Annotated in this window: 96 protein-coding genes and 4 pseudogenes (1 of these 100 running past the window's edge); 75 read left to right on the top strand and 25 right to left on the bottom strand. The window is 40.5% G+C overall.

What is annotated here, in order from left to right; genetic code table 11:
- Positions 1–372: 372 nt before the first annotated feature.
- Positions 373–1,701 carry a 6-phospho-beta-glucosidase gene (locus tag FS608_RS22665; protein ID WP_144554840.1) on the bottom strand — a complete coding sequence of 443 codons (1,329 nt, stop codon included), beginning with the start codon at positions 1,699–1,701 and terminating at the stop codon, positions 373–375.
- Positions 1,702–1,943: 242 nt separating this feature from the next.
- On the opposite strand from FS608_RS22665, the gene FS608_RS22670 reads away from it, so the two are divergent.
- Entirely contained in the window at positions 1,944–2,663 is a 720-nt protein-coding gene (locus tag FS608_RS22670) for a MurR/RpiR family transcriptional regulator (RefSeq protein ID WP_144554841.1), read from the top strand.
- Between the two features lie 215 nt (positions 2,664–2,878).
- On the opposite strand, the gene FS608_RS30905 is transcribed toward FS608_RS22670, so the two are convergent.
- The gene (locus FS608_RS30905) at positions 2,879–3,016 is read right to left on the bottom strand and encodes a hypothetical protein (RefSeq protein WP_222127395.1); all 138 of its coding nucleotides are present in this window, start codon (positions 3,014–3,016) and stop codon (positions 2,879–2,881) included.
- A 353-nt stretch (positions 3,017–3,369) separates the two neighbouring features.
- Between FS608_RS30905 and FS608_RS22675 the strand changes: the two genes are divergently transcribed.
- The 7 genes from FS608_RS22675 (at position 3,370) to FS608_RS22705 (ending at position 11,839) form a co-directional block, all read left to right on the top strand.
- Positions 3,370–4,632, top strand: coding sequence for an MFS transporter (locus tag FS608_RS22675; protein ID WP_144554842.1), 1,263 nt, complete (start codon positions 3,370–3,372; stop codon positions 4,630–4,632).
- Between the two features lie 166 nt (positions 4,633–4,798).
- Positions 4,799–5,821, top strand: a complete 1,023-nt coding sequence (locus FS608_RS22680) for a zinc-binding alcohol dehydrogenase family protein (protein ID WP_144554843.1) — start codon at positions 4,799–4,801, stop codon at positions 5,819–5,821.
- Positions 5,822–5,842: 21 nt separating this feature from the next.
- On the top strand, positions 5,843–6,952 hold the full coding sequence (uxuA, locus tag FS608_RS22685; protein WP_144554844.1) for a mannonate dehydratase: 1,110 nt from the start codon (positions 5,843–5,845) through the stop codon (positions 6,950–6,952).
- Positions 6,921–8,558: a mannitol dehydrogenase family protein gene (locus FS608_RS22690; RefSeq protein ID WP_144554845.1), complete on the top strand. Its 1,638-nt coding sequence runs from the start codon at positions 6,921–6,923 to the stop codon at positions 8,556–8,558. Before uxuA ends, FS608_RS22690 begins: the two co-directional genes overlap by 32 nt.
- A 553-nt stretch (positions 8,559–9,111) precedes the next feature.
- Positions 9,112–9,762: a bifunctional 4-hydroxy-2-oxoglutarate aldolase/2-dehydro-3-deoxy-phosphogluconate aldolase gene (locus FS608_RS22695; protein ID WP_144554846.1), complete on the top strand. Its 651-nt coding sequence runs from the start codon at positions 9,112–9,114 to the stop codon at positions 9,760–9,762.
- On the top strand, positions 9,762–10,775 hold the full coding sequence (locus FS608_RS22700; RefSeq protein WP_144554847.1) for a sugar kinase: 1,014 nt from the start codon (positions 9,762–9,764) through the stop codon (positions 10,773–10,775). The genes FS608_RS22695 and FS608_RS22700 overlap by 1 nt, the downstream gene beginning before the upstream one ends.
- Positions 10,776–11,134: 359 nt before the next feature.
- Positions 11,135–11,839: a GntR family transcriptional regulator gene (locus FS608_RS22705; protein ID WP_186328859.1), complete on the top strand. Its 705-nt coding sequence runs from the start codon at positions 11,135–11,137 to the stop codon at positions 11,837–11,839.
- Positions 11,840–11,892: 53 nt separating this feature from the next.
- Here the strand turns inward: FS608_RS22705 and FS608_RS22710 are convergent, their stop codons facing one another.
- The 3 genes from FS608_RS22710 to FS608_RS22720 form a co-directional block, all read right to left on the bottom strand.
- Positions 11,893–13,155, bottom strand: a complete 1,263-nt coding sequence (locus FS608_RS22710) for an MFS transporter (RefSeq protein ID WP_144554929.1) — start codon at positions 13,153–13,155, stop codon at positions 11,893–11,895.
- A 143-nt stretch (positions 13,156–13,298) separates the two neighbouring features.
- Positions 13,299–14,312, bottom strand: a complete 1,014-nt coding sequence (locus tag FS608_RS22715) for a zinc-binding alcohol dehydrogenase family protein (protein WP_144554849.1) — start codon at positions 14,310–14,312, stop codon at positions 13,299–13,301.
- A gap of 63 nt (positions 14,313–14,375) precedes the next feature.
- Positions 14,376–15,881 (bottom strand): UxaA family hydrolase, encoded by a 1,506-nt coding sequence (locus FS608_RS22720; protein WP_144554850.1) that lies wholly within the window; start codon positions 15,879–15,881, stop codon positions 14,376–14,378.
- Positions 15,882–16,066: 185 nt separating this feature from the next.
- On the opposite strand from FS608_RS22720, the gene FS608_RS22725 reads away from it, so the two are divergent.
- From FS608_RS22725 to FS608_RS22770, 10 genes are all read left to right on the top strand, one after another.
- Complete coding sequence (locus FS608_RS22725; RefSeq protein WP_144554851.1) at positions 16,067–16,939, top strand: AraC family transcriptional regulator; 873 nt, start codon at positions 16,067–16,069, stop codon at positions 16,937–16,939.
- Positions 16,940–17,103: 164 nt separating this feature from the next.
- On the top strand, positions 17,104–18,585 hold the full coding sequence (locus FS608_RS22730; RefSeq protein ID WP_144554852.1) for a tagaturonate reductase: 1,482 nt from the start codon (positions 17,104–17,106) through the stop codon (positions 18,583–18,585).
- A 554-nt stretch (positions 18,586–19,139) separates the two neighbouring features.
- Positions 19,140–19,484, top strand: a complete 345-nt coding sequence (locus FS608_RS22735) for a hypothetical protein (RefSeq protein ID WP_144554853.1) — start codon at positions 19,140–19,142, stop codon at positions 19,482–19,484.
- A gap of 43 nt (positions 19,485–19,527) precedes the next feature.
- Positions 19,528–20,406, top strand: coding sequence for an FAD:protein FMN transferase (locus FS608_RS22740; RefSeq protein WP_144554854.1), 879 nt, complete (start codon positions 19,528–19,530; stop codon positions 20,404–20,406).
- Positions 20,407–20,507: 101 nt separating this feature from the next.
- Positions 20,508–20,834 (top strand): hypothetical protein, encoded by a 327-nt coding sequence (locus FS608_RS22745; protein ID WP_144554855.1) that lies wholly within the window; start codon positions 20,508–20,510, stop codon positions 20,832–20,834.
- Between the two features lie 387 nt (positions 20,835–21,221).
- Entirely contained in the window at positions 21,222–22,031 is an 810-nt protein-coding gene (locus tag FS608_RS22750) for a transporter substrate-binding domain-containing protein (RefSeq protein WP_144554856.1), read from the top strand.
- A gap of 103 nt (positions 22,032–22,134) precedes the next feature.
- Positions 22,135–22,797: an amino acid ABC transporter permease gene (locus FS608_RS22755; protein ID WP_144554857.1), complete on the top strand. Its 663-nt coding sequence runs from the start codon at positions 22,135–22,137 to the stop codon at positions 22,795–22,797.
- Complete coding sequence (locus tag FS608_RS22760) at positions 22,784–23,506, top strand: amino acid ABC transporter ATP-binding protein (protein WP_144554858.1); 723 nt, start codon at positions 22,784–22,786, stop codon at positions 23,504–23,506. The genes FS608_RS22755 and FS608_RS22760 overlap by 14 nt, the downstream gene beginning before the upstream one ends.
- Before the next feature lie 14 nt (positions 23,507–23,520).
- Complete coding sequence (locus FS608_RS22765) at positions 23,521–24,366, top strand: fructoselysine 6-kinase (protein WP_222127396.1); 846 nt, start codon at positions 23,521–23,523, stop codon at positions 24,364–24,366.
- 108 nt (positions 24,367–24,474) lie between these two features.
- Positions 24,475–25,443: an SIS domain-containing protein gene (locus FS608_RS22770; RefSeq protein ID WP_144554860.1), complete on the top strand. Its 969-nt coding sequence runs from the start codon at positions 24,475–24,477 to the stop codon at positions 25,441–25,443.
- Positions 25,444–25,579: 136 nt separating this feature from the next.
- Here FS608_RS22770 and FS608_RS22775 read toward each other — a convergent pair whose 3' ends face one another.
- A complete protein-coding gene (locus FS608_RS22775) occupies positions 25,580–26,308 on the bottom strand; it encodes a UTRA domain-containing protein (protein WP_144554861.1) in 729 nt (242 codons plus the stop codon).
- 232 nt (positions 26,309–26,540) lie between these two features.
- Here FS608_RS22775 and FS608_RS22780 point away from each other — a divergent pair, with 232 nt between their 5' ends.
- Positions 26,541–27,509: an SIS domain-containing protein gene (locus tag FS608_RS22780; protein ID WP_144554862.1), complete on the top strand. Its 969-nt coding sequence runs from the start codon at positions 26,541–26,543 to the stop codon at positions 27,507–27,509.
- Positions 27,510–28,093: 584 nt separating this feature from the next.
- Complete coding sequence (locus tag FS608_RS31825) at positions 28,094–28,582, top strand: CBO0543 family protein (protein ID WP_395947816.1); 489 nt, start codon at positions 28,094–28,096, stop codon at positions 28,580–28,582.
- A 133-nt stretch (positions 28,583–28,715) separates the two neighbouring features.
- Here the strand turns inward: FS608_RS31825 and FS608_RS22785 are convergent.
- Positions 28,716–28,805, bottom strand: a pseudogene (locus tag FS608_RS22785) (vitamin-B12 independent methionine synthase); the annotation flags it as partial.
- Positions 28,806–29,337: 532 nt separating this feature from the next.
- Between FS608_RS22785 and FS608_RS22790 the strand changes: the two are divergent.
- The 11 genes from FS608_RS22790 to FS608_RS22840 all read left to right on the top strand — a co-directional run bounded on the left by FS608_RS22790 (position 29,338) and on the right by FS608_RS22840 (position 40,816).
- Positions 29,338–30,882 carry a glutathione ABC transporter substrate-binding protein gene (locus FS608_RS22790; protein WP_395947817.1) on the top strand — a complete coding sequence of 515 codons (1,545 nt, stop codon included), beginning with the start codon at positions 29,338–29,340 and terminating at the stop codon, positions 30,880–30,882.
- Between the two features lie 152 nt (positions 30,883–31,034).
- A complete protein-coding gene (gene nikB / locus FS608_RS22795; protein ID WP_144554864.1) occupies positions 31,035–31,958 on the top strand; it encodes a nickel ABC transporter permease in 924 nt (307 codons plus the stop codon).
- Between the two features lie 12 nt (positions 31,959–31,970).
- Positions 31,971–32,867: an ABC transporter permease gene (locus FS608_RS22800; RefSeq protein ID WP_144554865.1), complete on the top strand. Its 897-nt coding sequence runs from the start codon at positions 31,971–31,973 to the stop codon at positions 32,865–32,867.
- 14 nt (positions 32,868–32,881) lie between these two features.
- On the top strand, positions 32,882–33,871 hold the full coding sequence (locus FS608_RS22805; RefSeq protein WP_144554866.1) for an ABC transporter ATP-binding protein: 990 nt from the start codon (positions 32,882–32,884) through the stop codon (positions 33,869–33,871).
- Entirely contained in the window at positions 33,864–34,832 is a 969-nt protein-coding gene (locus tag FS608_RS22810) for an ABC transporter ATP-binding protein (RefSeq protein WP_186328860.1), read from the top strand. The genes FS608_RS22805 and FS608_RS22810 overlap by 8 nt, the downstream gene beginning before the upstream one ends.
- A 30-nt stretch (positions 34,833–34,862) precedes the next feature.
- Positions 34,863–35,738, top strand: coding sequence for a sugar phosphate isomerase/epimerase family protein (locus FS608_RS22815; RefSeq protein WP_144554868.1), 876 nt, complete (start codon positions 34,863–34,865; stop codon positions 35,736–35,738).
- A 22-nt stretch (positions 35,739–35,760) separates the two neighbouring features.
- Positions 35,761–36,819 carry a Gfo/Idh/MocA family protein gene (locus tag FS608_RS22820; protein WP_144554869.1) on the top strand — a complete coding sequence of 353 codons (1,059 nt, stop codon included), beginning with the start codon at positions 35,761–35,763 and terminating at the stop codon, positions 36,817–36,819.
- A gap of 4 nt (positions 36,820–36,823) precedes the next feature.
- On the top strand, positions 36,824–37,711 hold the full coding sequence (locus FS608_RS22825; RefSeq protein ID WP_144554870.1) for a sugar phosphate isomerase/epimerase family protein: 888 nt from the start codon (positions 36,824–36,826) through the stop codon (positions 37,709–37,711).
- Between the two features lie 142 nt (positions 37,712–37,853).
- Positions 37,854–39,008 carry an ROK family transcriptional regulator gene (locus FS608_RS22830; RefSeq protein WP_144554871.1) on the top strand — a complete coding sequence of 385 codons (1,155 nt, stop codon included), beginning with the start codon at positions 37,854–37,856 and terminating at the stop codon, positions 39,006–39,008.
- A gap of 28 nt (positions 39,009–39,036) precedes the next feature.
- The gene (locus FS608_RS22835; protein ID WP_144554872.1) at positions 39,037–40,074 is read left to right on the top strand and encodes an asparaginase; all 1,038 of its coding nucleotides are present in this window, start codon (positions 39,037–39,039) and stop codon (positions 40,072–40,074) included.
- A 49-nt stretch (positions 40,075–40,123) separates the two neighbouring features.
- Positions 40,124–40,816 (top strand): copper homeostasis protein CutC, encoded by a 693-nt coding sequence (locus tag FS608_RS22840; RefSeq protein WP_144554873.1) that lies wholly within the window; start codon positions 40,124–40,126, stop codon positions 40,814–40,816.
- A gap of 129 nt (positions 40,817–40,945) precedes the next feature.
- Here the strand turns inward: FS608_RS22840 and FS608_RS22845 are convergent, their stop codons facing one another.
- Positions 40,946–41,110: an EAL domain-containing protein gene (locus tag FS608_RS22845; protein WP_144554874.1), complete on the bottom strand. Its 165-nt coding sequence runs from the start codon at positions 41,108–41,110 to the stop codon at positions 40,946–40,948.
- Positions 41,111–41,592: 482 nt separating this feature from the next.
- Here FS608_RS22845 and FS608_RS22850 point away from each other — a divergent pair, with 482 nt between their 5' ends.
- On the top strand, positions 41,593–44,262 hold the full coding sequence (locus FS608_RS22850; RefSeq protein ID WP_260871778.1) for an endo-beta-N-acetylglucosaminidase: 2,670 nt from the start codon (positions 41,593–41,595) through the stop codon (positions 44,260–44,262).
- Positions 44,263–44,611: 349 nt separating this feature from the next.
- Here FS608_RS22850 and FS608_RS31450 read toward each other — a convergent pair whose 3' ends face one another.
- Positions 44,612–44,764, bottom strand: coding sequence for a hypothetical protein (locus FS608_RS31450; RefSeq protein ID WP_260871786.1), 153 nt, complete (start codon positions 44,762–44,764; stop codon positions 44,612–44,614).
- Positions 44,765–44,773: 9 nt separating this feature from the next.
- Here FS608_RS31450 and FS608_RS31830 point away from each other — a divergent pair.
- The 21 genes and pseudogenes from FS608_RS31830 to manA form a co-directional block, all read left to right on the top strand.
- Positions 44,774–46,402 (top strand): annotated as a pseudogene (locus FS608_RS31830) (endo-beta-N-acetylglucosaminidase); the annotation flags it as partial.
- Between the two features lie 9 nt (positions 46,403–46,411).
- Positions 46,412–47,368, top strand: a complete 957-nt coding sequence (locus FS608_RS31835) for a discoidin domain-containing protein (protein WP_395947818.1) — start codon at positions 46,412–46,414, stop codon at positions 47,366–47,368.
- A gap of 202 nt (positions 47,369–47,570) precedes the next feature.
- Positions 47,571–50,276 (top strand): alpha-mannosidase, encoded by a 2,706-nt coding sequence (locus tag FS608_RS22860; RefSeq protein WP_144554876.1) that lies wholly within the window; start codon positions 47,571–47,573, stop codon positions 50,274–50,276.
- 11 nt (positions 50,277–50,287) lie between these two features.
- Positions 50,288–51,619, top strand: a complete 1,332-nt coding sequence (locus tag FS608_RS22865) for a glycoside hydrolase family 125 protein (protein ID WP_144554877.1) — start codon at positions 50,288–50,290, stop codon at positions 51,617–51,619.
- Between the two features lie 24 nt (positions 51,620–51,643).
- Positions 51,644–52,255 carry a YesL family protein gene (locus FS608_RS22870; RefSeq protein ID WP_144554878.1) on the top strand — a complete coding sequence of 204 codons (612 nt, stop codon included), beginning with the start codon at positions 51,644–51,646 and terminating at the stop codon, positions 52,253–52,255.
- Between the two features lie 300 nt (positions 52,256–52,555).
- Positions 52,556–54,382 carry a beta-N-acetylhexosaminidase gene (locus FS608_RS22875; RefSeq protein ID WP_260871784.1) on the top strand — a complete coding sequence of 609 codons (1,827 nt, stop codon included), beginning with the start codon at positions 52,556–52,558 and terminating at the stop codon, positions 54,380–54,382.
- Between the two features lie 25 nt (positions 54,383–54,407).
- A complete protein-coding gene (locus FS608_RS22880; RefSeq protein ID WP_144554880.1) occupies positions 54,408–57,518 on the top strand; it encodes an alpha-mannosidase in 3,111 nt (1,036 codons plus the stop codon).
- A gap of 100 nt (positions 57,519–57,618) precedes the next feature.
- Entirely contained in the window at positions 57,619–58,116 is a 498-nt protein-coding gene (locus FS608_RS22885) for a PRD domain-containing protein (RefSeq protein WP_144554881.1), read from the top strand.
- 395 nt (positions 58,117–58,511) lie between these two features.
- The gene (locus FS608_RS22890) at positions 58,512–60,710 is read left to right on the top strand and encodes a glycoside hydrolase family 84 protein (RefSeq protein ID WP_260871785.1); all 2,199 of its coding nucleotides are present in this window, start codon (positions 58,512–58,514) and stop codon (positions 60,708–60,710) included.
- Positions 60,711–60,777: 67 nt separating this feature from the next.
- On the top strand, positions 60,778–63,351 hold the full coding sequence (locus FS608_RS22895) for a glycoside hydrolase family 84 protein (RefSeq protein WP_144554883.1): 2,574 nt from the start codon (positions 60,778–60,780) through the stop codon (positions 63,349–63,351).
- Between the two features lie 237 nt (positions 63,352–63,588).
- On the top strand, positions 63,589–64,518 hold the full coding sequence (locus tag FS608_RS22900) for an ABC transporter permease (protein WP_144554884.1): 930 nt from the start codon (positions 63,589–63,591) through the stop codon (positions 64,516–64,518).
- A 159-nt stretch (positions 64,519–64,677) separates the two neighbouring features.
- The gene (locus FS608_RS22905) at positions 64,678–65,556 is read left to right on the top strand and encodes a carbohydrate ABC transporter permease (RefSeq protein WP_144554931.1); all 879 of its coding nucleotides are present in this window, start codon (positions 64,678–64,680) and stop codon (positions 65,554–65,556) included.
- A 23-nt stretch (positions 65,557–65,579) separates the two neighbouring features.
- Positions 65,580–67,034, top strand: a complete 1,455-nt coding sequence (locus tag FS608_RS22910) for an ABC transporter substrate-binding protein (protein WP_144554885.1) — start codon at positions 65,580–65,582, stop codon at positions 67,032–67,034.
- A gap of 111 nt (positions 67,035–67,145) precedes the next feature.
- Positions 67,146–68,948: a sensor histidine kinase gene (locus FS608_RS22915; RefSeq protein WP_144554886.1), complete on the top strand. Its 1,803-nt coding sequence runs from the start codon at positions 67,146–67,148 to the stop codon at positions 68,946–68,948.
- Entirely contained in the window at positions 68,941–70,449 is a 1,509-nt protein-coding gene (locus FS608_RS22920; protein WP_144554887.1) for a response regulator transcription factor, read from the top strand. Before FS608_RS22915 ends, FS608_RS22920 begins: the two co-directional genes overlap by 8 nt.
- A 17-nt stretch (positions 70,450–70,466) precedes the next feature.
- Complete coding sequence (locus tag FS608_RS22925; protein ID WP_144554888.1) at positions 70,467–71,879, top strand: glycoside hydrolase family 1 protein; 1,413 nt, start codon at positions 70,467–70,469, stop codon at positions 71,877–71,879.
- Between the two features lie 36 nt (positions 71,880–71,915).
- The gene (locus FS608_RS22930; RefSeq protein WP_144554932.1) at positions 71,916–72,824 is read left to right on the top strand and encodes an ROK family protein; all 909 of its coding nucleotides are present in this window, start codon (positions 71,916–71,918) and stop codon (positions 72,822–72,824) included.
- A gap of 20 nt (positions 72,825–72,844) precedes the next feature.
- On the top strand, positions 72,845–73,711 hold the full coding sequence (locus tag FS608_RS22935; protein ID WP_144554889.1) for an ROK family protein: 867 nt from the start codon (positions 72,845–72,847) through the stop codon (positions 73,709–73,711).
- A gap of 286 nt (positions 73,712–73,997) precedes the next feature.
- Entirely contained in the window at positions 73,998–75,752 is a 1,755-nt protein-coding gene (locus tag FS608_RS22940) for an ABC transporter ATP-binding protein (protein ID WP_144554890.1), read from the top strand.
- Between the two features lie 7 nt (positions 75,753–75,759).
- Positions 75,760–77,580, top strand: coding sequence for an ABC transporter ATP-binding protein (locus tag FS608_RS22945; RefSeq protein WP_144554891.1), 1,821 nt, complete (start codon positions 75,760–75,762; stop codon positions 77,578–77,580).
- An 82-nt stretch (positions 77,581–77,662) separates the two neighbouring features.
- Positions 77,663–78,610, top strand: coding sequence for a mannose-6-phosphate isomerase, class I (gene manA, locus FS608_RS22950; RefSeq protein WP_144554892.1), 948 nt, complete (start codon positions 77,663–77,665; stop codon positions 78,608–78,610).
- A 254-nt stretch (positions 78,611–78,864) separates the two neighbouring features.
- Here manA and FS608_RS22955 read toward each other — a convergent pair whose 3' ends face one another.
- Positions 78,865–79,890 (bottom strand): 5-methyltetrahydropteroyltriglutamate--homocysteine S-methyltransferase, encoded by a 1,026-nt coding sequence (locus tag FS608_RS22955; protein ID WP_144554893.1) that lies wholly within the window; start codon positions 79,888–79,890, stop codon positions 78,865–78,867.
- Positions 79,891–80,114: 224 nt separating this feature from the next.
- Here FS608_RS22955 and FS608_RS22960 point away from each other — a divergent pair, with 224 nt between their 5' ends.
- The 3 genes from FS608_RS22960 to FS608_RS22965 all read left to right on the top strand — a co-directional run bounded on the left by FS608_RS22960 (position 80,115) and on the right by FS608_RS22965 (position 82,102).
- Complete coding sequence (locus FS608_RS22960; RefSeq protein WP_144554894.1) at positions 80,115–81,077, top strand: bile acid:sodium symporter family protein; 963 nt, start codon at positions 80,115–80,117, stop codon at positions 81,075–81,077.
- 256 nt (positions 81,078–81,333) lie between these two features.
- A complete protein-coding gene (locus tag FS608_RS30510; protein WP_186328862.1) occupies positions 81,334–81,507 on the top strand; it encodes a hypothetical protein in 174 nt (57 codons plus the stop codon).
- Positions 81,508–81,766: 259 nt separating this feature from the next.
- Positions 81,767–82,102 (top strand): hypothetical protein, encoded by a 336-nt coding sequence (locus FS608_RS22965; protein ID WP_260871779.1) that lies wholly within the window; start codon positions 81,767–81,769, stop codon positions 82,100–82,102.
- Between the two features lie 130 nt (positions 82,103–82,232).
- Here FS608_RS22965 and FS608_RS22970 read toward each other — a convergent pair whose 3' ends face one another.
- On the bottom strand, positions 82,233–82,490 hold the full coding sequence (locus FS608_RS22970; protein ID WP_144554895.1) for an aspartyl-phosphate phosphatase Spo0E family protein: 258 nt from the start codon (positions 82,488–82,490) through the stop codon (positions 82,233–82,235).
- 397 nt (positions 82,491–82,887) lie between these two features.
- Here FS608_RS22970 and FS608_RS22975 point away from each other — a divergent pair, with 397 nt between their 5' ends.
- A complete protein-coding gene (locus FS608_RS22975) occupies positions 82,888–83,160 on the top strand; it encodes a hypothetical protein (protein ID WP_144554896.1) in 273 nt (90 codons plus the stop codon).
- A gap of 103 nt (positions 83,161–83,263) precedes the next feature.
- On the opposite strand, the gene FS608_RS22980 is transcribed toward FS608_RS22975, so the two are convergent.
- The 4 genes from FS608_RS22980 to FS608_RS22995 form a co-directional block, all read right to left on the bottom strand.
- The gene (locus FS608_RS22980) at positions 83,264–83,545 is read right to left on the bottom strand and encodes a hypothetical protein (RefSeq protein ID WP_144554933.1); all 282 of its coding nucleotides are present in this window, start codon (positions 83,543–83,545) and stop codon (positions 83,264–83,266) included.
- A 10-nt stretch (positions 83,546–83,555) separates the two neighbouring features.
- Positions 83,556–83,945 (bottom strand): SHOCT-like domain-containing protein, encoded by a 390-nt coding sequence (locus FS608_RS22985; RefSeq protein WP_144554897.1) that lies wholly within the window; start codon positions 83,943–83,945, stop codon positions 83,556–83,558.
- Positions 83,946–83,958: 13 nt separating this feature from the next.
- Positions 83,959–84,324 carry a DUF2089 domain-containing protein gene (locus tag FS608_RS22990; protein ID WP_144554898.1) on the bottom strand — a complete coding sequence of 122 codons (366 nt, stop codon included), beginning with the start codon at positions 84,322–84,324 and terminating at the stop codon, positions 83,959–83,961.
- A gap of 200 nt (positions 84,325–84,524) precedes the next feature.
- Positions 84,525–85,667 carry an ROK family transcriptional regulator gene (locus tag FS608_RS22995; protein ID WP_144554899.1) on the bottom strand — a complete coding sequence of 381 codons (1,143 nt, stop codon included), beginning with the start codon at positions 85,665–85,667 and terminating at the stop codon, positions 84,525–84,527.
- Between the two features lie 423 nt (positions 85,668–86,090).
- On the opposite strand from FS608_RS22995, the gene xylA reads away from it, so the two are divergent.
- The 4 genes from xylA to FS608_RS23015 all read left to right on the top strand — a co-directional run bounded on the left by xylA (position 86,091) and on the right by FS608_RS23015 (position 90,327).
- The gene (xylA, locus tag FS608_RS23000; protein WP_144554900.1) at positions 86,091–87,422 is read left to right on the top strand and encodes a xylose isomerase; all 1,332 of its coding nucleotides are present in this window, start codon (positions 86,091–86,093) and stop codon (positions 87,420–87,422) included.
- A 70-nt stretch (positions 87,423–87,492) separates the two neighbouring features.
- Complete coding sequence (gene xylB, locus FS608_RS23005) at positions 87,493–88,992, top strand: xylulokinase (RefSeq protein WP_144554901.1); 1,500 nt, start codon at positions 87,493–87,495, stop codon at positions 88,990–88,992.
- A 37-nt stretch (positions 88,993–89,029) separates the two neighbouring features.
- The gene (locus FS608_RS23010; protein ID WP_260871780.1) at positions 89,030–89,290 is read left to right on the top strand and encodes a hypothetical protein; all 261 of its coding nucleotides are present in this window, start codon (positions 89,030–89,032) and stop codon (positions 89,288–89,290) included.
- A 2-nt stretch (positions 89,291–89,292) separates the two neighbouring features.
- On the top strand, positions 89,293–90,327 hold the full coding sequence (locus FS608_RS23015; RefSeq protein WP_144554903.1) for an aldose epimerase family protein: 1,035 nt from the start codon (positions 89,293–89,295) through the stop codon (positions 90,325–90,327).
- A gap of 612 nt (positions 90,328–90,939) precedes the next feature.
- Here FS608_RS23015 and FS608_RS23020 read toward each other — a convergent pair.
- Together FS608_RS23020 and FS608_RS23025 are read right to left on the bottom strand one after the other, a co-directional pair.
- Positions 90,940–92,439, bottom strand: coding sequence for an MFS transporter (locus FS608_RS23020; RefSeq protein WP_222127398.1), 1,500 nt, complete (start codon positions 92,437–92,439; stop codon positions 90,940–90,942).
- 428 nt (positions 92,440–92,867) lie between these two features.
- Complete coding sequence (locus tag FS608_RS23025) at positions 92,868–93,479, bottom strand: FMN-binding negative transcriptional regulator (RefSeq protein WP_144554904.1); 612 nt, start codon at positions 93,477–93,479, stop codon at positions 92,868–92,870.
- 124 nt (positions 93,480–93,603) lie between these two features.
- On the opposite strand from FS608_RS23025, the gene pdxR reads away from it, so the two are divergent.
- The gene (pdxR, locus tag FS608_RS23030) at positions 93,604–94,998 is read left to right on the top strand and encodes a MocR-like pyridoxine biosynthesis transcription factor PdxR (RefSeq protein WP_144554905.1); all 1,395 of its coding nucleotides are present in this window, start codon (positions 93,604–93,606) and stop codon (positions 94,996–94,998) included.
- On the opposite strand, the gene FS608_RS23035 is transcribed toward pdxR, so the two are convergent.
- From FS608_RS23035 to FS608_RS23045, 3 genes are all read right to left on the bottom strand, one after another.
- Entirely contained in the window at positions 94,995–95,891 is an 897-nt protein-coding gene (locus FS608_RS23035) for a nitrilase-related carbon-nitrogen hydrolase (RefSeq protein WP_144554906.1), read from the bottom strand. The two genes, pdxR and FS608_RS23035, sit on opposite strands and share 4 nt — an antisense overlap.
- 88 nt (positions 95,892–95,979) lie before the next feature.
- Positions 95,980–97,494 (bottom strand): CoA-acylating methylmalonate-semialdehyde dehydrogenase, encoded by a 1,515-nt coding sequence (locus FS608_RS23040; RefSeq protein WP_144554907.1) that lies wholly within the window; start codon positions 97,492–97,494, stop codon positions 95,980–95,982.
- A 38-nt stretch (positions 97,495–97,532) separates the two neighbouring features.
- Positions 97,533–98,885 carry an aspartate aminotransferase family protein gene (locus FS608_RS23045; RefSeq protein ID WP_144554908.1) on the bottom strand — a complete coding sequence of 451 codons (1,353 nt, stop codon included), beginning with the start codon at positions 98,883–98,885 and terminating at the stop codon, positions 97,533–97,535.
- A gap of 168 nt (positions 98,886–99,053) precedes the next feature.
- Here FS608_RS23045 and FS608_RS30910 point away from each other — a divergent pair, with 168 nt between their 5' ends.
- Entirely contained in the window at positions 99,054–99,227 is a 174-nt protein-coding gene (locus tag FS608_RS30910) for a hypothetical protein (protein WP_222127399.1), read from the top strand.
- On the opposite strand, the gene FS608_RS23055 is transcribed toward FS608_RS30910, so the two are convergent.
- Positions 99,224–100,807: a PucR family transcriptional regulator gene (locus FS608_RS23055; RefSeq protein ID WP_144554909.1), complete on the bottom strand. Its 1,584-nt coding sequence runs from the start codon at positions 100,805–100,807 to the stop codon at positions 99,224–99,226. The two genes, FS608_RS30910 and FS608_RS23055, sit on opposite strands and share 4 nt — an antisense overlap.
- 159 nt (positions 100,808–100,966) lie before the next feature.
- On the opposite strand from FS608_RS23055, the gene FS608_RS23060 reads away from it, so the two are divergent.
- From FS608_RS23060 to FS608_RS23085, 6 genes are all read left to right on the top strand, one after another.
- Positions 100,967–102,595, top strand: a complete 1,629-nt coding sequence (locus FS608_RS23060) for an amidohydrolase (protein ID WP_144554910.1) — start codon at positions 100,967–100,969, stop codon at positions 102,593–102,595.
- Positions 102,592–102,792, top strand: a complete 201-nt coding sequence (locus FS608_RS23065) for a DUF3311 domain-containing protein (protein ID WP_260871781.1) — start codon at positions 102,592–102,594, stop codon at positions 102,790–102,792. Before FS608_RS23060 ends, FS608_RS23065 begins: the two co-directional genes overlap by 4 nt.
- Positions 102,792–104,276 carry a sodium:solute symporter family protein gene (locus FS608_RS23070; RefSeq protein ID WP_144554911.1) on the top strand — a complete coding sequence of 495 codons (1,485 nt, stop codon included), beginning with the start codon at positions 102,792–102,794 and terminating at the stop codon, positions 104,274–104,276. Before FS608_RS23065 ends, FS608_RS23070 begins: the two co-directional genes overlap by 1 nt.
- Positions 104,277–104,293: 17 nt before the next feature.
- Complete coding sequence (locus FS608_RS23075; RefSeq protein WP_144554912.1) at positions 104,294–105,517, top strand: Zn-dependent hydrolase; 1,224 nt, start codon at positions 104,294–104,296, stop codon at positions 105,515–105,517.
- A 368-nt stretch (positions 105,518–105,885) separates the two neighbouring features.
- Entirely contained in the window at positions 105,886–106,695 is an 810-nt protein-coding gene (locus FS608_RS23080; RefSeq protein ID WP_144554913.1) for an alpha/beta fold hydrolase, read from the top strand.
- Positions 106,696–106,831: 136 nt separating this feature from the next.
- A complete protein-coding gene (locus tag FS608_RS23085; RefSeq protein ID WP_260871782.1) occupies positions 106,832–106,966 on the top strand; it encodes a diguanylate cyclase domain-containing protein in 135 nt (44 codons plus the stop codon).
- Positions 106,967–107,274: 308 nt separating this feature from the next.
- Here FS608_RS23085 and FS608_RS23090 read toward each other — a convergent pair whose 3' ends face one another.
- The gene (locus FS608_RS23090; protein WP_260871783.1) at positions 107,275–107,877 is read right to left on the bottom strand and encodes a DUF421 domain-containing protein; all 603 of its coding nucleotides are present in this window, start codon (positions 107,875–107,877) and stop codon (positions 107,275–107,277) included.
- Between the two features lie 492 nt (positions 107,878–108,369).
- On the opposite strand from FS608_RS23090, the gene FS608_RS23095 reads away from it, so the two are divergent.
- From FS608_RS23095 to FS608_RS23120, 6 genes and pseudogenes are all read left to right on the top strand, one after another.
- Positions 108,370–109,338: an FUSC family protein gene (locus FS608_RS23095; RefSeq protein WP_144554914.1), complete on the top strand. Its 969-nt coding sequence runs from the start codon at positions 108,370–108,372 to the stop codon at positions 109,336–109,338.
- Positions 109,339–109,507: 169 nt separating this feature from the next.
- Positions 109,508–109,696, top strand: a pseudogene (locus tag FS608_RS31455) (alpha/beta fold hydrolase); the annotation flags it as partial.
- Positions 109,697–109,879: 183 nt separating this feature from the next.
- Entirely contained in the window at positions 109,880–110,380 is a 501-nt protein-coding gene (locus FS608_RS23105) for a GNAT family N-acetyltransferase (protein ID WP_144554915.1), read from the top strand.
- A gap of 163 nt (positions 110,381–110,543) precedes the next feature.
- Positions 110,544–111,152 carry a hypothetical protein gene (locus FS608_RS23110; RefSeq protein ID WP_186328865.1) on the top strand — a complete coding sequence of 203 codons (609 nt, stop codon included), beginning with the start codon at positions 110,544–110,546 and terminating at the stop codon, positions 111,150–111,152.
- A 117-nt stretch (positions 111,153–111,269) separates the two neighbouring features.
- The gene (locus FS608_RS23115; protein ID WP_144554916.1) at positions 111,270–112,187 is read left to right on the top strand and encodes a VOC family protein; all 918 of its coding nucleotides are present in this window, start codon (positions 111,270–111,272) and stop codon (positions 112,185–112,187) included.
- A 70-nt stretch (positions 112,188–112,257) separates the two neighbouring features.
- On the top strand, positions 112,258–112,824 hold the full coding sequence (locus FS608_RS23120; protein ID WP_144554917.1) for a DUF4256 domain-containing protein: 567 nt from the start codon (positions 112,258–112,260) through the stop codon (positions 112,822–112,824).
- A gap of 57 nt (positions 112,825–112,881) precedes the next feature.
- Here the strand turns inward: FS608_RS23120 and FS608_RS30515 are convergent, their stop codons facing one another.
- From FS608_RS30515 to FS608_RS23135, 3 genes and pseudogenes are all read right to left on the bottom strand, one after another.
- Positions 112,882–113,058, bottom strand: coding sequence for a hypothetical protein (locus FS608_RS30515; RefSeq protein WP_186328866.1), 177 nt, complete (start codon positions 113,056–113,058; stop codon positions 112,882–112,884).
- A gap of 97 nt (positions 113,059–113,155) precedes the next feature.
- Positions 113,156–114,195: pseudogene (locus FS608_RS23130) on the bottom strand (DUF1835 domain-containing protein).
- Between the two features lie 780 nt (positions 114,196–114,975).
- Positions 114,976–115,343 carry the 3' end of a glycoside hydrolase family 1 protein gene (locus FS608_RS23135; protein ID WP_144554919.1) on the bottom strand. It continues 1,060 nt past the right edge of the window, so only the last 368 of its 1,428 coding nucleotides appear in the window; its start codon lies off the right edge, out of view; the stop codon is at positions 114,976–114,978.

A 115,343-nucleotide genomic window follows, 5' to 3' on the forward strand; every position in this document is an offset into this window, starting at 1 on the left:
TACACAAAAAATAAATCAGCTGCTTAACATTGTTTTTCATCAGGAATGAATTTACACATAATAATGGGCTTGACTAAGAATAGCTTAAATAGAAGGAGAAATTCCGCCTATTTAATCGAAAAACATGAAAATGGTGGATTTTGCTTTGCATAACCGGAAAAACTTCCCTTATTTTACCCTGAAACGAGCTCTATTCTGCAATTAACCGGAAAATCTCCGCTTATTCTAATTCCGTTGATTGCTTAATTAAGGACAAGAGGCTTCTTATTTAAATGGAAGTGAGATGAAAACCATCGCGGGACGGGTTTTTAATATTTAACTAACAGTGCCTGACACTCCCCGCATTATTCGGGGAGTGTCAGGCACTATTCTTTAAGCCTCTACTGCTGTAAAAAATTGTGGTAAGTATTCTTTATGTGCTTCTAACATATCATCTAAGATTTGTTTTGCAATTGTATCAGAAGGTACGAGCGGATTGATGGTCATTGCAAGTAGAGCTGTATTATAATCTCCGGTTACGGCAGCTTCTGCAGCAACACGCTCAAATGATTTAATTTGCTGGACAAGTCCTTGTACTGCGACAGGAAGCTCACCTACTGAAATTGGTTTAGGTCCTTCTTTTGTAATGATACAGTTTACTTCAACGGCAGAGTCATCTGCTATATTTGCAATCGCACCATTATTTCTTGTGTTTACTGGCTGGATGTCACGTCTATCGTTATAAATCGAATTAATTAGGTTGCAAGCGGCATCACTATAATAGGCACCACCGCGTTTTTCTAGTTGAGGAGGTTTAATCGCTAAATTTTGATCCTTATAAAGTTCAAATAGTTCATTTTCGACTTGCTTTACAACTTCCGCTCGAGTGCCTTCTTCTTTTGCTGCTCGGATTTCTTCTTCTAACATCTCACTAGTTTTATAATAATAACGGTGATATGGGCAAGGAATCGCGTTTAACCCACGAAGGAAATCAGGCTCCCAATCGATGGCTTTAATATTTTTCATGCTCATTGAGTTTTCGGGGTCCGCCATTTTTTCAATCACGTCACCAAGTACACTTACTCCATCTACATAAACATTTAAACCAAATACCATATGATTAAGCCCAGCGAAGTCGATGTCGACTCTTTCAGGAGCCACTTCTAGCATTTCGGCTGTTTGCATTTTTATGCCAACAGGAACATTACAGAGTCCCACTACCTTTTTAATATTACTATAACGGAGTACAGCTTCCGTTACCATGCCCGCAGGGTTTGTGAAGTTTACTAGCCAAGCATCAGGGCATAGTTCTTCGATATCCTTACAAATTTCCAAAATGACTGGAATGGTTCGTAAACCTTTAAATAATCCACCTGGTCCGTTTGTTTCTTGGCCAATGACATTATATTTTAATGGTATTCTCTCATCCTTTGCACGAGCATCAAGTAATCCAACACGGAATTGAGTGGTTACAAAGTCTGCGTCTTTAAGTGCTTCACGGCGATCAAGAGTTAAATGTACCTCAATTGGGAGACCGGCCTTTTCTATCATACGTTTAGCAAGAGAACCGACAATATTTAATTTTTCTTGTCCTGCTGGAATATCCACCAACCATAACTCCCTAATTGGCAGTTCATCGTATCTTTTAATAAAACCCTCTACAAGTTCAGGAGTATAACTTGAACCTCCGCCTATTGTAACAATTTTAATCCCTTTTTTCATGATTGTGCACCTCCGGATATTTTTAAATACTGTGTATATCAATGAAGTTTTTCTGTTCATCGAAAGTGTACCTCCAAATAATGCCGGTGGAAATAGAAGGGAAGGTTTTTGTAACAGTTGTCGTTAATAGTGATTTGTTACTTTGTGAAAACACTATGTTTTTTTAAACATGTGGTATGATAATTCCAATCACAATAGTTTTTGTTCATTAATGAATAGGGTCGACTAGAGGGGGGATTTATTTGTTTTCAAATGAAGTGATCAGCACTTTTAATGATCTGGAGATGTCTTTATATAATTATGTTATTAAAAACAGTGATAAAGTGATTTATATGCGGATAAGGGAATTGGCAAATGAGACGCACGTTTCGACTTCAACGATCCTACGATTTTGCCGAAAAGTGGATTGTGAAGGATTTTCGGAATTCAAAGTGAAGTTGAAGTTATTATTAGATAAAGACCAAACTCCTCATTTGAGAAGTTCGCAAGAGTCCTTATCTGAATTTCTAGAGCGGACGTTAAAAGGAAATCTTGATTCGTATATCATGGATGCAGCGGAAATGATCGCAGATTCTGATAGTGTTATATTTATTGGGATTGGGAGTTCTGGAATATTAGCAGAATATGGGGCAAGGTATTTCTCAAGCTTGGGTAAATTTTCCCTTTACATAAAAGACCCGCTCTTTCCAATTAGTGCGAAATATTTACAAAACAGTACGACGATAGCCTTGTCTGTATCAGGAGAAAATCGGTTTACGGTTACGCATATTAATCAACTTAAACAAGAAGGAAGTAAGATTGTCAGCATTACAAACAGTCAACATTGCACGGTTGCAAAACTTTCAGATGTAAATGTACCTTACTATGTAACAGAGGAAAAGTATAATAATTCAAATATAACAACCCAAATTCCAGTTATGTATATTTTGGAATCAATCGCACGTGAAGTAAACAAACAATAAGTGCCTGTCACCACCAGCATTTTGTCGAATTTATCGACATGATTCGGTGGTGTCAGGCACCACTTTTATGATAGAGTTTGTTCCTTCTCTAATAAAAAGGAATAGGACTCAGTGTCAATCGGTTGATTGGAAAGGATGCTGAAAACGCATCGGCCGTCGCCGATTATTATGTGAACAAAACTTACAACCGCAAGCCCCTGCAATCATGTATGGGGTTAGGTTGTTTTTTTATGGCTCTTTTCGTAAATTTTGTTGCTGTGTTCGATTCGGGTCCATTCGGACACAGCTTTCGAGGTTTCAAAGGCAATCGTGTCCGAACATTGGCCGTCTTCGGACAGCTTTCGTAACTTCAAAGGCAATCGTGTCCGAACATTGGCCGTCTTCGGACAGCTTTCATAGTTTCAAAGGCAATCGTGTCCGACATCGGTCGAGAAACCATGGGGGCGGTTCCCTTGGTCACTTTAACCGCAAAAAAAGCCAGGAGAACCGTCCCTCTGGCACCTGTAAAAAAAAGGCAAATAAAAAATATTCAGAAGATACTAGTATACTAGTATATGAGTGTGGTAATATCTCTATGTAGACTTTTTGTATAGGCTTACATTTAAGCTAAAAGGAGTGAAAGCTAAAATATCCGAAATTAATATTTTTTTATTATTTAAAGTAAACGTTTGCATTGGAGTCAAAACATTACAAGGAGGTTTAATATATGTTTTCAAAAGGTAAAACAATTGTATTAGTAATGCTTTTCTTAGCAGGTGTGGTGAACTACTTAGACAGATCTGCTCTCTCTATAGCGGCACCTTTTATTACCGAAGATTTACATTTATCACCGACACAATTGGGGATCGTCTTTAGTAGCTTCTCTGTTGGATACGCCATTTTCAACTTTATTGGCGGAGTAGCGTCTGATAAATACGGGGCAAAACTTACTTTGTTTGTAGCTATGGTTGTTTGGTCTCTATTCAGCGGTGCGATTGCGCTAGCATTCAGCCTTGCCAGCTTGATTGTTATTCGGGTACTTTTTGGAATGGGCGAAGGGCCATTGTCAGCAACCATTAATAAAATGGTCAATAACTGGTTCCCTTCAGATAAACGGGCAACAGCAATTGGGCTTGCTAATAGTGGTACACCACTAGGAGGAGCAATTGCCGGTCCTATCGTTGGGATCATTGCCTTGAATTATGGCTGGAAAGTCTCTTTCGTGCTCATTATGATCATTGGATTAGTTTGGGCAGTATGCTGGTGGATGTTTATTAAGGATAAACCTGCTGAGGAAAGCAAGCAAAATAATGGCGCTGCAATGCCAGGTCAAAATCAGTCAGGTGCAAAAATACCATTAACATTTTATTTAAAACAAAAAACGGTCCTATTTACAGCTTTTGCGTTCTTCGCGTATAACTATATTCTATTTTTCTTCTTAACTTGGTTCCCAAGTTATTTAACTGATGCACGCGGCCTAAGTATTAAAGAGATGAGTGTCGTAACCGTTATTCCTTGGGTATTGGGTTTCATTGGTCTAGCTTCAGGCGGTATGGTTTCTGATTTTGTGTATAAAAAAGTAGGAAAAGCATTATTTGCTCGTAAAGTAGTATTAGTATCTTGTTTGTTTACATCAGCCGTTTGTATTGGGATTGCCGGTCTTGTTACTACCACAGTGGCTGCTGTAAGTTTAGTAGCATTATCCGTTTTCTTCTTATATTTAACAGGTGCGATTTACTGGGCGATCGTCCAAGACGTTGTCGATCAAAAGAACGTAGGATCTGTTGGAGGATTCATGCACTTCTTGGCTAATACCGCTGGAATCATTGGTCCTACATTAACTGGTTTCCTTGTGGAGAAATCTGGCACTTACACCGCGGCATTTTTATTGGCCGGAGGGTTAGCAGTTTTTGCTTCATTAGCAGTCATTAAATTTGTTAAACCTATTACTAAAAAGTATAAGGGCGAGTTGACAGGGAAAGCGGTTTAATAGCGTAACGAATAACTTGTACACTAGTATACCAGTGTAATATAATGAAACTATATCAAATGAATTTAATTTTACGCCCTATCTTGTATACTAGTATCCCGTCTTTTTATCCCTATCCTTGTATACTAGTATTTAAGAGAAAAAGGGTATTGAGGAGTATGAAGTAATGAAAGCGATACAAGTGGTTAAACCAGGGCAGCTTGAAATCATTGAGAAAGAAATGCCACAGATCCAACATGAAAATGAGGTTCTGATTCAGGTGAAGATGGCTGGGATCTGTGGTTCAGATATGCATATCTATCATGGAACCTCACCAGTCGCTACCTATCCGCGGGTAATCGGACATGAAGTCACTGGCCAAGTAGTAAAGATTGGTGGGGACGTTACCTCCCTTAAGGTGGATGATCATGTTGTCATCGAACCGATTCTCACTTGTGGAGAATGCTATGCGTGCCGATCTGGACGGCAAAATGTCTGTCAGAATTTAAAGGTATTTGGGGTTCACATTGATGGTGGTTATCAGGAGTATGTAGTTGTCCCTGAAAAAATGGCTCACAAAGTTGACCCAACATTGGCTTGGAAAGAAGCAGTTTTAGTAGAACCCTTTACAATTGGGGCACAAGCAAATTGGCGTGGGGATGTCAGGCAGGGAGATGTTGTGTTTATCATGGGCGCCGGCCCGATTGGGATTTGTGCCTTGCAGGTTGCCAAGTATAGAGGGGCAACAGTTATCATTTCAGATTTAAGTGAAGAAAAGCTGAGCTATGCCGAAAGCCTTGGTGCTGATTTTACGGTCAATCCGTTGAACGAAGATATTTTTCAAAAAATTAATGAATTAACTGAGGGAATGGGCGCGAATGTTGTCATCGATGCCGTATGTACAACAAAAACATTCGAACAAGCTGTCCAACTTGCATCAGTTGCTGGAAGAATTGTTGTTTTAGGATTTAGTGAAGAAAAGTCAGGGATTCCGCAGCTGGAAATTACGAAAAAAGAACTGACCGTCAGTGGATCCAGATTGCAAACGAACCAGTTTCCAGAAGTCATTGACCTTTTCAATCATAGAAAAATAGATACAGATAGCTTTGTTACACATACGTTTCCTTTCGAGCAAGTGAAAGAAGCGATTCAATTAATCGAAACAAATCCAGATGCAGTTAGAAAAGTTCATTTAGATTTTTCACGATAAAAAGAGAAGGAGTGGATATCGATGCAAATGACATGGAGATGGTATGGTGAAGGGAACGACTCGATTACACTTGATCATATTCGGCAAATTCCAGGTGTAATGGGTGCGGTTTGGTCTCTGCATGATAAAGTTGCAGGGGAAGAATGGGAAATGGAAAGAATCCAGGAGGTTGCGGACCAAATTCGCAGCAAAGGATTCAGCCCGGCTGTAGTAGAAAGCGTAAACATTCATGATGATATCAAAATCGGATTGCCTACCAGGGATAAGTATATCGATATTTATATCGATACCATTAAGAAGCTTTCTAAAGTCGGAGTAAAAGTGATTTGCTATAATTTTATGCCGGTTTTTGACTGGACAAGAACAGACTTATATAAGGAATTGCCAGACGGTTCCAATGCTCTGTTTTATGAAAAAGCGGCGATTACCGATGATCCAAAAGATATGGTTGAAAAAATCCTCGGCGGAGCCGGTGAATTTACGATGCCGGGCTGGGAGCCAGAACGTATGGCGAAGTTGGATGAATTGTTTAAAGCGTATGAGGGTGTGACCGAGGACATTCTTTTCGACAACTTGAAATACTTCCTTGAACGAGTGATCCCTGTATGTGAGGAATATGATGTGAAAATGGCGATCCATCCGGATGATCCGGCTTGGCCGATTTTCGGCTTGCCGCGTATTATTCGAAATCGGGAGTATATCAGAAGATTCCTAAATCTAGTGGACAGCCCCTACAATGGCTTAACATTCTGCACAGGGTCATTAGGAACCAATCCAGAAAACGATCTACCGGCAATGATTCGCGAATTTCATGATCGAATCCACTTTGCGCATATCCGTAATGTAAAGGTTTTTGAAAATGGCGATTTTATTGAGGTCTCTCACCGCGGCCAGGATGGAAGTGTCGATGTAGCCGAAGTCATCAAAGCGTACCATGAAAATGGATTTACAGGTTATGTCCGCCCGGATCACGGCCGTCACCTTTGGGGCGAAGAGAAACACTGCAGACCTGGTTATGGGCTGTATGACAGAGCGCTTGGAATTATGTACATGCTGGGTGTTTGGGACAGCCTGGAAAAAGAGAAAGGAAGAGAGCTAAGTGCTACAGTTAAAGAGAAACAGCATAGTTAATGAAGCTGAAGCATGGAAAGAAATCGGTGTCGAACTTCCGCAATTTGATTTTGAACAGGTTGCCAAAAACACGCTAGAAAAGCCGCAGTGGGTACACTTTGGTGCTGGAAATATTTTTAGGGCCTTTGTGGCCAATGCGCATCAAAAACTGTTAAACCAAGGACTAGCCGAGACCGGAATTATTGCGGTGAAAACGTATGATTTTGACATGATCGAACGGTTAAATAAGCCGTATGATAACCTGACCCTGCTTGTCACCATGAAAGCAAACGGCTCTTTTGAGAAGACCGTCATTAACAGCATTGTCGACACGATTGCCGCTGATTTTAACCGGAACGATGAATTCAACCGACTGATTGAGATTTTTGAAAATCCAAGTCTACAGATGGCCAGTTTTACAATTACGGAAAAAGGCTATACCTTGACCAATCCATCTGGAGAGTTCATAGGCATGGTTGAGAAGGATTTTGAAACTGGTTTGGATCAACCGGTCCATGCCATGAGCATTGTCACATCGCTTGTCTACCGCAGATATTTGAAAGGCCAATATCCGATGACTTTCGTCAGCATGGATAACTGTTCCCATAATGGCGACAAGCTCAAAGCTGCCGTCTTAACGATTGCAAAGGAATGGCTCAAAAGGGGACAGGTGGAGGAAGGCTTTATTGCTTATCTTGAGGATGAAGGCAAGATCACCTTCCCTTTCACCATGATTGATAAAATTACGCCAAGGCCATCTGAAAAGGTGAAAGAAGCTCTTGTTGATCAAGGGATTACCGGCATGGATATCATAGTCACACCTAAAAATACGTATACGGCGCCTTTCGTCAATGCAGAAGTAAGTGAATATCTTGTCATAGAAGACAAATTCACGAATGGCCGTCCAGCTCTAGAGCAGGCGGGAATTATTTTTACGGACAGGGAAACGGTGAACAACATTGAAACGATGAAGGTAACCACTTGCCTGAATCCGCTTCATACAGCATTGGCTGTTTCCGGCTGCCTGCTTGGCTATACGTTGATTGCAGATGAAATGAAAGACGAAACACTGAGAAAGTTTGTAGAAATGATCGGTTATCAAGAAGGATTGAAGGTAGTGGTCGACCCTGAGATTATTAGCCCGAAAGCCTTCCTGGATGAAGTTTTGAACGAACGCTTTTCTAACCCTTATATCCCGGATACGCCGCAGCGCATCGCGTGTGACACCTCCCTAAAAGTTGGAATCCGCTTCGGTGAAACGTTGAAGTCCTATGTACAAAGGGAGGACCTGAATCCGGCTGATTTGAACGGTATCCCGCTTGCGATTGCAGCGTGGTGCCGCTATCTCCTCGGCATTGATGATGAAGGCAAGGCATTTACGCTAAGTCCTGACCCGCAGCTTGAGACCCTGAAGGCGGCACTTGATGGTGTTGCTTTGGGTGACCGAACATCTAATATAAATATAATCCTATCCAATGAAGCGATTTTTGGAGTCAATTTGTATGAGATAGGGTTGGGCGAAAAGATTGAGTCCATGTTCTATGACATGCTTGCCGGCACCGGTGCCGTGCGCCGTACTTTAGAGAAGTATGTTATATCAGATAAGGAAAAAATTGCGGTTAGATAGGTGTTGGTGGGTCATGCGAAGTTTGTCATGGCCCATTTCCTATTATTGACGACCCAACTTGCGGTACAAGTAAAAATTGGGCAGCCAATAAGCCGGATAGGCGACTGAAAAGGCAGCAAAAGTAAAAGTTGGGTAGCCAATAAGCCGGATAGGCGACCGAAAAGGCAGCAAAAGTGAGAATTGGGTAGCCAATAGCCGGATAGGCGACTGAAAAGGAAGCAAAAGTAAAAGATGGGTAGCCAATAAGCCGGATAGGCGACTGAAAAGGCAGCAAAAGTGAGAATTGGGTAGCCAATAGCCCGGATAGGCAACTGAAAAGACGTCACAAGTAAAAAATGGGCAGCCAATTAGCCAGATAGACGACCGAAAGGCAGCAAAAGTAAAAGTTGGGTAGCCAATAAGCCGGATAGACGACCGAAAAGGCGTCACAAGTAAAAGTTGGGTAGCCAATAGCGCGGATAGGCGACTGAAAAGACGTCATAAGTAAAAATTGGGTAGCCAATCACTTTATAGCTGCTAGTAGAAAAGAAATAAATGAAAGGTGGAGTAAATAATGAAAAAACTAGACGTATTAACGAAAATATCCGATTGTGGGGTCGTCGCTGTTGTAAGAGCCGATTCCAAGGAAGAGGCTATTAAAATATCAGAAGCATGTGTAGAGGGAGGCATTCAAGGAATTGAGGTCACTTTCACTGTAAAAGGTGCAGATGAAGTCATCAAGGAATTAGCTTCTATTTACGGAGAGAATTCAAATGTCGTCATTGGAGCGGGGACGGTTCTTGATGCAACGACTGCAAGGATCGCGATTCTTGCCGGTGCACAGTTTGTTGTTAGTCCGGCATTTGATGCAGATACAGCCAAACTATGTAATCTCTACCAAATCCCATATATGCCAGGATGCATGACGATCACCGAAATAAAGCAGGCGTTAGAGGCCGGAGTCGATATCGTGAAACTATTCCCTGGCAATGCATTCGGCCCTGACTTTGTCACAGCTATAAAAGCTCCTCTTCCACAAGTGAACATTATGCCAACGGGCGGAGTCAACCTGGATAATGTTGATAAGTGGATTAAAAATGGCTGCGTTGCGGTTGGTGTGGGTGGAAATTTAGTATCACCGGCCAAGCAAGGGAATTATGGCAAAATTACTGACTATGCCAAGCAATATGTCCAAAAAGTACAAGAAGCGAGAGGGAACGACTGATGAAAAAAATAGTTACACTTGGAGAAATTATGCTTCGCTTTTCCGTAGAGACTGGTGAACGGCTTGTTCAAGCTGATCAGCTTAGCATGCATTATGGCGGTGCAGAGGCAAATGTCGCCATTTCACTTTCCAACTTTGGACATGACGTCTATTTTGTTAGTAAAGTACCGGAAAATCCATTAGGCAAAGCTGTGGAGAGACATTTGAAATCCTACGATGTCCACACTGACTATTTGATTAAAGGCGGGGAACGGTTAGGTTCCTACTATCTGGAAACAGGCGTAGGACAAAGAAATGCCCAAGTGACGTATGATAGGAAGTACTCAAGTTTTTCAATGCTTAGACCAGATGAAATCGATTTTGATGAAGTTTTTTCAGGGGTAGAACTCTTTCATGTTACCGGAATCACCCCGGCCCTATCCCCAGGCTTAAAGGAACTTACGTTGCTTGCGCTTAAAAAAGCGAAGGAAAAAGGGATACTTACCAGTTTTGATTTTAATTACCGGGCAAAACTTTGGAGCCAGCAAGAAGCAGGAGATACGTTTAAAACATTACTTCCCTTTGTGGATATCTGCTCCTTCGGTGAATTGGATGCCGTATATATTCTTGGCCTAGATCAAGCCGACCCTTCCTTGTCCAAAGAGGATAGATTGAGATATTACTATTCAAAAATGGTTGAATTGTATCCAAACATTCAGTATATCAGTTCAACGTTTCGAACGATTATCTCTGCTTCAACCAATACGCTGCAAGGAAACTATTACACTGGCGGGGAGTTATACCAATCAGAGATTTTCCAGATTGATCACATCGTTGACCGCGTAGGCGGCGGTGATGCATTTGCCGCAGGTATTTTACATGGAATCTTAGAAAATAAGCCTTCCCAGGAACTTATCACATTTGCGACAGCAGCATCTGTCTTAAAACATACCGTTCATGGTGATTGTAATGTGTTTTCAATAGATGAGGTAGCTGCCTTTGCAAACAATGGTCCAGGGAAAATATCCCGCTAAATGTGGGAGAACAGGGGGGCGGTTCTTGTGGTCTGAACTTATTTCATTTACCGTGAAGTGATTAATTTTACTCCTTCGGGCAATTGAGTCCCATTTCATTGACCGTAAAGAGGAAAATAGCCCTCCCGCGGTAAATGGAGACCCGTTTCATTGACCGAAAAGAGGAAAATTACCCTCCCACGGTAAATGGAGTCCCATTTCATTGACCGTAAAGAGGAAAATAGCCCTCCCGCGGTAAATGGAAGTTCATTTACACCAAGAGAACTGTCCCTAAGGCATTTGCGACCGATTCGTGTTGACTTAAATAACACACAGAAGTAGAATTTAGTTTACAAGTATAGTGCAAAGAGGTGTCCACTTTGGGCCTTAATAGTATCTCTTCTCCCAACAGAAAAACATTGGGAAAAGCAGCCTATGATAAAATCCGTGAAGAAATTATTACATTAAATTTTAAGCCAGGACAAATGTTATCGGAAAGTGAACTGGCAGCTGTTTTAGGCGTAAGCCGTACACCGATTCGTGAAGCTTTTCTCATGCTCATGCGAGAAGAATTACTTGATATAATTCCACAGCGGGGGGCACGCGTTGCTTTAATATCAGTAAAGAAAGTGGAAGAAGCCAGGTTTGTAAGAGAAAGTTTGGAAATAAGTGCGTTCAAATCAGTGGCTAGAAACTGGAATCCTGATGATTTATGTCAAAAAGAAATGGAAGCAAAGGCGCTTGAATTAATTGAAAAACAACAACAAGCCGCGATAAAGGGAGAAAATATAGAATTCTTACAGTTGGATGAGGCATTTCATCAACTTTTTTTGGACCTTGTTGAAAACCAAACATTAAATTTTGTTGTGTTACAAATGAGAGGCCATTTGAATCGGATGCGTTACTTAGAGTTAAAGACACCAAACCATATGGAAAATGTGGTAAGTCAACATCGAAGTATCCTTCAAGCTGTTTTTTCCAATAACGAAGAGGAAACAGAGAAATTATTGCAGTACCATTTTAGCCACAAAAAAGACGAATTACCTGAAGTAATAGAAATGTATTCTGACTATTTTACTTCTTAACTAGACTTCATCATTAAACGTAAAAATCGACAGGCAGCACCTGTCGATTTTTTCTATACTGTCATTTTTACGGATTTCGTATTACTGGGATATTTAATGGGACGAACAAATCGGATGACTGATAAGGAAGCAAAGATTGCTAATCCGCCTGCAAGTAAAAACGCAGAGGTGAATGAACCAGATTTATCAACCAAGAACCCAGTTAAAGCAGGCCCGATGATCCCAGCAGTATTCGCCAAGAAGTGCATGAAGCCCCCTACTGAACCAACACTGCTTTGTTCCACAACGTCTTGGACGATCGCCCAGTAAATTGCCCCTGTCAAGTATAGGAAAAATACCGAAAATGCAACCAATGTTACCGCGCTGACTGTTGTTGTGACAAGGCCAGCTCCTCCGATACAAACAGCTGAAATAAATAGACAAGTTACCAGTACAACTTTTCTTGAGAATAGGACACCTTTATTGGTGAATTTTTTGAAAACAAAATCTGAAACAAATCCGCCAGAAGCTAGTCCAATAAATCCGACGATCCATGGGATCATGGTTATTACACTCATTTCTTTAACATCCATGTGACGAGCATCTACCAAATAACTTGGAAACCAAGTTAAGAAGAAGAATAAAATATAGTTATAGGAAAAGAATGCGAATGCTGTGAATAATACTGTTTTTTGTTTCAAATAAAACGTTAATGGACGTTTTTGCTTTGGAACCTGGTTGATTTTTACGACAGTTGACTTTTCCACAGATGCTTCCGGTTTTTCTTTAACAAATTTCCACCAAAATATTGCCCAAACAAGACCTAAAGCCATAATAAATAGGAAGGATATTTTCCAGCTGAATGATATGGCAATAAAACCTACAATTGGTCCTGAAATGGCTCCACCAAGAGGTGTTCCACTATTCGTTAAACCAACAGCAGACGCACGTTGGTCAGCAGGGAACCAGTTATTGACCATTTTACTGATTGTTGCAGAAAGCGGGCCCTCACCCATTCCAAATAAAACACGAATGACAATTAAACTTGTAAATCCAACGGCTAATGCAATTGCACCGCTAAATAATGACCAAACGATCATCGCAACAAACAGTGTAAGTTTCGCACCGTATTTATCAGAAGCCATTCCGCCAATAAAGTTGAAAATGGCATATCCAACAGAAAAACTACTAAAAATGATTCCCATTTGTGTGGCTGATAGTGATAAGTCTTCTTTAATAAATGGAGCACCAATGGACAAGGCAGAACGGTCTAAATAATTGATAACGCCAGCTATGAATAATAAGATCATTACAGGTAATTTATCTTTGGTGAACATCTTTGATAACATTTATTTACCCCCTAAAATTTTGTCAGCGCTTTCTTGCAATATCTAAAGCATCCCAATGGTTCTTTTAAAAGATTACTTGATCATCTGCAAATGATTCCTTAAGGGAATCATTTGCAGCCCCAGATTAGCTATTACACTTCAACAATCGCCTTAATTACCTTTGCCTCTGGTGTTAACCACTCTTCAAATTGATTGATCATCTCATCAAAGCTTGCCCGATGTGTAATATACGATTCGATATCCACTCCACCACTTTGAACGGCATTCACTACATATTCAAAATCTTTCCGAGTAGCATTGCGGCTGCCCATTAAGGTAAGTTCTTTTTTATGGAAATCAGGGTCATCGAATGAAATATTCCCCTTGGTTAAACCAACATAGATTAATTTTCCGCCATGTGCAGGAAAGTTAAACGCATCAGACATAGATTTAGCATTTCCTGTTGCATCAAATACAACTGTAGGCATTTCTCCATTTGTGATCTCGTTCAATTTCTCCACCGGATTATCCAATGCGTTTACAGTGTAATCGACACGGGCCCATTCACGGCAAAAAGCTAAACGTTCTTCGTTTACATCCATGGCAATCACTTTTGCCCCTTCATGCTTAGCAAAAGCCATGACCCCTAAACCAATAGGACCTGCTCCAATGACTAGAACGTACTCACCTTGCTTCAGTTCAGAACGTCTAACCGCATGTGCCCCTATACTTAGAGGTTCGATCATCGCTGACTGATCTAGTGTCAGCCCTGCTGTTTTGACTAAATGATTGTAAGGGACGGTGATCCATTCACTCATTCCACCTTCAATGTGGACACCCAAGACTCTCATATCTGTACAGCAATTCGTTTTTCCATTTCGGCAGGCAATACATTCACCGCAATTCATGTACGGAATAATTGATACTTGATCGCCTGCCTTAAAGCCAGCAGGGTTCTCACCGATCGACTCAATTTCACCAGAAAGTTCATGACCGAGTGTACGAGGATAACTGAAGAAAGGCTGGTTTCCTCTGTACGCATGGTAATCAGTTCCGCAAATACCAATGCGGCGGATTCGGACTAAAGCGTCACCCGTTTTTAGCTCAGGTTTTTCTACTTCAACCATTTTAAATTGATTCGGTTGTTCACAAACAATACTTTTCATTTGGAATGGCACTCCTTTATTTTACATGACAATTTTATTTATGAGACTTCTAGATTTTGGTAGTTAAAGAACGACTCCATCTTTGAAAATACTAATTTCTCTAAAACCAAACTTTTCATTATTGGTTTTCTTTTCTCCTGATGCGAGGTCAAGAATATATTGGAATAGATCAACTTTCAGTTCATCCATGGTTCTTCCTTCAAGCAGCTGTCCGGCATTATAGTCAATCCAATTCTTTTTGCGTTTGGCTAAATCGGAATTCGTCGCTAATTTTACGGTTGGTACCGGCCCTCCAAATGGGGTTCCTCTACCCGTTGTGAATAATACAATATGGGCACCCGCTGCAGTCAATGCAGTAACAGAGACAAGGTCATTACCGGGTGCGTTGATTAAATTCAATCCAGGTTTTACTACTCGTTCACCGTATGAACTTACATCCACAACGACAGCATGTCCGCCTTTTTGAGTACAGCCAAGCGATTTTTCCTCAAGTGTACTAATCCCACCTGCTTTATTACCTGGTGAAGGGTTTTCATAGATTACCTGATCATGACGAATAAAATATTCTTTAAAATCATTCACTAAGTGAACAATTTTATTAAAGACTTCCTCATTTTCTGCTCGATTCATCAAGATCGTCTCCGCCCCAAACATCTCAGGAACTTCTGTTAAAATTGCGGTGCCGCCATCAGCAACAATTAAATCAGATACCGCTCCAACTAAGGGATTTGCCGTTATACCAGAAAACCCATCAGAGCCGCCGCATTTCAATCCTATTTTCAGCTTTGAAACAGGTACCGGCTGCCGTTTAAATTGTTCTGCGTACTCTACTAATTCTTCAATTAAACGTAAACCAGTTTCTATTTCATCTTCTACTTCCTGGGACTTCATGAATTTTATGCGATTTGGAGGAAATTCACCAATCACCTCTTTAAAAGATTCAATTTGGTTATTTTCGCATCCTAGTCCTACAATCAAGACACTGGCTGCATTTGGATGTTGAGCCAAAGCAGCTAACAGCTTTTGTGTATTAGACAAATCATCCCCCAATTGGGAACATCCAAAAGGATGGGAGAAATGATAGATTCCATCGATTCCGCGATCCTTAAACTGTTCACTTGCCATTTTAGCAAGAGCTTCACATGTTTTATTAATGCAGCCTACCGTATTGATAATCCAGACTTCATTTCGGATTCCAGCTTCTCCATTTTCACGAAGATATCCCTGGAAGGTATGCTCCGATTCCTTTTTGACTTCCTGTTGGCTGATTGGTTGATAGGTATAATCCAAGATTCCCTTTAAACCGGTTTCAAGATTGTGGGTATGTACCCATTCTCCAGCAGAAATGTCCCTCTTTGCCTTACCAATTGAATAACCAAACTTGAGAACATCCTCCCCTTTATGTACAGGGCGGACTAAAATTTTATGCCCTTTAGGAATATCCTCTTGGATAGAAATATTGATTATGCCGTTTTCTTCGGTTTGAATTTGAAGATTTTCGCCCTGATGGACCTCATGCAAGGAAATGACCACATCGTCTTTGGAATGCAATTGCACTACTGTACTCATTCATTTTCCTCCCAGCTTTTAAAAATTTTGTAAACGAAGAGAAGAAAACCCTTTCATTTTTAGGAATGATTATCTCTAACATTTGCTTTCTTTTATATTAATCAACAAGAATCGAAATATAAATTACATGTTTTGCTTTATTTGTACCATTTTTTGATATAAGATATCTTTGGGTGATGAGCTAAATGAGAACAGTTCAAAAAATTTCAAACAACAATTTATTGTTTCCTTTTTCTTTTGTTTATCAAGATACGAAAAGTCCGCAGAAGGAATTGTCTGATCATATTCACGACTACTATGAAATTGTCTATGTCTATAGCGGAAAAGGGACTTTTTTCATTGATGACAATTTCTATGACATGCGGCAAGGTGATGTATTTCTTATCCCAAATGATACGATTCATCGTGCCATGCCTGATAAGGATGATCCGGTTACATCTACGATCATTTTTTTCAGCCCGACGTTAATTTATAATATTTTAATAGATGATGCTTTTTCTTTTTTACATTTGTTTGAGAGGGCAAAAAAAGTGAAGAATTATAAAATTGCTCTTTCACAGGATAATCAAAAGAAGATGGAAGGGAAGCTCTTAACCATTAATCAAGAAACGGTAAATAACCAACTGGGTAATAAGCATGCTTCTTTACTGATGGTTCATCAGATTATTCTAGATTTATATCGTGCCCATACGGATCATGAACAGCACTTAATCGAAAGGAACACTTACGGACCTGAGTGGGTTAAAGAAATTTTAGTCTATATTAATAGCAATATAAGCCAGCCCTTGAACCTGACCGAATTGGCGAGCCAGGCCCTTGTCAGTACCTCTCATTTCAGCAGAGTATTTAAACAAACAACCGGGATGGGATTGACGGTGTATTTAAACACCAAAAGAGTCATTAAAGCCAAAGAACTTTTAATAGAAACCAATCATTCTGTTTCGTATATCGCAGAAATATGCGGCTTCGAAAGCATGACCCATTTTCATAGAATCTTTAAGAAATATATAAATATGACTCCAGCCAATTTTCGAAAAGAGCATAAAATAGCACTTTAGCGGGAAAAAACACAGGGCCATCACCTGTGTTTTTTTGTTCCTTCATATCAAAATCGGATATAAACACAGCAAAACCTGTTAGTTTTCTTCCTTTTATTGATGATAAAATAAAGTCATATATTGTTAACGCTTTCAGATTTTAATTAAAAGGGATGATTCATTCAATGCAAAGATTAACGAAGGAAACTTGGGCTGATTACAGGGAATATCCGGAAAAGGTCATACAGTTTGGTGAGGGAAATTTTTTAAGGGGCTTTGTTGATTGGAAAATCGACAAAATGAATAAAGAAGCAAATTTTAATGGCAGTGTAGTTGTCGTTCAGCCAAGAGAACATGGAAAAATTATTCCTAAATTAAATGAACAAGACGGGTTATACACACTTTACCTGCAAGGAATCAAGAATAAGCAAGCGGTTAGAGAGCATCACGTGATCAATTGTATCAGCAGGGGAATTAACACCTATACAGATTACTCGCAGTATATAGAGCTGGCAGAAAACCCTGAATTAAGATTTATCTTTTCTAACACAACCGAGGCGGGTATTTATTATGAGGAAAATGATCAATTGGAGGACCAGCCGCAGAAAAGTTATCCGGCGAGGTTAACAGCTCTTTTATACCAACGATTTAAAGTATTCGCTGGTGATACTAATAAAGGATTTATCATTATTCCTTGTGAGTTAATTGATCGAAATGGTGAAAAACTGAAGGAAATCGTCCTTCAACATGCGCACACTTGGAAGCTGGGAGACGAATTTGTTCATTGGCTCCATGAGGCCAATACATTCTGCTGCAGCCTTGTCGATCGAATTGTTCCTGGTTATCCAAGTGACACGATTAATGAAATCACGGAAGAATTAGGCTATCAAGATGACCTTGTTGTCGTAGGAGAACAATACTATCAATGGGTCATTGAAGGTCCAGATTGGATTAAAGAGGAGTTCCCAACTGACAAAGCAGGTCTTGATGTTAAATTTGTCAGCAATATGACACCCTATCGGACAAGTAAAGTCAGAATTCTAAATGGTGCCCATTCTGCCATGACTCCTGTTGCTTATTTATACGGATTAGACACGGTGGGGGAAGCTGTGACAAATGAAATCACCAAGAAGTTTGTGGAAGAGTTAATTTATGAAGAAATTATTCCTGTATTAGAGATGCCAGAACAAGAATTGAAGCTTTTTGCAGAGGCTGTGCTGGAAAGGTTTATGAATCCATTTGTTACTCACTATATGAGCAGCATTGCCTTAAACTCCATGTCTAAGTTTAAAACCAGGGATTTACCGTCTTTGCTAGAATATCTGGACAAGAAGAAGGAACTCCCTAAAAAATTAACCTTCTCGCTTAGTGCCTTAATCAGTTTCTACAAAGGAAAAAGAGGGGAAGAAGAGATTCAGCTACAGGATGATCAAGATATTTTAGTTCTGTATAAATCCTTATGGGAAAACTATGATGGAACAGACAGCGGTATAAAACAAATCGTTACATCTGTACTTGCTTATGAAAAGGTTTGGGGTATGGACCTAAACAATGTGCCAAAGTTAACAGATGCTGTGACGAATTATCTCATTAAAATTGAAAATGATGGGATGAGAGAAGCTATTAAAGAGGTTATTAAAATGAATGGCAGAATTGAAGTGGGTTGATCCCGATCAATTTTATACTATATGCAAAATGGCAGGGAATGAGGTGATATTAACACCTTGTTCTTTTTTCTGTTTAAAAGACCTATCTGGAATCTATTAATCTATCTGTTTTTATGGTATCGCAAATAAAGGAGCTAGTTTCGCAAACAAATCTATTATTTCGTAAAAAACTCTCTCATACCTGTTCGGATATTAGGCTCATTTGCTGAAATGGGCCTCTTTTTAGTTACCATTTTGATGGTTGGGTACTTGGTTAATAGGGTTTGAACATTTTATCTGCCACTTTGGAGACTTTATCTGCCACTTTTGGAAAATATCAGCCGCTTTCCCGCTTTTATCGGCCACTTTTAGAATATATCTGCCGCTTTTCCATTTTTATCGGCCACCTCCCGTTTTCCTACTATAATCCCAGGGGACCATTCAAGTGGTCACTTTAATCTCCTCAAAAAAAGCCAGAGGAAACGTCCCCTTCTCTTAAGACTAAATTAAGGTTGGCGTTTCATAATGCAGACATGGACTTAGTAAGCATTTAAAAATTGAAAGGAGTCCTTCACATGCAAAAAAAGAAATTTACCTCTTGGGGAGTGAGCTTTGCCAGTCTTGCTCTTGTCGCGGGAATGATGTCATATATGGGAATTACCAATAAAGATACAACAAGCACAACAACTACAGTAGCAACAACACAAAATTCAACTCAAGTCTATCAAAGTGAGAGCAACCAAGATTCATCAATCACCTATGAGGTCCCTAGCCGAACTACTGATACTAGTACATCAACTGATACTAGTGAATCTACGGATACTTTTGAAACTAGGCAGTCAGATGACCAATCTTTTTCACAAGACCATTCGTTTCCAAGTCAACATGGAGGCTTTGATACGACAACCGGAGGAACCTGATGAACGATGGTGCATTTGAGACTACTACAGGAGGAAATTGAACATGTATAAGTATAACTTTAATTCTATGAGTACAATGGTACAACTATCAATCAATCAAGAACTATTCGCCAATGATCTCATGCCAGTATACAAATTATTTGCCTCTGTTGAAGACACCTGCAGCCGGTTTAAAGAAGATAGTGAGTTATCCAAGTTAAATCAGCAGCTAGGGCAGGAAGTCGAGGTATCGGATCAATTATTTAGTATTTTAAAAGAAGCACTTAGATTTTACGAAGAAACAGATGGAGTATTTCATCCTGGTATTTTGTCAGCAATTGAAAACTGCGGGTATACAAAATCGATTGAGTATATTAAAGGGAGGGAGTTGCTGGCTCCATCCCCTATAGCCCCAGTGTTTACGAAAATGAGACCTTATCAATTAGATGAGGAAAGACAAACAGTGGTTTTGCATACTCGTATTGATTTAGGTGGAATCGCTAAGGGCTGGGTGGTCGATCGTGCAGCTGATATATTATCCGATATTGGATATGGATTTGTTAATGTTGGCGGAGATATACGGATCTTTGGAAGTCTGCCGCGGCACTTAAACATTGGTATTGAAGATCCCTTTGACCCATCAAAAATGCTCTCTTCCGTCCAAGTAACTGATGGGGCTGTCGCCACATCTACTTCGATGAAAAGAAGATGGAAAGTGAATGGAAGTAGTAAGCATCACCTGATTGATGCCACAACAGGCGAACCGTCTGCGAGCAAGATTATCTCTTCTACGGTAACGGCGCCTACGGCAGTTGAAGCAGATGTATTAGCGAAAGTAGTTCTATTATTGGGAGAAGAGCGCGGAAAGGCATTGCTTTCTATCAAAAAGAATCCAGCGGTTATCATAAATGAAGCAAAAGAAATTTGGAGAGGTGGCGAATAAAATGGAATCTCTTGAATGGTATGCAATCCGAGCTACAGGGATTGTCGCATATCTATTATTATATTTAGCGGTCACTAGGAATTTTGCTGATTGATACTTATATGAAATTTAGTTGGTCTGATATTCTAATTCCATTTAGCGGCAGCTATGAAACGGTTTCTATGGGATTAGGTTCGATTGCGACGTATATCTTAATTTTAACGATTGTCACTTCGAAGTTCCGTAAGAAAATTGGTTACCAAAGATGGCAGAAGCTGCATGCTCTTAACCCCATTCTTTATATTCTAGTTACTGTACACGGGTTAATGAGTGGTACGGATTTCCAAGGGACGGTTTTAGCGGTGGTTAATATCGTACCAGTAGTTCTCATGTTAGGAATGTTTCCTTCTGATAAGAAGAAGTTAATGGAGGGGAATGGAGCAATTTAGAAATGGGTTGGAGGTTTCTCCAAGCCATTTTTTTATTTCCCCAACCTGACCTTAATTTCCATATTTTTATAGAAGCATAGATAACGAGAGATTGTATCATAGAGTAAGAAGTAATATACACAAATATATTCTCTATATCGGTAAAATATAAGATGATCTGCACAAATAAGAAGGTTTTATTTGATAACTATGGCATTTTTTGGGATATAATGCGCAAAAGATAAACGCTTACAAGACTTTTAATTGATAATTTTCAGAATAATTGTTGACTTTTTTCGACTTAGTAATTAATATAATGTTATATAACGTTACTAATCTTTGCGAATTATATTACTATTCTATAATAGTGAAAAAATTGAAGAAAAATAATAAGGAGGATGGAAAAAAATGAAAAAGGGAATTTTAAAATCAGTAACAGGGATCGCATTAAGTGCGCTTCTCACTATTTCATTAGCAGGTTGTGGAACATCAGAGAAGGCTGAAGCAAAGGAAGGAATAAAGGAAAAAGGGAAAATTGTTGTTGGTATGATGGCTGCTACACCTCCGTATGAGTTCCACGCCGTTGACGGTGGAAAAGATAAAATTATTGGTTCTGATATTAAGTTAATCGATGAAGTAACAAAAGATTTAGGTGTTAAATATGAAATTAAAGATATGGATTTCGATGGTTTGTTAGTTGCTCTTCAAGCTGGAAAAATTGACATGATTGTTTCGGCTATCAGTCCAACAGAGGAAAGAGAAAAAAATGCAGATTTCACAAATGTGTACTATAAAGATAGACACGTAATGGTCGTTCGTAAAAAAGAAGTGGACAAGTTTACATCAAATGACGATTTGAAGAAAGCAAGAATTGCTGCGATTAAATCTTCTGTACAACAACAAATAGTAGAAAAAGAATTTCCAAATGCGGAGTTAAAATTATTAGGAAAGTCTACTGAATTAGCGATGGATTTAGCAGCTAACAAAGTCGATGCAGTCCTAGTAGATCGCCCGACTGCTACACTTCTTATTAAAAGCAACCCTAAATTAGCGTTAACTGAACTTCTATTTGATGACGATACAGCAGGGGCGGCAATTGCTCTGCCTAATGGTACAGATAAAGAAGTTATGGATCAGATTAATAAGACGATTGAAAGAACAAAACCTGAATATGAAAAGTGGTTAACAGACGCAATGTCAAAAGTAAAACAAAATTAATGGTATTCAAATAGTTATCCCGATCTGATACAAAGCTTATTTCTAACCTTTTATCAGATCGGTTTCGAGAGTTGTAAAAACCACTTTAAAAGGGGGGAGTCAATTGAATTTTTCATTTCTTGGAACATATTATCAATTTTTCTTAACAGGGATCTATATAACCATCATTTTAGCTGTAATTGCAGTGGTATTAGGAAGTATCCTTGGTGTTGCCCTAACCCTTTTAAGACGGTCCAGATATAAAGTCGTAAAGTTAATTGGGGACATTTATGTTGAATTTGTAAGAGGTACACCGCTCCTTGCTCAAATTTATATTATTTACGTCGGAGTACCTGCTCTTTTTAATGGAAGTGATATTCCGGATTTGGCGGTAGGTGCAATCGCCTTGTCGCTTAATGCTGCAGCATATATTTCTGAAACAATTCGATCCGGTATTGAAGCGGTTAGTAAGGGTCAAATGGAAGCGGCAAGAAGCTTGGGGATGAATCAAAGACTCGCAATGTTCGACATTATTATGCCTCAAGCATTTAAAAACATTTTACCGGCCCTAGGTAATCAGTTTATAGGCAGTATAAAGGATTCTTCAATCGTCTCTGTTATCGGTGTGGCTGAGCTGATGTATAAAACAACCATTGTTAGAGGAAATACAGCATTAGGCTTGGAACCAATCATCGTAGCCTCACTTGGCTATCTAGTACTGACATTTACATTGTCGAGATTACTGGGGATTGTTGAAAGGAGGTTGAAGACTAGTGATCACCGTTAAGGATTTACATAAGAGTTTTGGAAAAAATGAAGTTTTAAGAGGGATCGATGTCACGATCAAAAAGGGGGAAGTAGTGGTTGTCATTGGTCCTTCAGGCTCAGGTAAAAGTACGTTCTTAAGATGTCTCAACCTATTGGAAGTTCCAACAGGCGGAAGCATTGTGGTGAATGGGCAAGATATTACAGCTAAGAGTGTCAATATTGACAAAGTAAGAGAAAAGATGGGGATGGTTTTCCAACAATTTAATTTATTTCCCCACAAAACGGTTTGTCAAAATATCTGCCACGCTCCCATTAAAGTAAAGGGAATGAAGCAAGCAGAAGCAAAGGAATTAGCGGAAGAGCTATTAAAAAAAGTAGGTTTATTGGAAAAGATCAACGCTTATCCTTCTTCTTTGTCCGGCGGCCAGCAGCAGCGGATTGCCATCGCAAGGGCACTAGCGATGAAGCCTGATGTTATGTTATTCGATGAACCTACATCTGCTTTGGATCCTGAAATGGTTGGAGAGGTTTTGGCGGTTATGAAAGACCTTGCCAAAGAAGGCATGACCATGGTCGTTGTTACACATGAAATGGGATTTGCCAAAGAAGTGGGCGACCGAATTCTGTTCATTGATCAAGGAATGATTATGGAAGAAAATAACCCAAATGAATTTTTCGAAAATCCAAAGCATCCAAGGACGATTGATTTCTTATCAAAGGTGCTATAAGAGAGGTTCTAATAATGAAAGTAATTGGAATAGGTGACAATGTAGTAGATAAATATGAACACATTCGTACCATGTATCCAGGTGGAAATGCCCTGAATTTCGCCGTCTATGCCAAAAGGCTTGGCGTGGAAGCAGCATTTCTGGGTGCATTTGGAACAGATTGTGAAGCAGCACACGTACAGGAAAGCATCCAGGAAATTGGACTAGATACTAGTCATTGTAAGGTTTATGAAGGAGAGAACGGCTGTGCCAGAGTGACCCTGAAAGACGGAGATCGGGTATTTATAGGAAGCAACCGCTGCGGTGTATTAAGGGAGCAAGGATTAAATTTAACATCTGGGGATCTAAGCTATATCAAAGAATTTGATTTAGTCCACACAGGCCTTTATGGGTTTACGGAACCGGAATTGGCGAGGATTAAAGAGTTGGATGTTCCAATCGGCTTCGATTTTTCATCCGATTTTACTGAAAATCATGTAAATGAAATTGTTCCATTTGTGGATTATGCCTATTTTTCCTGCAGTCATCTAAAGACAGATGAGATGCTTAATCTGATGTTAAAGGTGACAAAAATGGGCTGCAAATTGGTGCTATGCACCATGGGGGAAAAAGGAGCTCTATTATTCGATGGCGATAAATTCTACGTGCAGGAACCAAAGCTTGTTAAAGCAATCGACACAATGGGAGCGGGCGATTCTTTCATCACTTGCTTTATGGTGAACTACATAAGCCAAATCAAAGAAGGCATTTTAGAACAAGACCAAATCATTACCATGAGCCTGGAGAAAGCAGCTGTTTTCTCATCCCAGCAATGCCTGGATGATGGCTCCTTTGGTTACGGAAAGGTATATGATTGGTAGATTCATGTCTATGAAAAGAAGAGAACAAATAGCGGGAATAAATGTTCATTAGATTATTTTTTAGATGCAAAGGCTCTATAAATATAAAGATTATTGGAGGAGAAATAAGTGGAACTAAATTACATCATTAGACAAATTCAGGAAAAGCAGCCAAATATCAAGAGTGTATTTTTTGTAGGATGTGGTGCATCTAAGGCAGAATTATATCCTGCAAATTATTTCTTAGAAGGAAATGCAAAACAACTTCGTACAAGTCTACATACAGCAAACGAATTTAACTATGTAACTCCAATTTCTGTTGATGAAACTAGTATCGTCATCACATGTTCTTTAGGAGGAACAACTCCAGAAACGGTAACAGCTACTTCAAAAGCTAAAGAATTAGGCGCACACGTTATCTCGGTTACACACGTTGAAGATTCTGCCATCACTAAAGATGCTGACTATGTTGTTTACCATGGCTGGGAAGCAAACTACGCTGCAAAATTGGAAAAAATGACAAAAGTTCTAGGACTTGCTGTTGAAATTTTAAACCAATTTGAAGGCTATGAGCACTACAACAAAATGCTGGACGGCTTCTCAAAAATTTATGATTTAATTGAATCTTCAGTGGCAACTGTTCTTCCGCAAGCAAAAGCATTTGCTGATTCTTACAAAGATGAGCCCGTCATTTATGTAATGAGCAGCGGGGCAACTCACGAAGTAGCTTACGCTTTCTCTATCTGTTTGCTAATGGAAATGCAATGGATCAACTCTGGAAGCTTCCATGACGGTGAATTCTTCCACGGACCATTCGAAATCGTTGACAAAGGCATACCATTCCTATTATTGATGAATGACGGCCGCACAAGAGCAATGGATTCAAGAGCACTTGAGTTCCTGAATCGATTTGATGCAAAAACAACTGTTGTTGATGCGAAAGACTTCGGCTTAGGCTCTGTGATTGCAAAAGAAGTGGTTGATTACTTTAACCCAATGCTAATTACTGGTGTGATCCGTGTTTATGCAGAACAATTGGCAATTGCCCGTAACCATCCGCTATCAAAAAGAAGATATATGTGGAAACTGGAATATTAATCTATTAATTATAAACAAAACAGGTATCGTTATTAACGATACCTGTTTTGTTGAATGGAATAAGTGGACAGAAGCAAATTTTTTCTAAGGGAATAAGGAAACTTCTCCGCCATTGACAGAGAAGTTTACAGATCCTCTAAGTTGTGATGGTTAAAGCAATTAATTCAGTCCGTGTTTTAAAATTAGAAGTATGAATCGGGACTTTGTTTTCATCGTAAACGATTTTATCGTTATTAAATAATGTATCACCAATTTCACAATCTAAATATTCGGCCTCATGACCTGTAGCCGGGACAACTGTAATGATTTTACGGGTAGAAGCGGAACTCATGTTAACGTTATATATATTTTTTAAAACATCATAGGTTGAAATATTTTCAAGGAAGTGGCTGGCTAAATCTGGAAAGCGCTCTAAGGAGTAATGAGTTTCATCTAGGGTAAAAGGGTAATCATCCATAAACATTAGCCGGACGAGCCTTAATACAGGTGTGTCAATTGCAATTTGAAGAGATTCCGCTATTTCAGGAGAAGCTTTTATTTCCTCACAAACAAGAATCCGCTTTGAAGGACTTTTTCTTAACTGTTTGTTAAAGTCAGTAAAACCATCAACGGAAACTAATTCCCTTGCGAGTTTCGTCCGCATGACAAAGGTACCTTTTCCTTGCTTGCGCTCTAGAAGACCTTCCTCGGTCAATTCCTGAATGGCTCTTCTAACTGTTATTCGGCTTACACCATAGATCTCACATAATTGTACTTCATTAGGAAGCCTCTCACCCTGTTTATAAATTCCTTGCAAAATCGCATCCTTAATGATTTGTTTTAATTGGTCATATAAAGGTGTTGAAATAGAATTGTTTAATTTCATTGTATATGTTCCTTTCAAACAATTAAGTCGTTATATAATATTATATAACAAAAATGATTTTAATGTAATATTGATTTTTCATTTCTTACTATTCTTAAATATATTAACCTTTATGACTGCAAAAATTTTAAGTTAGTAATTTTCAGAATATAGTTGACATTTTTACATTTGAGGACTATTATAATGTTATATAACATTATAATATATAATATAACTTATGGAGGAGAAAAAAATGGAACTAAATCATATCATTTCACAAATTAAGGAAAAACAACCGGAAATAAAGAGTGTTCATTTTGTAGGCTGCGGTGCTTCAAAAGCAGAATTATATCCTGCAAAATACTTCCTGGAGGCTAATTCCAAACAGCTTCGTGTCAGTTTATTCACAGCAAATGAATTCAATTATGCTACTCCAGTATCTGTGGATGACACCAGCATTGTTATTACATGTTCTCTAGGTGGATCTACACCAGAAACTGTTGCTGCTACGACAAAAGCAAAAGAATTAGGCGCTCATGTAATTGCTGTTACATATGAAGAAGGTTCTGCCATTACAAAAGATGCGGATTATGTAGTTTACCATGGCTGGGCAGCTAATTATGCAGCGAAAATGGAGAAGATGACCAAGGTATTAGGTCTAGCAGTTGAAATCCTAAATCAATTTGAAGGCTATGAGTACTACGGCAAAATGCAAGATGGATTTTCTAAAATCTATGATTTAATCGAAAATGCTGTATCATCTGTGCTTCCACAAGCAAAGGCATTTGCAGATGCTTACAAAGATGATCAAACCATTTACGTAATGAGCAGCGGTGCAACTCATGAAGTAGCGTACTCTTTCTCCATCTGCTTACTAATGGAAATGCAATGGATCAACTCAGGAACTTTCCACGATGGAGAATTCTTCCACGGTCCATTCGAAATAGTAGACAAAGATGTACCATTTTTATTATTGATGAATGATGGCAGAACAAGGGACATGGATTCACGCGCACTTGAGTTCCTAAATAGATTTGATGCTAAAACAACTGTCGTTGATGCAAAAGACTTTGGCTTAGGTTCTGCCATTTCAAAAGAAGTGGTTGATTACTTTAACCCAATGTTAATTTCAGGTGTATTACGTGTGTATGCAGAACAATTAGCTTTAGTTAGAAATCATCCACTTACAAAAAGAAGATACATGTGGAAGTTAGAATACTAATCTATATATTTGGTATAATCTTCCCAACCGATTAAATGCTAAAAAGCCTATAGACTTGTCTACAGGCTTTTTGGTTCAATTATTTAATAATTTTTGAATCACCAGGTGTGTTAGATTTGGTACTATTTCAAATGAATAAGTCATTTCCAGTCTTTCAAGTTTCTTGTGAGCATCTAAACCATAAGGGCCGATATTGATTAGTGGTACATTGATATCGCGAATGTCTTGAAGGCAAGGGTGGTAGCCCTTGCCTTTACAATAAGTACATATATATTAGGATAGTTGATACCACGGAAACAAGAGAACCGTACTCATACTTACCCCACTTTTAGCATAATCAACATACAAACTGAATTTAGAAATGGGTTGGAGGTTTCTCCAAGCCATTTTTTTTTGTGCAACTTGTATTTTTAAAAAGGCTATGTTCAGAATCGTATTATTAAAAATAACGATTCTATTTCTAATCGTTTAAACGCCCCCGATATGAATAATACTATTAGATAGTGAAAAACGTTTAGAAGAAGGGAGACGCCATGTTACATACAGTTGTATCGTACTTAAGATTGGGGCTTCCCCTTATCTATATGATTGGTACCTGGCGGTTTGCTGATTGGAGAAATTGGAGGAAATACTATCCCACCATCCTTTTTATCATAAGTGTGAACTTTTTTATCTCTGTTCTGATGTATGAATACCCATTATGGACCTTTCGTGGTTCGTTCATCATACCTAACCATACCATTGCGGATTTTACTTTAACTTTTATCACCTTCCCATGTCTGACCTTACTCTACTTATCCTTATACCCATATCACTCACGTTGGTCTAAGCAAGTTTTCTATATTGGCGTCTGGTTTATTGTTGAGGTGATCACGGAGTATCTGTTCAGGTGTGCCAAACTGATCTCCTATTCTCATGGTTGGAATTTTGGCTGGTCATGCGTGGTTTGGATATTTTTGTTTATTGGACTACGTCTCCACCAGACACGGCCGCTTTGGGCATGGGGCCTTTGCTTTGTGTGTTCTGTTTTTCTAATCCTATACTTTCACATTCCGGTTACGAAGTTTAGATGATTTAAGTGACTCAATACTACAACGCACTTAACGTTGGGGGATCAGGTTAAGCACCAGAGTTGATTAATAGGCGGAAAAATTCCGCCTAATTGGTAATCAAGTGGGTTTGTTTTGGGAACGATACATATTCATTTTAATTCCACACATCATTCGCAATCGAAATCACATGTCTAACTTTATCCCATTGCTGTTCTTCTGTTAATAGATTTCCTTCTTCGGTAGAATGTGTTCAACCAAAAATTATCTGCTCAAGCGTTAAAAATATAATGGAAAAGCTAAAATTGCTTTACAGTGAATGGGGAACAGCTAATGAATATATATATTTAGAAAATTTTTAAAATTTTAATTTTTGGAAAAAAGTATTGAAAATGTTTCTGACGAAATATATAATAATTTCAAACTAGCAGTGAGACTTTAAAATACCTATTTAGTAATAACGTTACATAAAAGGAAATCTAATAGGTTTAAAATTTTTTATACAATTAATTTCACCACTGGAGAAATTAATTGTATAAATATGAAAAAAACGTAAGATTAGCAGTGGATTTTATGTTAATTACAAACATCGTGTAAAAAACTAATCACTCGGATTTAAGATTAATTCTATCCATTGTTCTGTAATACCAACATGAAGATAGAAGGAATCAGAATCATATTCTATCAAGGGTATAGCTGAGAATATCACAACAAGACCGAAATACCTGGAAAAAATAATAAAAGGGGGAAATCAATTGAGAAAGGCACATTTTTGGAAAATGCTGCTGGTAGTTGTAATCTCGGCGGTGTTGGTTGTTGGATGTTCTAGTAAAGAAAGTAGCGGGGAAAAGAAAGAAGGCAGCAAAAAAGAAGACAAAGAAATGGTGATCGCTGTAAATGAAAATTTCATTTCAATGGATCCGCATAATACAGGAGATACCAATTCTAACTCCGTACAATCAGCTATGCTTGAAGGACTTTTAGGATTTGATGCAGAAGGGAAAATTACCCCAAAATTAGCTGAAGCGTATAGTGTCAGTGACAATGCGTTGGAATACACGTTTAAATTGCGAAAAGGTGTAAAGTTCCACGATGGGGAACAGTTTGATGCAGAGGCAGTAAAAGCCAACTTTGAACGAATTATGAAGGACGATAGTCTGCGTTTAAATAGCCGTGGGTTTAACCTTATCACAAACATCCAGACTATCAATGATTATGAAATGAAAATTACTCTAAAAGAACCTTATGCAGGGATGTTAACACGATTTGTTTCCGCAAAGATTCTTAGCCCTAAGCTGCTGGCTGAGGGAAAAGATAAAATCGGTAAAAATCCAGTCGGTACAGGACCTTTTAAGTTTGTGGAATGGGTTCAGGGAGACCATTTAACAGTAGAACGATTTGATGGTTATTGGGAAAAAGCCGACCGTGTCAAGAAAATCACTTATAAACCGGTTCCGGAAAACGGTTCAAGGGTAGCCATGTTAAAAACAGGGGAGGCTCAAGTAATCTATCCGTTACCAAGTCAAAACTTAAAAGAATTAGAGAGCAATGATGCTATTAAAGTTGAAAAAATCCCTTCTACCATTGCTCGTTATGTATCGATTAATACCATGAAAAAACCGTTTAATGATCCTCGTGTCCGCCAAGCCTTAAACTATGCGGTAGATAAGGATGCTTTTATCAATGTAGTGAACGCAGGATTGGGATTGCCGTTAGACTCGATTATTCCTAGTAAAACACTTTATTACACAAAACAGGAAGAATATAAACAAAATATTGAAAAAGCAAAACAGTTGCTAAAAGATGCAGGGTATAGAAAGGGCTTTAAAGCAGAAATTTGGGGGAATACCAATTCCGATACGATGAAAGGGATGCAGTTTATTCAGCAGCAACTAAAAGCGATTGGTGTAGATTTAAAAATTAAATCAATGGAAGAAGGTACCCTATCAGACGAAATTTTCAGAGCACAAAAACCTGAGGATGCAAAGCTGCAGATGTGGTACGTAAGTTGGTCAGCATACCCATCCGATACCACCAATGCAACAAAACCGCTATTTTATGGCGGCTCCTTCCCTCCGGATGGTGCTAACACTGCTTATTATAAAAATGACCAAGTAGACAAATGGATTGAAGAAGTGAATAAAACGGGAGATACCACGAAACTGGCAGAAATCTATAGTAATATTCAATCAACCATCTATAAAGATGCTCCATGGATTTTCCTAGGTGTGGATGAAATTCTAGATGGTAAGAGAGCAAATGTTGAAGGTGTGAACATTACGCCGGATGGTGGAATTGACGTTACTAATGCAAATATTAAGTAGAAATTTCTCGTAATTAAAGAGGCGGAGGGATGTTTCCCGAAGCTTCTTTCCTTCTTTGTTAGGGCCATCAAGAACAAATAACCTTCGGAAGAAAAGCCTTTTCCGGCAAAGAGATTTGACTATTGGATTTTGTTAGAAAGGGGTAATCAATAATGCTCCAATATATTGTTAAAAGAATACTTGAAATGATTCCTATCCTATTTATCGTTTCGATATTAATCTTCCTTTTTACCCACTTAATTCCGGGAGACCCTGCACGTTTAGTTGCAGGTAAAGATGCCTCGTTAGAAGAGGTAACCAAGATTCAAGTAGAACTTGGACTCAATCAACCCATATGGGAGCAATATGTTACCTATATGAGTCATTTATTTCAAGGTAATTTAGGAACATCACTAAATACAAAACTACCCGTATCGGATATGTTTGTCGACCGTTTTATGCCGTCTATTTTTTTAACATTAGCGAGCATGGTATGGGCTTTAGTAATCGGTTTATTGATTGGAACGTTATCAGCTGTTTTTAAAAATAAATGGCCGGATTATCTAGGGATGGTTGCGGCGGTTTCTGGAATCTCGTTACCAGGTTTTTGGTTAGGATTAATCCTCATTCAAATTTTCTCTGTACAGCTGGGATGGTTTCCAACAGGCGGTGCAGAAGGATGGAAAAGCTATATTTTACCTTCATTAACGCTAGGCGCAGGGATTATGTCGATGCTTGCTCGTTTTACGAGGTCCTCATTGCTCGAAACGCTCAAAGCTGATTTTATCCGAACGGGACGTGCGAAGGGGCTAAAGGAGTCTGTTGTGATTCCTAAACATGCGTTAAGAAACTCGTTAATTCCGGTTGTTACCATTGCAGGGCTGCAGTTTGGATTTTTATTAGGTGGATCTGTAGTGGTAGAAACGGTTTTTAGTTTTCCAGGAATGGGTCGTTTATTAATTGATTCTATTGCCTTTAGGGATTATCCCGTCATTCAGGCAGAATTATTATTATTCTCTGTTGAATTTATTCTCGTCAATTTAATTGTTGATATTTTATACAGTTATCTCAATCCTAAGATTCGATACGCAGCTTAAAGGAGGGCAGTCATGGAAATATCGAAAGCAGTCAATCAGACTAATACTAGAATCATAGAAAAAAAGTATTCACCTCTTAAAGATTTTTGGAAGAATTGGAAAAGGCAAAAGACCGCGTTCTGGGCAAGCCTATTTATTCTCTTGTTAATTATCATAGCTGCTATTGGACCTTACATGGCACCCTATGATCCTTATAAACCTGACTATAATGTCATGCTGCAAGGCCCCAGCAAGGTACACATAGCTGGAACGGATGAATATGGCCGGGACATTTTTAGCCGTTTGCTGGCAGGTGCAAGAATTTCCCTGACGGTTAGTTTTCTTTCTGTATTTTTGGGAGCCATCGGAGGAACTCTTTTAGGACTTATCAGTGGATATTTTGGCGGCTGGTTAGATCGCCTTATCATGAGATCAAGTGATGTCATGTTTGCTTTTCCAGATATCTTATTAGCTATTGCCATTGTTGCCATCCTAGGGCCTGGCTTAAACAATGTGGTGATAGCGGTAGCCGTTTTTAGTGTCCCATCCTTTGCAAGACTTGTAAGAGGAGCAACGCTTGAGGCAAAAGAAACAGTCTTTGTAGAGGCAGCCAAATCAATGGGAGCCTCCCATTTTAGGATAATGTTTCAGCATATTCTTCCTGAAACCCTTGGTAGTTTAATCGTATTTATTTCGATGAGAATCGGAACAGCGATTTTGGCTGCATCTAGTTTAAGCTTCCTTGGCTTAGGTGCAAGCCCAGAGACACCGGATTGGGGAGCGATGCTGAGTCTTGGACGTGATTATTTAGGTACCTCCACACATGTAGTCATGATGCCTGGTATTGCCATCTTTTTAACTGTTTTGGCTTTCAACTTAGTTGGAGATGGTTTGCGTGATGTGCTAGATCCTAAAACAAAGAATGAATAAGGAGTTTGAAGAGGATGGAGAAGCTTCTGCAAGTGGAAAATCTTGAAACCGAATTCACCAAGGATAAGCAAAAAATCAAAATCTTACACGGTGTTAACTTCGACATTCATAAGGGGGAGGTTCTCGGTCTTGTCGGTGAATCTGGGAGTGGAAAAAGCTTAACATCACTATCAGTTATGAAACTATTTAAAGGGACGAGTGGAGAAATCACGAGCGGCAGAATTCAATTTAATGAACAGGATTTAACGAATAAATCAGAAAGTGAAATGAGGAAGATTCGCGGAAAACAAATCGCGATGATTTTTCAAGAACCAATGACTTCATTAAATCCTGTAATGAAAATTGGGGAACAGCTGCTGGAGCCCATTCGCCTTCATTTAGGATTAGGAGAGAAAAAGGCGAGGGAACATGCGGTCTCTATTTTAAAAAAGGTAGGCATCCCGAGAGCGGAAGACATCATGAATGAGTTTCCACATCAATTATCTGGCGGTATGCGGCAAAGAATTATGATTGCGATGGCGATTTCTTGTCATCCTCAGCTGTTAATCGCTGATGAGCCGACAACCGCACTTGACGTTACAATCCAAGCTCAAATCCTTGATTTAATGAAACAGCTGCAAGAGAAAGAAAAAATGTCTGTTTTATTGATTACCCATGATTTAGGTGTTGTAGCAGAGATGTGCGACCGCGTTGTGGTTATGTATGCAGGAAGAGTGGTTGAAGAGGCTGATGTATTCGAATTATTTGAAAGTCCAAAACATCCTTACACGAAAGGACTCATAGGCTCGATACCTAAGCTGGGGCAGAAAAAGGAAAAACTGGATTCTATTAAAGGAAATGTCCCGGATCCAAGTAATTTGCCAAAGGGATGTAAATTCGCCCCAAGATGCGATGATGTGATGCCTCTCTGTTATAGCGAAGAGCCGCCAGAAATGAAATTGGAAAATGGCAGGTCCTGCAGCTGTTGGTTATACAAAGAGGGGAGGAGGGAAATCGGTGTCTAATACCCTATTAAAAGTAACCGGGCTTAAAAAGTCATTTTCTATTCCTGCCGGTATGTTTGGAAAAAAGAATACGTTAAAAGCTGTCCACGATGTGTCGTTTATGGTTCCGGAGGGGAAGACGTTCAGTCTAGTTGGTGAAAGTGGCTGTGGGAAATCCACGACAGGGAGACTGATTTCCCGGCTAATTGAACCTAGTGAGGGAAAAATCTGGATTGATGGGGAAGAAATTTCTCAAAGAAAAGAATCTCAACTAAAGGCAATGAGAAAAAAAGTGCAAATGATTTTCCAGGATCCATATGCGTCGCTCAATCCTAGAATGAAAGTTAGGGATATTGTAGCAGAACCGCTTGCGATTCATACCAATCTATCTAAGGCAGAACGGTATAAACGGGTTTCTGAAATTTTAGAAATCGTAGGTTTAAGTGAGTACCATTCCCATCGATATGCACATGAGTTCAGTGGAGGGCAGCGGCAGCGGATTGGAATCGCAAGGGCACTCATTATGAAACCCAAGTTGATTATTGCGGATGAACCCGTATCGGCCTTAGATGTGTCGATCCAATCCCAAATCCTTAACCTATTGAAGGATTTACAAGCTGAATTCCATTTAACCTATTTATTTATTTCACATGATTTAAGTGTTGTGGAGCACATAAGTGATCATATTGGGGTCATGTACTTAGGAACCATTGTGGAGTCAGGACCGAAAGAAGTTATTTTCTCTAATCCGCAGCACCCTTACACAAAAGCATTATTGTCGTCTATCCCGATTCCTGACCCGCGATTGCGGAGAGAGAGAATTATCCTGCAGGGTGATTTGCCGAGCCCAGTTGATCCGCCAACAGGTTGCAGATTTCATACACGATGTCCTGCTGCTATGGATATTTGTAAGGTAAGGGAACCTTCCGTTAGAAAAGGGGAAACCCCTGATCATTTCGTGGCATGCCATTTAGTAGAATAATAGATTTTAAAAAAATAGGAGTGAATATAAATGAAGGTAGGTTTAAGTACGTATAGTTTAGTTCGGGAGCTAAGGGAAGAAACGATGACGGTATTAGATGTTATTCAATGGATTGCTGATCATGGCGGCGAACATATGGAAATTGTCCCTTATGGTTTCTCGGTTGTTGACAATCCTGAATTGGCCGATCAAATTAAGGAAAAAGCGGCATCCTTAGGGATTGAACTGTCGGCCTATTCATTGCCTGCAAACTTTGTCCAAGAGACAGAAGAAGCTTTTCATGAAGAAGTGGAACGTCTAAAAACACATGTGGACATTGTCAATCGTTTAGGGATAAAGATTATGCGTCATGATGTAACGGCCTTTACTTTACAGCCCGAAGAAATGACGATTCATTACTTTGAAAAGCATTTTTCGAAATTCGTAAAAGGCAGTCAACTGGTGGCTGATTATGCAGCCCAGTTCGGCATTACCACCACTATTGAAAATCATGGGTTTAATGTCCAAACGAGCGATCGTGTCCAACGAGTCATTCATGCCGTGAACCGTGAGAATTTTAAAACAACACTTGATGTAGGTAATTTCCTTTGTATTGATGAAGATCCGCTTGTAGGGGTGAAGAAAAATATTAACTATGCTGCCACTGTTCATTTTAAAGATTTCTATATTCGTCCTTATTATGAAAACCCTGGCGATGGAGTTTGGTTTAGAACGGTCAATGAAAACTATTTGCGGGGAGCCATTGTCGGTCATGGAGATTTAAACATTCGTGAAATTATGAAACTTGTTAAAAACTCAGGATATGATGGCTATTTAACGGTAGAGTTTGAGGGAATGGAAGATTGTAAAATCGGTTCGAAAATTGGGATGGATAATGTAAGAAGATTATGGAATGAAGTTCAGTAATCGATAGAAGGGATGGATACATTTGGAACTTTTACGGGTTTGTGTGATCGGGACTGGTTCGATTTCTGATATGCATTTAGCCTCTTATGCGAACAATCAAAATGCCGTTTTATACGGCGTATATGACTATTCAAAGGAGAGAGCGGAAGAAAAGGCAAAGAAGTATGGAATTGGAATTGTATATGACTCCTTAGAGGAAGTATATCATGATCCTCATATAGATGCTGTCAGTATTTGCACCTGGAATAATAGTCATGCCGAAATTTCCATTAATGCCTTAAAAAGCGGGAAACACGTTTTAGTAGAAAAGCCCCTCTCCATGACGGTAGAAGAAGCATTAAAGGTGGAGGAAGCGGCTCGTAAATATAATAAAACCTTACAGGTTGGTTTTGTGAGGAGATTTGCAACGAATACAAGAGTATTGAAATCCTTTATTGACCAGGGTAAATTAGGAGAAATTTATTATGCCAAAGCCTCGTGTTTACGCCGTTTAGGAAATCCCGGAGGATGGTTTGCTGATAAAGATCGTTCTGGAGGCGGACCTTTAATAGATCTTGGTGTACATATCATTGATATTTGTTGGTATTTAATGGGGCGCCCCAAAGTGAAATCCATCTCTGGGAACACCTATAGTCAACTTGGAAATCGTGGAAATGTAGAGAATTTACGTTTTTATAAAGCAGCGGACTATGATAAAGGAAAGAATACAGTGGAAGATTTGGCAAACGCCCTCATTACATTTGAGAACGGTGCTTCCTTGTTTGTAGATGTTTCTTATACTTTACACGCACAGAAAGATGAAATACAGGTAAAATTATTTGGGACAAAAGGTGGAGCTGAATTAGAACCAGATTTAGTTTTAATTAGTGAGGAAAATGACACCATTGTAAATGTTCATCCCCAGATTGATCATCTCACTTTTGATTTCTCAAATGCGTTTCAAAATGAAATTAATTCATTTGTGACATGCTGCTTATTCGATACAAAACAAGTTGCACCTGTTGAAGATGGTGTTGAAATCATGAAAATTTTAGCTGGTATCTATGAAGCCTCAGAAAAGAAATGCGAGGTGACATTTTAATCCCATGAATCATGTAAAAGTAACCAACAAAATTGGTGTGATTGTTGATAGTCTTCGCTTACCGCTTCGAGAAGGATTAAAGGCAGCCAAAGATATGGGAGCAGATGGTGTTCAAATTTATGCAGTTGAAGGTGAAATGGCGCCGGAAAATTTAAGCTCCGCTTCACGTAACGAGTTAAAAAGGTATATCGAGTCATTAGGATTAAAAATCTCGGCACTTTGTGGTGATTTAGGTGGTCATGGGTTCCAAGACCGCCAGCAAAATCGAGCGAAAATCGAAAAATCAAAACGGATTTTGGACCTTGCGGTAGAACTAGGTGCCAGTGTCGTAACGACACATGTAGGTATAATCCCTGAAGAAAAGGACAGTCCTATTTATGAAGCCATGCAAATGTCTTGTGAGGAACTGGGGGCTTATGCCAAAAGTATGAATTCCTACTTTGCGATTGAAACAGGTCCGGAAACTGCTTCCAGATTAAAATCCTTTTTGGATAGCTTAACGACCAATGGAGTTTCCGTGAATTTTGACCCGGCCAATATGGTGATGGTAACGGGTGATGATCCCGTGGAAGGTGTGAAGCTTCTTAGAGATTATATCGTCCACACCCATGTGAAGGATGGGATCCGGTTAAAACCAGTAGACCCTCGTGATGTCTATGGTTCCTTTGGCTATGGAAGTGGTACGGATCATGAAAAAATTTCTAAAATGGTTGCCTCCGGGGAGTACTTTAGAGAATTACCGCTAGGCAAGGGATCGGTTGATTTTCCCCGATACTTTGCGGCATTACAAGAAATCCGTTATAGTGGTTATTTAACGATTGAGCGGGAAGTTAACACGAACCCAGTCAAAGATATCTCTGAGGCAATTGAATATATTAATACATTCAAATAGGAAGAACTGCACCTACTAGCAAATCTTATGAGAGAATCTGATTCTCTCAAGGATGTTGTTTTTGAAAAATGATGTTAGTTCTTTCTAAATAGTGAATTCCCATGACTTTTTAAAGGAATTTTTCAGAAATGAGATGTAAAAAATGGAAAAACAAGATCAGCTCTTAATGAAAAAGCAAAACAAAAATTTAGTCCTCGACATTGTCAAAAACCACTCTCCTATTTCAAGAATGGAAATTGCGAAAGTGACTGGAATGAGCCCAACTTCCATTACAAGGATTGTTAATGAATTACAATTACAAGGATTTGTGAGAGAAACGGAATTAGTCACTTCAGGAGTAGGAAGAAAGGCAGCATTACTTGATGTATGTGGTGATGTTCTATATACAATCGGAGTTGAAATAGATACATTAATGATCAAAATAGGTATCGTCAATTATGTCGGAGAAATTGTAGCATGGCAGAGTATACCCAGAGAAGTAACTGAAAGCTACTATGAAACGCTGGAAAAAGTAAATAGGAATGTGAAGGACTTAATTGATAAAAATCAGATCCCTTATGAAAGGGTTCTTGCTATTGGAGTAGGATTACCTGGATCCATAGATTATCAAAATGGAGTCGTTACTGTTTCGGATCAATTAAAATGGAAGAACGCAAACCTGGCGGAAGACCTCCATCGACTTTCCCATATAGCTGTCATTATTGATAATGAATTAAAGATGAAAATAGAGGCAGAGAATTTTAAGGGAATGGCAAAGGATTACCAAAATGCCGTTCTAGTTGGTATTGGATCAGGTATCGGTGCCGCAATCATTCTTAATGGAGAAATCTATCGAGGAGAATCCAATAATGCAGGGGAAATTGGTCATACGGTTATTAATCCGACTGGAAATGTTTGCAATTGCGGAAAAATCGGCTGCCTTGCAACCTATATATCCGAAGGGGCACTTATCGCTGATAGCAGGAAAGTAAAGGAGATTGATTCAATCGATGAAGTTTTCGATTCCTACCGCAATGGAGAATCGTGGGCCATCAATATTATGGATCGAACAACGACTTATATAGCTCTTGCGATTAGCAATATATTATGTCTGTACAATCCGGAGGTCATTATTCTAAGCGGAAATACCATCGAAAATCTTCCTGAAATAAAGGGGCCCATTGAACAAAAATCTGAGTTATATATTTGGGAACCATTAAAAAAGAGAGTGAAAATTGTATATTCGCAGTTAGGTGATCAAGGGGTTGTGCTTGGTGCAGCGATTCAGGCTCAAAATACTCTTTTGGATTTGGAGTAGCTATTTTTGCTAATGAGAGGAGTATAATATGAATACGGATACTTTAGTAGAAGAAACGAGGGCTGGATTGCTTGAAAATGTTCATATCGGGATGATTAGTGGTGTAAATGATAAGCTGGAAATCACTTACCATGTTGGGAATCAAGAACATTACACGTTCTATCGGTCTGCAGCAAAGCCAATACAAGCTATTCCTGTATTTTTATCAAATGTTGTATCCAAATACGGTTTAACGAGGGAAGAAGCTTCTCTGTTTACAGCTTCTCATAGGGGGGAAACCTATCATATTGCCGCTCTTGAATCAATGTTAAAAAAGTTACCTGTCAATGAAGACGAATTATTTTGTCCTTGTTCCTATCCTCTCAATGTAAAGCCTAGAGAGGAAATGGTAAGAAAAAACAAGGAAAAAAGAAAGCTTTATCATAACTGCTCTGGGAAACATATGGGTTTTATCACGGTTTGCCGTGAACTTGGATATCCAGTCGAAGGATACTGGGAAGTAGATCATCCACTCCAACAACAACTATTAAATATTCTAGCGACATTATCTGAAGTACCCATTTCCGAGATAAAAATTGGAAAAGACGGTTGCGGAGTCCCTGTTTTTGCGATTCCATTAAAGAATATGGCCATGACTTATCTAAAATTAGCCTGTCCCGATTTAATTAAGGACCCATTATTGCAAAAAGCAGTTACACAAATGACCAGCATTATGAATGAGCATCCCATTATGATTGCTTCAGAGCAATTTATTTGTTCCGTATTGCTTCAGGATCAAAATATTGTGGCAAAAGGCGGAGCACAGGGGGTTTATTGCTTTGGCTTGAAAAATGAGAGACTTGGATTTGCATTAAAAGTGTTAAATGGTTCAGAAGATGTTTGGCCTACAATTGTAGCCGCTATTCTTGAACAAATTGGTTACAAAAATAAAGAAACGATTACTAGTCTAAGAGATTTAAAACCCTCCATTATTAAGAACGATGCAGGGGCTGAAGTTGGGAAGATTAATGAGCGGTTTTTGCTTATAGGAACTCATGAGGAACCTGTAAAAAAACAGGAGATTTGATACGAGTTGGTAGTTTCCCAACTTAGTTAAGTATGCTAGGTGGGTGTTTATGCTAAAGGAAGTTTGCGTGGAAAATTTTACAGTGATTCCTGAGGCTATAGCTAGTGGTGCTAGTCGAATTGAGCTTTGTGATAACTCAGTTGGAGGCACCACAGTTAGTCACTGGGTAGCCGCCAAAACCATTCAATATTGTAATAACAAAAATATTAAGGTAATGACCATTGTTAGGCCCAGGGGTGGGAACTTTACTTATAATAAAGAAGAAATATCGATAATGCAAAATGATATTGCCCATTTTAAACAGTTGAGGACCGATGGAGTTGTGATTGGCTGTTTAACTGACTCGGGTTGGATTGATGAGGGAGCCATTCTTACTTTACTAGAATGTGCAAAAGGACTGGAAATCACATTTCATATGGCTTTTGACCAGATAAAGCACGACTATCAGTTTGAAGCAATTGATTGGCTAGTGAAACACCGTGTGAATCGGATCTTAACTCACGGTGGACCTAGTTCTTCACCAATCGAAAAAAATCTTATCAGGTTGAAGGAATATGTGGATTTTGCGAAAGGCAGAATTATAATTCTGCCTGGTGGGGGAATAACTAACAAGAACCTAAATTATATCGCAAGTGAATTAAATATCGATGAAGCTCATGGGTCAGAAATAGTAGGAAAGCTAAATTCCGGTGCCTGTGGTCAAGCCCCTATAATGGACTCCACTAGAAAACAACAAATTTAAGTGCTTTTTGGGAATTTGTATAGTAATTTTTAGGAGAAAGACTAGCCTTGAGGGCTGTCCCTTGCAGCTCATTTGAAGGAACTGGACGACTAAATAAATACCCTGGGTACTCATGACATCCTTTTTCGTTCAGGATAGTAATTGGTCATCCGGCTCGACACCTTCTATGATTACATTTAAGTTTAGACTGTTTGCCATATTAATAATTGTTTTTACGATGGCCTCGTCTTTTTCCTCATGATTAATCATTTTAATAGTTGATCGATCAATAAGGGAATGAGGTAAGATTAACACCTTGTTCTCTTTTTTCTGTCTAGAGTCCTAGCAAAAACTTATTAATCTATCTGTTTTCATGGTTTCGCAAATAAATGTGGCAGTTTTACAAACAAACTCTCTCGTATTTCAAATATAGTTTGAATCTTACGCTCATTTGCTGCACTAGACCCACTGGCCCGATTAGCTCCTATCAGCTAGTCGGGCTTTTTACGTGCCAAACTTCCGATTGTCTCCTTAAAAAAGCCAGAAGGAACGATCCCCATGGACTGGAAAAACCTTAGAGATTATGGAAAAACTAAATCACATTTTGTGCATTCGTTGACGGAGCAATCTGCGCGGAATAAGATGGGAAAAAATGAGTCAAATGGGAATGACTGACGGGAAAACATCATCGAAGGCAATTTTGACAGCGCTATCATTCTATAGTCCCATTCAGGGAAAAGGGAAGCAAGCTTACATAAGCTTCAATATAAAAAATAGATAGAGGGCGAGGAGAAACAGTGAAAAACGTGAAAAAGGGCCTTTTGTGGCTGGTTTTCTTTTTGTGCATCTTTTTGGCGGGGTTATCACCCAACACAAGCTATGCCAAACAGCCAGAATCATCTTATTGGTATCCCGAGCAATTATTGAATTGGACGCCGGAGAACGATCCGGATGCTGTGTTTAACCGCAGCCAAATTCCATTGGGCAAACGGGACGTGTTATACAAAGTCAATGACCATGCTCAGTCAGATGCAAAGGTAGTAGCTTTGTCTGCACTCAACCCCACTACGAGTGGAGTACCGTCCCAAGGCGGGAAGGAATTTTTGGCGAATACCTTCAGTTATTGGCAATACGTCGACATCATGGTGTATTGGGCAGGGTCTTCCGGTGAAGGGATTATCGTACCGCCAAGTGCGGACGTCATTGACGCTGCCCATAAAAACGGCGTACCGATTTTAGGAAACGTTTTCTTTCCACCGACCGTCTATGGCGGAAAGGTCGAGTGGCTGAACCAAATGTTGACCCAACGGGAGGACGGCTCCTTCCCAGCGGCGGACAAGCTGCTTGAAGCGGCACGCTATTACGGATTTGACGGCTGGTTTATTAACCAGGAAACCGAAGGCGGAGATGCCAAGACAGCTCAAAAAATGAAGGATTTCCTTGTCTATCTTCAGCAGCATAAGAGTGATGGCATGCATATCATGTGGTACGATTCGATGACAAAGGACGGGAGGGTTAGCTGGCAAAATGCGTTGACCAATCAAAACAGCAGCTTCCTGCAGGATGGGGAGACACGTGTTTCTGACAGTATGTTTTTAAACTTCTGGTGGCGCAATCAGCAATCATCTGTTAACAAGGCTCAGGAAATTGGCAGAAGTCCGTATGATTTATTTACCGGGATTGATGTGGAAGCAAATGGGACAAGCACCAACGTTGCTTGGGATGGGATTTTCCCTGAGGGGAAAGCACCATTAACTTCATTAGGCATTTATCGCCCGGACTGGGCCTTTAAAACGGCTGAGACCATGGAGGAGTTTTATCAGAAGGAAAATGAATTTTGGGTTGGAAAATCCAAAAATCCTGCTGCAACCAGCAATAACGGGGCATGGAAAGGGATGGCCCACTACTTTACGGCTAAAACCGCAATCGAGGAGCTTCCTTTTGTGACGCACTTTAATACAGGAAGCGGCAAGTTTTTCGCTACAGATGGAAAGACGGTAAGCAATCAGTCCTGGAATAACCGCAGTCTCCAGGATATCCTTCCGACCTGGCGCTGGCTGAAAGAGGGCGGGCAGGCTGTTGATGTCGATTTCGATTGGGATACAGCTTATTACGGCGGCAGCTCATTAAAGCTTTCAGGAACAATCGAGGCCGACAACTCAACACATATCAAGCTTTATAAAACCAATTTGCCGATCCAAAAGGATACGGAAATCTCGCTGACATACAAAACAGATTTGAAAAAGCCAAACATGAAACTGGGAGTCAGCTTTACTGACAAACCCGACCAATTTGTGTTCTTTGATGTGAAAAAACTAACGGATCAACTGTGGACTACTGACACATTCAAACTAAAAAAATACAGCGGTAAAAACATCGCGGCCATCTCACTTTTGGTTGAAAGTGATAAAGATGAGAAAGATTTTACGACCAATATCGGAGAAATCAAGGTTTATAACAAACAGGAAAAACACAATTCTATCCATGCTCCGAACGATGCAAAGGTAAATAAAATTGAGTTTAATAAAGGAATCTATGCGGACGTTGCACTTGCTTGGATACCGTCTGATTCCGATGTGAGCCACTATGACATTTACCGGAAGCTGCCGAACAATGAAAAAGAGTTTGTTGGTGCTACCCCTAATAAGGTGTATTACCTATCCAATCTGAAGAGAAGCGGCAAAGAAAGCAGCACCACGTTGGAAATTGTTGCGGTGAACAAAGAATTCAAACGCAGCGAACCGACATCGGTTACATTCGATTGGCCGCCATATCCAAAGCCGGAAGCCGATTTCGGTGCCGATCAAACGGTAGCGGCTCCAGGGCAGGAAATTCATTTTCTTAATCGTTCATCAGAAGTAACAGAAGAGATGGAATGGCATTTTGAAGGTGGAACTCCAGCAGTGAGTAATGAGGAAAATCCGGTCGTCACCTATGAAAAAGAAGGCGTCTACTCGGTTACCCTGATCGCGAAAAACAGCGAGGGTGAAAGTGTCCTGACAAAAGAAGCGATGATTACCATTTCTGAAGCAGCCAAGGACATTAAAAATGTGGCATTGAATAAGACCGCGATCGCCAGTGGACAATGTGCTCCGACTGAAGCAGCGAAATATGCGTTCGATGGCAAAGTAAACAGTAAATGGTGTGCATTGGGGAATGCTCCTCATTGGCTGCAGGTTGATCTTGGAGATCAATTTGCCCTTTCCAAGTTTGTCATTCACCATGCTCAAGCGGGCGGGGAACCGCAAGCCTTTAATACCCAGGCAAATAGAATTGAAGTAAGTACCGATGGAGTAAATTGGACGGAGGCTGTGAAGGTTACCGATAATACAGCAGCTGTTTCGGAACACAGCATCGCGTTAACAAAATCACGTTACGTTCGTTTGTGGATTGATAAACCAACACAAGGCGGCGATTCGGCTGCAAGGATATTTGAATTTGAAGTCCATGGATTTCTCAATCCGTAACCATGTGGCCATGGGGACGGTTCCGCTGGCTTTTTCCAGGTGAACCTTGGGAGAAAGCCATGAGAACCGTCCCGCAGGCTTTAATTAGAGGAGGAGCAAGATGAGGAGAAATAGAAGCAAGTTGTTCGGCCGCATTTTATCTGTGTCGGCTGCTTTCATGTTACTCGGTTCACTGGATGTCCCCGGGGCAAAAGCCGCCGTTAATGGGGACGGGACGGACATCGTCAATGAAAATTATGCGGACAGGCTCAGTCTAAAGCCGCTGGCTCCGGCCTTTAGGGTGGAAACCCTTCTGAACTGGTCGCCTGAAAACGACCCAGATGCCGAAATAAACCGGGCCAGCGTGCCGTTAAACAAAAATCGCTTTAAAGGGTCCCAGGTGAATCCACTGGCCAATCCAAAGGCTGGCATCACCTCTGCGGCGATTACGAACTGGAATCATGATGAGGCCAGCTCCGTCGGGGGCAATGATTTTAATGTATATGCTTTCGACAATTGGCAATTACTAGATTCCTATATTTACTGGTCAGGAACCAATGAAGGGATTTTTGCCATCCCTACACCGGATATCGTCGATGCCGCCCACCGGAATGGGGTGCCTGTTTATGCCACGCTTGGTTTCCCATGGGGCAGTTCCGCTGAGGGAGTCGCCGAAATCGAAAAGTTCACACAGCAGAAACCGGATGGCAGTTTCCCCGTTGCCGACAAGATGATGAAAGTGGCGGAGTACTATGGTTTTGATGGCTATTTTTTCAATCAGGAAACGTCTGGTGTCAGTAAGGCTACAGCTGAACGCATGAATGAAATGATGCGCTATATTAAACGGAATTCCAACCTAAATGTCAGCTGGTATGACGCGCAGGACAATACAGGAGCCATCAACTATCAAGATTCCATCAACAGCAAAAATGACATGTATGTGAAACCAGCAGAAGATGGGGAATATGCCGTTGATGAGTTCTTTTTAAACTATAACTGGACTACCAGTAAGATTAACACCACCGTAGAGACGATGAAAGGCCATAACCGCAGCCCGTTTGATGCCTATGCCGGTTTTGAAATTCAACAGAATTCCTATAATACCAAAATTAATACCGATGCACTGCTCGATGAAAAGAAACAGCCGAAAGTGTCGATTGCTCTTTATGCGCCAAACTCGACCATGGGGTTAGCGGCTGATCCGGCTGACTTCCATGAAAAAGAAAAGAATTTATGGACAGGACCACAGGGCGATCCTACCCTTGCCGATGATTCGGCTGCTTGGAAAGGGATGGCGCGTTTTGTCACGGATGCATCTGTAATCCAATCCAAGCCATTTACAACAAACTTTAACAGCGGCCACGGAACACAATACTTTGTGAACGGAAAAATCGCCAGCGGAATTGAGTGGAATAACCGCTCCATCCAGGATATCATGCCGACGTGGCGCTGGTGGATCCGAGGGGAAGGCAGCAAAATCAAGGTTTCCTATGACTTTGATAAAGCCTATAACGGAGGCAATTCGCTGGAATTTAGCGGTGCGCTCGAAGCGGGTTCTGTCAATGACACGATGCTGTACAGCTCCAAACTTCCGGTTACGGACACAACCAAGGTCCGTGTCGTTTATCAAAACCAATCGGGAGCGGATGTGTCGCTGGGTGTGGCCTATAGTGAAGACTATGCACAAAGCAACATGAAATATTATCCGCTGCCTAAGTCGGGAGATGGCTGGCAGACAGCGGTTGTCGACCTAGGAAAGGATGCCGGGAAAACAGCCTATGCGCTAAGTCTGAAAGTCAACAACACTCAAAAAATAGAAAACTACTCGATTCATTTAGGCGAGCTGTCCGTCTATGATGCTGCGGCTGCCGTGCTGACGAAACCTGCTGATGTGAAAATTCTAGAAGAAATGCCGGAAACAGCGTTTGAGGCGGAAGCCCGCCTAAGCTGGTCCGAGCAGAAGAATGTCTTGCATTATGAGGTTTACCAGGAGAATGCCGATGGCGTAGAAACCCTATTGGGCGTAACACCGAATAACTATTTCTATACGCCAAATATTACGAGAACAATAGAAAATGCTTCGGCTGATAACATCACGAAACTGAAAGTGGTGCCGGTCAATCAAGATAATGTACGCGGTCAAGCCGCCACAGTTTCTTTTGACTGGGGCATGGGAACGGATGCAACCGAGATTGAGAAAAACCCTACTTCTCCGAATGTGGCGTTAAAGGCTAAGGTAACATCTGTCTCCGCGGAAAATGCGGCAGAACCTGCCTCTAAAGCACTGGATGGGACAGCCCTCGCAAACAGTAAATGGTGCGCTACCAATATGAAAACTGGTTATATGACGATTGATATTGGTGAAGAGAAAACGATCCGCCGCTGGCGTGTGGAGCATGCGGAATATGGCGGGGAAGCCAATAACATGAACACCGTCGATTTTGAGCTGCTTTATAAAAATCAAACCGGCGAATGGGTCAGCGCCAAACGGATTACCGATAATACGAAAGCTGTGACAGATATAGTGCTAGATCAGCCGGTTACGGCAAGGGAATTCAAGCTGCAGATTTATAACAGTGGTACTTCCCCTTGGGGAGCGATCCGTATCTATGATTGGCAAATGTTTGAAAGTGCTGCTTTGCCGAGAACAGAAAACGTGATGATGCATTTTGTAAAGGCGGAAAACAACGCTGGAGCCCAGGATAAGGTAACGATTGAAAGAGTGAAAAAAGGTCAAACCGTTCGATTATATAAGTCCTTGGATGCAGAGAATATTCTGGCAGAAAAGACGGCCGACCAAGACGGAACCATCGCCTTTGAACAGTTGGATTTCGGTACTGAGGCCGGAAGAATCTATTATACTGTCCAGCAGGAGGATGAAAGAGAAAGCCTAAGGTATAGTGCGGCTTACTTGAACGAAAAGGTAACCGAAGTCATTCATCTAATCAACGCTCTTCCTGATGTAGATCAATTGACGTTAGCTGATAAGCATCGTGTCAACGACTGCAAAGTGGCCTACAACAAGCTTCATCCAACCTTAAGAAGCCAGGTTACAAACTATGACCGTCTAGTTCAATTAATGGATCGGATGGAGGAATTAAAAAAGGACTTTAATAATGGAAATTAAATAAAAGAAGGGGGCAGCCCTCATTGCAGGAAAGCAATGAACGGCTGCCCCCATTTTTCATGAACTATTTTTAGATACACTGTAAAATCCATAGGACTTACTAGTAATCTATTGCTCGAAAATCCTGGCTTGTTAAAATGAAGTCAAAGCAAAATGATAGCGTTTTCGCAAAACTGAAATATAGGAAAGCGGGTAAGATTCAATGAATAAAACTGCACATATTATCTCCCATTCCCACTGGGACAGGGAATGGTACTTGCCTTTTGAAAAGCACCGTTACTACTTCATAAAGCTAATGAATGAGTTGATCGACCAGTTCAAAAAAGAAGGAAATAAGTTTCAAGCGTTCCATCTGGATGGCCAGACTGTTCTTTTGGAGGATTATTTTGCCGTTCATCCGGAAAACCGGGAGATTGTCAAACAATTAATTGATCAGAAAAAGCTGCATATCGGACCGTGGTATGTGCTGCAGGATGCTTTTTTAACAAGCTCTGAAGCCAATGTTCGGAACCTGCAAATCGGTTTACACGAGACACAAGCCTATGGGCACATCTCAAAAATTGGCTACTTTCCTGACACTTTTGGCATTTATGGGCAGGCGCCCCAGCTTTTAAAGCAAGCTGGAATTGATACGGCGGCCTTCGGAAGGGGCGTCAAACCGACCGGCTTTAATAACACCGTGTCGGATTCTCCTGATTATGAATCTCCCTATTCCGAGATGATTTGGAAATCACCGGACGGCTCGAACGTATTGGGCATTCTTTTTGCCAATTGGTACTCGAACGGAAATGAAATCCCGGTGGACGAAGCGGAAGCGAAGAAATTCTGGGATGTAAAACTCCGCGATGCCGAAAAGTATGCGTCCACCAATCAGTTATTGTTTATGAATGGATGTGACCACCAGCCGCTGCAAAAAACGATTCCGCAGGCGATTGAAACGGCAGCTAGTTTATATCCTGATTACACCTTTAAGCATTCTAGTTTTGATGAATATACAGAAGCGTTAAAAGAAGCACTTCCAGAAAAGCTGCAGGTCATTGAAGGCGAATTGCGCAATCAGCGGACTGATGGCTGGTCGACGCTTGTCAATACCGCATCCAGCCGGATTTATTTAAAGCAATGGAACAACCACTGTCAAACCCTTTTGGAAAAAATCGCCGAGCCGCTCGCGAGCATGGCCTTTTTAGCAGGCGGGACTTACCCAAGGGAATATCTCCGCTTCATGTGGAAATCCTTGATGAAAAATCACCCGCATGACAGCATTTGCGGCTGCAGCGTGGATGAGGTGCACCGCGAAATGGAGACCCGCTTTGAAACGGTTTCGCAAATGGGAGAGGTGTTTGTATCGGAGCAGGCGGCAGAGCTTGCTGGTAAAATTGATACCTCGGGCGCACCGAAGGCCGGAATTCCCCTTGTTGTCTTGAATACAACGGGCTGGGAAAAAGACGAAGTCGTCACGCAAACAGTTGATCTGGAAAAGGTGTATTTTTCGCAAATGCATTTTGAAGAAATTCCAATCTATTTACAGGATAAAGAATTGCCTGCCTACAAGCTGGTCGATCAATCCGGCAAGACCATCGAAAGTCAGCTGCAAAGCCCTGTGGTGGAGTTTGGCTATGATTTACCGGATGACAAGTTCCGCCAGCCGTTTTTTGCCAAACGAGCCAAGCTTTCCTTCTTTGCAGAAAATATCCCGGCATTCGGCTACAAGACCTTCTATCTTATTCCGGAGGAGCGGCCGGCCGGGGAATGTCCAGAACACGCGGCGGATGGCGGCATGGAAATGGAAAATGAATATGTTCACCTTCTGTTTCATGAGGATGGCACCTATGATTTGACGAATAAAGCAACCGGCAGGACCTTCCATCGTCTCGGTATTTACGAGAACACAGGGGATGTCGGCAATGAATATATGTTCAAGGAAGCAAAAGGACAGAATCCGATTACGACCAAGGGTGTGCCAGCCGGATTCCGTTTCCTTGAAAAATCACCGCTTCGAACAGAGCTTGAATTTACACATACCTTAACCATTCCGGTTTCAGCGGACGACCGATTGGCCATCGAACGGAACCGCTTGATTTGGCATAAGGAGAGAGAAGCCGGCAGATCGAACGAAATGACGACCATTACACTACGTACCGTTGTGATTCTTGAAAAAGGAATGAAGGGGCCGGCTTTCAAGCTGACCATTGACAATCAAGCAGCCGACCACCGCCTGCGTATCCTTTTCCCGACAGGATTGCAAACGGAAACACACCAGGCCGACAGTATTTTTGAGGTTGTGACCCGCCCGAATACACCGGAAAAGGAATGGGAAAATCCAAGCTTTTGTCATCACCAGCAGCGCTTCGCCAGCATTAACGGTGCCGAGATGGGCTTAACCGTGGCCACGGACGGCCTTCAGGAATATGAAATCCTGCCAGCGGACGGAACGATTGCCCTCACCGTACTTCGTTCGGTTGCCGAGCTTGGTGACTGGGGTTACTTCCCAACACCGGAAGCCCAGTGCATCGGGATTCAAACAGCCGAGTGGCAAGTGCTCATGCATGAAAAAGATGTGATTGCATCAGAAGCATTTGTGGATGCTTATCAATATAAAGTTCCCCTTCAGGTTATTCAGACAAGCGCCCATGAAGGGACATTGCCAGCTGACCATCAGTTTGTGAACTGGGAGTCCGAGGGCCTTGCGTGGTCATCGATGAAAGTGGCGGAAGAATGTGATGACGTGATGATTCGCTGGTTCAATCCAGCGCCAGAGAGTAAAATTCTCACGGCATCCATCCCCGCCCAGCCGGGTTTTACATCTTACAAGAGTACGATACTTGAAGAACAAACCAATGATTCTAACGAGCAGTATGAAGTCACTGGCTATGAAATTATTACACTAGGTTTTCAACATAAGCGATAGGAGAGGGAAAGATGACAGCAGTAATTCCAGAATCAATGCAAAAATTGATCCAACATGTGAAGGAATGTTTTCCTGGGGATCAAAAATTACACGATATGTTTGAGCAATGCTTTGTCAATACGTATACAACGACGCTGAAAAAGCTGGAAGACGGAAAAACCTTTGTCGTTACCGGCGACATTCCGGCGATGTGGTTAAGAGACTCTGCGGCACAAGTGCGCCCCTATTTGCTTGCTGCAGAGGAGGATGAGGAGCTGGCCGAATTACTCGAAGGGGTGATTCGCCAGCAATTCGCCTTTATCCTGCATGACCCTTATGCCAATGCGTTTAATGAAACAGAAAATGGCAGGGGCCATCAAACCGATCTTACCGACTTGACCCCCTATATTTGGGAACGGAAATATGAAATTGACTCGTTATGCTATCCAATCCAGCTTGCTTATCTGTTTTGGAAGTCAACCGGCCGTACGGCTTATATAAAAGAAACGCTCCAAGAAGTGATGGAGACGATCATTCATGTTTGGAGAACGGAGCAGGATCATGAAAACAAGTCTCCTTACCGGTTTGAACGGGCCGATGTGCGCCAGTCCGATACCTTGACCCGAGAAGGAAAAGGGGGGCGTGTGGTTCCGACGGGAATGACCTGGAGCGCCTTCCGCCCAAGTGATGATGCCTGCACATACGGATACCTGGTCCCGGCAAATATGTTTGCTGTTGTTGTGTTAGGGTATGCGGCTGAAATGTGTGATGAGGTGTTAAAGGATTCTTCCTTAAAAGAAGAATGCTTAAAGCTTCGTGAGGAAATCAGGCAGGGGATTGAACAAAATGCGAAATTGGACCACCCGATCTACGGAGATATGTATGTCTATGAAACCGATGGCGAAGGCCGCATAAATCTAATGGACGACGCCAATGTGCCAAGTTTGCTTGCTGCCCCGTATTTAGGGTACCAGCCATTTGATGATGCGACGTATCTCAATACACGCAAATTCCTTTTGAGCAGGGATAATCCTTATTATTACGAGGGTAAATATGCCAATGGCATCGGCAGCCCGCATACGCCAGATCACTATATTTGGCATATTGCCTTGGCCATCCAGGGGATGACATCGGTAAGCGAAGCGGAAAAACAGCAAATTTTGGCTTATTTTAAAAACACCGATGGCGGTACGAATTTTATGCACGAAGGCTTTAACGCCGACTGCCCGGAGGAATTTACAAGAGATTGGTTCGCGTGGGCCAACACGATGTTCAGTGAATTCGTGCTGAGTTTAACCGGTAAAGCTGTAAAAGGAAGTCCGCTTTATCATCATTTAATGAAAAATAACAGCAAGTTGGTTTAAGTTCATTGGAAAGAGTGGTGCCGTATGAACAAAGGTTCATGGATGATCGTTGTTTGTGAATGGATATGGAGGGCGATCTCAGCAAATATATGCTGGATTGCCTTTACCGCCTTGGGACTGGGGCTATTTGGCTTTTTCCCGGCAACTGTTGCCCTGTTTACGCTTGTCCGTAAATGGCTGAGAAAAGATACCGATGTACCAGTTTGGAAGACGTTTAAACAAGTTTATTTCAAAGAATGGAAGAGAAGCAATGGAATAGGCCTTGTTTTTTACAGCATCGGCCTTTTTCTTTTTATCGATATCAGGATTACAGAGACCTTTATGGCGGGTGTTTTTGCCAGCTTTCTTTCGATCATCCTTTACATCCTGTTGATCATCCTACTATTGGCAGTCGGCCATTTCTTTGCCATCTATGTCCATTATGAGCTTTCAAGTAGGGAATACATCAAACAGGCCTTTCTCATCACCTTAACGGGGCTGCCTTCCGCCATCTGGATTGGCGCCGGTTTTTCTGTAATTGGCTACCTGATCAATCAGGTTCCCGGCCTCATCCCGTTCATTTCTGCGGTGGCTCCTGCTTATTGGATGATGAAAGTTTGTCTTAACCGGTTTGCTCGTTTAGAAAGGGTCTGTTAAAGGTAAAATTGCAGCGATTTCCGATTCGCTGATTAAAGTGTGAAATTCGCTGATAAAGGCTCCGAATTCGCTGATAAAATCAAAAAATTCGCCGATTAAACATAAAAATTCGCCGATAAATCTATCAAACTAGTTTTTCTGGTGTAAAAATACATTTTTGTTTCGCGGTTTTGTAGTTAAAAACAACAAAGCTGACGAAAAAAGCATGAACCAGATTGGAATTCGGTGAAAAAAGGGGAAATACAAGTGGAACTGTACTTAAAGGGGGACATATCTGCTGTCGCAGATGGTCTCGAGCTTGTGTCAAAACGATTAAAAGTTCAACTTTCTACTGATGGCTATCCAATTCACGTGATAAATCAGCCAGGGCCGTTAAAGGTCGTGAATAAAAACGGCCTGGGGGAAATTTCATTCGAAAAGCCGGTTCATTTTTTCCGGGCCATCGGATTGTGGCTGGAGAATTTTCAAAAAAGCGGCGAATTCGATATCACCGAGAATCCACAGTTTAACATGAGTGGCGTGATGCTGGATGCGTCGAGAAATGCAGTTCCCACCGTTGCTGACGTAGAAAAGCTTCTGCAGCACATGGCCGTCATGGGATTAGACACCCTGATGCTTTATACGGAGGATACGTACGAGGTCAAGGAATATCCTTATTTTGGATATATGCGCGGAAGATATACATTTGAGGAGCTCAAAGCTTGTGATGAATATGCCGCGAAACTCGGAATTGACATGATCCCTTGCATTCAAACCTTGGGCCACTTACGGGAAGCCCTTAAATGGAATTATGCCTCAGGCTTCAAAGACACCGATGATATCCTGCTCGTAGATGAGCCCCAAACGTATGAGTTTTTAGAGAGCTGTCTAAAAGCGGCCTCTGAGCCATTTCGGACCAAACGGATTCATATCGGCATGGACGAGACGTTCCAGCTTGGCCTAGGAAAATATTTGGAGAAGCATGGCTATGAGAACCATATTGATCTCATGAACCGACATCTCCAAAAGGTGGTCTCCATTACCGATAAGCTGGGTCTGAAACCGATGATTTGGAGCGATATGTACTTCCCGCTGTTTGCCGAAAGCAGTCCTTATAAGGATGAAAGCGGCGGCATCCGGAAGGATATTCTTGAAGGGATTCCGGATGTCGAGCTTGTTTATTGGAACTATTACCGGAAAGAACAAGAAGTGTATGAACGAGATTTTCAAAACCATAAGCTGCTCGGCTCCACGCCGATTTTTGCCGGCGGAGCTTGGACATGGAATGGGCTGGCGCCGAACTATGGCAAGGCGATTGCGACAATAGAAGCGGCACTTGCTGCCTGTAAACAGGAAGGTATCGGCGAAATCTTTGTCACATTGTGGGGGGATAACGGAGCAGAAACGCCGTTTGCAACAGCTTACCCAATTTTGCAATTATTTGCCGAGCATACCTATCAAAAGGAAGTGTCCATTGAAAAGGTGTCAGAGCGCTTTGAGTTTTGTGCTGACGGGCATTTTGCCGATTTTATGAATTTGAAATTATTGGATGAAACACCGGGTGTCATGGAGGATAACATGAATACCTCGATGACGTCGAAAGTGCTGCTTTACCAAGATAGTTTAATAGGCTTATATGATGAGAATGTCCGCGGTCTTTCTTTAGGGGAGCACTATCAGCAGCTGGTACCCGTGCTTGAAAAAGCCAAACAGGAGAATCCAGCCTGGGAAGCCCTGTTTGATTTTTATGAACAGCTGGCAAGGGTGCTGGCTGACAAAGCGGAAATCGGCCTCAAGATCCTAACGGCATATCAGAACAACGATTTTGACCAAATGAAATCCATTCTACTTACTTTGGATCGAATCAAGAAGAATGTGGACCTTTTAAGGCAAAAGCACCGAAACGTCTGGTTTTCAGCGTATAAGCCATTTGGCTGGGAAGTGATCGATATTCGTTATGGCGGCGTCATGACCCGGATGGATTCCGTCAAGTACCGGATTCAGGAGTGGCTCGAGGGAAGGATTCCCCGGATCGAGGAATTGGAAGAAAAACGGCTGCACCATGATGGGCCATGGGAAATCGTGGATGGGCTAGTAGGCGGTAATGTCTATCATCGGATCGTCACTGCAGGCAACTTTTCATTATAAAAACTAGTTATAACGAGGTGAAAGCATGTTCTTAACAGAAAGAAAATTTGAAGAGCGCATCAAGGAATTAGAAGGTTACCGGAACCGGGATCTTAAGGGAATTCATCAATTTTTCGCCCAGGAGGATGATGGTGAGATTGGTGCCTATCCACCGGCCGCGTATGATGAACAAAAGGTGATGAATATCGGCGACTACTGGAAAGGCCGTGACCGCTATATTTGGCTTCATGCCGAGATCGATACTCATTTGCCATATGCCGATCAGCAGATTGTTGGTCTATTCTCGTTTGGAAAAACGGGCGGGGGCAATAATTCAGGCTTTGAGTCCTTATTATTTGTTAATGGCGAACCCTATCAGGGTGTTGATTCCAACCATGAAGAAGTCCTCTTCGATAACCAAACGGCCAAGGGGCCGATGCGTTTGGATTTCAGGCTCTGGTCAGGACTTGAGGGTGGAGGAGTTCCGACAGAAAATGAATTTAAGCTGCAAATGGCCGCGATCGGCTGGCTGGATCGCAGGGTAGATAATCTCTATTACACCCTATTAGCTGCTTATGAAGTGATAAAAGAAACAAGTGAGTCGGATTCCGCCTATACCATTTTGAAAAAGTTGATTTCGGATACCCTTCATTTGATTAATTGGACCGAGCCCGGCAGCCCTGAATTTTATCAGTCCTGTTATGCGGCGGAGGAAAGCCTTACAGAGGCGATTCAGTCCTTCACCAAATCATCAGACATCACCATCCATACTGTCGGCCATACCCATATTGATGTGGCTTGGCTTTGGCGGTTAAAAAATACACGGGAGAAGTCTGCTCGTTCTTTTTCAACGGTCTTGCATTTAATGAAGCAATTTCCAGAATATTTATTCTTGCAAACACAGCCGCAGCTCTATGACTATATCAAAACGGATTATCCCGAGATTTACGCTCAAATAAAGGATAGAGTGGCTGAAGGCAAATGGGAAGCCGGCGGCGCAATGTGGCTTGAGTCGGACTGTAATATTCCGAGCGGCGAATCGCTTGTCCGCCAAATCCTGCACGGGAAGAACTTTTTTAAAGAAGAGTTTGGCGTCGATTGCGAGTACCTATGGCTTCCGGATGTGTTCGGCTACAGCTGGGCGCTGCCGCAGATCTTAACAAAATCAGGCATTAAAACAATGATGACGACCAAAATCAGCTGGAATCAGTATAACCGGATGCCGCATGATACCTTTTACTGGAAAGGAATCGATGGTACCGAGATTTTAACGCACTTTATTACGACGCCGGAGCCATGGAATTCTCCGGACTCTTGGTTCTATACGTATAATGGCTTTATTACTGCGAAAACGGTGAATGGTGCTTGGAAAGGCTATCGTGATAAGGATTTATCGAAAGATTTGCTTCTTTCCTATGGATATGGTGATGGCGGCGGCGGCGTCAACCGGCATATGCTTGAAATGCGCCGCAGATTTGATGCGTTGCCAGGGATGCCGAATGTGAAAACGTCGACAGCCGGGGAATTTTTTAACAAGCTTCACGAGAATGTTGCCGAATCGGACGGCTATATCCATAAATGGGATGGCGAGCTGTACCTCGAGTACCACCGGGGCACTTATACCAGCCAGGCGTTTATGAAGCAGATGAATCGAAAATTGGAGCTCTTATACCGACGGGCTGAATTCCTTACTTCATGGCTTTCTGAAAATGGCCAATGGATGGGAACGGACGAGCTGAAGAATGGCTGGAAGATCATTTTGCGCAATCAATTCCATGATATTATTCCTGGTTCCTCTATCCATGAGGTGTATGAGGATGCCAAAGAAGAATACAAGGAAGCGCTTGAGCTAGTTCGAAACGTGGAATCCCGTATCATTGAGCACGGAATCAAAAAGGATGACCGCTCTGTCGTGCTCTTTAATGCCACTCACCACCAGGGGAAGAAAAATGTGGCGGTCCAGCAATTTGCTGATTTTGCCGGAGGCGTTTGGAAAAACAGCAAGGGAGAAATTTTAACCCATCAAAAACGGGATAACGGCTGGCTGATTGAGGTAGACACCCTTCCATCCTTTGGGGCGAAGACGTTATATTTTGAGCCGGCGGCAGCCGTTCAGGAAACGAATTCGAATTTCAGCTATCAGGACCGGAAATTGGAAACGCCTTATTACCTGGTTGAATGGAATGAATTTGGCCAAATGACGTCCCTCTTTGATAAGGAAGCAGGTCGTGGGGTTCTCGCTGAGAATCAAAAGGGAAATATCCTGCAAATTTTCGAAGATAAGCCGCTTGCCCATGATGCTTGGGATATCGATCTCTTTTATCAAGAAAAAATGGAAGAAATCCGTGATTTAATCAGATTTGAAGTCGTGGAAAATGGGGAATTGACATTTACAATTCTTGCTAAGTGGACGTATCATCATTCTGAAATCTCCCAGCGGATTGTCTTTTATCAAAATGACCGCCGCATTGATTTTGAAACAAAGGTGGAATGGCATGAAAAGAGAAAACTGCTGAAGGCTGCTTTCCCAGTGGATATCCGCGCCACCGAGGCCACGTATGATATTCAATATGGAAATGTGAAGCGCCCGACTCATTGGAATACAAGCTGGGATATGGCTAAATTTGAAACGGTCGGCCATCAGTGGGCCGATCTGTCAGAGCCGGACTATGGGGTAAGCCTACTGAACGATTCCAAGTATGGCTACGATATTAAAGAAAATATCATGCGGATCACCTTATTAAAATCAGCGATTCATCCTGATCCACAAGCAGATCAGGGAAGCCATTCCTTCGTTTATTCGCTTTACCCGCATATCGGGGAATGGCGCAAAGCGAAAACGGTGGAGACAGCGTGGGATTTGAACGATCCTGTTGTAGCTTCTGAAGGGAAATGGGCAAAGGAAGAGTCTTTCCTCGAAATGGATTCGGACCATGTTTGGATTGATTCTATTAAGCCGGCCTATGATGGCAATGGCATCATTATCCGCTTGCACGAATATGAAGGACGAAGAGGTAAGGTTTCTCTGGATGTTGCCAGAGGCATCACCTCATGGGTGGAGACCAATTTGATGGAAGAACCAATCGGAGAAGAATCGGCATCACTGATTGAGGTTGAAATCAAACCGTATGAGATTAAGACTTTTCGAGTTTTATAGGTTTGGAAATCTAAAGAGCAAGTGACGGTCACACAATGTTTTAACTGTTCCTGCTATGTAACGAGCTCTTATGGTCAATGACTGTTAAAGGAGGTGGCTAATGAGGTTAAAGAAAGTTCTGAATAACAATGCTGTATTGGTAACCGATGGCGATGAAGAGAAGGTCGCGTTTGGGACTGGAATTGCGTATGGAAAGAGGAGAAATGATCTGATTCATTTTCAGGAGGTTGAAAAGCTGTTTGTCATGAAGGAAAATGAAAAGTTGCAACAACTCTTGAGTCGTATTCCAGAAGAACACTTTATTCTTTCAGAAGAGATTATCTCCTATGCAGAACAATACCTTGGCAGCAAGCTGAGTGAGCACATTCATCTCGCCTTAACGGATCATGTGTCATATACAATCGATCGCATAAAGCAGGGCATTCATTTAAAAAACGAATTATTAAATGAAATAAAAATCTTATATAGCAAAGAATATGAAATTGGTCTTTGGGCAATAAACCGAATGAAGGAAAAGTGTAATATTGATGTGACAGTGGATGAAGCAGCTTTTATAGCTCTTCATATCTATACAATGAGGCTTCAAGGAGCCGAGTGATATTAATTCTACTTTTCCTTATTTTTGAAAAATAGGATTTTTGACCCTATGAACCTTATACACTATTGTCTATAATGCCCCATATAGGAACGATTAACGATTTCGCATGTTACTGACACGATCAGGCAGGGCGACGCTTTGTAAGGAGGACTTCCTCCTTGCTTGGTGTTGTCCTGCTTTTTTTGTCGAAGCGATGGAAGCGGTTACTTGTAAACTGGAACATCTTGAAATACGAGATTCGTCCCTAAGAATTCAAAATGATAGAAGAAGAGGTGGCAAAGGTGGCAAAAAGTAAAGCATTAAAGGCGGTTGTTTCAGCCTGTTTGGTATCAGGGTTATTGGTTCCGCTGAATATTCCAGCAGCAGGACAAGCAAAGGCAAGTGAAACCTACGAAATGACTGTATCCCCCATCCCGAAATCGTTAGAACAAACAGACAAAGGTTTCCCGCTGAATCCAAAAGTAGGATTGGTTACGGAAAAAGGAACCGACCCTGCGGCGATTGCTGAATTGAAGCAAGCCCTGAAGGAGGCAGGTGTTACCACCATTGTGGAGAGTGATATCAAAACCCCTAATCTCCAGGCCCCCGTCATCATTTGGCTGGGGGAATTCTCCGACCCGGACGAGCTAAAAACCATTCAGCAGCACACTGACCTGGAGGATTTGGTAATGACAAAAAAAGAGGGGTATATTGTCTCCTCCAAGCACGGCACCAAGGATAAAAAACATATTGTTATTTCCGGACATGATGAGGCAGGGACGTATTACGGGACCCAAACCTTCGAACAAATCATTGTCGAACGGAAAGGAACTGATTGGATTCCTGAGGTGGAAATTAAGGACTGGCCAACGATGCCGATCAGGGGCTCAATTGAAGGCTTTTATGGTGCGCCATGGTCACATGAGGATCGCTTGCGTCAGATCGGATTTTACGGTGAGCATAAAATGAACAGCTATATTTATGCTCCGAAGGATGACCCTTACCACCGGGAAAAATGGAAGGAGCCGTATCCTGCGGATAAGATAGCGGAGCTTACCGAACTAGTTCAGGCCGCACAAGAAAACCATGTCGCCTTTACATTCGCCATTTCGCCGGGGAATACAATCACTTATTCCAGTGAGTCGGACCTGAAGGCATTGATTCAAAAGGCCCAAGCCATGTGGGATATCGGCGTGAGATCGTTTGCCTTATACCTTGATGATATTGACCCGAACCTCCATTCCCCTGAAGACAGGGCGATGTTTGGCGGAGATCCGAACCCGCCGGCAGCGGCACAGGCGTATCTATTAAATCGATTTAACGAAGAATTTATTAAAAAACACAACGGTGCGGAGCGCTTAATCACGGTGCCGACAGACTATTATCAGGCGGGAACCACTCCTTACCGGAAACGTTTTGCAGAGCTAGTTCAGTCTGACATTATTGTTCAATGGACAGGAATTGGTGTCGTTGCTCCTACGATTACGTCACAGGATGCCGATAAAATTCATGGGATTTTTAAACACGATTTGCTGATTTGGGATAACTATCCGGTGAATGATTTTGATCGCAACCGCTTGTTCCTAGCGCCGCTGACGGGCCGGGATTCGGATTTAACGCCTGAACATGGTGTGATTGGCTTAACAGCCAATCCAATGAATGAGGCAGAAGCTTCAAAAATTTCACTGTTTACCGTTGCCGATTATACGTGGAACCCTGAAGCCTATGACCCGGCTGATTCGCTGAAGCGGAGTCTGAAGGAATTTGCCGGAGCAGCCTATGAACCTTTAAATCTCTTTGTGGAAGCCTCGTATGCTACGAGTCTTAATAACAACCGGGAGCCAATTTCGGAAAGAGTAAAGCCGCTAATCGAGCAATTTTGGCTGGCAGAGGAAGCAAAGGACAGTCAGGCAGTTTCCGAGGCTGGCAAGGCCTTGTTACAGGAATTCAGCAAGATGGAGCAGGCCGCTAAGCAGCTGCGGGAGCAGGTGGATAATCCGAACTTCTTGAAGGAGGTCACCGGGTATTTAAATAAACTGGAGCTATATGGACAAGCAGGTGAGTCGGCCGTTAACATGGTGCTGGCAGGACAGAGTGGGGATACGGCTACGGCTGCTGCGGAGCGCATGGTGCTCCAGCAATCGATGACAGCGATAAACGAAATCCCGCAGAAGCTGAGTATTGGCGTGGTTCCGACCTTCCTGGAGCGGGCGCTTAACGGGAAAAATATAGCAGAAGGGAAAAAAGCTGACGCTTCTTCGAGTGAAGTCAACTGGCTGACGCCAAACCTGGCCGTAGACGGGAACAACAATACTAGATGGGCTTCCTTGTACACTGATAATCAATGGCTCAGCGTCGACCTTGGGCAAGTGTATTCCATTGATAAAGTGAAATTATACTGGGAATCTGCCTATGGAAAACAATATAAAATTCAAGTGTCAAACGACGGAAGTCAGTGGACAGATGTTTACACAGAGCTAAACAGCAGCGGGGGAACCGATGAAATTCAGTTCCCTGCCGTCGAAGCTCGATACGTTAAAATGCAAGGCATCAAACGTTCAAGCAGCTGGGGCTACTCTCTGTACGAATTCAGTGTCTTTGCATCACAAAACTAAGAAATGGTAACGGGGGGACGGTTCAAGAACCGTCCTTACTGGAAGCGATTTGAGGAGGATAAACAGAATGTCTTTTTTTAAACATGGAAAACAGGTGTTAGCGGTCTGCGTTACGTTCGGGCTGTGTACTCTGTCAGCGTTTCCAAGTGGAACTGGACAGGCTTCGGCGGCAGGCAGAGGAGACCTTGCCCTGAATCCAACACCGCAGGAGCTAAAACTATCAGATAAAGGGTTTCCACTGACGCCAAATGTCGGAATTGTGGTAGACAAGAAAACGGATGAACAAGCGATCAACGAAGTTGTTGAGGCATTAGAAGCTGCGGACGTAAAACAGATTGTCCGTATTCATGCCGGGGAAAAGGTAACAACCCCCGTTACCATCTGGGTCGGCGGGCCTTCGGAAAATAAGGATTCAGCCGCTGTCTTAGATCAGATGGGAGTAGTAGGACCTGAATCTTTAAAGGATGAGGGATATGTCCTGGTATCCAAGCAAAAAGGAAAGAATCAGATTGTTCTTGCCGGGAAGGACAAGGCGGGAACGTATTATGCGGCAAAAACGTTCAAGCACTTGATTCAAGAGCGGGAAGGAAGAGATTGGATTCCGGAGGCAGAAATTCATGACTGGCCGGAAATGCCGATTCGTGGTTCCATCGAAGGGTTCTATGGCCCGCCGTGGACACACGAGGACAGAATCTCCCAGCTGGAATTCTACGGAGAAAATAAACTGAATACGTATATTTACGCTCCGAAGGATGATCCTTATCATCGCGAGAACTGGCGTGATCCTTACCCAGAGGCAGAATTAGCAGAAATTACCGAGCTGATTGAAAAGGCCAAAGAGAATCATGTGAAATTCACCTTCTCGCTGTCCCCTGGTCAATCCATCTGCTATTCCGGGGATCAAGATTTCGCCTTGCTAGAAAAGAAAATGGACACGATGTGGGACTTGGGTGTCCGCTCCTATGCGATTTTTCTAGATGATATTGATATGAACTTAAGCTGCCAGCAAGATCGGGAAAAATTTGCAGGAGATACAAATCCGGTTGCTGCTGCACATGCTTATCTGTTAAATCGGTTTACAGAAGAATTTATCAATACCCATGAGGGGGCCGAGCGGTTGATAACCGTTCCGACGGATTATTCCGGGAACGGGCCATCTCCTTACCGTGATCGATTTGCGGAATTACTTGACAAGGACACGGTTGTTATGTGGACAGGTCAAAAGGTTGTGTCAGAGCAGGTCGCTGCCGAAGAAGCGGATGAGGTTCACGGAGTATTTCAACACGATATGTTATTATGGGACAATTACCCAGTAAACGACTATGACCGGAATAGCTTGTTCCTCGGTCCCATTGTAGGACGTGATGCTGATTTATCCAAGCATGGAGTTGCCGGGTTAACAGCAAATCCAATGAACGAAGCCGAAGCTTCCAAAATTCCTTTGTACACGATTGCGGATTATACTTGGAACCCGGCGGCCTATGACCCAATCGATTCATGGAAGCGCAGTATTCAATCCTTTGGTGGAGAGGCCGCAGAAACGCTAAAAACCGTAGCGGAGAATATGTATTCCTCACCGATTAATACCACAGAGTCCCTTACCTTAACGCCATTGATCGATGCGTTCTGGAAGGCCTATGTGGCAGGTGATGCCGATCAAGCAGCAGAACAGTTAATCGCTGAATTTAAAAAGATTCAACATGCTCCAGCTAAACTTCAGCAGGAAATGGACAATAAAAAGTTCCTTCAGGAAATAGAACCTTATTTAGAAAAAGTAAATATCTATGGTAAGGCGGGGGAAACGGCTGTTCAATATGTGATGGCTCAGAAAAATGGCCATACCGACCAGGCTGCTGCCTATAGGAAACAGCTGATTACCTTGTTCAATCAATCCGAGCAGATCCCTCAAAAGGTGGGGCAGGGTGTCATCAAACCATTCTTAGTAAAAAGTGCTTTAGTGGTACCGCCATTAGAACTTACACTGCAGCCGGTCATTGATCAGTTCTGGAAAGCGTATGATGGCGAGGGTGGCAGCCAAGAAGCCGAGCAGTTAATTACTGAATTTAAAGAGCTGCACCAAATTCCAGAAACTATTCGCAAAGACATTGATAATGAAGCCTTTTTAACTGCCATTGATCCTTACCTTCAGAATCTTACCGTCTATGGTGAAGCTGGAGAAGTTGCTGTTCACTATTTAATGGCTGACAAAAACGGACAGACCGATGAAGCTAATTCGTATAAAGATACCTTAAAAACCTTAATGATGCAGGCGTATCAGCAGCCGCAGGAAATGGGAAAAGAGGTTATTAAGCCGTTCTTAATCGATAGCATGTGGAGAGACCTTGATGTGGTCGATTATCGAATGTTAGATGGGGTAAATAAATCCCGTGGAGCTGGCCAGCTGATTCAGTATACGCCTGTCTATGGAGAGACGACTCGAACAAACCCATGGGGATATGAAATCACTGTAGAAGATGGGAAAGTGGTTAAAAGAGGGGGGAATAATTCTGCCATCCCGAAAAACGGATATGTCCTAAGCATTCACGCAAATGACTGGCTGCGAGACAATACCACGATCGGAACATCCATTCAAATCGAAAACGGCGTCGTTTTGGTTATATCCCCAGAAGAGACAAACTAGCAGCAGAAGCTGTTTAGTGGCAAGGTTTCTCTGGAGATGAAGACTTTTCGAGTTTTATAGGACAAAAATGAACCGACTGGGGCTGCCCCAGTCGGTTATTGAATTTTTTTGCCTAAATGTTGTATGATTCTAAGATTTTTGCACTTAATCCCAAATTAGTCAACTATGATTAGGTCTCTTTTCCCTATAAAATAAAGCTATGGAAGTGCTTACATAACATTCGGAGGGAGGAGAAACATGAAAAGGATATTAAGCGATCTCTATAAAAATCGAGTTTGGCTGCTTATGGTGTTACCAGGAACAATTTGGCTGCTCCTATTTTCATATTTGCCGATGTTTGGACAGGTATTGGCCTTTAAAAAGTTCCGAATTGATCCCGATGGATTTTTTGCCAGCGTCATGAATAGTGAATGGGTTGGCTTTGACAACTTCAAATATTTATTCAGTACAAATGATGCCTGGATCATTACCAGAAATACCATCCTCTACAATCTTGTCTTTATCGTATTAGGGCTGGTAACGGCGGTTGCAACAGCTGTCTTGCTCAGTGAGTTAATCAATAAGAGGCTGTCGAAGGTTTACCAAACTTCTATCTTGTTCCCGCATTTTATTTCATGGGTTATCGGCAGTTATTTTGTCTTCACCTTCTTAAGTACGGAACACGGTTTGTTAAATCATATTCTTGGCTGGTTCCATGTCGACCCTATATCGTGGTATAGCGAATCGAAATATTGGCCATTTATTCTCGTATTCATGAGCATGTGGAAGGGCGTTGGTTACGGCAGTATCGTTTACTTAGCCTCCATCGTCGGGATTGACCGGACGTATTATGAGGCAGCGATGATTGATGGCGCTTCAAAATGGAAGCAGATTAAACATGTTACCCTGCCAATGCTTAAGCCATTAATGATTATCCTTACCATCATGAATATTGGGCGGATCTTCAACTCGGATTTCGGATTGTTTTATCAAGTGCCAAGAGATTCGGGAGCTCTATATGGGGTGACAAATGTAATTGATACCTTCGTATACCGAGGTCTAATGAATCTGGGGGATATCGGCATGAGTACGGCTGCAGGTCTATACCAGTCGGCTGTTGGATTTATCCTCGTGATCATTACCAACTACATTGTCCGTAAAGTGGATGAGGAAAGTGCCTTGTTTTAATGTTCATTTCTTTAAGAAGGGAGGAAAAGTCGCCCGGCGGCTAATGATATGCCAAAACTTGAACAAACCCAATCAACGCTTCTTATTTCAAAAACAGTAGAAGAAATAAAAGAGGGGAAGCCTAAGGTCACCAGGAAGAAGTATCGGAACCCTCAACATATGCATCCAGCCGCAAATGCTATTATTAGTGTGCTGCTTGGGATTCTCGCGCTTACGTGTATCTTTCCTTTTATCTATGTCATTATCATTTCGTTTACAAGCGAGGAAAGTATTGTCAGGAACGGTTTTCAATTGATCCCGAAGGAATGGAGCTTGGATGCTTATCATTATCTTTGGGGTATGAAGGAGTCCTTTTTCCGCTCCTATGGTGTCACGATTTTTATTACAATTATCGGTACCTTGATCAGTGTGTTCATGATTACCTTTTATGCCTACGCGATTTCAAGACCGCAATTTAAGTATCGAAGATTTTTCACGTTCCTAGCATTCTTTACGATGCTTTTCAGCGGCGGACTGGTGCCGACTTACATCGTTGTCACCCAATTTCTGCATTTGAAAAATTCCGTTTGGGCACTAATCCTGCCCCTTGCGATGAATGCGTTTTACATTATCATCATGAGAACCTTCTTCTTAAAGTCCGTTTCTGAATCGATTTTGGAATCGGCAAGAATCGATGGGGCAAGTGAATGGAGAATCTTCTTCCAAATCATCTTCCCGCTTTCCTTACCGGGAATTGCCACGATCGCCTTGTTTAGTACACTGGGTTATTGGAATGACTGGTTTACAGCCTTGCTTTATATTGATAACCCCAATCTGGTGCCGCTTCAAGCTTTACTCATGAAAATTGAGGCAAATCTTGAATTTATGAGAAAAAATATGGATGTCGCTATCATGCAGCAAAGCTTATTTGATACGATTCCGCAAGAATCAGCCAAAATGGCCATGGTTGTTATTGCCACCTTACCGATCGCAGTCTCGTACCCGTTCTTCCAAAAGTACTTTATTAGCGGACTGACGATTGGCGGCGTTAAAGAATAATCAACAGAAAGAGGAGAAGAGGAATGAAGAAAAAGAAGTTAGGTATGATTCTCGCATCCGTTTTGGCAGCTGGAACCCTTCTATCTGCCTGCACAAGCAAAGACAGTGCCACATCAGAAAAGGGCGGTAAAAATGGCGAACCTTATGAAATTAAATGGTACACCATTGGAACACCGCAAAAAGATACTGAAAAAGTCTTTGCAGAAGTCAACAAGTATACAAAGAAAAAAATTAATGCCACAGTGAAAATGACGCAAATTGACTGGGGAGACTGGGATCAAAAATCACAAGTGATGATCAATTCCGGGGAACCCTTTGATATTATCTTTACGAATGGTACCTCTTACGTTCAAAATGCGCAAAAAGGTGCATTTAAGGACATTGACGATATGTTAGGAAAAGAGGGAAAAGAACTTAAAGAGACTCTTAATCCTGCCCTGTTAGAAGGAATTAAAGTCAATGGAAAAATTTATGGCGTCCCTACTAATAAAGAAGCAGCTAGACAATCGGTTTATACCTTTAATAAACGCCTTGTAGACAAATACCACTTTGATCTTTCAAAAGTAAAAACCTTGGAAGATCTTGAACCAATGCTAAAAACGATTAAAGAGAATGAATCTAGCGTCACTCCAATGGCTACATTCAAAGCCTATCTGCCATACGATTATATCTTTAATAATGAAATGCCATTTGCCTTTGCGATGGAAGGCGATCGAGACCATGTGATTAACCAATTTGAATCTGATTTAACCATGAAAACCTATAAAACTATGCATGAATATTATAAGGCTGGATTTCTTAAAGAAGATGCAGCGACAAGTAAAGACAGCTGGCCAATGGATGTAGAAAACTGGTTTGTCCGCATGGGTGATTCTCAGCCATATGCTGATTTATTGTGGTCTCGCTCGGCTAAGTATGATGTTGTTTCCGTTCCGGCTGAAGATCCGATTACCATTAATGATTCTGTATCCGGTTCCATTCAGGCTATCTCAGCCACTTCCAAGAATCCTGAGAAAGCAATGGAATTCCTGACACTGCTTAATACTGACCCATATCTTCGTAACCTTGTTGACAAAGGTATTGAAGGTGTTCATTACGAAAAAAATGACGACGGAACGATTAAAGACCTTCCAGCACGTATCGATCGTTATAATGTTCCATCTTATTCACTTGGAAACTTCTTTGTTTTGGATTTGTATGAAAATGATCCTAAAGATAAATGGGAAAAATTCGAAGAGTTTAACAAATCTGCCAAACCAGCGCCAACCCTTGGTTTCCATTTTAACAGCGACCCAGTAAGATCTGAGCTTGCATCGATTACGAATATTTCAAAAGAATTCTATCCGGCATTGGCAACAGGTTCTGTTGACCCAGAAGAGTACTTGCCAAAATATAATAAGAAGTTAAAAGAAGCTGGAATTGACAAAGTCTTAAAAGAAATTCAAAAGCAATTTGACGAATGGAAGAGCAAGCAATAATAATAACAAAAAAGTCAAGCTGGGTGGAAAATCTCAGCTTGCTTTCATTTGAAACCGTAGTTTCCAGTGGTAGACTAGAAAAAACAATAAGTATAATTTGAGGACATCAAAATGGGATTAAGAAGAAAAGGAAGTTATACTCAAAAAATATTTAATAAACTATTCTTGGCATCATCTATCACTATTATTTTAACTATCATTGTTTTAATCGTTACGATTACGAACTATTACTCCGAAGTGATTATTCAAAAAGAAGTGAACGTCAATACCAGAACGATGGAGCGGGTGGAGGATTATTTTACCGCTAAAGATGCAGATATTAATCGATCCAAAAGGGATTTTTATGTTAAAGGGGAAGTCATTGATGATATGTCCTTTGCCCTTCAAAACGGGTATGCGAAATATTTGGAATATCGTCTCGATAAATTTTCGGAGGGCAAGTCCTTTGTACCGAATAATATTGATACGTATTTCAATGCCTATTTCGGTCAAGACAGCGATATTAACGCAATCAGTTTACGTTCGTTGGAAACCCCTTCTGTAGAATACCTGCTCATTTTTCAAAATTTACGATGGAATAAAAGCATTATCGATTCTCCCAGGCATTTAGGCAGCCTGTATCTTTCAGAAGAGATTCCCAATCTTGGCAGGGATGGTATTCCACGAGGCAGGCAGCTAAGAGATACCTTTACCAAACAGATTGTCGTTAACAATCCAGTGACCTTGAAAAAAATAGGTGAGATTACTATTTTTTATTCTACTAATCGTCTAGACAAAATGGTCAAAAAGCGCGAGGGAGTGCCTGCTTCCTTTTTTATCATGGATGCTGAAGGCAAAATCATCTATTCCGTCAATAAGGGTGATGTTCCCTTAGATATGATCAAACAGATAAAGCCTGAAACAAATGAGAAAAAAATAAAGTGGCAGAATGACCATTTTTATATCAGTACCATTGCGAACCAGGGGGATTATACGTATGTCAGTGTTATTCCCGACAGAGGATGGCAAAAGCTTACAATCGTCAGGGGAACCATGTGGGGCGTCATTATATTTTTCATCACTATTTCCATTTTAATTTCCTATTCCTTTACTCGAAATTATTCAAGGCGTATTAATAAGATTGTTTCGATTATTCGGCAGGTTGAGAACGGAAATCTGGATGCCAGGATACCGGAATCCAAGCATGAAGATGAATTATCAAGGATTGCTGTCAATATCAATTCGATGTTAGATGAATTGAATAATTATATTGAACAATTTTACCTGTTAAATTTAAAACAGCAGCAAGCGGAATTGAAAGCGCTCCAGGCCCAAATCGATCCTCATTTTTTATTTAATACGTTAGAGGCGATACGGATGGTGGCTGTCGTAGAGGGTTCAAAAACTTCTAGTAAAATGATTTTCCATTTATCAAAGCTATTCCGCTACTCGTTAGAATCAAAAGACACGGTGCCTTTATATACAGAAATTGAATATGTCAATCAGTATTTAAAATTAATGCAATTTAAATTCCCAAACAAACTACAGGTTGATCTTCATATACCTAGTGACGTGGAGCAAACACCTGTGCAAAAGCTCATTTTGCAGCCGATCATCGAAAATTATTTTGTTCATGGTTTTAGAAAGGATTGCTCTGAAAATAAGCTGCACATACGTGCCACTCAGCTGGGGGAAACGTTGGAAATCACAGTGGAGGATAATGGTAAGGGGATAACGGAGGAGGATCTTGCGATGATTGTCCAGCATCTTAATTGTGAAGACGGAGATGAAATGGATTCAATTGGATTAAGAAATATCCATCAACGTTTAAAACTGAAATTTGGAAACGCATTCGGCATTTCTGTGAAAAGTAGCAAAGATAAGGGAACGATTGTGACACTTTCTATTCCAGTAAGAGGGACCAGCCATGTATAAGGTGCTTCTTGTTGATGACGAGCCGTTAATTACGATAGGCCTTCAAGCCCTCCTAGATTGGGAGGACGATGGCTTTGAAATTGTTTCGCGTGCCGAGAGTGGGGAAGAGGCTCTTGCCTATCTTAAAGAACATCCAGTCGATCTCCTAATTACCGATATATTAATGGGAGAAATGTCTGGGTTGGATTTAATTGAGGAAGCGAAAAAAATCCAGCCGAAGGTGAAATGTATCATTTTAACTGGTTATCAAGAGTTTGAGTATATTAAGCAAGGTCTGCTATTAGGGATCGAAAACTATTTAGTCAAACCTGTGGATGAGGAAGAATTATTATCGACCATACAAAATGTAGGCCGGAAAATGAATGCAGTGTCGGGAGGTAATCAGGCACAGGAACCGTCTACCCTAATGGACAATACCTTATGGCGGTTTTTAAATGGCGAGATTGAGAAGAACGACTGTCTGGAAAGATTGTCATTATATGATATCCAGTTTACTCAGCCGTATTATGCTGTTTCTATTTTAAGTTTTGAAAACTATTACAGAGATGAGATTTTAAAGGAAATCAGAACCTTTATTGAGGAACATTGCGCAGCCGTTTGTTTATTCAGTCCAAATCAAGACCTGGTCATTATTTTAGGGAGCGAAAAGGAAGAGGAACTGTATCGATATAACCAAGGCATGGTAGAGCAGCTAAAAGATGAAAAAAGAGGGGCCGGTTTATTCTATTTAGCAATGGGAAAGCCGGTAAAAACGGTAGACGAATTAGAAGAAAGTTATATGAGAGCAAGGGAGTATAGTTTATTGCAGCTATATTCATGCCCAAATGTTCTTCTTTCCGAACATTTGACGATTGATAAGCATGAAGAATTAAAAAAACAGCAAGAATTTAAAGAAACGATTGTTAAGCAGCTATTGAAAGCGAAGGGAGAAGTTTTACAACGGATTGATTCATTTTTTCAGGATCTCACCAAGAATTCTAGCTTTATCTCCCCGCCAGCTGCCAGGAAATATATCTTTGATTTACTTTCTTATATCCATTATTCGCTGCAGCCGAACGATCTCTCCTATCATACAGCTGCCATCGAAAGAATCGCGTATAGCTCTGATATTGATGAGATGAAAGCCATTTTGAAGGAATATTGCCAGGAATTAATTTTTTCAATCCATAAGCAAGTCAATAATCGCAGTCCGATTGTCCAAAATGTCCTTGATTATATCCATGCCCACTATGATGAAGGGATTTCGTTAAAAACATTGGGCCAGCAGTTTCATGTCAATGCCATCTATTTGGGGCAATTATTTCAAAAAGAAGTAGGGGCGGTTTTTTCAGAATACCTAAACCGATACCGATTGGAAAAGGCAAAGGAGCTCCTCAAAACCACCCATTACCGTGCAGGTGAAATTGGCAAAAAGGTCGGGTATTCGGATACGGCTTATTTCTATAAACAGTTCAAAAAAAGTGTGGGAACGACACCAAGTGAATGGAGAAAAATTAAATAAAAGGATGGTGATAATCAATGAATAATAGTTTGCAAGAATATAACCTTACCTATCGTTTTCCAAAAAACTTTTGGTGGGGAAGTGCCGCATCAGGCCCGCAAACGGAAGGCGCAGCGCTGATGGATGGTAGAAAGCAAAGTATCTGGGATTATTGGTACAGCGTGGAACCTGCTTGTTTTCATCATGGGGTTGGCCCAGAACATACATCGGATTTCTATCATCGGTTTAAAGAAGATATACAGCTGATGAAAGAAACGGGCCATAACTCCTTTCGGACCTCGATTCAATGGTCACGTTTGATTCCGGATGGAACTGGTGAAGTAAACGGGAAGGCCGTTGCCTTTTACAACCAGGTCATCGATGAATTGATTGCTCGAGACATTCAACCATTTATGAATTTATACCATTTCGATATGCCGATGTGCATGCAGGAAAAAGGTGGATGGGAAAGCCGGGAGGTCATCGATGCCTATGTGAATTATGCGGAGACCTGCTTTCGCTTATTTGGCGACCGTGTGAAATATTGGTTTACCTTTAACGAACCGATCGTCCCGGTCGAGGCCGGGTATTTATATAATTGGCATTATCCAAATATAGTGGATTTCAAACGGGGTGCAACGGTTGCCCACCATACCATTGTGGCCCATGCGAAGGCAGTAGAAGCCTTTAAAAAATTAAAGGTTGACGGGAAAATTGGCATTATCCTCAATCTCACCCCATCTTATCCACGGAGTCAGGATGCCGAAGATGTAAAGGCTGCCCATATTTCTGATTTATTCTTTAACCGCAGCTTCCTTGATCCGGTCACAAAAGGCGAATATCCTCGTGGTTTGGTTGATATTTTAAAAGAAAGAGACCTGCTTCCAACCGTGGAGGCCGGTGATTTAGAAGTGATCAAAAACAATCCGATTGATCTTTTAGGCGTGAACTATTACCAGCCGCGCCGTGTTAAAGCGAAAGAGAAGCCTGAGCCGGAGAATGCTCCGTTTATGCCGGAACATCTCTTTGATCCGTATATCATGCCAGGCAGGAAAATCAATCCGCACCGTGGATGGGAAATCTGCGAGGAAGTTATCTATGATATTATGATTGACCTCCGTGACAACTATAGTAATCTGCCATTCTTTATTTCGGAAAATGGAATGGGTGTTGAAGGGGAAGAAAAGTTCCGTCATGTGGAAGGGTTTATTGAGGATGATTATCGGATTGAATTTATCCAGGAGCACTTGAAATGGGTACATAAAGCCCTTCAAGATGGTGCGAATTGTTTGGGATATCACCTATGGACCTTCATGGATAACTGGTCATGGACGAACGCTTATAAGAACCGATATGGATTAGTGGAAGTAGATTTAAAGAACCATTTAACACGAACGGTTAAAAAATCAGGGAAATGGTATAAACAGTTGTCCGAAAACAATGGGTTTTAACGGAAGAGGACGAATTTGATTAAAAAGGTGAATCGGATGAAAGCTTACATGGTATTCGATATGGGCGGCACCTATATAAAATATGCTGTTATGGATCAAGAAGGAAAGAAATTAGAAAGCGGGAAGTTTCCGACTCCTTGTGAAGGATTAGAAAGTTTCTTGCAAAAACTTAGCCAAGTAACAAAAGAATATTCGAATTCATTTGAATTGCAAGGCATTGCTTTAAGTTCACCCGGTGCTGTAAATGTTAAAACGGGATTTATTGGCGGTGCCAGTGCGATTCCGTATATACATGGAGTTTGTATGACTGACCTCATAAGGGAGCGAACGGGTTTCCCGGTATCGATCGAAAATGATGCCAATTGCGCGGCTTTGGCGGAAGGATGGTTAGGTGCAGCAAAAGGCACGGATTACTATATTTGTATTGTCATAGGTACAGGAATTGGCGGCAGTATCGTCATTAACCAATCGATCTTACGCGGCGCATCTCTCCACGGCGGGGAATTCGGTTACATGATTATGGGACCACAGTCTAAAAATCCGCTTGATCAAACCTGGAGCAAGACTGCTTCAACCCATGCTTTAGTGGAGGAGGTTGTCAGGAGAAAGTCACTGGCAAAAGGAATGTTGAACGGTGAAGAAGTATTTCTTCTTGCCGATAAAGGCGACACGATTGCCAAGGAGAGTATTGCAGAATTTTATAAACGGCTCGCCATCGGAATTTATAATTTAAAATATGCCTTGGACCCGCAAAAAATCCTCATTGGCGGCGGCATCAGCAAGCGCCAGGAAGTGATTGACGGGATCAATCGTGAATTGAAGAGGTTAAGGGACGACATTTCAACGTTGCGAATAGAAGTGCAAGCCTGTCAATTTGATAATGATGCAAACCTAATCGGGGCATTGTTTCATTTCCTGAAGGGCGCAGGCCGGTTTAATGAATAATAGATTAGGAGGAGCTGCGAATGCTTGGTGGAATTGAAGCTGGCGGGACAAAATTTGTTTGTGCCGTTGGAGACGAAAAGGGAACGATCGTGGACCGAATTCAAATCCCTACCACTACCCCGGATGAAACGATTCCGAAGGTCATTGAATTTTTTAAAAAATACCCGATCGAAGCGATTGGAATTGGGACGTTTGGCCCGATTGATGTTAACCGGGAAAGTCCCACATACGGGCACATCACATCTACCCCAAAACCAGGATGGAAGGATTATCCGTTTGTGCAAGGGTTTGAGGATGAATTTGGGGTTCCCATCGGATTTAATACGGATGTGAATGCCGCCGCGTTAGGCGAGGCGACTTTTGGAGCAGCCAAAGGGATGGATAGCTGCTTGTATATAACGGTTGGAACAGGAATCGGAGCAGGAGCGCTCGTTCAGGGGCAGATGCTTCAAGGACATTCTCATCCGGAAATGGGGCATGTTTTGGTTAGGCGTCATCCGGAGGATCCATATCAGGGGCGGTGCCCGTACCACGGTGATTGTCTGGAAGGATTGGCGGCCGGCCCTGCCATTGAAGGGCGCTGGGGGCAAAAAGGAATGGAGTTAGTGGATAAAACTGAAGTATGGGAATTAGAAGGCTACTATATCGCCCAGGCACTGATGCAATATATTCTGATTCTTTCGCCGAAAAAGATTATCCTGGGCGGCGGCGTCATGAACCAGAAACAGGTATTCCCTTCTATCTACCAGCATTTGAATGAGTTTCTCCGTGATTATGTTTCATTGCCAGAGCTGTCAGAATATATTGTAAGCCCTGGTTTAGGCAATGATGCAGGGATTACAGGGGCGCTTTTGCTGGCCCATCAGGCATTGACTAAAGAGCAATAAATAATATTAATAGAAGAAACGTGCCACCTCGAACGGTGGTACGTTTTTTTGTGTAGGCAAAAGACTTTATTTTAGCCAATGAATCTATGGTTTTGCCAATAGGATGGGGGGAATCGTACTGCTAAAATAATGGAAAGGCTTACATAGGTGCCGGTTTATGGCACTAAAGGAGGTGGTGTTTATCAAAAATTTAGATAACCTAATTCAACGATTTTCGAAATATTTCTCACTTAAATCTATATAAATGTAAGGTATGTAAATTTTCAGGTTACATAAGGAGGAAAAAATGTTCGTTTTTAAAAAGTTAAAGTCGTTTTATCTTCCTTTTAAAAAGGATTTTATCTGGTCGTTGCTCTTTATGCTGCTTGTCGCTGCGATTACCGTCATCTATCCGGTCATTTTACAGGTAACCATTGATGATGTCGTGCTTGGGCGGAAATATGACTGGGTGCCTTGGATTGCCTTGGGATTTATCGTGATCATGGGGGTAAAGGCCTTCTCAACTTTCATTCAGCATTATTTGGCAGATATGTTCGGCATTAAATCCGTGTACTTGCTCCGAAATGCTCTATATGAAAAGCTGCAGCGGCTATCCTTCAGCTATTACGATAACGCAAAGACAGGGGATCTAATGTCCCGTTTGACCGCGGATGTGGAAGGTTTTCGTTTTTTTGTGTCCTTCGGCTTTAGCGAGGTCCTTCGCTTTGTCATTGTCGTGGGGACCAGTCTTTGTGTGATGTTCTATTATTCCGTTTCCCTGACTTTGGTCACGATGATGTCACTGCCTTTTTTAAGTGTGGTGGTTTATAAGTTCGATAGAGCCGTCCATCCGGCGTTCCGCGGGATTCGGGAATCGTTCGGCCGCTTAAATACCATGGTGCAGGAAAATATTAACGGGATCCATACGGTTAAAGCCCTGTCAAAAGAAAAGGAGGAAACGAAGCGCTTTAACTCCTCCAATCAGGAGTACAGGACCAAGCAGCTGGCTACGTCGGTGGTATGGTCGAAATATTTTCCGCTGATGGAGCTGATCGGCAATATTTCCGTTGTCGCCTTGCTAGCCTATGGCGGTTTTCAAGTGATCAGTGGAGCCTTAAAACCTGGGGAGCTTGTCGCCTTTTACAGTCTTGTTTGGTATATTATTTGGCCGATTATGAACCTGGGATTCACCATCAATATGTTCTCACAGGCAAAAGCTTCCGGCGAAAGGCTTCTTGAAGTTTTGGAAGCAGATGAAACGATTATGGATGGCGATGACATCAGAAATACCGGCAGAATGGCAGGAAAGGTGAACTTCGATCAGGTCACGTTCCACTATCAATCGGAAGAGGCGGCCGCACTGAAGGAAATCACTTTTTCCGCGCCTTCAGGAACAACCATTGGGCTTATTGGCGCAACAGGTTCTGGAAAAACCAGTATGATTCAGCTTCTGTCCCGTTTTTATGAACCGACGGCAGGAACGATTGAAATTGATGATCAACCTATTCAGGAATACGGGTTGAAAATGCTGCGTTCGCAAATTGGCGTTGTCTTACAGGAAACCTTTCTGTTTTCATCCACTATCAAGGCAAATATTGCTTACGGAAGGCCAGATGCGGCGATGGAGGAAATTATCGATGCGGCCAAACGGGCACAGGCTCATGATTTTATTATGGAGCTGCCTGATGGATATGACACCAAGCTGGGTGAACGGGGAATGGGGCTCTCCGGGGGGCAAAAACAGCGGATTGCGATTGCACGCGCCATTTGCATGAATCCGGCGATTCTCATTTTAGATGATTCCACTAGTGCGGTCGATATGGAAACGGAATTTCATATTCAAAAGGCCCTCCGAGAAGTCATGAAGGGGAGAACGACGTTTATTATTGCCCATCGTATTTCATCACTTAAGCATGCCGATGAAATTTTGGTGCTGGATCAGGGAAGAATCATCGAACGCGGCACACATGAACAGCTGCTTGCCCATGGGGGGGCTTACCGGCGTATCTACAATATCCAATATCAGGATCAGGAAGCAATTATGCAAAAGGCGGGAGGATAAGTGAAACATGGAGGAACAACGAAAGAAACAACTCATCCTCGAGCGGTTTCATTACTCTCAGGATGAAGTGATTGATAAATCGTTTAACTGGCAACAGATGTGGCGCTTGCTGCAATACTTAAAGCCCTATACAAAAAATTTACTTCCCCTTTCGTTTATGACAGTGATCATTTCAACCGCCATCCGTTTAATCATTCCGATTTTAATTGGCGTCTATACCCTTGACAAGGCGATTGTTGAAAAAGATACAACCTTATTGCTCCAGCTGATTTTCATCATTTCAGGGTTGTATGTTTTATCCTATTTTGTCAATTTGCTAAGAATCCGCTGGATGAATAAGCTTGGACAAAATGTCATTTATGATTTGCGGCAGCATTTGTTTACACATGTACAGTCTTTATCACACAGGTTCTTCGACCAGCGTTCGGGCGGGTCGATTCTTGTGAGGATTATGAATGATATTAATTCCCTGCAGGAGCTGTTCACAAGTGGTGTTATTAATCTATTAACCGATTTTCTCTTATTGCTGTCGGTTATTATGATCTTATTTTCTTTGAATGCAAAATTAACAATTGCGATTATGGTGATTTTGCCGATCATGTTTTTCATCTCCACCAGCCTGCGAAAAAAGATCCGTCTGCAGTGGCAATCGGTTCGGCTCGTCCAGTCGAAGCTCAATTCCCATTTAAATGAAAGCATCCAAGGCATCCGCGTCACGCAGGCCTTTACCCAAGAAAAAGAAAACATTCAATTTTTTAAGGGAGTCAACCAGGAAAACTTTGAAACTTGGAAACAAGCAGTCCATAAAAATGCCATGTTTGGACCATTTGTCGAGATCACCAATGCTTTGGGGACGGCCATCCTCATCTGGTACGGGGCTTTTCTAGTTTCGGGAGGTGAAAGTACAATCGGGGAATTTGTCTCCTTTGCCTTTTATTTAGGGATGTTCTGGGAGCCGATTTCGCGTCTTGGCCAGCTGTATAATCAGCTGCTGATTGGAATGGCTTCTTCGGAGCGGATTTTTGAGTTTTTAGATGAAAGACCGCTTGTGTCGGAAGCCTCCAAACCTATGATTCTCTCTTCTATTAAAGGACAGATTGATTTTGAGGATGTGGAATTTTCCTATGATGGATCAAGAAAAGCGTTAAATGGTATTTCTTTTTCGATAAAAGCGGGAGAGACGGTTGCGCTGGTCGGCCATACGGGCTCTGGGAAGACGACCATTGCTAACTTGGTCAGCCGCTTCTATGATTCTACCTCAGGTGTTGTCAAAATCGATGGTCATCCCATTCATGACTTGTCGATTGCGGGTCTCCGCTCGCAAATAGGTGTGGTCCTGCAGGACACGTTTATCTTTTCAGGAACAATTATGGAAAATATTCGTTTTGGAAACCCGGGAGCCAGTGACGAGAAAGTGATCGCTGCCGCGAAGGTAGTAGGAGCCGATTCGTTTATTAACCAGCTTGCGAATGGCTATCAAACCGAGGTGGAAGAGCGGGGCAATATCTTGTCGGTGGGTGAGCGCCAGCTCCTTTCTTTCGCCAGGGCACTTCTCGCTGAGCCAAAAATTCTCATTTTGGATGAGGCCACCGCAAGTATTGACACGGAATCAGAGGTCAAGATTCAAAAGGCATTAAGAACGTTATTAAAAGGAAGAACAGCAATTATGATTGCCCACAGGTTATCCACAATCCGGGAAGCCGACAACATCTTGGTTCTTGATCACGGTAATATCCTGGAGCAGGGAAATCATGAAAATCTCATGGCTAAACAAGGAATCTATTATGAATTAGTGAAAGCCCAATACAAAATGCTTGACCAAGGGTGACCATGGGGACGGTTCTTTGAGCTTTTTCGGGGCTGGGAGAATCGTCCCCGAGGTGGCAAATTTACATCATTAGGAGGAGGCTATTTTGCAGCCATTACTATTAAAACCTGTTTTTAAAGAGAGAATTTGGGGCGGGACGGCATTACAAAAGGAATTTGGATATGAAATTTCATCAGAACTAACAGGAGAATGCTGGGCTATTTCCGCTCATCCAAACGGCCCTTCGGTCATTGAAAACGGTCCATATGCCGGCATGACCTTGGACAATCTCTGGAGTGAGCATCCGGAGGTATTTGGAAGTCCAAAGAAAGAGGTATTTCCGCTGCTTACCAAGATCTTGGATGCCAATATGGATTTATCCGTACAGGTTCATCCCGATGATGCCTATGCAAAGGTGAATGAAAACGGTGAGCTTGGAAAGACAGAATGTTGGTATATTATCGACTGCAAAGAAGAGGCGGATATAATCTTTGGACATAACGCCCAATCAAAGGAAGAACTAATCCAGCAGATTAATGAGGGGGAATGGAACGGCCTGCTGCGCCGTGTTAAAATCAAGCCGGGTGACTTTTTCTATGTCCCAAGTGGTACGATCCATGCTTTGTGTGAAGGAACACTCGTATTGGAAACGCAGCAGAGTTCTGACACTACCTATCGGGTTTATGATTTTGATCGCAAGGATGCGGAAGGGAACCTGCGTGATTTGCATTTAGAAAAGGCGATTGAGGTAACGACAGTGCCTCATCAAAATGCAATGTGCTCGCCGCGAGTGGAGGAAGTCGAAAATGCCATGGTTACGACTTTTGTGGAGTCGGAATTTTTCTCTGTTTATAAATGGGATATCCATGGGAAGGTATCCTTTTCATTTGATGAGCAATACTTGCTATTCAGTGTGATTAAGGGCCAGGGATTACTCATACATAATGGTGAAAAATATGAATTCGGGAAGGGAACCCATTTTATTATTCCTGTTGGGTTTGGTGAGTTTGAGTTGGATGGAGAATGCGAGATCATTGTTTCGCATACTTAATTTTTAGGCTGTGTTAAAGATTTAATGTTGATTTTAGGGCTCTGTTGATTGAAGTGGAAGGCACGAAGACTCCTGCGGGAGTACGGGCAGGGGAGACCCCGCAGGCGCTAAAAGCGCCGAGGAGGCTCCCCGGCACGCCCGCGGAAAGCGAAGTGCCTGGAACGGAAATCAACAGACAAGTTTAACACAGCCAATTTTTAAAACCAAGGGGGCGGTTCTTGTGCTAGAACCGCCCCCCGCGCTTCCATTTTCTCTTATTTCCACGCATCGTTAGCAATCGAAATCACATGTCTAACTTTATCCCATTGCTGTTCTTCTGTTAATAGATTTCCTTCTTCGGTAGAAGAGAATCCGCATTGCGGGCTTAGGCAGAGCTGATCTAAGTCTACATACTTTGCTGCTTCTTCAATCCGCGCTTTGATTAATTCCGGGTCTTCTAACTCACCAAACTTCGAAGTGATCAATCCAAGAACAATTTGTAAATCTTTGCGATTGACGTGTTGAAGCGGTGCAAACCCACCAGAGCGCTCATCATCAAATTCTAAGAACAATCCATCTACCTTTAATTCGCCAAAGATATATTCAGATGCGTTATCATAACCTCCGCTTGCTGTGTAAGTCGATTTAAAGTTTCCGCGGCAGATATGCATCGTAATGACCATATCTTCTGGCTTGTTGGCAATCGATTCATTGATGGCACGAGTGAATAGTTTAATTAATTCTTCTGGGGTATAGCCTTTCTCGGCAATTTGTTGGCGGCCTTTCTCAGAGAAGAACACTGCCCATGAAGTATCATCTAGCTGTAGATAGCGGCAGCCTGCCTCGTAAAATGCCTGAATCGCTTTTTGGTAGGCTTTAATTAAATCATCAAAGAACTCATCTTTGTTTGGATAAGCTGCTTCCTCAATAACTCCTCTAAAGAAAAGCATATTTGGACTTGGAATCGTGAATTTTGCGACATGGTCACCTTGAGCTTTTGTTTGGACACCGTGAAATTGAATTCCTGCTTCAGCCTCGTAAAGCTCAACGCCCTCAAGTCCTGCTAGGAAGTCGAAATGCCACCAAGCACGGCGGAATTCTCCATCAGTTACAGCTGAAAGACCTACTTCTTTCTGTTTTTCTACTAATCTAATGATCTCTTCATCTTCAATCGCACGAAGCTGTTCCGCTGTGATTTCTCCGTTTTCTTTTTGAAGACGTGCCTGTTTTAGTCGTACGGGACGAAGGAAGCTTCCGACGTGATCGGCTTTGAACGGTGCTCTAATAAGTATTTTTGTCATTTTTTGTAAGATCCTTAATAAATATAATTTTAATTATATATTTAATTTTCGAAAAATGCTTAGCTGAAAGACCTATTAAAAATTCTCATCAAACCTGTAAACCCTTACATTTTGCGGTGAAATTATTATTGTGCAGAAAATATTGATTTTTTTAAATATTTATTCTAATATATAAAAATATTAATTATTCGGAAAAACGAAATAATTTAGGGAGGTACTATATTATGGGAATCATCGAGAAAATCAGCGGCTTTGCTGGAAAGACCTTTACAGTATGGGTATTAATCTTTGCTGTTGTTGCTTTTAATTTTCCATCTCACTTTGTGTGGTTAGGAGGATATATTGTTCCTTTATTAGGGATTGTTATGTTTGGCATGGGGCTGACACTGGAATTATCAGATTTTAAAGAAGTGTTTAGAAGACCAAAGGAAGTAGCACTTGGGGTTATCGGCCACTTCATCATCATGCCGCTCTTAGCGTTTATCTTGGCAGTTGGACTTGATTTACCGAAGGAAGTTGCGGTAGGGGTTATTTTAGTAGGATGCTGCCCGAGCGGAACTGCTTCGAATGTTATGGTGTTTTTAGCAAGAGGAAATGTAGCACTCGCGGTTGCGATTGCCTCTGTTTCTACGATTCTTGCACCAATTGTCACACCATTACTTATTCTTTTATTTGCAAGTAAGTGGGTGGATGTCAGTGTGGCATCTTTATTTCTATCAATTGTACAAGTTGTCATTGTTCCGTTGGCGCTTGGCTTTATTATTAAAAAGTTCTTCGGAAAACAGGCTCAAGCTGGTGCAAAGGCATTGCCGCTTGTTTCCGTTATTGCGATAGTGTTAATTGTATCTGCAGTTGTAGCGGGCAGCGCGGCGAAGATTGCGGAAACTGGTTTGTTAATTTTTGGCGTAGTCATTCTTCACAATCTGTTAGGATTCTTGATTGGATTCTTCTTTGCCCGTTTATGCGGGATGGATCTGGCGAAACAGAAGGCTGTCGCAATGGAAGTCGGTATGCAGAACTCCGGTTTGGGAGTAGCTATTGCTACTGCTCATTTCTCGCCATTAGCAGCAGTACCAAGTGCAATTTTCAGCGTTTGGCATAATTTATCTGGTTCGGTTCTAGCAAATATTTTTAGCCGGATGAAGGAGAAGGGTCAAACCGAGGAAAGTATTAAGCGCGCGGGTTAATTTTAATCAGCTCTCAGCCTAATTGGGCTGAGGTTTTTTTTTCTTGGATTTTGTTTGACAGTGGTACATTTCATAATTTTTTCATATTTTCTTCACTGAAAGTACACACCAAGTGGATAACATAGATAGGGAAGTGGTAATACCATTTCTACAAATTCTTGCAGTCAAAAAGTGAATAGAACTATGCTTTCGGGGTTTATATTGTTAGCCAGAGGGAAAAATAGTAAAAGATAACTTGGAAAGGGAGGAATGAAAAATGGATGTTCCATTAACATCAAAGGAAGTCATTACTCAGATCCAGAAGTTACAGAACCAAGGTAATTCTCTACGTAAAAAAGAGGTAAAACAACTTTATCCTGATTTAATGCGGAGTGCTTTGCATTACTACCCAAGTTGGCAACATGCCATAGAAGAAAGTAAAGTAAGTTAGGATATCTAATTTACATCAAGACATTAGATTATTATGAGCTCTGTTTACAAAAAAAGGCTTCACTCCCAGTGAAGCCTTTTTGTTATGCTTAAAAGTTTCTTTAGAGCAATACTAAACTGCGTTACAGTATTAATACCTATTTTTAAGGTAAAAGAAAAATAATAGTTTATTCTTCCGACAATAAGGAGATAACTAGTCCTATTTATATATTCTTTAATTGACGCCCTGATTTGAGTTGGGATGAATAGGAGTGGTACTAATGAGGAAAATAAATAAACTAGCAGACTTATGTTGGGAGGGATTAACTTTAAAACATGTTTCTCACAAAGAGATTGTTATTCCTTATATCCTATTTTTTATCATTACATTAATTTTTGAGCTGTTTTTATCTTTTTTGTTTATCTTATCTTTTTTTCTATTCGGTACGTACGGATATAAACCTAATATTCAATACTACATGAGTGCTGTAATTTTGTTTTTAATGTTAGTCATTACAGTTCAATTGCTAATTACAACAATGAAGGTAGATAAAAAAAGAAAAAAATCCCCATCTATCCCATTTGATAATTGCCAATGCCCTAATTCACCCACCTAAAAAGCCTTGATTAAAGATAGACAAAAAAGAGAGAATGCCATGTGTGTATTCTCTCTATATTATTAACGAATCTAAACACGTTTAGAAATGTTTATTGAAGGACTTAAGTGGAGATATCCCCCTATTGAAATTAAATTAAAAAATATTTGTAAGTCAGCGATAACATCCTAAATATGTGTTCTCTAAGTAAAGAGTAATAGTCATCGTAAGGATTAATAGGTTTAGAATGTTTATTGTCCGATAATAACCTATTATAATCGTTAAGAAGTTTGTCAAGTTCTTGGCTGCAATAGATGGTTTCTTCATTTTGAAGTCCTTTTGTCATTCCTAATTTAATCATTTCGTTTTTTTTCTCTTTAATAGCAGCTTCACATAGGGCAAGTCTCATTATCGATAACACCTCGTAAACTTTTAGTAAACTTTCAGTAAATTTAATATCTAATAGAATTAAAATGAATTATAGCATTTACTAACTGATATGGAATAGATTCGATAAAACAAGATAAAAGGATACAAAAATAGACGAGGCTTGCAGTTTTTCGACAAAAGGGTCTGTTTCACTCACTCATTTGGTAGTTTCTAAATAGTTGAAGGACTTTAAGACTAAAAGAATAGGTAGATAGTAAGCTAGCTAGACTTAAAAATAAAAAAACCGAGTTTCTTCTATAATATATAAAGTTGAAAACGCTTACGAACTGGTGTTTAATCCCACCGTTTGGCTGATGTAACAATTTTGCCAGTACCTTATGGATGAGAATTCAGAAAGTTTCAAAAATTAATTGAAAATGATTTTAATATTCTTTAAAATAATTGGTAATAAGAAATTTGCACGGGAAGGTGTGCCTATGATTAGTTATGAGAAATTACCTACTGATGTATTACTAGATTTTTTTAATGAAATTAATCAAAACATAATTAAAGGAATACTTTCAAAGATTATGTATTATGAATTAGGATTAATCATCATAGTTATGAATCGCAGGGGAATTACATTAAATAAACCCGTTGATTTTGAAAAAGTAGTTGATCAACAACTGATGGAAAATTTAAGTACTTAATTCTCTAAAATTCCGGTACACTGTCACCACCCGATAAGGAAATGCAATGCTCTTTTCATGAGTTAAATAAAAAAGCCGGTCAGCGACCGGTGTCTATAAAACATTATAGTCTAATCTTAACCTCAGTACCGTCCTTCGCTTTGACATCTACGAGTACGATTCCTTTATGATTTTTCAGTTCTTCAATGATTGGCTTTAGCAGTTTTTTGTCTAACTGTGGAATGGTAATATCTAGTTTTTTTCTTTCGAAGTGCTCTTTTGTCCATTTGTTTGCCTGGTGATGAATAAATTTTGAAGATAAAATGGAAATACCGATGTTTAAAATGGCATATGGAATGGGGAGCGTGAGCCGAAAATCTTTTGCTTTCACTTTTAGATGCAGCATAAGCAGCTCACTATTCAATGATGACAGAAACGGTATCTCCGTTTGCCGATTTAACATCCACAATTTGGCCATCCAATTCATTTTCGATTGCTTCGATAATAAGGTGGATGTCGAGATCCTTTACATACTTTTCTGACTGAGGAATACTCGAAGCGATGCTGTGTCCAGCCATTAATACTGCCTTGATAAGTTTTACGGGCAAATTGACCATGACGTTATCATTTTCTGCTGATACGACACGAACTTTTAATGTTTTATCTAAATATTTCGTTGGTTTTTCTACTAGCTTACTTCCTGATTCTTCTTTCTCTTTTAATACTTGGATCAGTTCTGAGCCCTTATCGGCATCAATTTTTCCCTCTTGGACCATGGTTAATACTTTGGCAATTTCCTCTTTCATGGTAAATTCCTCCCTATTCATCTTTTAAGAGCTTTATGGCTTCTTCAGGAGTGATTTCGCCATTTTCCAACATGGCGACAACCTTTTTCTCGTCTACCTCATTTTTCTTCTTTTGCACATATCCAAGGGCTGAAATGATGTCATTTAGTTTACCTCGAACGGTTGGGTAGGAAATCCCTAATTCCTTTTCAACTTCCTTGATACTTCCTCTGCATGTTAAAAATACTTCCACAAAATGAAGCTGATCCTTTGATAATGACGCCAGCTTAGAGAATTCAAACTCATTTTCAATCGTCGTGTGACAATGAGCGCACTGCAGTCTCGTAATCCTCAATGTTTTGCTGCAGACAGGACAATTTGTGATTACTTTATAGGCCATAATGAATTCCTTTCCTTTAGTTGATTTGATTATAAATCAATAAATTTAAATAGTAAATAAATAAAATAATAAATTTTAAGAAAAAAATTAAAATAATTAATCGGTTAATTAAAATAATTAATTTACTGTTTTGTTTTCCAGTTGCACTAAAAAGGGTCAGTCCCCCGCTGCGTTAAAGCAGCGGGGGACTGACCCTTTTTTTACTCGGCTTTGATAAAGTTCTCAACAACAAAAGCAGAAACACCTAATGCGCTCGAATATTTTCCAAGCCGTGAAAAATCTAAGTGCAACCCATTTTGATGGAGCGCAAGAGTATGTTTTTCAATCGTAGTCCGTATTGGCGGCTCAATCCATTCTTTTGCCAGCGCTAATCGATTTCCGATTATGACCTGATCGGGGTTAAAGGTGTTAATAATATTATTAATCCCATAACCAAGGTACTGGCCGATTTTTTCAAAGTGACGCTTGGCAATTTCATTACGACCCTCAGCCAACTTAATCAATGTCTCAAGTGAATCAAATTCAGCATTTTCCAGAAGTGCATTTTCAGAGGCGTATGCTTCCCAGCAGCCTCTGCTGCCACAGCTGCAAGGCTTTCCGTTGAGGTCAATAATGATATGACCCATTTCACCGGAAAATCCATTTTTTCCTTGATATAATTCTTTGTTTATAATGATCCCAACACCGATTCCGATTCCAGCACTTATATAAATGATGTTGTGATAATCTTGCCCCGCACCGAATTGTTGTTCACCAATAGCCCCGGCATTCGCCTCATTTTCAATTATAACGGGAACATGGTATAAGTCCTCAAGGTCCTTTTTTAATCCAATGTTGGTCCAGCCTAAGTTTGGAGCTAGCAGGACAGTTCCATTTTTGTTCACGATACCAGGCACAGCTACACCAATCCCAACTATTCCATACCTGCTGTTAGGTATCTCATCCAATATCGATCCAATCATTTTTTGGATTTTGCTCATAATCGCAGGGTAAGGAGTTCGGTTTACACTTTCATGTTTCTCTAACAAAATGTTCCCTTTTAAATCCGTCATCACGCATAGAACATAATTTACACCGATATCAATGCCAATTGCATATCCGACCGCTTTGTTGAAATGAAGGATAACAGGTCGTCGGCCGCCGCTGGATTCCCCGGTGCCGGATTCGTAAATAAGTTCCTGTTCCAATAACTCATTTACTGAAGAAGACACTGTTGCCTTATTCAACCCTGTTATTTGGGCAATATCTGCCCTTGATATCGGCTCTTTTTCAATAATCATTTGTAATACAAGGGCTTTGTTATTTTTTTTTACAGTTTGATGATTCCATGTAATGGTTTCCACTTTAAAAAAAACTCCTTATTTAGTAGTAAATCAATTTTAACACAAAAATCTTTGTTTATCGATTACACAAACATACTAGCGCATGGCATAAGCATTCAATCACCAATTTATGGTCAATTATTGCGAACCTTATCTGCAAGTCCAATTCACGTGAAGTAACTAGATTTTTATAGCTTGTAGATAAGCGAAAAAGCCTGCAAACTCACTCACGTCTGTGCGGCAGGCATAAGGCAGAGCAAAGGTTGTTTATAAAAAACAGTTAGCCTTTTCAAAAAAACTTTCGGCATCTTAGTTTATCAAGTGGACAAACTAAGTGTGCCGTGCTATGATTTGATTATCAAAGGTAAAGAGATTCAATACCCTTATTGTAAGCTCTTACACTTATAGTTATTTTAACCATATACCTACTAGGAGGAATCATGGATGGCTTATTTTGAAACAGTTAATAAAATCCAATTTGAAGGGGCTTCATCAAAAAATCCTTTAGCATTTAAGTATTATAATCCAGAAGAAAAAATTAATGGCAAGACAATGGAAGAAATACTTCGTTTCTCCGTTGCATATTGGCACACATTTACTGCAGATGGTACCGATCCATTTGGCGCAGGTACAGCGATTCGTCCGTGGGATCACCTGAAAGGATTAGATTTAGCGAAGGCCCGTGTGGAAGCTGCATTTGAACTTTTTGAAAAATTAAATGTTCCTTTCTTTGCATTCCATGATGTCGATATTGCTCCTGAAGGACGCACGCTACAAGAAACAAATGAGAACCAAGACGTAATTGTTGCGATGATTAAAGAATACATGAAAACTAGTAAGACAAAACTACTATGGAACACGGCAAACATGTTTACGAATCCTAGATATGTTCATGGTGCGGCCACAGCTCCAAATGCAGATGTGTTTGCATACTCTGCGGCGAAAGTGAAAAAAGCGTTAGAAGTAGCAAAAGAGCTTGGTGCAGAAAACTATGTATTCTGGGGCGGCCGTGAAGGGTACGAAACGCTTCTCAATACAGACATGAAATTAGAACAAGACAACTTAGCACGCTTCTTTCATATGGCAGTAGATTATGCGAAAGAAATCGGCTTAGATGTTCCATTCCTAATTGAGCCAAAACCAAAAGAGCCTACCAAACATCAATATGATTTCGATGTCGCTACTGGTCTAGCATTCTTGCAAAAATATGACTTAACAGACTACTTCAAGTTTAATATCGAAGCAAACCACGCTACTTTAGCTGGCCACACATTTGAACATGAATTAAGAACAGCTCGTATTAACGGAATGCTTGGATCTGTTGATGCAAACCAAGGGGATACATTGCTTGGATGGGATACGGATGAATTTCCAACAGACTTATATACGAACACATTGGCGATGTATGAAATTCTGAAAAACGGCGGCTTAGGAAAAGGCGGTTTAAACTTCGATGCTAAAGTAAGAAGAGGTTCGTTCGAAGCAGAAGACTTATTCCACGCTCACATTGCTGGTATGGACGCATTTGCGATCGGATTAAAAGTTGCCAATAAATTAATTGAAGACAAAGTTTTAGACAGCTTCATCGAAGAACGATACAGCAGCTATACTAATGGCATTGGCTTGGATATCGTAGAAGGAAGAACCAACTTCCGCGAGCTTGAAAAATATGCCCTTCAATTAAATGAAATTAAGAATACATCAGGCAGAACGGAACGACTTAAAGCAATCGTTAACCAATACCTATTAGAAACACTTTCAACTGTAACAGTTTAATTAAAATTAATAAAAAAAAGTGCTGGCGGCTTATTACTCCAGCACTTTTTTTAGAAAAGGGTGATCAGGGATGAAATACGTAATTGGTGTTGACCTTGGAACGAGCGCAGTAAAAATCTTACTTGTTAACCAGAATGGTGAAGTTTGTCAGGAAGTATCCAAATCATATCCTCTTATAATAGAGAAGTCTGGTTATAGTGAACAAAACCCGGAAGAGTGGGTCGAAAAAACCACAGCAGGCTTAGCTGAACTCATCCAGAAATTTGATGGAGATGTTTACGATATCGAGGGCATCAGCTTCTCTGGGCAGATGCATGGTTTGGTATTATTAGATCAAAACAATCAAGTATTAAGAAACGCGATTTTGTGGAATGACACCAGAACCACAAAACAATGTCAGCAAATCTATGATGTTGTCGGTCGTGAACGTTTATTAGAGGTAACCAAAAACCCGGCATTAGAAGGCTTTACGTTACCGAAAATTCTCTGGGTAAAAGAAAATGAACCTGAAGTTTTTGAACATGCGAGCGTTTTTTTACTACCGAAGGATTATTTACGCTATCGGATTACCGGGAATATCCACATGGAGTACTCTGATGCGGCAGGAACTCTACTATTAAATGTAGCAAAGCGGGAATGGAGCAATGAAGTATTAGAAGCTGCGGGTCTTTCGGCTGATTTCTGCCCGCCATTAGTAGAATCTCATGCATTTGTTGGTTCTGTATCGGCAGAATTTGCCCAAGAAACGGGATTATCCGAAGCTGTAAAAGTATTTACAGGCGGTGCGGACAATGCCTGCGGCGCGATTGGTTCAGGGATTTTATCGGAAGGGAAAACCTTATGCAGTATCGGCACCTCTGGCGTCGTACTTTCATATGAAGAAAGAAATGACTTCGATTTTGAAGGAAGGGTTCACTACTTTAATCATAGTGAAGAAAATACGTACTATACAATGGGTGTGACCTTGGCTGCAGGTTATAGTTTAAGCTGGTTTAAAGACACGTTTGCGAAGGAAGAAGCGTTTGATGACTTTTTAGCTGGTGTGGAGGAAGTGACGGCAGGAAGCAACGGATTATTATTTACCCCGTATATCGTGGGGGAGAGAACGCCGCATGCTGATTCTACTATCCGCGGAAGCTTTATTGGGGCAGATGCTGCCCATGAACGCAAGCACTTTGCCCGCGCGGTTCTCGAAGGAATTACCTTCTCCTTAAACGAATCATTTGAGATTTTTAGAAGCAGCGGCAAGACAATCAATTCGATTATCTCAATCGGCGGAGGAGCGAAAAACGAAACATGGCTGCAGATGCAGGCAGATATATTCAATGCAAAAATTGAAAAACTAACAAGCGAGCAAGGCCCTGGAATGGGTGCCGCGATGCTGGCGGCATACGGCTGCGGCTGGTATCCCTCCCTTCAAGAATGTGCGGAAGTCTTTATCCACATCGATAAAACTTACGAACCGATTCCGGAAAATGTGGAAGCCTACAAAAAACTGTTTACAATCTACCAACAGGTTTATACACAAACAAAAGAACTTAATGAGCAATTAAGAGAATTTAGAAAGTAAATATTGCCTAATTGTTTAGTTTTCTTATGAAATCTCAATGAACTCGCCACTTGGCGAGTCTCTTTATTATTTGGCTGTGTTAAAGGTTAATCTTGATTTTGACACCCTGTTGATTGGAGGGAAAGGCACGGAGACTCCTGCGGGAGTACGGGGCAGGGGAGACCCCGAAGGAGCAAAGCGACGAGGAGGCTCCCCGGCACGCCCGCGGAAAGCGAAGTGCCTGGAACGGAAATCAACAGACATATTTAACACAGACTATTATTTAGGGACTAAAATTAACAAGACGGAAGGAAGATGAAAATGAATGTCATCCAAGAGTACGCAGGTGAACTCGGCAGCCAGACGATCTCTTCGTTTACGATTCAAAACGATCATGGTGTTGAAGTGACAGCTATTAATTATGGCTGTATAATCACTAAAATTGTTGTTCCGGATAAAAACGGAGATTTCGAAAATGTCGTACTTGGGCATGATACGCTCAATGAATATGTACATGACCCCTATTTTCTTGGAGCCGTTGCTGGTCGTGTGGCCGGAAGGATTAAAGGCGGCTCTTTTGAACTGGATGGAGAATCCTATACGCTTGCAAGAAATGAAAATAACAATCATCTGCATGGAGGTATCAAAGGATTTTCCAAGGTCGTATGGGATGCGGAAATAATCGGAAGCGGGGTTCGATTTTCGTATACGAGTTCCGATGGAGAAGAAGGCTATCCAGGGAATCTTACTATTGAAGTCACTTATATTCTTAACAATAAGAATGAATTATTGGTGCATTATAAAGCAGGGACAGATAAGAAAACATTGGTCACATTAACGAATCATTCTTATTTTAATCTAAGTGGCAATCTTAAGAGAGATATCTTGCACCACACATTAACAATAAAAAGCGATAAATTTCTTGAATTAGATGATGAATTCATGCCAACCGGCCATTTTATTGAAGTGGAAAACACGCCATTTGATTTTCGAAATGAAAGGCCCATAAACACCGGAACAAGATCAGGGCATCCACAAAACATATTGGTAGGGGAAGGATATGATCACCCGTTTCCTTTACATACACATCATGATTCGGAAATTGTTTTAAAGGACCCTGAAAGCGGGCGGACGTTAACAATTGAAACGGATGAGGCCGGGGTTGTGGTCTACTCGGGAAATTCTTTAAATTCAGAAGGAGAATTCCGGGGCATTCAATCAGCTAAATATCTTGGAATTTGTCTTGAGACACAGGCATTGCCTGATGCGATTCATCATCCTCATTTTCCATCAGTGATTTTGGATAAGGATCATCTGTATTCCAAGACGACGGTATATAAGTTTGGGGTTGAATAGGACTAAATGAGAGGGGAGCTTTCAATATGATTAATGAAGTTCCTGTGTCGAAAAAGGTTATTGCGGCAGGCACTGTAAAAGATTAAGCTGAGAAGGGGCTAACTCATTTTATGAGTTAGCCCTTTTACCTAAACCTGTAATTATTAGGTAATTTTACTTAAACTTTGTTTATCCAGTGGGCATACTAACTTTCGAGTGATAGAATAAAAAATGTAAATTCTGAATATTTAAAAGCTACCCTTTTACTAGTAGTATTAGCATTTTATTCATGTGAACTTGATGCTTCAAGTATAAATGAAAGCGGTGACATTTCAATCATTCAAATGAAAAACTTAGAATTGGTTTTTCCTTATTTTCTATACTTAGTTTATTTAATAAATATACTAAGTTTTTTATTTATTAGGAATCTCCCGGTCTATTGGAGGAAACTCCGTTAACCAAATAGAGGGTCATGGTTCTGCAAACTTTGATTTGATCAAAGCAGCAAGGTCTTGAAAGGATAGTTTTAATGCGGAGGGATTATCGCTATGAGGGTGGGTAAACACAACAAACCCACTCTTTTTCATTTGAGTGGGTTTGTATTTTTAATAGTATCTATTTGTGACTCACAGTTCAGAGAGTTTTTGCTTTCGCACGAGAAGCATCGAGTTGCTTATTGATATCTTCGACGTCTTTATCTGAAAGCGGGTAAAGAGCCATAACAATCATCGAAACGATAGCAAGTGCTGCTGGAATCCAGATAGCTGTAATATTGATACCGGAAAGCGCACTTGCCGTTTGCTTCGCTGCATTTCCATCAAAACCGTAAGCCGCAAGGAACCAGAGCGGAATGGCACCACCAAGAGTGAAGCCAATCTTGAAGAAGAGACCCATGATCGCGTTGATGATAGCAGCGTTACGTTTGCCAGACTTCATTTCACCATAAGAGACAACTTCAGGAACGAGAGCCCACATGAAACCTGTTGCTGAAGTAAGACCCCATTGTTTGATGAAGGTTGAAACATAGGCAAGTAAGAGTGAATCATGCATGCCATCTAACGACCATACCCAAGTAAGGATTTCACCAACAACAAACATACCAAGGAAGAAATGGAAGAATCCCTTTTTACCAAAGATTTTCCTCAATTTTGGCCAGAAGAGTGGGAAAGCGATACCAGGAATGGAGGCAATGAGACCTACTGCACCCATCCAGTCTGAGTGGTTGACCGTGTATTGGTTAAAGAAGCCATTCACTGTATTCATGAAGAACATGAAGGTGAAAGCAAGCATAAAGAATAGACCTAGAATAACGAGTGGTTTGTTGTGCTTCAATTCAACGAACAGATCAGTAGCTTTCACTTCTGCAGATTGTTCTGCAGTTGCGACAACACGTTCTTTTGTAAGACGGTAGCAGAAGAACAGCGCCACAGCCCCAAGTACCATGTAAACCATGTAAACCCCAAACCAAGCGTGACTTGCAGATACATCCGTATAAGTACCCATGTTGAGCTTGAGACCAAAGAAACCTGTGTCTTTGGCCGAACGGTCTAATGGGGCTGCCATTTGGACAAACATTGGAAACAGTGTGTAAACCAAAAGGTTAGCAATGTTAGCCAGCATCATACGAGTAGTTGTGATTTTATCTACGGATTCAGGGTCACGTGTGAGTGAAGCATTCAGCGAACCGTAAGGAATGTTAACCACTGAATAAACCAAGTCGAGCAGAAAGTAAGTGATAAAGGCGATGGGCACTGAACCACGAATGGCTGGAATTGGAACAAAGAGCATCGCTGATAAGATAATAAGTGGAATACCTGCAATCAGAAGCCAAGGACGATATTTTCCGTGCTTGAATGTATGTTTATCGACGTAGGTACCAACCATCGGATCCCAGAATACGTTGACGATACGGACAAACAAGAAGATGAACCCAGCTGCTGCCGTACCAATGGCATTAACGGTAGTCAGATAGAGAGCTAGGAAACCTCCGACTGTACCAAATACTAGGTTTTGGGCAAAGTCCCCAAGACCGTAGCCAATCCGTTCAGAAAGGCTGAGCTTATGGTACTCGTTATGTTGAATGTTTTGAGTATTTTTGTTCATTTGTTTAACTGTTGATTCCATTAAAGCCATGTCACAATCTCCTTTTTAGCCAAATTATAAATCACTTATCCGCTTACATTAGTAGATACTGGTAATATAGTCTCTGGAAAAATTAAGTCTTTCAAATCTTTTTTAGCCAAGGAATTAGCGTTAACCGCTTTCAGAGATGGTTAGAAAATTGGATACCCTTTTTAATGTGAATTGCTGCTTTCACTACCTATCTAGAAATATTTTTAAAAAATAAACAATAATATAAACTTAGTTTGTCTATCGGATAAACCAAGCTTGAATCAATACTAACACATGTTTTTTAAATGAACAATATACAAGTTTAAAAATTTTTTCGAAATAATAAAAATAATTAAGTGAGGGAACAGCATAAATTCTGAAGACTGCTGTTATCAATATTAAAAAAGCCGATTCAAATTTGAAATCGGCGCAATCACTTAAATTAACTTTTATTTTTGTAGATTTCTCTTCATAAGAGATGCCACTTGTATATTATCATGTTGGGAAGTTCCTTCTAGCTGCTTAATAATTAACTCTTGTCGTTCCGCGGGATGATTTTGACTTAATTTAGCTTTTGCTTCAATTTTTGAGATGTTTATTCTGAATGCTACAATCCCTTTGCTCATTCCTTCGATAAATTGAGAATCTACATCATTTAAATGGTATAAGCTATCTGGTCTTTCATATTTTTTTACCATGTCATTTAAAGAGTCAAATATTACTTTTGGTTCCTCGACAATCTCCATCTTTCCATATAAATGAATAGATACATAATTCCAAGTAGGTACGGCCTTCATTGTTTCGTACCAAGAAGGTGAAATATAACAGTGAGGACCTTGGAAAACCGCAAGAACTTGTTGGTCCTCAATATCCTTCCACTGTTCATTTGGGCGAGCAAAATGACCATATAAGGCACGCTCAGCTTTATTTAATGTGAGGGGAAGATGGGTAGCATAGGGTTCTCCGTTATGCTGGGAAAATAAAGTGGCAAAGCCGTATTTTTCGATAAAATCATAAATCACTTCTTCGTCCTCTAGTTTAAAATGTTTAGGAATATACACGATTATCTCCTCCTTCATTATGCCTTTGTAATTGGCGGTATTCATATAAAATATTTTATTATGCCAACTGACATATAAAAAGGTACAATTATGAATAAAAGAACATGTCAAAGGTGTATTGTAAATGAAAAATACCATTTTTGCTTTTAAGGATGATTCGCCCAAATACAAACAAATCTACGAGCAGTTTAAATTATTTATTGAGAGTGGCGACATACCAGCTGGTGACCCACTGCCTTCCATTCGCGGGCTCGCAGACTCTCTACAAGTAAGTCGGAATACGACATTAATGGCGTATGAGCAGCTTGTAGCTGAAGGTTATATTCGTGGTGAGGGTCGAAAAGGGTATATTGTAAATGAATTAGATCCACTTTTATTTCAAGATGCCATCGTTCTTCCTAATAAAGAGCAACCAAAGCCGGTGACACCAGGCCTTATTGACTTTCGAGCAGGAGCCGTAGATCAAAGCCATTTCCCTCTGAAAATTTGGAGGAGAATAGGCAATCAAGTTTTAACATTACAGGAGAGCTTTCGATACGGGGAACCCTTTGGTGAACTGTGCTTGCGTGAACAAATCGCCGCATATTTACTCCAATCCCGTGGGGTCAAAACAGATCCAAATGCGATCATAATCGGCAGTAGTACCCAACAAATGCTGATTTATCTCGGACAAATCCTGAAGGAGGATTTCACTAGTATTATTGTAGAGGACCCAGGTTATGATGGAGCAAGGGAGGCTTTTCAATTTCATTGTTTCACGCTTGAAACTTTACCAGTTTATGAATCAGGTGCTGATTTTTCAAAATTAGAACAAATGAATTCAGGGTTAATCTATGTCACACCCTCCCATCAAAGTCCAATAGGAGTAAGTATGTCTATTCAACAAAGGCAAATGCTTATTCATTGGGCTAACAAGAAACACGGATTTATTATCGAAGACGATTATGATAGTGAATTTCGATATACGCAGCAACCATTTCCAGCACTTGCTTCCATTGATTCAACAAAGGTTATTTACCTTGGGAATTTCTCTAAGTCATTTCTTCCAGGAATCCGTCTAAGTTATATGGTGCTGCCACAGAGACTTTTAAACCGTTATAAACACCGATTTAATCAGTTCGAGAGTACCACTTCCCTTATTAGCCAGCTTACAATGGCTAAATTTATGGAAGAGGGGGAATGGAATTGCCATATTAAACGGATGCGACTTGTGTATAAGCGAAAAATGCAGTGCTTAGTTTCAGAATTAATCAAACACTTCAACAAAACTATATCCATTATTGGGGAACAGTCTGGTTTGTACGTTTTAGTTAAGGTACATCTAAATCGTTCTGAAGAGTGGTTAATCGAGCGAGCTTCCATGTATGGGGTTAAAGTTTATCCTACCTCCATCTATTTCATAAAAAATCATTCTGATGAAGCAATAATTAAGCTCGGATTCAGTAATCTTACATGTGAGGAAATACAATTAGGTGTAGAGCTTTTAAAAAAGGCTTGGGTCAGACCCCCATTGCGTTAAAGCAGTGGGGGACTGACCCTTATGGACTTGTATGGCTCATATTTTGAATAAACATCTACACGGCGGGTGCGATCCATAAAGGTAGTTGCGGCACCTGTTTTTCTATTTTCATAGAGTTCATCAATATCAACGGTACCAGTGACTACGGTATGTTTATTTGTTTCGGCTTCTGCCACAATTCCGTTTGGCGTCCAAGCCAGGTCGCATGGACTTAGTATGGAGGAACGGCCAAAGCCATTTGGCAGCGGAGCTCCAGGCTCACCTACAGTCGGGCAGTGAACAAAATATACTTGATTTTCGATTGCTCGTGCCTGTGCCGAGTGGCGTACCCGCCAGAATCCTGCTTCTGTAAATGTGTAGGATGGACAGAAAATGATTTCCGCTCCATTTACACTTAAAATTCGGGACACTTCAGGAATTTCCGCTTCATAGCAAACCGCCAGCCCGATTTTCGCAGGACCAATAGAAAATACCTCTAGCGTATCTCCTTCGGATGTTTGCCAATTTGCCTCAGCAGGAAAAATATGCGTTTTTTTGTGTTCTACATAAGACCCATTTTGATCAAAAATATAGGCGATATTAAAATATTTATCTTCCCGCTTTTCCAAATGGGAGCCGGCAATGATGACTTGTTGTCTACTTTGTGCAAGACGCCGGAACAATTCTTTATACTGAACTGTGTAATCATCTATCTTGGTTAAATCAGCAGTGGTTAACTGATCTGCATCAGGGAAACTTGCAAGGAGTCCTACTGTAAAAAGTTCTGGGAATATAACATAATCTGTATCAGAAGGAACTTGATCGATTAGTTCCAACACCTGTTTTTCAAATGCTTCAAATGAATCTACTTTTTCTACACGAAATTGGCATGCACTGATTTTTACTTGTTTCACCTTTAGCCCTCCTACAAAAGTGCCTGACACCACCCTAATTCATCAACATGATTCGGGGAATGACAGGCACTGTTCTTAACCGGCTCTATTATTTGTTGCTAGGGAATGCAAATGAAAGATCATTATTATCACTTGATGATAACCAGCGTTCTGAAACTGTTTTGGTCTTCGTATAGAACCGCGCTTGATCTGGGCCAAACATTTGCCCGTCGCCAAATCTTGAGCCCTTAAAACCAGCAAAGTTATGAAAGCCTACTGGAATTGGAATTGGTACATTTACACCGACCATTCCTACATCAATTTCAGTAGTGAATTTTCTAGCTGCCAGCCCATTATTGGTATAGATTGTTACACCATTTGCTAATTCTTGCTGATTAATTAATTTAATGGCTTCTTCTAAACTATCAACACGGACAATATTACGAACAGGGCCGAAAACTTCTTCATCATAAATTTTCATACCTGGTTTCACATGGTCAAGTAATGTTGGGGCCAGGAAGAATCCTTCGTCATTTTTGGTAATGTCTTTATTACGGCCATCACAGACGAGTGTTGCACCTTCTTCTTCACTGAGATCGATTGCTTTTAAGATGTTTTCTTTTGCTTGCAAGGAGATAACTGGGCCGTAATCTGCACCGTCTGTGAAAGCACCTACTTTTAAGCGATCAACCTTTTCTTTTAAAATTTCTACCAAGCGATCCGCCGTTTCTTGTCCGACCGGCATTAGGGTAGAAATGGCCATACACCGTTGTGAAGCAGCCCCATATCCTGCACTGATGAAAGCATTCGCCACTTGTTCTAAATCAGCATCAGGCATAACGACCATATTATTCTTGCCGCCTCCTAAGGCAACCACACGTTTGCCATATTTCGCACTAGTTTCATAAATATAGTGTGCTACTGGTGTCGAACCTACGAATGAAATGGCCTGTACAGTTGGATTTTCAAGTAGTTCATTTACCGCCTCTTTATCACCATTAATGACTGTCCAAATACCATCTGGAAGGCCTGCTTCTTTCCATAATTCACAAATATATAAAGCGGTCATAGGTACACGTTCAGAAGCTTTTAAAATAACCGCATTTCCGACTGCTACTGCCATGCTTGTTTGCGCTAATGGCACCATGATTGGAAAATTAAAGGGAGAGATGGCTGCCACTACACCAAGTGGATATTTAGCTGAATAGGCATTAATTTGTCCGCCCACATTTACTGAGTATTCACCCTTCATGAAATGAGGCGCGTTAATCGCTAAATCTACTGATTCTAATCCACGCGTAATTTCACCCATTGCGTCTTCTTCTGTTTTCCCACTTTCGACGCAGATTAATTCGATTACCTTATCTTGATTTTTCTTTAGTAAGTTTCGGAAATTCAGGACAATTTCTGCACGCTTCGCTACGGAGAGATCACGCCATACCGGAAAGGCGGCTTCTGCTTTTTTTATGGCATCTTTCACTTCATTGGAGGAAGCTAATGGTACTCTCGCAATAACTTCGCCTGTTGCTGGGTTGAACACTTCTGAAAAACGGCCGCTTTCACCTTTGATCATTTTTCCATCAATAAAATGTGTAAGTTCTTTGACATCAGTAATGTTTGTCATCTGCCTGTTCTCCTTTCGATTTTAAGAGATTCGTATGGTTATAAGGATTCAATTGCTTGAACTAATTTTGCTAGAATAAAATCCTTTTCCTCCAACGTAATATTTAATGGTGGAGATAAGGTTAATACGTTGTTATATCCTGCAACAGTTACACCATTTTTTCCAATAATGAGTCCTTGCTCTTTGCACTTAGCAATCACTTGATTAACCTTTTCTACAGGCAAAGGATTTTTTGTATTGCGGTCTTCGACGAGCTCGATTCCAACAAGCAATCCTTTTCCGCGAATATCACCGACGTGAGGATGATGTGAAATTCTCGCTTTTAACTCTTCTAGTAAAATCGCACCCATTTCGGTAGATTGTTCAAATAGATTTTCTCGTTCCATAATTTCTAGATTTTTTAATGCCACGGCACATGCTGCTGGAGAGCCTCCAAATGTATTGATATGGCGGAAGAAGTCATAATTGCCGTTTTTCGTAAACTCCTCATAAACTTCTCTCTTTACTGCCGTTGCTGAAAGTGGCATATACGCGCTGGTAAGTCCCTTTGCCATGGTAATAATGTCAGGCTGAACCCCATAATGTTGATGGCCAAAGGCTTTTCCTGTCCGTCCAAATCCGCAAATGACTTCATCGACAATTAATAAGGCGCCATGCTTCTCGCAAACTTCTTTTACACCCTTTAAGTAATCATCCGGAGGCATAATAACCCCGCCGCCTGTGATAATCGGCTCCAATATCATCGCCGCAATGGTTTCTGAATGTTCCCAGGTCATGATTTCGTCTACTGCTTTAACGGAAGGTAAATCGCTAGGATTCTTAAATCCATCTTCATTGGAGCGATATTGATCCGGCGCTTTCACATGAATAAATCCTGGTGCTAATGGTTCGTATTTATATTTCCGTTCTGCTTGCCCTGTTGCAGCAAGTGCTCCCATGGAGTTCCCGTGATAGGCACGATAACGAGATACGATTTTATAACGGCTGCCTTGCCCTTTTTGCTGGTAATACTGTCTGACAATTTTAAATGCTGTTTCATTTGCCTCTGAGCCGCTATTGGAGAAAAATACTACATAATCTCCACCTAATAATTCGCTGATTTTTTCAGCAAGTAAAATCGCCGTAGGATGCCCATTTGTTAATGGTGTATAGTTGTTCTCTAGAAGTTGGTCATAGGCCGCTTTTGCTATTTCTTCTCTTCCATAACCAACATTTACACACCATAATCCCGACATGGCATCTAAATAACGATTGCCCTCAATATCTGTCAGCCAAGCACCTTCCGCTTTTTGAATGATGGAAGTAGATTGCGGGTTATACGGCTTCATTGCATGCCAAAGATATTTCTCATCTTTCGTAACTAAATTTTCACCTGTTTGAACATTACCCATCCTGAGTCACTCCTTTACAATTTGTTTCGTCTGTCTTTATTGTGAAGGGTTATGACTCCATAATCATCAGACACAATGTAAAACGTTTTCGAAACACGTTTCACATATTGACAACTATTTTTGCAAAGGCTGTGTTAAAGCTTATTGTTTATTTATTTTGGCACCCTGTTGATTGGAGTGGAGGGCACGAAGACTCCTGCGGGAGGACTGGGCAGGGGAGACCCCACAGGAGTGCAGCGACGAGGAGGCTCGCCGGACCGCCCGCGGAAAGCGAAGTGCCCGGAGCGGAAATCAACAGGCACCATTATAGAGCGTTCACGAAAAAAAATCCCTCTTTCTTAAGAGAGATTTTCAACATCTGCAGACTGGAAATTAAATTGAGTAGCGAGCAGCATTAATTCAACAACAAGACGCTTAGGGGGAAGCATATAATCACTGCCTATTAAGCTTTCAATTTTAGACAAACGATGATATAACGTTTGACGAACAATAAATAGCTTTTCAGCCGTCTCATTTTTCTGACAATTACATTGTAAATAAACCTGTAATGTTACAATCAGATTCCCATTATTTTTAGCATCGTATTCATAGAGGGGCTCTAAATATCTTTTGGCTAAATCCATAATGGCTTTATTTTTTTGCAGCTGAAGAACTAATTGATGTAAGTATAGATCTTCATAAAAATAAGAAAGATGAGCAGCATTACTTCGGATTAACAGGGTATCCTGTGCCGTTTCGTAACTTTGATGGACTAATTTATATTGTTTGACAATCTGCCCGACAGCCGTAGTGACAGATAGATCTATATATTTTTGATTCTTTCTAAAGTCCTTGATTTTCTCAATGCATTCGATAATCCGATGTTTTAGATCATGTCCATAGATATCCGCAATAATATAAATGAGCCGTTGTTTTTCTTCTAATAGAAATAAAACGAATCCTTTTTTTTCAAAAACATTCCGGGAGTATAATTTGTAATAATTTAAATCATTTTCTTTTTTGGATTTCTTAATCTGATCGATTAAAACAAAGTAAGAGCAATTTAACAAATGGTGAAAACTCTGTTCCTTTAAAAAGGAGGTGATTACAGAATCTTCTACCGTTCCACCTAACCAAGCCTCTAATAACATTCGGGAGTGCATATTTTGTTTCTCTTCTATATATAAACTGCGTAACAAATATTGTGATAGGGCAATAACCGTTCGATCCAATACCAACAATTCAAACTCATTAATCGTACGATCCTCTGTGAAAATACATACTTCTCCATACCGTTCTTCTAATATATTTACTTCACATTTGGCAAAGTGCCTTGAACTCCCCTTTGTTTCATAAGTGTCTCTTAAGTTCTTATATACCTGGTGTTTTTCATTTGGTATAAAAAATGGCTGCTGACCGTTGATGATAAAGGCAACGTTCATGTTTAAAAATCTATTAAGTCTCAGTAAAATATGTTCATAATGAGTGATCTTTAATGTTAATTTGTTGATTTCTTGAGAATAATTCTCCAGCCGTTTGATCATTTCATACTGTTGATTAATTAATACACTATGTATTTCTTGTGTTATTTCAATAAAGGGGACGATCTCGCTAAACACAAGAATAGGGAAACGATGAAAATCAGCCAGCTTTACTACTTGATGTGGTACTGATTGAATATGTTCACCAAATTCAATACATAAACCGGCTGCTTCTTTTGCGATCAGTTGCTCTACAAAATTGAATAGAGTCTTTTCCTCAATGAGTTGAATACCAGTTGTTAAAATTAACTCGTTACCCTTTATTAAACTAGTAATCTCTTTCGATTCTAGTATATGAACCCACTTGATTGTATTGGAAACCCCGCCATGACCTGCTATCATTTCCACTTTTTGGAAATGTTTTTTATCAAATAAATCTTGAACTGTTAGCGAATAAGACATGTTGATCCTCCCTCCAAAAAAGCGCTTACAAAGAATAATATAACATAATGTAAAACGGTTAAGAAAACTTCTTTACATTATGTTCATACCGAGAGGCTAAAAAGCTATGTTATATTTATTTTTGTTATAATCTAAAAATTGTGATAAAGGAGTGGACTAATGAATCAGACAGCTCTATTAAACGGTGAAGTCATTTCAGTGAATAGTAGAAACGAAGTATTTGAAGCATGTTTGATAGAAGACAACAAAATTGCAGCAGTAGGAACAACAGAAGAAATTAAAAAGCGCATTAACTCCTCAACAAAGGTCATTGATTTGCATGGAAGATCTGTTTTACCGGGTCTGATTGATGCTCATATGCATCTTTTTTTATACGGCAATACATTAATGCACCTCAACTGTAAAGAACCCTCGATCAACTCGATAGAAGAGCTATTAGAAAAATTAGCAGCCATTGTTCAAAAGGCGAAAAGTGGACAAATTATTCGCGTATTTGGATTCAACGAGTTAATGGTAGAAGAACAACGTTATCCCACCATTCAGGAACTTGATCAATTAACAGAAGAACACCCAATCGTCATTACCCGTACCTGCGGGCATATCGGCATTGTGAATTCAGCAGCCTTAAAGTTAGCCGATATTGATGCAGCTACACCTGATCCTCCAGGCGGAACCATCGAAAAAGACAACAACGGCAAGTTTACAGGCCGCCTCATCGAGAATGCCTTTTTACAATTTAATCAAAATGTGACTTATAGTGATGAAGAATTGTTCGAGGCGCTGACAAAAGCGCAAGAACAATTATTTGCGAATGGAATTACAAGTGTCCACGATGCAGGAGGATTTGACGAAAATACCTTTAGAATCATGCAAAAGGCATCAAATAAAAAGCAACTAAAAGTTAGGACTTATGCCATGATTGCTAGTCTAAACGATTGCGAAAACTTTACGAAAAACATGATAAAGGCGGGTGTCATGACCCATACGGGCAATGACTTTTTCAAAATTGGCCCTGCCAAACTATTTACGGATGGCAGCAGTACAGGACCGACCATCGCTACGCGTGAGCCTTACACAAGTGATGGGGACAATTACGGTTACTTGATGTATACAGAAGATGAACTTTATTCCATCCTTTCAGAAGCCCATCAAAATGACTATCAAATTACCGTGCATGCCCAAGGGGATAAGGCGATTGAGCAATATTTGGGTGTGATTGAACGTTTATTAGAAGAACATCCACGCGATGATCATCGCCATCGTGTCGAGCATTTAGGAATATGTCCGCCAGACTTGCAAGAAAAGGCTAGGGGGCTAAATGTTATTCCGGTACTCAATCCATCTTTCCCATATGAATTCGGTGAAAGTTATATTCGCAATTATGGTGAGCGAACTGATTATATGTATGCAGCGAAGGACTTACTGAACCAAGGCATCATCACCGCCGCTGGCTCAGATGCTCCGATCACAACCGTTAACCCACTTGTGGGCATTTACACAGCAGTTGCCAGGTTGACCCGACAAGGTACAGCTTTTGGACATCAACAACAAGTGTCTCTGATGGATGCCATTCGCATGTATACGTATAACGCGGCCTTTGCAAGCTTTGATGAAAAGATTAAAGGCAGCATTGAAGAAGGCAAATTGGCAGATTTAGTGATATTAGATACTTCTCTATTAAACAGTCCTATCGAAAAGATAACCGACATTAAAGTGGATGCAACGATGCTAGATGGTGAAATTGTTTATGAAAAAAACAAGAATAGGATTGGAGTGGGAATTAAGTGAGAAAGTATGCGCAGCTTTTACTGATTATTCCTTTCATTGGAATGTGTGTCCTTCTGCCATTAGCTGATCGTATAGAACCGTATGTTTTAGGAGTGCCTTTCTTACTATTTTGGATTGTATTATGGATGATTCTATCTTCGGTTGTTCTGCTCATCGTGTATAAGTTAGATCCTGCAAATAAAGGAAGTGAAGTGTAATGAACAGTGCTTTGGTCATTATCTTTCTCGTCGCGATTGTCGCTTTATACTTAGGAATTCGAGCAACCCGTGGAAAAGAAATGAACGTCAATGAATTCGCGGTTGGGAATAAGGGATTCGGCACACTATTTGTATTCCTGCTCATTGCAGGTGAAGTTTACACAACCTTTACCTTTTTAGGCGGCAGCGGATGGGCCTATTCAAAAGGTGCAGCAGCTTACTATGTTCCAGCCTATATTTGCTTGGCCTATGTGCTGTCCTATTGGATGGTCCCTAAAATTTGGCGGTTTGCGAACAAGCATGGGGTTATTTCACAGCCCCAATACTTTATGAAAACTTATAAAAGTAAAGCACTTGGTTTGGTTGTCGCCTTCATCGGTCTAATCGCGCTCATCCCATATATCGTCATCCAATTAAAAGGACTAGGAATCATCGTATCAGAAGCTTCTTATGGAACCATTTCACCATTGATGGCTTCGACGATCGGTGCAGCGATTGTGACGATCTATGTTACTGTCTCTGGTATCCATGGTTCTGCTTGGAATGCCGTATTAAAAGATATCATGATTTTATTTGTAATTGTATTCTTAGGTATCTATATTCCTTATCATTATTTTGGCGGAATCAGGCCTTTATTCGAAGCCCTTCAAACCGCTAAACCGGAAGTTTTAACCTTTGCATCTGAAGGCCTTAGTAAGTCATGGTTTATTTCTACCATCGTATTAAATGCATTTGGTTTTTACCTATTACCACAGTCGTTTAGTGTAGTATTATCCGCTAGAAGTGAACGTGCATTAAAGAAAAACGCGATCACGCTGCCGTTGTATACGATTTTAATTTTATTTGCCTTCTTTATTGGATTTTCAGCGATTATTCAAGTACCTGGTTTAGAAGGTGCTGACGGTGACTTGTCACTGTTACGTCTCACGATGCAAACATTTGATCCTTGGTTTGTAGGAATTGTTGGCGGGGCCGGCGTACTTACGGCGTTGGTACCGGTATCCGTTATGGTCATGTCTGGAGCAGTTGGGTTAATGACAGGTTTTTATAAGTTAATTAAGCCAAATTCAAGCGATCGCCAGCAGCTGACCGTGTCTAAATTATTTGTTTTATTCATTATTTTAACTGCTTATATTTTCAGTATTTTCGGCGGAGAAGCTTTGGCTATTTTAAACATCATGTCCTATGGTTTAATTACTCAATTAGTGCCTGCGCTGATTTTTGGTTTCTATAAAACAAAGTTTATGAATGCGTACGGGGCGATTGCCGGTATTATAACAGGTGTTTCCATCGTATTATTTAATTCAGTCACTGCATTTAAATTAGTAAATATTTTCCCAAATATTCCAAGTGTCATTAATGATATCAACATTGGTTTTGTAGCCATTGCGGTTAATATTTTCATTGGAGTAGGTGTAAGTTTACTAACTAACACATTTGCAGCAAGAGAAAGTTCCGAGGTAGTAGAAGAATTGGCAAAATAATTAAAGGAGGGCTCTTTGTGATAAAGTGTAATCCGAATCGACTTGAAAAATTAATTGATTTATTTAGTTTGTTTGGCAAAACAGATAACAACGGAGTAACGAGGCTCTCATTATCTGCGGAGGATATCGCAGCACGTCAGAAATTCCAAACATTATGTGAAGAAATAGGAATGACCGTCACCTACGATGATATGGGGACCATGTATGCCACATTACCTGGAAAGAAAAACTTGCCTCCTATTGTTATCGGTTCTCATTTAGACTCTGTTGTCAAAGGCGGGCGTTTTGATGGTGTGCTCGGTGTGCTAACTGCTTTAGAGACGGTCTATACGATAAAAGATGAAAATATCGAGTTAGACTACCCAATTACAATTGTCAATTTTACAAATGAAGAAGGGGCCCGGTTTGAGCCATCTCTTATGGCTTCCGGTGTGTTATCCGGAAAGTTTGAAAAAACAAAAATGCTCGCATCAACAGATAGAAATGGCATTACATTTGCTCAAGCATTAAATGAAAGCGGTTTCGAGGGACCTGTGAAAAATCGGTTAAAAGAAGCGAGCGCTTATATCGAACTGCATATTGAACAAGGACCTGTACTTGAAAGGAAAAATTTAGATATCGGTGTTGTAGTAGGTGTGCTAGGAATGGTATGCTACGAAATCACTGTCAGTGGAGAATCCAATCATGCAGGTACCACACCGATTAGCATGCGTAAAGATCCAATGTTCACTGCTGCTAATATGATTGCAGATATGCAAAAACAATTACAGAGATTAGATTCGGATCTTGTATACACCATCGGAAGGATCAATGCCTATCCTAATATTCATACAGTGATTCCTTCAGAGGTAACCTTTACTTTAGAGGCAAGACATCAGGATCCTGGGGTTATTGCCGAAGTAAGCCGGATCGTGGAACAATTACCCAAAAATTCAAATGGATGCTCAACCAAATCAACACTTCTATGGGATCGAGATACAGTTGATTTTAATGAAGAAGTAATCAATGCTGTGGAATCTACTTGCAAAGAGTTAGACTATAAAGAAAATCGAATGTATAGCGGCGCTGGTCATGATGCCCAATTCATCGCCTCTTATATACCAACGGCAATGATTTTTGTACCAAGCGTGAATGGCTACAGTCATCGTGAGGATGAATTAACTTCCTATGAAGACTGCGCAAAAGGTGCTAATGTTTTGCTTAATAGTGTATTAAAACTATGCCGTGAAAAAGTAAGATAAAGAAAAAAGGGGTCAGTCCCCCGCTGCTTTAACGCAATGGGGGACTGAGGAGTTTAGGGTTTGTTAAGCAACCTCGACATTGGGGTTGTTTTTTATTTTTCAAAATAAGATACTGAATTCATATTCTTAATAAAAATGAACCTGGTCTATTAAAGGGTAATATCTTTACCCAAAACGGTGAGGGGATGATGGGATTCATCGTCTTTACCATTGCTGCCATTTACTTTGGATATAAAATCAAAGACCAAGGGAAGACCAATGAGACGGTTCTGGTCGCACACAATCATCATAAAGTTAACTAAAATCTTTAAGAAACTATGAAAAAGTAAAAGTTTTCGTTAAAGGTATATTAAAAAGGGGAAATTATCATGAATTGTTTAGTTACCAACGGCAGTATTAACTATGAAATGATTGGAAGTGGATTTCCATTATTAATATTACATTCAATGGGGACTGACCATAGGTCTATGAAGGCATGGCTGGAGCCTGTTTTTAATGAATTAATAGGTTTTCAGAGAATATATATCGACATGCCCGCTCATGGCCGAAGTTTAATTGATGCGGATTTCAGTTCTTCCGATGATATGGTCGTTAACATTTTAGATTTTATTGATCAAACAATACCTAACCAAGAATTTTCTATCATTGGTTTTTCCTATGGTGGATATTTAGCTCAAGGTATTTTGCATAAGAGACGCGATCATGTAAAGAGTATATGCCTACTGGCTCCTGCTCTTCATCTGAACCAAAGAGTCCTGCCTAAAAAAATAGCATATGTCAAAGATACGTCTAAATTACATATGTTGGATTCTGATATTAGATTAGCGTTTGAAACATTAATGACCTATCAAACGAAAGAGAACTTAGAGTATTTTCTTAACGAAATTCAACCTGGACGATTATTAGCCAATCGTGAGTTCCTTGCGTCAAATTGGAGAGAAAAAGGGTATTACTTTTCTGAGGAACCCTTTACTGATGCAGATATCCTTTCACAACCGGCTCTCGTTATTTTAGGGAAACTAGACTCCATCTGTGGATATAAAGACCACTATTTTCTAATAGATAAATTTCCAAATTCCACATTTGTCATTTTGGATCAAGCAGGTCATATGCTTCCAATTGAAAAACGTGAACTTGTGCAAGAACTAGTTAAAGATTGGCTGATTAGGACTTTCTAGTTCATGAACTAAGAGGATCAAATTAATACCATTTTGTTTTTATTTTGGATGAGTAACCCGATACATTTATATTCCTTTTCGGAAAACGGTAAACATTATTTTGAAGCTGCGCAAATCCGTAGAGGCGCAACCGCTAATGACTACTAAAGGAGTTATTCCTGTAACTTTCAGTAGTGGCGTGGCCGAGGCAGTGAAAGAGACAGAGGAAACACTTTATCAGCTTTTGAATAAGGCGGATCAGGCTTTATATGCTGCAAAACGAAGGACGTAATCTAGTGCGTGTTTATGTGTAAGATATATAAAGGTTGTCCTTAATCGATGAACCAGCAAAAGTAAAATAAACGGAGATTTTCCGGTTAAATGCAGAATGGGGCTCGCTTCGGGTGGAAATAAGAGGAGATTTTCCGCTTAACCAAAGCAAAATCTCCCATTTTTAAGTTTTTCGGGTAAATAGACGGAATTTCTCCGGCTATTTAAGCCTTTTTTAATAATAAATATGAATTAAGCGGAAATTCTCCTTCTATATTATCAGCTCGGCTGCTTAACCAGATCCCTCAATTGGATCGTTGGTTTTCTGGCTTATTGCAGATATTTCGGATTATTTTTCTGCTTACCCTCAAGTTCCTCAAAAATGCTTGTGGTCTCTTGATTACTAGGAGATGTCATCTGGTTTGAATCCAGGGATTTAGTAAAAAATGTGTTCATTAACTGTTTAAACTCTCCCGTAGTTAAAGGCTTAGCATCCTCATTCAATTCATACCCAAGTAATCCATTCGGTTCAATCGTTGCATATTTTACATCTTTCATTTTTGATATCCCTAGATTTCGCATTCTCATTTCTAATTGATCGACGGTTAGGCGGAGGTTTTTTAAATTTTGCTGATTGATTTCCCCATTCTCAATCACTACTTTGGCTTTACCTGTGATAAATTTTTCAACGGCATTGAATTTTAGTTGTAAAAAATCCACAACCATGACTGTTGCCACAAAAACCGCTGCTCCTCCAATCGCCTTTACCATACTCTTTTCAACAATCGGTTGAACAATGATTGTACCAATCGATAGCATAAGGATAGTTTGCGAAAGTGTCATCTGTGCGATTGATTTCCGACCGGAAATTCTTATCAGTAAAATACCAGCTAAAATTAAAACGAAAGATTGCCAAATAAACGAGAAATCCACCTAATCACCCTTCGTATAGTTTTAAATGTCCTATGATTAGAATGCTAAAAAGGCATTAATATTATGAGTGATTTGATTTGAATTTGGTCATCCATCGACATTCTTTTTATACTTTTCATCGGAAAAATCTAGGCAGAATACGGGTTGAGGTAAATTTTAATTAAACGTTTGTATAGGTTCGAAAAGCCGAGAATTAAATAGAATACTGAAAGTTTACGAGAAGCCCATCTGATTTTGTAAAAAGATGAGTTATTTCCTGCGGAATATATAAAAGTTCTTCGACAATCTTTGTGCGTACATCGCAGGGCGGATCCTTATAAATCAATACTTTAAGCTTTTTCAATCAAACGTTTGAATAGTATAGCCTATCTGGTATTTAGTCGAATGAGTGTCGATTAATTTGAAAATGCTGGGTATAAAGATATTTGAGGAACAGAAACCTAATGAAGATGGAAGGAAGAAAGGGAGATTGTTTTGAAAAAGAAAAAAGGGATGGTAGAAAATAAAACAGCATTGATTTGGAAAATGGCTATTGGATCCGCCGTTTCTTGGGAATTAGCAAAATTAGTTGGCTCGGACCATCCCTATTTAGCGCCTCTTTCTGTTGTTTTATGTCTGCAAACTACGATTGATCAGTCGATTCGATATTCCATTCACCGCATTTTGGGAACCATGATCGGTATCATCTTAACGGCTTATCTAGCAAGCCATCTGGACATGAATGGCTGGATACTGGGCCTTTTATTGTTAGGCTCTACATTTATAGCAAAGTGGTTGAGACTAGATGAAACGGTTTTACATCAGGTTGCCCTCACTGTTATTTTAATCTTTACGTTTGAACGGAAGTCAAAGGATTATTCAGTAGATCGGATACTGGACACAATCATTGGAGTAATCATCACGATATTAATTCACATGCTTTTATCTCCGCCAGACTTTACAAAAAAAGCAGTGGCAGCTACTGAAAAATTAGCCCTTCAGCTGTCTGACATACTTTTAGAACTCTCCAATTGGGTCCATTTGGAATGGGGAGGGGAAAAGGGACAAGTAATGGAGTACAAAATAAATCTTTTTCTACAGGAGTTACATAATACGAAAGCTACAATAGACTTGGCTTCCAAAAGCATAAAATTCAATCCTCTTGGTAAAAAGCATGCAGCCATTCTCTCTACGTACCAAATGAAAATGGAAAAGATGAAAAAGGGATACCAGTATGTTTCAACAATAGTAGGAACCTTGAAAGATTGGGAAAAGGCCGGGCAGCTGCTATCAAATGATCAAATCGAAGTAGGAAATCATTTGAAAAGCTTAAGTGAATATTTTAAAAATCTAGGTGAGGGGAAGGAAGCGAACCTGCCAAGTTCTCTGAACCAACTTCAATCAAACCCACCCTCTAGTTATCAGATTTATCGGGAATTTTTCTATTTAGAAACAAGGAATTTAATGCAAAAATTATTATAAGTTTGAAAAGGAGTGTCACTTTCTGAGTTTTTGAAGGCATCTTCTCGTGTAAGAAGGAGAAGTGTCATCAAAAACTTTTCTATTTTGGATGGTGAATATTTACAAATAAGGGTATCATCGAATTGTTGGTGAGTTTTCGTTAAAGGTAGATTAAAAAGGGAAAATTATCATGAATTGTATAGTTACCAAAGGAAGTATTAACTATGAAGTAATTGGCAGTGGATTTCCGATATTAATATTACATTCAATGGGGACTGACCATAGATCAATGAAATCATGGCTGGAGCCTATTTTTAATAACTTAATAGGTTTTCAGAGAATATATATTGATCTGCCTTCACATGGCCGAAGTTTGATTCCATTTTGGATCAAGCCGGTCATATGCTTCAAATTGAAAAACGTGAACTCGTACAAGAACTAGTTAAAGATTGGTTAATTACATTGTTAAGAAATCTAACATAGTTGATGTCGAAAAACAGTGACTTATATAAAATTTGAATTATACGAAACACAGTTTCTAATTTTAGCTTAAATAGGGGTTATGAAAATGGAGATTAAAATCGCAAGAGAAATGGATGTTCCCGTTGTTTTCCAGATTATGCTAGAAGCATTTGAAGAATATCGATCACTTGAAGTTCCTTCGAGTGCCATTAATGAATCGTTAGAAGCATTACAAATTGCTGTTAAGAGTAATTCAGAGAAAGCTTTATTATGCTTGAAAGATGGGAGGTCTCTAGGTTCCTGCAGGTTTACCATGAAAGAGGATATTTTATATTTTTCGCGAGTATCTGTGATACCCTCAGCAAGAGGTAAAGGAATAGCAAAGGCTATGTTATTGTGGCTTGAACAATATGCTTATGACAATTCTAAAAGGAAAATGGCTTGTCGTGTTCGAATGTCATTACCTAAAAATATTAGTTTATACCGGTCCCTGGGTTATTTTATTTCTAAGGAGGAAGTTGTAACGAATCCAAATGGATTTTTAGTGAAAACTGTTTTAATGGAAAAAACTTTAGGTGCACCGAATAGCTCAGTGAATTAAATTGACATGGAACCTTAGCTCTAGGATGTGTAACGATAAAAAATGCCTTCCCGTTCAGGGAAGGCATTTTTGTCATAAATTCAAAATATTTAACAAATTCTAGTAGATTGCTTCATCTTTTGCATTATAATTAAGAAAAAAGAAAATGCTTAGCAGGATGTGGATGGATGAAGTGAAATTTATATTAAAGGATGCTTATCATTCAGACCATGCACTTGAAATTATATTTTCTTCTTTGCGCTGGTTTTTTTTAGTAGTGTCAATTTCTGTCTTCACTTTTCAATATGTTGAAAAGCCAGTTCATATAAAACTTACCCTATTTATACCGTTGGTTGTTTTTGGATTTATCTATATGGGTGTTTCAGATTATTTTTTACATAAGTCACCGGAAGGATCGAGGGCGTACACATGTATGGCTAAATGCGGCCCATTCTTTGACTTTATTGCTTTTTCTGCCCTTGTCCCATTAACGGGAGGAATCGATAGCCCGCTGTCTCCCTTGGCCTATTTAATTATTTTACATATTGCAGTTTATTGGAGATTTCTAGGCGGTATCATTGCTGCTATTCTATTTATCTCGGTGTATTCTATCATTTTTTTCAAACAAGTTTCAGATATCTCCTCGGTTGATAGTATCATCAATTATTTTTGCCATGTACTCTTTTTGTTCCTGATCGGCGGTTTAGGCGGAATTATTGTTTCAAGAGAAAGGAAGCATTATTCAGAAAAAAACTTGTTAGTAGAAGTTGCCAATTCATGGCGGGGGCGGTAGCTGCTTTTGAAAGGTTTAACAACAGGATGAAAATGGTAAAAATGAATAGGAATGATAACCACTTTACACTGGAATTTTGGACACATTCTTGTTAAATAAAATTAAGGAGGAAGAACGATGACGATAACCAATCAAAAAATCGTTCCGCATTTATGGTATGACAAGGAGGCAAAAGAAGCAGCCGAGTTTTACACTTCCATATTCCCAGACTCGAAAATTACGAATATAACAACGATCCATGATACTCCATCAGGCGACTCAGATATTGTCTCATTTGAAGTCTGGGGCCAGAAGTTCATGGCAATTAGCGCAGGGCCTCATTTCAAACTCAATCCATCGGTATCTTTTATCGTAAATTTTGACCCATCACGGGAAAAGGACGCGGGAGAAAAATTAGATGAGGTTTGGAACAAATTGTCTCAAGGCGGCACAGCCTTAATGCCACTTGATAAGTATCCGTTCAGTGAAAAGTTTGGCTGGATTCAGGATAGGTATGGTTTGTCCTGGCAGTTAATGCTTACCAATCCGGAAGGTGAAGAGCGGCCTCCGTTAGTGCCGTCACTATTGTTCGTTGGCGATAATTGCGGTCACGCGGAAGAGGCGATTAATTTTTATTTATCGGTATTTAAGAACGCAAAGCAGGGACTTGTCGCCCGCTACCCTGAAGGTATGGAACCTGACAAAGAAGGAACCATCATGTTCTCTGATTTCAGCTTTGAAAATCAGTGGTTTTCCGCAATGGATAGCGCGCATAAGCACAAATTCAATTTTAACGAGGCATTCTCATTTATGGTATATTGCGACACACAAGAAGAGATTGATTACTACTGGGAAAGGCTCTCGGCTGTACCTGAAGCTGAGCAATGCGGCTGGCTGAAAGATAAGTTTGGTTTATCTTGGCAGATTGTGCCGACTGAGATGGACGAGATGATGGGCAAAGGCACTCCAGAGCAGCTTGCGCGCCTAACGGAAGCATTTCTTAAAATGAAGAAATTTGATCTAGTAAAATTACATAAAGCTTATAATGGAGAATGATGATCTAGCCTATCCTACATATTTGGCAGGAAGAAGACATGAAAAAGGTTAAAACAATGGAGGAACTAATATGACAAAGATAATCATGGAGTTGTCACTGGAACAAACTGAGGAACTACTTAGTACTTTGAAAGCCCGTTTTGAGAAAAACATCAACCGACATGAAGGTTTTGAATGGGCTGAAGTACAAGCTAGGCTCGAAGTTAATCCTGAAAAATTGTGGTCGCTTAATGAAATGGAAGGAACTGGCGGTGAGCCGGATGTTATTGGTCATGATAGTAAGACGGGCGAATACATTTTTTATGATTGTTCAGCGGAAAGCCCTAAAGGCCGCAGAAGTCTTTGTTATGACCGTGAAGCGCTGGAGTCCAGGAAACAGCATAAACCAGAAAATAGCGCCATTGATTTAGCCGCTGCCATGGGCATTGAACTTTTAACGGAAGAACAATACCGGGAGCTGCAGAAACTTGGAAATTTTGATCTGAAAACGTCGAGCTGGGTGCAAACACCAGCTGATATTCGAAAACTTGGCGGGGCCATCTTTTGTGATCGCCGCTACGATACTGTCTTTGTATACCACAATGGAGCAGAATCCTACTATGCTGCAAGGGGTTTCCGCGGCTCGCTAAGGGTTTAATTTTTACAGACAGCTACATTTAAAAACATCCCCAGGCTTTGGTTAGCCTGGGGATGTTTATTTATCTAAATAACGATTGTACATTTCTAAGCATTCTAGCAGTTCGGTTCGATATACCATTAATGCTTTTTTTATTGTTTCATTGTGATTGTTATTCAGTTCATGGTTGCAATTCTCTAATTCCAACGACTTAATGGCAGTAAGATCATGATAAATATTTGTTAGATTGTTCATGTCCCTGATCCTCCAACTCCTCTAGCAAACTTTTTATGTTTTTCTAATAGAATTGACACTATTTTTGTTTTTTATACTAGGTTCTGTTGGCGTTCTATCAAGTTAATTTAATACTGTAGGATCGCATGGCTTCTAAACTTCCCTCATATTCAAAGGAACCTTGTTCGATTAATTTTCTAAGCCGGTATTCCAAAAAGTCGTCTCCACATATTGTTCTATACGACCATAGACTTCCCCAATTATTCGCAACGCTGGAATATATACTTTTTTCTTCCGCTTTCCCTGTATTTTTTGGGCCATTTTAATGATAAATTCATCAAAATAATCTTCTGAAACACTGTTTATTTCTCCATTTTCCCATAATCTTAACGTTCCATTGTGTTCCGATAGAGATACCCACTGATTTTCTAATTGATTCCGTTCCACCTCTGTTAAACATAGTTGATTTTCCTGTCCATATTTGAATAGGGCGCTTAATTCTTCTGAAAGGATTTCCCCAGAATGTAAGGGAGTATATTTTTTCGCTTTCGCTTTAAACACTTCACTATAAAGCTTGGCTGTATTGAAGATGGTAATTGTGTTTGCTCTTTCCTTTAACAAGAACAATACAAAAAGAAGACCGGTTTGTTCATGGGCATTTTCACAAACCCAGATGTTAATCGGTACATCTTTAGGAATAGAATGAATTTGAAGATAAGCCTTTTGAATTTCTTCTATATATTCATCTACCTCTTCTTCGAGACCACGTAGGCTGCTTTTTATCCATTCATATCGTGTTTTTTGACTACTCTCAGTATGTAAATTCGTTATTGGTGCAACGGCAAAGTTGTCATGAATCGAAATGATTGGCTCTTCTTCATGTATCCCCATCTCTTTTAAAATTGGCTTTAAATATTGATATCCAAAGGTGATATGTACTTTTTGATAATTTCCTTCACTAGTAAAAGTGGTAATCGGGTCCTTTGGATATAAAATATGGTTGTATATTTCTTTCATTTGATATGAAAATTCAACAGCTGTATATTCTTTACATTCCAATAAACTCGTACTCAAGAGAATATGGTATAAATACGATCTAACTTCAGGTTCAGGTAAGTTCTTGACTATCTTTTTTAACTCTTCGATCGGCAAATCCATTTTACTCCCTCATTTCCTAACTGGACAGTCCTTGCGGTCAAAGCTAACTTCATTAAAAACTACGAGAACCGTCGCCATGGCGTTCATGGCGGTCCCTGTAGAGTTCTCGATATTTACCCGGTGGGGTTCCTACGATTTTCTTAAAGAGATTTTGGAAGTGTGTTTCGCTTTGGTATCCCACCTAGAAAGTAATTTCTTTTATTGTTGAGTTTGAGTTTTATAAAAGGTTATTATACGTGTTCTATCTTAGAAACGAAAATTTAAGCAGCAACAAGATCAACGTAAATACATTACAAAAGAAACATATGAGATTTCACCTGCCGCAAGATATCTACTAGATGAAGAAGGAACATAGAGATTAAAATACCTTGATCTAAATTCATTGGGTTAAGTTTTTTTTATCTTTACTTACGACATATTTTAAGAGATTTATTATATAATTCTGGGCACTTATGATGTATTTCACGAAACTTACGACATTTATTGGGTAGTAATTGGCAATTATCTCGAGGTGGAGATACTTATAACGAAACCATAATAGATATTCCAGTGGATTTACTAAATTTCATTTCTATTATAAAAAAAGTAGCACAAACCATGGTCCTGGTTTGTGCTACTAATCTTAAAATGTTTATTGTTAAAGACTTAATCAAAAGAACTATGAGAACTGCCTCTGTGTAATTACTACTCCAAATCTTCCCCGTTAGACTCAATGACTTTTTTATACCAATGATAGCTATCTTTTAATAAAAGCCAAGAGAACCGTCCCTATGGTCCGTCTTAAAGTTCCTTACCATTCGTTTTGATTACATTCTGATACCAATAAAAACTGTCCTTTTTGATTCTGCTCAGATCTTTTAGTTCGTCGTCTGTGCGATTTACATATACAAAGCCATATCGTTTTCGAAAACCGCTTGTTGTGCTAAGCAAATCAATGTACGACCATGGGCTATAGCCGAATAATTGAACCCCATCGTTAATGGCCAACTGGCACTGTTCCAAGTGCTTACGCAGGTAATCAATTCTGTAAGCATCATGAACTTTGCCATCATCGGTAAGTTCATCAATCCCGCCCAGTCCATTTTCGGTAATGATCATCGGGATATGATAACGATCATGAAGTTCGTTCAATAAGACCCGTAATCCAA

Source organism: Bacillus sp. X1(2014), assembly GCF_007678255.1.

Bases quoted from the DNA above. Each gene is read 5' to 3' on its own strand.
- FS608_RS22665 (WP_144554840.1), bottom strand. From the start codon at position 1,701: ATGAAAAAAGGGATTAAAATTGTTACAATAGGCGGAGGTTCAAGTTAT.
- FS608_RS22675 (WP_144554842.1), top strand. From the start codon at position 3,370: ATGTTTTCAAAAGGTAAAACAATTGTATTAGTAATGCTTTTCTTAGCA.
- FS608_RS22680 (WP_144554843.1), top strand. From the start codon at position 4,799: ATGAAAGCGATACAAGTGGTTAAACCAGGGCAGCTTGAAATCATTGAG.
- uxuA (WP_144554844.1), top strand. From the start codon at position 5,843: ATGCAAATGACATGGAGATGGTATGGTGAAGGGAACGACTCGATTACA.
- FS608_RS22695 (WP_144554846.1), top strand. From the start codon at position 9,112: ATGAAAAAACTAGACGTATTAACGAAAATATCCGATTGTGGGGTCGTC.
- FS608_RS22700 (WP_144554847.1), top strand. From the start codon at position 9,762: ATGAAAAAAATAGTTACACTTGGAGAAATTATGCTTCGCTTTTCCGTA.
- FS608_RS22710 (WP_144554929.1), bottom strand. From the start codon at position 13,155: ATGTTCACCAAAGATAAATTACCTGTAATGATCTTATTATTCATAGCT.
- FS608_RS22715 (WP_144554849.1), bottom strand. From the start codon at position 14,312: ATGAAAAGTATTGTTTGTGAACAACCGAATCAATTTAAAATGGTTGAA.
- FS608_RS22720 (WP_144554850.1), bottom strand. From the start codon at position 15,881: ATGAGTACAGTAGTGCAATTGCATTCCAAAGACGATGTGGTCATTTCC.
- FS608_RS22725 (WP_144554851.1), top strand. From the start codon at position 16,067: ATGAGAACAGTTCAAAAAATTTCAAACAACAATTTATTGTTTCCTTTT.
- FS608_RS22730 (WP_144554852.1), top strand. From the start codon at position 17,104: ATGCAAAGATTAACGAAGGAAACTTGGGCTGATTACAGGGAATATCCG.
- FS608_RS22735 (WP_144554853.1), top strand. From the start codon at position 19,140: ATGCAAAAAAAGAAATTTACCTCTTGGGGAGTGAGCTTTGCCAGTCTT.
- FS608_RS22740 (WP_144554854.1), top strand. From the start codon at position 19,528: ATGTATAAGTATAACTTTAATTCTATGAGTACAATGGTACAACTATCA.
- FS608_RS22745 (WP_144554855.1), top strand. From the start codon at position 20,508: ATGAAATTTAGTTGGTCTGATATTCTAATTCCATTTAGCGGCAGCTAT.
- FS608_RS22750 (WP_144554856.1), top strand. From the start codon at position 21,222: ATGAAAAAGGGAATTTTAAAATCAGTAACAGGGATCGCATTAAGTGCG.
- FS608_RS22765 (WP_222127396.1), top strand. From the start codon at position 23,521: ATGAAAGTAATTGGAATAGGTGACAATGTAGTAGATAAATATGAACAC.
- FS608_RS22775 (WP_144554861.1), bottom strand. From the start codon at position 26,308: ATGAAATTAAACAATTCTATTTCAACACCTTTATATGACCAATTAAAA.
- FS608_RS22780 (WP_144554862.1), top strand. From the start codon at position 26,541: ATGGAACTAAATCATATCATTTCACAAATTAAGGAAAAACAACCGGAA.
- FS608_RS31825 (WP_395947816.1), top strand. From the start codon at position 28,094: ATGATTGGTACCTGGCGGTTTGCTGATTGGAGAAATTGGAGGAAATAC.
- FS608_RS22790 (WP_395947817.1), top strand. From the start codon at position 29,338: ATGCTGCTGGTAGTTGTAATCTCGGCGGTGTTGGTTGTTGGATGTTCT.
- nikB (WP_144554864.1), top strand. From the start codon at position 31,035: ATGCTCCAATATATTGTTAAAAGAATACTTGAAATGATTCCTATCCTA.
- FS608_RS22800 (WP_144554865.1), top strand. From the start codon at position 31,971: ATGGAAATATCGAAAGCAGTCAATCAGACTAATACTAGAATCATAGAA.
- FS608_RS22805 (WP_144554866.1), top strand. From the start codon at position 32,882: ATGGAGAAGCTTCTGCAAGTGGAAAATCTTGAAACCGAATTCACCAAG.
- FS608_RS22815 (WP_144554868.1), top strand. From the start codon at position 34,863: ATGAAGGTAGGTTTAAGTACGTATAGTTTAGTTCGGGAGCTAAGGGAA.
- FS608_RS22825 (WP_144554870.1), top strand. From the start codon at position 36,824: ATGAATCATGTAAAAGTAACCAACAAAATTGGTGTGATTGTTGATAGT.
- FS608_RS22830 (WP_144554871.1), top strand. From the start codon at position 37,854: ATGGAAAAACAAGATCAGCTCTTAATGAAAAAGCAAAACAAAAATTTA.
- FS608_RS22835 (WP_144554872.1), top strand. From the start codon at position 39,037: ATGAATACGGATACTTTAGTAGAAGAAACGAGGGCTGGATTGCTTGAA.
- FS608_RS22840 (WP_144554873.1), top strand. From the start codon at position 40,124: ATGCTAAAGGAAGTTTGCGTGGAAAATTTTACAGTGATTCCTGAGGCT.
- FS608_RS31835 (WP_395947818.1), top strand. From the start codon at position 46,412: ATGGGAACGGATGCAACCGAGATTGAGAAAAACCCTACTTCTCCGAAT.
- FS608_RS22860 (WP_144554876.1), top strand. From the start codon at position 47,571: ATGAATAAAACTGCACATATTATCTCCCATTCCCACTGGGACAGGGAA.
- FS608_RS22865 (WP_144554877.1), top strand. From the start codon at position 50,288: ATGACAGCAGTAATTCCAGAATCAATGCAAAAATTGATCCAACATGTG.
- FS608_RS22870 (WP_144554878.1), top strand. From the start codon at position 51,644: ATGAACAAAGGTTCATGGATGATCGTTGTTTGTGAATGGATATGGAGG.
- FS608_RS22880 (WP_144554880.1), top strand. From the start codon at position 54,408: ATGTTCTTAACAGAAAGAAAATTTGAAGAGCGCATCAAGGAATTAGAA.
- FS608_RS22885 (WP_144554881.1), top strand. From the start codon at position 57,619: ATGAGGTTAAAGAAAGTTCTGAATAACAATGCTGTATTGGTAACCGAT.
- FS608_RS22890 (WP_260871785.1), top strand. From the start codon at position 58,512: ATGACTGTATCCCCCATCCCGAAATCGTTAGAACAAACAGACAAAGGT.
- FS608_RS22895 (WP_144554883.1), top strand. From the start codon at position 60,778: ATGTCTTTTTTTAAACATGGAAAACAGGTGTTAGCGGTCTGCGTTACG.
- FS608_RS22900 (WP_144554884.1), top strand. From the start codon at position 63,589: ATGAAAAGGATATTAAGCGATCTCTATAAAAATCGAGTTTGGCTGCTT.
- FS608_RS22905 (WP_144554931.1), top strand. From the start codon at position 64,678: ATGCATCCAGCCGCAAATGCTATTATTAGTGTGCTGCTTGGGATTCTC.
- FS608_RS22910 (WP_144554885.1), top strand. From the start codon at position 65,580: ATGAAGAAAAAGAAGTTAGGTATGATTCTCGCATCCGTTTTGGCAGCT.
- FS608_RS22915 (WP_144554886.1), top strand. From the start codon at position 67,146: ATGGGATTAAGAAGAAAAGGAAGTTATACTCAAAAAATATTTAATAAA.
- FS608_RS22920 (WP_144554887.1), top strand. From the start codon at position 68,941: ATGTATAAGGTGCTTCTTGTTGATGACGAGCCGTTAATTACGATAGGC.
- FS608_RS22925 (WP_144554888.1), top strand. From the start codon at position 70,467: ATGAATAATAGTTTGCAAGAATATAACCTTACCTATCGTTTTCCAAAA.
- FS608_RS22930 (WP_144554932.1), top strand. From the start codon at position 71,916: ATGAAAGCTTACATGGTATTCGATATGGGCGGCACCTATATAAAATAT.
- FS608_RS22935 (WP_144554889.1), top strand. From the start codon at position 72,845: ATGCTTGGTGGAATTGAAGCTGGCGGGACAAAATTTGTTTGTGCCGTT.
- FS608_RS22940 (WP_144554890.1), top strand. From the start codon at position 73,998: ATGTTCGTTTTTAAAAAGTTAAAGTCGTTTTATCTTCCTTTTAAAAAG.
- FS608_RS22945 (WP_144554891.1), top strand. From the start codon at position 75,760: ATGGAGGAACAACGAAAGAAACAACTCATCCTCGAGCGGTTTCATTAC.
- FS608_RS22955 (WP_144554893.1), bottom strand. From the start codon at position 79,890: ATGACAAAAATACTTATTAGAGCACCGTTCAAAGCCGATCACGTCGGA.
- FS608_RS22960 (WP_144554894.1), top strand. From the start codon at position 80,115: ATGGGAATCATCGAGAAAATCAGCGGCTTTGCTGGAAAGACCTTTACA.
- FS608_RS30510 (WP_186328862.1), top strand. From the start codon at position 81,334: ATGGATGTTCCATTAACATCAAAGGAAGTCATTACTCAGATCCAGAAG.
- FS608_RS22965 (WP_260871779.1), top strand. From the start codon at position 81,767: ATGAGGAAAATAAATAAACTAGCAGACTTATGTTGGGAGGGATTAACT.
- FS608_RS22970 (WP_144554895.1), bottom strand. From the start codon at position 82,490: ATGAGACTTGCCCTATGTGAAGCTGCTATTAAAGAGAAAAAAAACGAA.
- FS608_RS22975 (WP_144554896.1), top strand. From the start codon at position 82,888: ATGATTTTAATATTCTTTAAAATAATTGGTAATAAGAAATTTGCACGG.
- FS608_RS22980 (WP_144554933.1), bottom strand. From the start codon at position 83,545: ATGCTGCATCTAAAAGTGAAAGCAAAAGATTTTCGGCTCACGCTCCCC.
- FS608_RS22985 (WP_144554897.1), bottom strand. From the start codon at position 83,945: ATGAAAGAGGAAATTGCCAAAGTATTAACCATGGTCCAAGAGGGAAAA.
- FS608_RS22990 (WP_144554898.1), bottom strand. From the start codon at position 84,324: ATGGCCTATAAAGTAATCACAAATTGTCCTGTCTGCAGCAAAACATTG.
- xylA (WP_144554900.1), top strand. From the start codon at position 86,091: ATGGCTTATTTTGAAACAGTTAATAAAATCCAATTTGAAGGGGCTTCA.
- xylB (WP_144554901.1), top strand. From the start codon at position 87,493: ATGAAATACGTAATTGGTGTTGACCTTGGAACGAGCGCAGTAAAAATC.
- FS608_RS23010 (WP_260871780.1), top strand. From the start codon at position 89,030: ATGAACTCGCCACTTGGCGAGTCTCTTTATTATTTGGCTGTGTTAAAG.
- FS608_RS23015 (WP_144554903.1), top strand. From the start codon at position 89,293: ATGAATGTCATCCAAGAGTACGCAGGTGAACTCGGCAGCCAGACGATC.
- FS608_RS23020 (WP_222127398.1), bottom strand. From the start codon at position 92,439: ATGGCTTTAATGGAATCAACAGTTAAACAAATGAACAAAAATACTCAA.
- pdxR (WP_144554905.1), top strand. From the start codon at position 93,604: ATGAAAAATACCATTTTTGCTTTTAAGGATGATTCGCCCAAATACAAA.
- FS608_RS23040 (WP_144554907.1), bottom strand. From the start codon at position 97,494: ATGACAAACATTACTGATGTCAAAGAACTTACACATTTTATTGATGGA.
- FS608_RS23045 (WP_144554908.1), bottom strand. From the start codon at position 98,885: ATGGGTAATGTTCAAACAGGTGAAAATTTAGTTACGAAAGATGAGAAA.
- FS608_RS23055 (WP_144554909.1), bottom strand. From the start codon at position 100,807: ATGTCTTATTCGCTAACAGTTCAAGATTTATTTGATAAAAAACATTTC.
- FS608_RS23060 (WP_144554910.1), top strand. From the start codon at position 100,967: ATGAATCAGACAGCTCTATTAAACGGTGAAGTCATTTCAGTGAATAGT.
- FS608_RS23070 (WP_144554911.1), top strand. From the start codon at position 102,792: ATGAACAGTGCTTTGGTCATTATCTTTCTCGTCGCGATTGTCGCTTTA.
- FS608_RS23080 (WP_144554913.1), top strand. From the start codon at position 105,886: ATGAATTGTTTAGTTACCAACGGCAGTATTAACTATGAAATGATTGGA.
- FS608_RS23085 (WP_260871782.1), top strand. From the start codon at position 106,832: ATGACTACTAAAGGAGTTATTCCTGTAACTTTCAGTAGTGGCGTGGCC.
- FS608_RS23095 (WP_144554914.1), top strand. From the start codon at position 108,370: ATGGTAGAAAATAAAACAGCATTGATTTGGAAAATGGCTATTGGATCC.
- FS608_RS23105 (WP_144554915.1), top strand. From the start codon at position 109,880: ATGAAAATGGAGATTAAAATCGCAAGAGAAATGGATGTTCCCGTTGTT.
- FS608_RS23110 (WP_186328865.1), top strand. From the start codon at position 110,544: ATGGATGAAGTGAAATTTATATTAAAGGATGCTTATCATTCAGACCAT.
- FS608_RS23115 (WP_144554916.1), top strand. From the start codon at position 111,270: ATGACGATAACCAATCAAAAAATCGTTCCGCATTTATGGTATGACAAG.
- FS608_RS23120 (WP_144554917.1), top strand. From the start codon at position 112,258: ATGACAAAGATAATCATGGAGTTGTCACTGGAACAAACTGAGGAACTA.
- FS608_RS30515 (WP_186328866.1), bottom strand. From the start codon at position 113,058: ATGAACAATCTAACAAATATTTATCATGATCTTACTGCCATTAAGTCG.